Source organism: Flavobacterium sp. C3NV (assembly GCF_046825355.2).
Classification (GTDB): Bacteria; Bacteroidota; Bacteroidia; order Flavobacteriales; family Flavobacteriaceae; genus Flavobacterium.
The window spans coordinates 57,672-173,014 of the sequence record NZ_JBKQBJ020000009.1; the positions used below are offsets into that span (position 1 = coordinate 57,672).

113 protein-coding genes (2 of these 113 cut by a window edge) are annotated in these 115,343 nt (G+C 34.4%); 70 read left to right on the top strand and 43 right to left on the bottom strand.

Translation table 11 applies throughout. The annotated features are described in order from the left end of the window. Positions 1–338, top strand: the 3' portion of a protein-coding gene (locus ACIDC4_RS14160; protein ID WP_412045143.1) for a hypothetical protein. Its footprint begins 136 nt before the window's first position; only the last 338 of its 474 coding nucleotides appear in the window; the start codon falls outside the window, past its left edge; the stop codon is at positions 336–338. Between the two features lie 6 nt (positions 339–344). Here ACIDC4_RS14160 and ACIDC4_RS14165 read toward each other — a convergent pair whose 3' ends face one another. Beyond that, entirely contained in the window at positions 345–515 is a 171-nt protein-coding gene (locus ACIDC4_RS14165; protein WP_412045144.1) for a hypothetical protein, read from the bottom strand. Positions 516–611: 96 nt separating this feature from the next. Between ACIDC4_RS14165 and ACIDC4_RS14170 the strand changes: the two genes are divergently transcribed. The 4 genes from ACIDC4_RS14170 to ACIDC4_RS14185 all read left to right on the top strand — a co-directional run bounded on the left by ACIDC4_RS14170 (position 612) and on the right by ACIDC4_RS14185 (position 3,365). After that, entirely contained in the window at positions 612–1,130 is a 519-nt protein-coding gene (locus tag ACIDC4_RS14170) for a hypothetical protein (protein ID WP_412045145.1), read from the top strand. A 7-nt stretch (positions 1,131–1,137) separates the two neighbouring features. After that, positions 1,138–1,695, top strand: coding sequence for a YdeI/OmpD-associated family protein (locus ACIDC4_RS14175; RefSeq protein WP_412045146.1), 558 nt, complete (start codon positions 1,138–1,140; stop codon positions 1,693–1,695). A gap of 268 nt (positions 1,696–1,963) precedes the next feature. Then, positions 1,964–2,866 (top strand): PhzF family phenazine biosynthesis protein, encoded by a 903-nt coding sequence (locus ACIDC4_RS14180; RefSeq protein WP_412045147.1) that lies wholly within the window; start codon positions 1,964–1,966, stop codon positions 2,864–2,866. A 4-nt stretch (positions 2,867–2,870) separates the two neighbouring features. Beyond that, positions 2,871–3,365, top strand: coding sequence for an SMI1/KNR4 family protein (locus ACIDC4_RS14185; RefSeq protein WP_412045148.1), 495 nt, complete (start codon positions 2,871–2,873; stop codon positions 3,363–3,365). Between the two features lie 50 nt (positions 3,366–3,415). Here ACIDC4_RS14185 and ACIDC4_RS14190 read toward each other — a convergent pair whose 3' ends face one another. Further along, on the bottom strand, positions 3,416–3,643 hold the full coding sequence (locus ACIDC4_RS14190) for a CDGSH iron-sulfur domain-containing protein (protein ID WP_056248078.1): 228 nt from the start codon (positions 3,641–3,643) through the stop codon (positions 3,416–3,418). Between the two features lie 545 nt (positions 3,644–4,188). On the opposite strand from ACIDC4_RS14190, the gene metG reads away from it, so the two are divergent. The 12 genes from metG (at position 4,189) to ACIDC4_RS14250 (ending at position 16,981) form a co-directional block, all read left to right on the top strand. Then, positions 4,189–6,252, top strand: coding sequence for a methionine--tRNA ligase (metG, locus tag ACIDC4_RS14195; RefSeq protein ID WP_412045149.1), 2,064 nt, complete (start codon positions 4,189–4,191; stop codon positions 6,250–6,252). Positions 6,253–6,608: 356 nt separating this feature from the next. Next, on the top strand, positions 6,609–7,355 hold the full coding sequence (locus ACIDC4_RS14200; RefSeq protein WP_412045150.1) for an SH3 domain-containing protein: 747 nt from the start codon (positions 6,609–6,611) through the stop codon (positions 7,353–7,355). A gap of 331 nt (positions 7,356–7,686) precedes the next feature. Next, positions 7,687–8,256, top strand: coding sequence for an NfeD family protein (locus ACIDC4_RS14205; RefSeq protein WP_412045168.1), 570 nt, complete (start codon positions 7,687–7,689; stop codon positions 8,254–8,256). 11 nt (positions 8,257–8,267) lie between these two features. Next, positions 8,268–9,785, top strand: coding sequence for a flotillin family protein (locus tag ACIDC4_RS14210; RefSeq protein WP_412045151.1), 1,518 nt, complete (start codon positions 8,268–8,270; stop codon positions 9,783–9,785). Positions 9,786–9,906: 121 nt separating this feature from the next. Further along, positions 9,907–10,794 carry a DMT family transporter gene (locus ACIDC4_RS14215; protein WP_412045152.1) on the top strand — a complete coding sequence of 296 codons (888 nt, stop codon included), beginning with the start codon at positions 9,907–9,909 and terminating at the stop codon, positions 10,792–10,794. Between the two features lie 337 nt (positions 10,795–11,131). Then, entirely contained in the window at positions 11,132–11,839 is a 708-nt protein-coding gene (locus ACIDC4_RS14220; protein ID WP_412045153.1) for an HAD family hydrolase, read from the top strand. After that, the gene (locus ACIDC4_RS14225; protein WP_412045154.1) at positions 11,839–12,468 is read left to right on the top strand and encodes a CatA-like O-acetyltransferase; all 630 of its coding nucleotides are present in this window, start codon (positions 11,839–11,841) and stop codon (positions 12,466–12,468) included. The genes ACIDC4_RS14220 and ACIDC4_RS14225 overlap by 1 nt, the downstream gene beginning before the upstream one ends. A 102-nt stretch (positions 12,469–12,570) precedes the next feature. Further along, complete coding sequence (locus ACIDC4_RS14230) at positions 12,571–13,698, top strand: OmpA family protein (protein WP_412045155.1); 1,128 nt, start codon at positions 12,571–12,573, stop codon at positions 13,696–13,698. A 155-nt stretch (positions 13,699–13,853) separates the two neighbouring features. Continuing rightward, complete coding sequence (locus tag ACIDC4_RS14235; protein WP_412045156.1) at positions 13,854–15,335, top strand: hypothetical protein; 1,482 nt, start codon at positions 13,854–13,856, stop codon at positions 15,333–15,335. A gap of 76 nt (positions 15,336–15,411) precedes the next feature. Beyond that, positions 15,412–15,930, top strand: a complete 519-nt coding sequence (locus tag ACIDC4_RS14240) for a ferritin (protein ID WP_065451911.1) — start codon at positions 15,412–15,414, stop codon at positions 15,928–15,930. Positions 15,931–16,011: 81 nt separating this feature from the next. Beyond that, entirely contained in the window at positions 16,012–16,197 is a 186-nt protein-coding gene (locus ACIDC4_RS14245; protein ID WP_412045157.1) for a hypothetical protein, read from the top strand. 91 nt (positions 16,198–16,288) lie between these two features. Continuing rightward, positions 16,289–16,981, top strand: a complete 693-nt coding sequence (locus ACIDC4_RS14250) for a DUF2461 domain-containing protein (RefSeq protein WP_412045158.1) — start codon at positions 16,289–16,291, stop codon at positions 16,979–16,981. A 115-nt stretch (positions 16,982–17,096) separates the two neighbouring features. Here the strand turns inward: ACIDC4_RS14250 and ACIDC4_RS14255 are convergent, their stop codons facing one another. Next, a complete protein-coding gene (locus ACIDC4_RS14255) occupies positions 17,097–17,429 on the bottom strand; it encodes a single-stranded DNA-binding protein (RefSeq protein ID WP_078006701.1) in 333 nt (110 codons plus the stop codon). Positions 17,430–17,609: 180 nt separating this feature from the next. Between ACIDC4_RS14255 and ACIDC4_RS14260 the strand changes: the two genes are divergently transcribed. Genes ACIDC4_RS14260 through ACIDC4_RS14275 form a run of 4 tightly spaced genes read left to right on the top strand, consistent with a single transcriptional unit; the run spans position 17,610 to position 22,774 of the window. Further along, the gene (locus ACIDC4_RS14260; protein ID WP_230033834.1) at positions 17,610–19,139 is read left to right on the top strand and encodes a carbon-nitrogen hydrolase family protein; all 1,530 of its coding nucleotides are present in this window, start codon (positions 17,610–17,612) and stop codon (positions 19,137–19,139) included. Further along, the gene (locus ACIDC4_RS14265; RefSeq protein WP_194617984.1) at positions 19,136–19,483 is read left to right on the top strand and encodes a hypothetical protein; all 348 of its coding nucleotides are present in this window, start codon (positions 19,136–19,138) and stop codon (positions 19,481–19,483) included. Before ACIDC4_RS14260 ends, ACIDC4_RS14265 begins: the two co-directional genes overlap by 4 nt. 6 nt (positions 19,484–19,489) lie before the next feature. Beyond that, the gene (locus tag ACIDC4_RS14270) at positions 19,490–21,883 is read left to right on the top strand and encodes a M28 family peptidase (RefSeq protein ID WP_412045159.1); all 2,394 of its coding nucleotides are present in this window, start codon (positions 19,490–19,492) and stop codon (positions 21,881–21,883) included. Between the two features lie 24 nt (positions 21,884–21,907). Next, positions 21,908–22,774: a tetratricopeptide repeat protein gene (locus tag ACIDC4_RS14275; RefSeq protein WP_412045160.1), complete on the top strand. Its 867-nt coding sequence runs from the start codon at positions 21,908–21,910 to the stop codon at positions 22,772–22,774. Positions 22,775–22,831: 57 nt separating this feature from the next. Here the strand turns inward: ACIDC4_RS14275 and ACIDC4_RS14280 are convergent, their stop codons facing one another. Continuing rightward, positions 22,832–23,227, bottom strand: coding sequence for a rhodanese-like domain-containing protein (locus ACIDC4_RS14280; protein WP_412045161.1), 396 nt, complete (start codon positions 23,225–23,227; stop codon positions 22,832–22,834). A gap of 145 nt (positions 23,228–23,372) precedes the next feature. Here ACIDC4_RS14280 and ACIDC4_RS14285 point away from each other — a divergent pair, with 145 nt between their 5' ends. The 10 genes from ACIDC4_RS14285 to ACIDC4_RS14330 all read left to right on the top strand — a co-directional run bounded on the left by ACIDC4_RS14285 (position 23,373) and on the right by ACIDC4_RS14330 (position 33,914). Beyond that, entirely contained in the window at positions 23,373–24,275 is a 903-nt protein-coding gene (locus ACIDC4_RS14285) for a LysR family transcriptional regulator (RefSeq protein WP_230033844.1), read from the top strand. Next, positions 24,260–24,709 carry a GNAT family N-acetyltransferase gene (locus tag ACIDC4_RS14290; protein ID WP_412045162.1) on the top strand — a complete coding sequence of 150 codons (450 nt, stop codon included), beginning with the start codon at positions 24,260–24,262 and terminating at the stop codon, positions 24,707–24,709. The genes ACIDC4_RS14285 and ACIDC4_RS14290 overlap by 16 nt, the downstream gene beginning before the upstream one ends. A 298-nt stretch (positions 24,710–25,007) precedes the next feature. Then, positions 25,008–25,865, top strand: a complete 858-nt coding sequence (locus tag ACIDC4_RS14295) for an NAD-dependent epimerase/dehydratase family protein (RefSeq protein ID WP_412045163.1) — start codon at positions 25,008–25,010, stop codon at positions 25,863–25,865. A 232-nt stretch (positions 25,866–26,097) separates the two neighbouring features. Continuing rightward, complete coding sequence (locus ACIDC4_RS14300; protein WP_412045164.1) at positions 26,098–26,574, top strand: methylated-DNA--[protein]-cysteine S-methyltransferase; 477 nt, start codon at positions 26,098–26,100, stop codon at positions 26,572–26,574. Positions 26,575–26,700: 126 nt separating this feature from the next. Further along, positions 26,701–27,414: a 3'-5' exonuclease gene (locus ACIDC4_RS14305; protein ID WP_412045165.1), complete on the top strand. Its 714-nt coding sequence runs from the start codon at positions 26,701–26,703 to the stop codon at positions 27,412–27,414. Between the two features lie 90 nt (positions 27,415–27,504). Continuing rightward, a complete protein-coding gene (locus ACIDC4_RS14310; RefSeq protein WP_412045166.1) occupies positions 27,505–28,578 on the top strand; it encodes a winged helix DNA-binding domain-containing protein in 1,074 nt (357 codons plus the stop codon). A 112-nt stretch (positions 28,579–28,690) separates the two neighbouring features. Beyond that, the gene (locus ACIDC4_RS14315; protein WP_078006692.1) at positions 28,691–30,130 is read left to right on the top strand and encodes a nucleoside recognition domain-containing protein; all 1,440 of its coding nucleotides are present in this window, start codon (positions 28,691–28,693) and stop codon (positions 30,128–30,130) included. 218 nt (positions 30,131–30,348) lie between these two features. Further along, positions 30,349–30,810 carry an IS200/IS605 family transposase gene (gene tnpA, locus ACIDC4_RS14320; RefSeq protein WP_412045167.1) on the top strand — a complete coding sequence of 154 codons (462 nt, stop codon included), beginning with the start codon at positions 30,349–30,351 and terminating at the stop codon, positions 30,808–30,810. Positions 30,811–31,509: 699 nt separating this feature from the next. Beyond that, complete coding sequence (locus ACIDC4_RS14325; protein ID WP_412044785.1) at positions 31,510–32,238, top strand: hypothetical protein; 729 nt, start codon at positions 31,510–31,512, stop codon at positions 32,236–32,238. Positions 32,239–32,309: 71 nt separating this feature from the next. Continuing rightward, complete coding sequence (locus tag ACIDC4_RS14330) at positions 32,310–33,914, top strand: fumarate hydratase (RefSeq protein ID WP_412044786.1); 1,605 nt, start codon at positions 32,310–32,312, stop codon at positions 33,912–33,914. Positions 33,915–34,087: 173 nt separating this feature from the next. Here ACIDC4_RS14330 and ACIDC4_RS14335 read toward each other — a convergent pair whose 3' ends face one another. Next, complete coding sequence (locus tag ACIDC4_RS14335) at positions 34,088–34,582, bottom strand: PAS domain-containing protein (RefSeq protein ID WP_412044787.1); 495 nt, start codon at positions 34,580–34,582, stop codon at positions 34,088–34,090. A gap of 99 nt (positions 34,583–34,681) precedes the next feature. Beyond that, positions 34,682–35,764, bottom strand: a complete 1,083-nt coding sequence (dinB, locus tag ACIDC4_RS14340; RefSeq protein WP_412044788.1) for a DNA polymerase IV — start codon at positions 35,762–35,764, stop codon at positions 34,682–34,684. A 140-nt stretch (positions 35,765–35,904) separates the two neighbouring features. Here dinB and ACIDC4_RS14345 point away from each other — a divergent pair, with 140 nt between their 5' ends. Together ACIDC4_RS14345 and ACIDC4_RS14350 are read left to right on the top strand one after the other, a co-directional pair. Continuing rightward, the gene (locus ACIDC4_RS14345; protein ID WP_412044789.1) at positions 35,905–36,639 is read left to right on the top strand and encodes a metallophosphoesterase family protein; all 735 of its coding nucleotides are present in this window, start codon (positions 35,905–35,907) and stop codon (positions 36,637–36,639) included. A gap of 48 nt (positions 36,640–36,687) precedes the next feature. Further along, on the top strand, positions 36,688–37,209 hold the full coding sequence (locus ACIDC4_RS14350; protein ID WP_412044790.1) for a DUF6646 family protein: 522 nt from the start codon (positions 36,688–36,690) through the stop codon (positions 37,207–37,209). A 224-nt stretch (positions 37,210–37,433) separates the two neighbouring features. Here ACIDC4_RS14350 and ACIDC4_RS14355 read toward each other — a convergent pair whose 3' ends face one another. Further along, complete coding sequence (locus ACIDC4_RS14355) at positions 37,434–38,321, bottom strand: SAM hydrolase/SAM-dependent halogenase family protein (protein WP_412044791.1); 888 nt, start codon at positions 38,319–38,321, stop codon at positions 37,434–37,436. 211 nt (positions 38,322–38,532) lie between these two features. Here ACIDC4_RS14355 and ACIDC4_RS14360 point away from each other — a divergent pair, with 211 nt between their 5' ends. Next, the gene (locus tag ACIDC4_RS14360; protein WP_412044792.1) at positions 38,533–41,187 is read left to right on the top strand and encodes a TonB-dependent receptor; all 2,655 of its coding nucleotides are present in this window, start codon (positions 38,533–38,535) and stop codon (positions 41,185–41,187) included. A 238-nt stretch (positions 41,188–41,425) separates the two neighbouring features. On the opposite strand, the gene ACIDC4_RS14365 is transcribed toward ACIDC4_RS14360, so the two are convergent. From ACIDC4_RS14365 to ACIDC4_RS14390, 6 genes are all read right to left on the bottom strand, one after another. Further along, complete coding sequence (locus ACIDC4_RS14365) at positions 41,426–42,079, bottom strand: 3-oxoacid CoA-transferase subunit B (RefSeq protein WP_412044793.1); 654 nt, start codon at positions 42,077–42,079, stop codon at positions 41,426–41,428. Between the two features lie 97 nt (positions 42,080–42,176). After that, on the bottom strand, positions 42,177–43,067 hold the full coding sequence (gene bla, locus ACIDC4_RS14370; protein WP_412044794.1) for a class A beta-lactamase, subclass A2: 891 nt from the start codon (positions 43,065–43,067) through the stop codon (positions 42,177–42,179). A 163-nt stretch (positions 43,068–43,230) separates the two neighbouring features. Next, positions 43,231–43,932: a CoA transferase subunit A gene (locus ACIDC4_RS14375; RefSeq protein WP_412044795.1), complete on the bottom strand. Its 702-nt coding sequence runs from the start codon at positions 43,930–43,932 to the stop codon at positions 43,231–43,233. Positions 43,933–44,233: 301 nt separating this feature from the next. Beyond that, positions 44,234–46,537, bottom strand: a complete 2,304-nt coding sequence (locus ACIDC4_RS14380) for a penicillin-binding protein 1A (RefSeq protein ID WP_412044796.1) — start codon at positions 46,535–46,537, stop codon at positions 44,234–44,236. A gap of 12 nt (positions 46,538–46,549) precedes the next feature. Further along, the gene (locus ACIDC4_RS14385; RefSeq protein WP_412044797.1) at positions 46,550–47,029 is read right to left on the bottom strand and encodes a gliding motility lipoprotein GldH; all 480 of its coding nucleotides are present in this window, start codon (positions 47,027–47,029) and stop codon (positions 46,550–46,552) included. After that, positions 47,013–48,356, bottom strand: coding sequence for a PSP1 domain-containing protein (locus ACIDC4_RS14390; protein WP_412044798.1), 1,344 nt, complete (start codon positions 48,354–48,356; stop codon positions 47,013–47,015). The genes ACIDC4_RS14385 and ACIDC4_RS14390 overlap by 17 nt, the downstream gene beginning before the upstream one ends. 317 nt (positions 48,357–48,673) lie before the next feature. Between ACIDC4_RS14390 and ACIDC4_RS14395 the strand changes: the two genes are divergently transcribed. The 9 genes from ACIDC4_RS14395 to ACIDC4_RS14435 all read left to right on the top strand — a co-directional run bounded on the left by ACIDC4_RS14395 (position 48,674) and on the right by ACIDC4_RS14435 (position 57,306). After that, positions 48,674–49,729, top strand: coding sequence for a hypothetical protein (locus tag ACIDC4_RS14395; protein WP_412044799.1), 1,056 nt, complete (start codon positions 48,674–48,676; stop codon positions 49,727–49,729). 82 nt (positions 49,730–49,811) lie between these two features. After that, positions 49,812–49,955, top strand: coding sequence for a hypothetical protein (locus ACIDC4_RS14400; RefSeq protein WP_412044800.1), 144 nt, complete (start codon positions 49,812–49,814; stop codon positions 49,953–49,955). Positions 49,956–50,151: 196 nt separating this feature from the next. Continuing rightward, the gene (locus tag ACIDC4_RS14405) at positions 50,152–51,330 is read left to right on the top strand and encodes an ankyrin repeat domain-containing protein (RefSeq protein ID WP_412044801.1); all 1,179 of its coding nucleotides are present in this window, start codon (positions 50,152–50,154) and stop codon (positions 51,328–51,330) included. Positions 51,331–51,364: 34 nt separating this feature from the next. Next, positions 51,365–52,702, top strand: a complete 1,338-nt coding sequence (locus tag ACIDC4_RS14410; RefSeq protein WP_412044802.1) for an ankyrin repeat domain-containing protein — start codon at positions 51,365–51,367, stop codon at positions 52,700–52,702. 20 nt (positions 52,703–52,722) lie between these two features. Then, complete coding sequence (locus ACIDC4_RS14415; protein WP_412044803.1) at positions 52,723–53,262, top strand: BAR domain-containing protein; 540 nt, start codon at positions 52,723–52,725, stop codon at positions 53,260–53,262. A 284-nt stretch (positions 53,263–53,546) separates the two neighbouring features. After that, positions 53,547–54,251, top strand: coding sequence for a hypothetical protein (locus tag ACIDC4_RS14420; RefSeq protein ID WP_488381147.1), 705 nt, complete (start codon positions 53,547–53,549; stop codon positions 54,249–54,251). Positions 54,252–54,355: 104 nt separating this feature from the next. Continuing rightward, complete coding sequence (locus ACIDC4_RS14425) at positions 54,356–55,429, top strand: DUF6688 domain-containing protein (protein ID WP_412044805.1); 1,074 nt, start codon at positions 54,356–54,358, stop codon at positions 55,427–55,429. A 13-nt stretch (positions 55,430–55,442) separates the two neighbouring features. Further along, the gene (locus ACIDC4_RS14430) at positions 55,443–56,489 is read left to right on the top strand and encodes an XAC2610-related protein (RefSeq protein ID WP_412044806.1); all 1,047 of its coding nucleotides are present in this window, start codon (positions 55,443–55,445) and stop codon (positions 56,487–56,489) included. Between the two features lie 142 nt (positions 56,490–56,631). Next, a complete protein-coding gene (locus tag ACIDC4_RS14435) occupies positions 56,632–57,306 on the top strand; it encodes a hypothetical protein (protein ID WP_412044807.1) in 675 nt (224 codons plus the stop codon). 93 nt (positions 57,307–57,399) lie between these two features. Here ACIDC4_RS14435 and ACIDC4_RS14440 read toward each other — a convergent pair whose 3' ends face one another. The 11 genes from ACIDC4_RS14440 to ACIDC4_RS14490 form a co-directional block, all read right to left on the bottom strand. After that, positions 57,400–57,630 carry a ferredoxin gene (locus tag ACIDC4_RS14440; RefSeq protein ID WP_412044808.1) on the bottom strand — a complete coding sequence of 77 codons (231 nt, stop codon included), beginning with the start codon at positions 57,628–57,630 and terminating at the stop codon, positions 57,400–57,402. Further along, positions 57,630–58,871 (bottom strand): peptidase U32 family protein, encoded by a 1,242-nt coding sequence (locus ACIDC4_RS14445; protein WP_412044809.1) that lies wholly within the window; start codon positions 58,869–58,871, stop codon positions 57,630–57,632. The genes ACIDC4_RS14440 and ACIDC4_RS14445 overlap by 1 nt, the downstream gene beginning before the upstream one ends. A gap of 580 nt (positions 58,872–59,451) precedes the next feature. Beyond that, on the bottom strand, positions 59,452–59,886 hold the full coding sequence (gene tnpA / locus ACIDC4_RS14450; protein ID WP_412044810.1) for an IS200/IS605 family transposase: 435 nt from the start codon (positions 59,884–59,886) through the stop codon (positions 59,452–59,454). A gap of 24 nt (positions 59,887–59,910) precedes the next feature. Then, positions 59,911–61,269: an oxygen-dependent tRNA uridine(34) hydroxylase TrhO gene (gene trhO, locus ACIDC4_RS14455; protein ID WP_230033908.1), complete on the bottom strand. Its 1,359-nt coding sequence runs from the start codon at positions 61,267–61,269 to the stop codon at positions 59,911–59,913. A 259-nt stretch (positions 61,270–61,528) separates the two neighbouring features. Beyond that, positions 61,529–61,939, bottom strand: coding sequence for a BrxA/BrxB family bacilliredoxin (locus ACIDC4_RS14460; protein WP_026982321.1), 411 nt, complete (start codon positions 61,937–61,939; stop codon positions 61,529–61,531). Between the two features lie 103 nt (positions 61,940–62,042). Beyond that, on the bottom strand, positions 62,043–62,834 hold the full coding sequence (locus ACIDC4_RS14465) for a tetratricopeptide repeat protein (protein ID WP_412044811.1): 792 nt from the start codon (positions 62,832–62,834) through the stop codon (positions 62,043–62,045). A 6-nt stretch (positions 62,835–62,840) separates the two neighbouring features. Then, a complete protein-coding gene (locus tag ACIDC4_RS14470; RefSeq protein ID WP_412044812.1) occupies positions 62,841–64,037 on the bottom strand; it encodes a lycopene cyclase family protein in 1,197 nt (398 codons plus the stop codon). Positions 64,038–64,055: 18 nt separating this feature from the next. Continuing rightward, positions 64,056–64,520 (bottom strand): thioredoxin family protein, encoded by a 465-nt coding sequence (locus tag ACIDC4_RS14475; RefSeq protein WP_412044813.1) that lies wholly within the window; start codon positions 64,518–64,520, stop codon positions 64,056–64,058. A 360-nt stretch (positions 64,521–64,880) separates the two neighbouring features. After that, the gene (locus tag ACIDC4_RS14480) at positions 64,881–67,142 is read right to left on the bottom strand and encodes a TonB-dependent receptor (RefSeq protein ID WP_412044814.1); all 2,262 of its coding nucleotides are present in this window, start codon (positions 67,140–67,142) and stop codon (positions 64,881–64,883) included. A 355-nt stretch (positions 67,143–67,497) separates the two neighbouring features. After that, entirely contained in the window at positions 67,498–68,409 is a 912-nt protein-coding gene (locus ACIDC4_RS14485) for an NAD(P)/FAD-dependent oxidoreductase (RefSeq protein ID WP_412044815.1), read from the bottom strand. A gap of 10 nt (positions 68,410–68,419) precedes the next feature. After that, entirely contained in the window at positions 68,420–68,773 is a 354-nt protein-coding gene (locus ACIDC4_RS14490) for a MerC family mercury resistance protein (RefSeq protein ID WP_412044816.1), read from the bottom strand. Positions 68,774–68,866: 93 nt separating this feature from the next. On the opposite strand from ACIDC4_RS14490, the gene ACIDC4_RS14495 reads away from it, so the two are divergent. The 3 genes from ACIDC4_RS14495 to ACIDC4_RS14505 all read left to right on the top strand — a co-directional run bounded on the left by ACIDC4_RS14495 (position 68,867) and on the right by ACIDC4_RS14505 (position 71,948). After that, positions 68,867–69,259 (top strand): Fur family transcriptional regulator, encoded by a 393-nt coding sequence (locus ACIDC4_RS14495; protein WP_065451869.1) that lies wholly within the window; start codon positions 68,867–68,869, stop codon positions 69,257–69,259. Positions 69,260–69,333: 74 nt separating this feature from the next. Beyond that, positions 69,334–71,202, top strand: coding sequence for an Nramp family divalent metal transporter (locus ACIDC4_RS14500; protein ID WP_412044817.1), 1,869 nt, complete (start codon positions 69,334–69,336; stop codon positions 71,200–71,202). A 92-nt stretch (positions 71,203–71,294) separates the two neighbouring features. Further along, entirely contained in the window at positions 71,295–71,948 is a 654-nt protein-coding gene (locus ACIDC4_RS14505) for a metal-dependent transcriptional regulator (RefSeq protein ID WP_412044818.1), read from the top strand. 342 nt (positions 71,949–72,290) lie between these two features. Here the strand turns inward: ACIDC4_RS14505 and ACIDC4_RS14510 are convergent, their stop codons facing one another. The 6 genes from ACIDC4_RS14510 to ACIDC4_RS14535 form a co-directional block, all read right to left on the bottom strand. After that, the gene (locus tag ACIDC4_RS14510) at positions 72,291–72,689 is read right to left on the bottom strand and encodes a hypothetical protein (RefSeq protein ID WP_055094364.1); all 399 of its coding nucleotides are present in this window, start codon (positions 72,687–72,689) and stop codon (positions 72,291–72,293) included. A gap of 161 nt (positions 72,690–72,850) precedes the next feature. Beyond that, complete coding sequence (locus ACIDC4_RS14515; RefSeq protein ID WP_412044819.1) at positions 72,851–73,633, bottom strand: enoyl-CoA hydratase/isomerase family protein; 783 nt, start codon at positions 73,631–73,633, stop codon at positions 72,851–72,853. Between the two features lie 10 nt (positions 73,634–73,643). After that, positions 73,644–75,059, bottom strand: coding sequence for an ATP-binding protein (locus ACIDC4_RS14520; protein ID WP_230040871.1), 1,416 nt, complete (start codon positions 75,057–75,059; stop codon positions 73,644–73,646). Between the two features lie 131 nt (positions 75,060–75,190). Beyond that, positions 75,191–75,739: a CopD family protein gene (locus ACIDC4_RS14525; RefSeq protein WP_230033927.1), complete on the bottom strand. Its 549-nt coding sequence runs from the start codon at positions 75,737–75,739 to the stop codon at positions 75,191–75,193. 92 nt (positions 75,740–75,831) lie between these two features. Continuing rightward, positions 75,832–76,845, bottom strand: a complete 1,014-nt coding sequence (hemH, locus tag ACIDC4_RS14530) for a ferrochelatase (protein WP_412044820.1) — start codon at positions 76,843–76,845, stop codon at positions 75,832–75,834. A gap of 235 nt (positions 76,846–77,080) precedes the next feature. Then, positions 77,081–77,953, bottom strand: a complete 873-nt coding sequence (locus ACIDC4_RS14535; RefSeq protein WP_412044821.1) for a helix-turn-helix domain-containing protein — start codon at positions 77,951–77,953, stop codon at positions 77,081–77,083. A 227-nt stretch (positions 77,954–78,180) separates the two neighbouring features. Here ACIDC4_RS14535 and hemA point away from each other — a divergent pair, with 227 nt between their 5' ends. From hemA to ACIDC4_RS14590, 11 genes are all read left to right on the top strand, one after another. Further along, positions 78,181–79,431, top strand: a complete 1,251-nt coding sequence (hemA, locus tag ACIDC4_RS14540; protein ID WP_412044822.1) for a glutamyl-tRNA reductase — start codon at positions 78,181–78,183, stop codon at positions 79,429–79,431. A 110-nt stretch (positions 79,432–79,541) separates the two neighbouring features. Next, positions 79,542–80,465 (top strand): hydroxymethylbilane synthase, encoded by a 924-nt coding sequence (gene hemC / locus ACIDC4_RS14545; protein ID WP_412044823.1) that lies wholly within the window; start codon positions 79,542–79,544, stop codon positions 80,463–80,465. Beyond that, complete coding sequence (locus ACIDC4_RS14550; protein WP_412044824.1) at positions 80,465–81,139, top strand: uroporphyrinogen-III synthase; 675 nt, start codon at positions 80,465–80,467, stop codon at positions 81,137–81,139. Before hemC ends, ACIDC4_RS14550 begins: the two co-directional genes overlap by 1 nt. 121 nt (positions 81,140–81,260) lie before the next feature. Continuing rightward, on the top strand, positions 81,261–82,286 hold the full coding sequence (hemE, locus tag ACIDC4_RS14555; protein WP_230033937.1) for a uroporphyrinogen decarboxylase: 1,026 nt from the start codon (positions 81,261–81,263) through the stop codon (positions 82,284–82,286). 87 nt (positions 82,287–82,373) lie between these two features. Beyond that, the gene (locus tag ACIDC4_RS14560) at positions 82,374–83,069 is read left to right on the top strand and encodes a hypothetical protein (RefSeq protein WP_412044825.1); all 696 of its coding nucleotides are present in this window, start codon (positions 82,374–82,376) and stop codon (positions 83,067–83,069) included. Between the two features lie 6 nt (positions 83,070–83,075). Further along, positions 83,076–83,453: a hypothetical protein gene (locus ACIDC4_RS14565; protein ID WP_230033941.1), complete on the top strand. Its 378-nt coding sequence runs from the start codon at positions 83,076–83,078 to the stop codon at positions 83,451–83,453. Between the two features lie 2 nt (positions 83,454–83,455). Next, on the top strand, positions 83,456–84,001 hold the full coding sequence (locus ACIDC4_RS14570; protein ID WP_412044826.1) for a GNAT family N-acetyltransferase: 546 nt from the start codon (positions 83,456–83,458) through the stop codon (positions 83,999–84,001). 131 nt (positions 84,002–84,132) lie between these two features. Beyond that, positions 84,133–85,035 carry an oxygen-dependent coproporphyrinogen oxidase gene (gene hemF / locus ACIDC4_RS14575; protein WP_412044827.1) on the top strand — a complete coding sequence of 301 codons (903 nt, stop codon included), beginning with the start codon at positions 84,133–84,135 and terminating at the stop codon, positions 85,033–85,035. Between the two features lie 314 nt (positions 85,036–85,349). Next, on the top strand, positions 85,350–85,808 hold the full coding sequence (gene tnpA, locus ACIDC4_RS14580) for an IS200/IS605 family transposase (RefSeq protein WP_412044828.1): 459 nt from the start codon (positions 85,350–85,352) through the stop codon (positions 85,806–85,808). 305 nt (positions 85,809–86,113) lie between these two features. Then, positions 86,114–87,052: a DUF4421 family protein gene (locus tag ACIDC4_RS14585; protein ID WP_412044829.1), complete on the top strand. Its 939-nt coding sequence runs from the start codon at positions 86,114–86,116 to the stop codon at positions 87,050–87,052. 27 nt (positions 87,053–87,079) lie between these two features. Beyond that, complete coding sequence (locus tag ACIDC4_RS14590; protein WP_412044830.1) at positions 87,080–87,982, top strand: fructose bisphosphate aldolase; 903 nt, start codon at positions 87,080–87,082, stop codon at positions 87,980–87,982. A gap of 76 nt (positions 87,983–88,058) precedes the next feature. Here the strand turns inward: ACIDC4_RS14590 and ACIDC4_RS14595 are convergent, their stop codons facing one another. Continuing rightward, entirely contained in the window at positions 88,059–89,888 is a 1,830-nt protein-coding gene (locus tag ACIDC4_RS14595; RefSeq protein ID WP_412044831.1) for a hypothetical protein, read from the bottom strand. A 3-nt stretch (positions 89,889–89,891) separates the two neighbouring features. Next, positions 89,892–90,524, bottom strand: a complete 633-nt coding sequence (locus ACIDC4_RS14600) for a hypothetical protein (RefSeq protein ID WP_412044832.1) — start codon at positions 90,522–90,524, stop codon at positions 89,892–89,894. Between the two features lie 340 nt (positions 90,525–90,864). On the opposite strand from ACIDC4_RS14600, the gene hemB reads away from it, so the two are divergent. From hemB to ACIDC4_RS14615, 3 genes are all read left to right on the top strand, one after another. Further along, a complete protein-coding gene (gene hemB, locus ACIDC4_RS14605; RefSeq protein WP_121317912.1) occupies positions 90,865–91,857 on the top strand; it encodes a porphobilinogen synthase in 993 nt (330 codons plus the stop codon). Between the two features lie 2 nt (positions 91,858–91,859). Further along, positions 91,860–92,261: a c-type cytochrome gene (locus ACIDC4_RS14610; RefSeq protein ID WP_412044833.1), complete on the top strand. Its 402-nt coding sequence runs from the start codon at positions 91,860–91,862 to the stop codon at positions 92,259–92,261. Positions 92,262–92,336: 75 nt separating this feature from the next. After that, on the top strand, positions 92,337–92,786 hold the full coding sequence (locus ACIDC4_RS14615) for a GyrI-like domain-containing protein (RefSeq protein ID WP_412044834.1): 450 nt from the start codon (positions 92,337–92,339) through the stop codon (positions 92,784–92,786). 648 nt (positions 92,787–93,434) lie between these two features. On the opposite strand, the gene ACIDC4_RS14620 is transcribed toward ACIDC4_RS14615, so the two are convergent. After that, positions 93,435–95,495: a M13 family metallopeptidase gene (locus ACIDC4_RS14620; RefSeq protein WP_412044835.1), complete on the bottom strand. Its 2,061-nt coding sequence runs from the start codon at positions 95,493–95,495 to the stop codon at positions 93,435–93,437. A gap of 179 nt (positions 95,496–95,674) precedes the next feature. Next, positions 95,675–97,735, bottom strand: a complete 2,061-nt coding sequence (locus ACIDC4_RS14625) for a M13 family metallopeptidase (RefSeq protein WP_412044836.1) — start codon at positions 97,733–97,735, stop codon at positions 95,675–95,677. A 203-nt stretch (positions 97,736–97,938) separates the two neighbouring features. On the opposite strand from ACIDC4_RS14625, the gene ACIDC4_RS14630 reads away from it, so the two are divergent. From ACIDC4_RS14630 to ACIDC4_RS14660, 7 genes are all read left to right on the top strand, one after another. Further along, a complete protein-coding gene (locus ACIDC4_RS14630) occupies positions 97,939–98,862 on the top strand; it encodes a DMT family transporter (RefSeq protein ID WP_412044837.1) in 924 nt (307 codons plus the stop codon). Positions 98,863–99,013: 151 nt separating this feature from the next. Continuing rightward, positions 99,014–99,679 carry an SCO family protein gene (locus ACIDC4_RS14635; protein WP_412044838.1) on the top strand — a complete coding sequence of 222 codons (666 nt, stop codon included), beginning with the start codon at positions 99,014–99,016 and terminating at the stop codon, positions 99,677–99,679. A 104-nt stretch (positions 99,680–99,783) separates the two neighbouring features. Next, entirely contained in the window at positions 99,784–100,023 is a 240-nt protein-coding gene (locus ACIDC4_RS14640; protein ID WP_017495803.1) for a FeoA family protein, read from the top strand. After that, positions 100,023–102,122 (top strand): ferrous iron transport protein B, encoded by a 2,100-nt coding sequence (gene feoB, locus ACIDC4_RS14645; RefSeq protein WP_412044839.1) that lies wholly within the window; start codon positions 100,023–100,025, stop codon positions 102,120–102,122. The genes ACIDC4_RS14640 and feoB overlap by 1 nt, the downstream gene beginning before the upstream one ends. A gap of 6 nt (positions 102,123–102,128) precedes the next feature. Next, positions 102,129–102,251 (top strand): FeoB-associated Cys-rich membrane protein, encoded by a 123-nt coding sequence (locus tag ACIDC4_RS14650; RefSeq protein ID WP_078006651.1) that lies wholly within the window; start codon positions 102,129–102,131, stop codon positions 102,249–102,251. Positions 102,252–102,672: 421 nt separating this feature from the next. Continuing rightward, positions 102,673–103,554, top strand: a complete 882-nt coding sequence (locus ACIDC4_RS14655) for a DUF4349 domain-containing protein (RefSeq protein ID WP_412044840.1) — start codon at positions 102,673–102,675, stop codon at positions 103,552–103,554. A gap of 244 nt (positions 103,555–103,798) precedes the next feature. Next, positions 103,799–104,290, top strand: coding sequence for a DUF4240 domain-containing protein (locus ACIDC4_RS14660; RefSeq protein ID WP_412044841.1), 492 nt, complete (start codon positions 103,799–103,801; stop codon positions 104,288–104,290). A 177-nt stretch (positions 104,291–104,467) separates the two neighbouring features. Here the strand turns inward: ACIDC4_RS14660 and ACIDC4_RS14665 are convergent, their stop codons facing one another. From ACIDC4_RS14665 to ACIDC4_RS14680, 4 genes are all read right to left on the bottom strand, one after another. After that, complete coding sequence (locus ACIDC4_RS14665; protein ID WP_412044842.1) at positions 104,468–105,121, bottom strand: HD domain-containing protein; 654 nt, start codon at positions 105,119–105,121, stop codon at positions 104,468–104,470. Positions 105,122–105,200: 79 nt separating this feature from the next. After that, positions 105,201–105,572 (bottom strand): hypothetical protein, encoded by a 372-nt coding sequence (locus tag ACIDC4_RS14670; protein ID WP_412044843.1) that lies wholly within the window; start codon positions 105,570–105,572, stop codon positions 105,201–105,203. Between the two features lie 148 nt (positions 105,573–105,720). Then, positions 105,721–106,713, bottom strand: coding sequence for an acyl-ACP desaturase (locus tag ACIDC4_RS14675; RefSeq protein ID WP_230033975.1), 993 nt, complete (start codon positions 106,711–106,713; stop codon positions 105,721–105,723). A gap of 53 nt (positions 106,714–106,766) precedes the next feature. Then, the gene (locus ACIDC4_RS14680) at positions 106,767–107,507 is read right to left on the bottom strand and encodes a lysophospholipid acyltransferase family protein (RefSeq protein ID WP_412044844.1); all 741 of its coding nucleotides are present in this window, start codon (positions 107,505–107,507) and stop codon (positions 106,767–106,769) included. Positions 107,508–107,853: 346 nt separating this feature from the next. Between ACIDC4_RS14680 and rnpA the strand changes: the two genes are divergently transcribed. From rnpA to ACIDC4_RS14695, 3 genes are all read left to right on the top strand, one after another. Next, positions 107,854–108,258 carry a ribonuclease P protein component gene (rnpA, locus tag ACIDC4_RS14685; protein WP_412044845.1) on the top strand — a complete coding sequence of 135 codons (405 nt, stop codon included), beginning with the start codon at positions 107,854–107,856 and terminating at the stop codon, positions 108,256–108,258. Between the two features lie 81 nt (positions 108,259–108,339). Continuing rightward, positions 108,340–109,164: a DUF4349 domain-containing protein gene (locus tag ACIDC4_RS14690; protein WP_412044846.1), complete on the top strand. Its 825-nt coding sequence runs from the start codon at positions 108,340–108,342 to the stop codon at positions 109,162–109,164. A gap of 2 nt (positions 109,165–109,166) precedes the next feature. Beyond that, entirely contained in the window at positions 109,167–110,804 is a 1,638-nt protein-coding gene (locus tag ACIDC4_RS14695; RefSeq protein ID WP_412044847.1) for a S41 family peptidase, read from the top strand. A gap of 231 nt (positions 110,805–111,035) precedes the next feature. Here the strand turns inward: ACIDC4_RS14695 and ACIDC4_RS14700 are convergent, their stop codons facing one another. The 5 genes from ACIDC4_RS14700 to ACIDC4_RS14720 form a co-directional block, all read right to left on the bottom strand. Next, entirely contained in the window at positions 111,036–111,590 is a 555-nt protein-coding gene (locus ACIDC4_RS14700) for a TlpA family protein disulfide reductase (RefSeq protein WP_412044848.1), read from the bottom strand. Between the two features lie 161 nt (positions 111,591–111,751). Beyond that, on the bottom strand, positions 111,752–112,198 hold the full coding sequence (locus ACIDC4_RS14705; protein ID WP_412044849.1) for a GNAT family N-acetyltransferase: 447 nt from the start codon (positions 112,196–112,198) through the stop codon (positions 111,752–111,754). Between the two features lie 64 nt (positions 112,199–112,262). Continuing rightward, on the bottom strand, positions 112,263–113,228 hold the full coding sequence (locus tag ACIDC4_RS14710) for a DUF4837 family protein (RefSeq protein ID WP_412044850.1): 966 nt from the start codon (positions 113,226–113,228) through the stop codon (positions 112,263–112,265). Positions 113,229–113,275: 47 nt separating this feature from the next. Next, the gene (locus ACIDC4_RS14715) at positions 113,276–115,123 is read right to left on the bottom strand and encodes a LysM peptidoglycan-binding domain-containing protein (protein ID WP_412044851.1); all 1,848 of its coding nucleotides are present in this window, start codon (positions 115,121–115,123) and stop codon (positions 113,276–113,278) included. Between the two features lie 110 nt (positions 115,124–115,233). Next, positions 115,234–115,343 carry the 3' portion of a phosphoglycerate kinase gene (locus tag ACIDC4_RS14720; RefSeq protein WP_412044852.1) on the bottom strand. It continues 1,078 nt past the right edge of the window, so the window shows 110 of its 1,188 coding nt (coding positions 1,079–1,188); its start codon lies beyond the right edge, outside the window; the stop codon is at positions 115,234–115,236.

Below are 115,343 nucleotides of genomic sequence, written 5' to 3' on the forward strand. Positions count from 1 at the left end.
CTCACATCCTGGTTTCCGAACTCAATAAAATTCAATTTTCGTCTAATACAAACACTGTTTTCTATTTCTATTTTCCAATAGTAAGTCACATTCTCTATTACAAACCTGAACACGAAAAAGATCTTTTAAAGTATTTAATAGGTCCAAACTTCGCCAACGGAACATCTGAAGTTGATGAAATGATTGCAATGATCAAAGGAGCAATGGAATTTAAACTTAAAGAAAACGAATTTTATTTAACCAAAGAAAGTCAGTTTTGGGTTGAGAATGAACTTCTGAAACTGGAAAAAGCAATTCAACGAGAAATAGATCTTTGCTGGAAAGAACTTGAGGAATAACATAATTTACGAAATACCAGATTCGTCATTATTCTTCTTTTCATTCATTTTTGCCACTAAAGCTTTCAAACGTAAGGCACGTTCTTTTTTTTCGGCTTGAAGTTTTGCCTTTTTCTTATTGAGCAATTTGGTATGCAAAGCCTTGTTTTTGGTGTTTTTCTCAGGACCTTTTGCCATAATTTAATTTTCTTTAATTAGGTTTACAAAGATAAAGAACTAATTGCAAAGACAAACGATTAGAAATTCTGACCAGTAAAGCCAACAAACTTCGCTATGAAAATAAAAATCACACTTATTTCATTTGTTTTATTACTCACAGCTTGTTCTAAAAAAGAGACTGTAAAGGAATTTCCATTTGAAAGCTTAATCGTAACAGGTTCAAACTTACATGATATTCATACTGTAAAATTCACAAAAAGTGATACTGTTTACCTTCAAAGAATTTTTCCTGAACCAAAAGAAAATTTCTATGCTATAATTTCAGCTAATGAAAAAATCAGACTTAATAATTATCTTCACACTTTAAATCTGAAAAATTTTGATTCTATATATGCAGATGAAAACCTTGATGATGGACAAAGCTATCTTATAAGTATTAATCAAAGAGAAAAAAACAAACAAATTTATATTCATGGCGAACATGCTCCGCAGGAACTTTATAATTATATTGACTCACTAGGAAGTATTAAAAACAATCTGAAGTTTATCTCAACAAAACAAATTATTGACTTTGGAGATTTAAGTGCAATTTTACCGCCGCCACCTCCTCCACCGCCATTAAAAGATAAATAAATACAAAATGAACCCAACCTTCTTCCCAACACAAGAACAATTTAGATCATGGCTGGAAAAGCATCACCAAAAAGAAACCGAACTTTTAGTAGGTTTTTATAAAGTGAATAGCAAAAAACCATCCATGTCCTGGTCAGAATCTGTCGATCAGGCACTTTGTTTTGGCTGGATCGATGGCGTTCGAAGATCGATTGATGAAGAAAGTTATTCGATCAGGTTTACACCAAGAAAAAAATCCAGTATTTGGAGCGCTATAAATATCAAGAAAATCGAAACACTCACAAAAGCCGGATTAATGAAGGAAGCCGGAATAAAAGCTTTTGAATTCAGGTCTGAAGAAAGATCTAAAATTTACTCTCATGAAAATGAAGCGTATATTCTCGATCCTGAACTCGAAAAGCAATTTAAAGCTAATAAAACAGCTTGGGAATATTTCAACAATCAGGCACCATCGTACAAAAAGGTAATAATTCACGTAATTATGAGCGCCAAACAAGAAAAAACCAGAATTGCAAGATTGGAAAAAGCGATAAAGTTTAGTGCCGAAGGAAAAAGAATGCTGTAAAAGAAAAACGAATCTTTGTAACTGAGATCAAAAGACAAATGGTAACTTTATTCTATCGAAAAAAATTGAAGTATTGAAGTTACATCTGTATGTATTATTTTTTTTCACGCAGATTGAGCAGATTGAGCAGATTTTCTTTTTTCATCTTTGAACTGGATTTAAAATACATAGAAAAAGTAGCATTCTATACTAAAACAATTTAGATGCAAAGTAGTAGCTTTTAATATGAACTTACATCACTTATATGGTGCAAAAAACAACTATAATAATGAAAGATAGAACCGCATTAGAATACTATGTTTTGGATGTATTCTCTAATAAAAGTTACAAGGGAAATCCGTTGTCTGTTGTTTTTACTGATGGCAATCTGGAGTTAGAAACCTATCATAATATAGCAAAGGAATTTGGCTATTCTGAAACTTCGTTTGTTTATTATTCTTCGGCACAAAAAGCGCTCAATGTTCGCTCTTTTACCCCAACAGGTTTTGAGGTTGATGGTGCCGGACACAATTTATTAGGTGCGGTTTGTGCGGCATTATTCAAAAAAATCTCCATTTTTCATGAACAAGATGAAACCAATCATTTTGTCATTATGAAAGACAATCCAATACCATTAACTACAAGTTTTGATCCCGTTACAGAATATCCTATCGTACAAATGCATCAAAAACCGGCTGTAGCACTAAAAGAAGTTCCAGCTTCGCTAATAGCAAAAGCAATTGGTTTGGCTATTGACGATTTAACGGTTGGTGATCTTCTGCCCACAATTGTTCAAACCGAAGTGGCCCATATAATGGTTCCCATAAAAAACAGACGTTTTCTGCACGATTGCATTCCTGATAATAAACGCTTAATCGAAATCTCTAAAGAGTACGGATTTGAAGGTTTTTATTGTTTTACTATTTTCGATACGAAACATGAAAATATAGTCGAAGCCAGATTCTTTAATCCCTTAATTGGTATTGATGAAGATGCTGCTACAGGCACAGCTGCCGGACCTTTAATAGGTTTTTTAACTAAAACCAAATACACAAAACCCAATACCGAATATAAAATCCTGCAAGGCGTAAAACTAAATCAGCCTTCGTTGATTGAAGTTATGGCCAGAGAAAATGATATTTTGGTGGGTGGTTCTGCGGTTATTACGATGAAGGGGGAGATTTATATATAGAACGATGAACAAAAATTTACTAATTAGTATTTCGGAAAAGGCAATTAAATACGAAAATTTCAATTTTACATCTGAACAAATTGAAAATAATTGGCTCGGAACCATTCCGGCTACCGAAAAACAGATAAATGATGCAGAAAACAAACTTGGCATAAAACTACCAGAAGATTATATTGAATTCATTCGGATAACTAACGGTTTTTCAGCACCAAATGATATCGAACCAAGTTTTGAAAACATAGAAAAAATTGACTTCTTAAAAAATATTGATGATTTTGTAATCGAAGCTTATGCATATTTACCCGAATTAGAGAATGCTATTCAAATAGCAGGAATATCTGAAGAACAATATTTTTTACTACTTCCTCCAAAATCAAAAGACGAAGAATGGAAATATTGGAAGTTTGCAAATTGGTATCCGGGTGAACATCCTTACGAAAATCTAAAAGAGTATTTTGAAGATGTTCTTCGCTTTATAATTGACCAGCATAAATCATAAAAAAAGCCGCATCAAAAAATGCAGCTTTATATCTTAACCAGAATATTTTCTTAGTTTGTTTTCATTGGTGGTAAATCGAATGCGATAGAATCGTGTTCGAAATTATTACGGTGTCCTCCATCGCAAAAAGGTTTGTTTGCAGATAATCCGCAACGGCAAAGTCCTAATGCAGCTCTTCCTTGTAATCCGTAAACTGTTCCTTCTGAATCCATTATTTCGAAATCACCTTCGATTTTGATAGATCCGTTTTTATTGATGATTAATTTTGTCTTGCTCATAACTTGTTTTTGTTTTTTTTCGAAAGCAAAGATTGCAAAATAAATTCTGAAGATTTTTATTGAGATGCTAGTTTAAACTGGTTCTATTTTATGGGTTTTACCACGGAGATTCACGAAGGTTTTCACGGAGATTCGCTAAGTTTTTTTTAAAGAAATGAGAATTAATCTCGCAAAGTCACGAAGGCGCAAAGTTTTTGTTTCACTTTTGAATGGATTAAAAACCACCCTAATGTCCAGCGCCGAGTTCCGAAGGAACGATTTATTTTGTAGGGCTGGACTTCAGTCCAGTCTAAATAGCGCAAGAAACTCCGCACAGAAATTCGCCAATCTTTGTCGAGTTACTCGCGAAGATTTCTCGTTCCTGGAAATAAACTATACGATTAATCATTGGCTTTAAATTAAACTTTGCAACTCTGCTCCCGATAGCTATCGGGATTGCGAGATTAAAAAACTTTCGTGAATCTTTGCGAAAACCTTCGTGAATCTCTGCGAAACTTAGAATTCTCAATTCTATTGCTTATTTTTGCACTCAATAAAATTGAGTTATGATACAGAATCCAAAGAGATATACTATTACGGCGGCATTGCCTTACACCAACGGACCTATACATATTGGGCATTTGGCGGGGGTTTACGTGCCTGCAGATATTTATTCGAGATATTTACGTTTGCAAGGAAAAGACGTTGCGTTTATTTGCGGAAGCGATGAACATGGCGTTGCAATTTCGATGAAAGCCAAAAAAGAAGGAATTACACCACAAGAAGTTATTGATAAATATGACGGAATTATTAGAAAATCATTCGCTGATTTCGGAATTTCGTTTGATAATTATTCTCGTACTTCGGCTAAGATTCATCATGATACGGCTCAGGAATTCTTCAGGACTTTGTATGATAAAGGCGATTTTATTGAAGAAACGACAGAGCAATTGTACGATGCAAAAGCAGATCAGTTTTTAGCAGATCGTTTTGTAGTGGGAACTTGCCCAAAATGTGGCAATGACGGAGCTTACGGAGATCAGTGCGAAAATTGCGGATCGACTTTGAATGCGACGGATTTAATAAACCCAAAATCGACCATTACCGGAGAAACTCCAATTTTGAAATCTACAAAACACTGGTTTTTACCTCTTGACAGATATACTGAGTTCTTGACAGAATGGATTTTGGTTGGACATAAAAATGACTGGAAACCTAATGTTTACGGACAAGTTAAATCTTGGGTTGATGGCGGACTTGAACCTCGTGCGGTAACGCGTGACCTTGATTGGGGAATTGATGTTCCGGTTGAAGGTGCCGAAGGAAAAAAATTATACGTTTGGTTTGATGCGCCAATTGGGTACATTTCATCAACAAAAGAATGGGCGGCGCGCGAAGGAAAAGACTGGGAACCATACTGGAAAGATGAAGACACGAAACTGGTTCATTTTATTGGGAAAGACAATATTGTTTTTCACTGTATCATTTTCCCTGCGATGCTTAAAGCCGAAGGAAGCTATATTTTGCCGGACAATGTTCCTGCAAATGAATTTTTGAATTTGGAAGGAAATAAACTTTCGACTTCTAAAAACTGGGCGGTTTGGCTGCACGAATATTTAGAAGAATTTCCGGAGAAACAAGACGTTTTGCGTTATGCATTAACATCAAACGCTCCTGAAACTAAAGATAATGATTTTACATGGAAAGATTTCCAGGCTAGAAATAACAATGAACTTGCGGATAATTTAGGAAACTTTGTTAATCGTGTCGTTGTTCTTACTCAAAAATATTATGACGGAGTTGTTCCTAACCCGAATAAATTTAATGAAGTTGATGAAGCAGCTTTAGCAGAAGTAAAAGCATATCCTGCAGTAATTGCAAGCTCTATTGAAAGATACAGATTTAGAGAAGCGTTAAACGAATTAATGAATTTGGCTCGTCTTGGAAATAAATATCTGGCAGATGAGGAACCTTGGAAATTAATTAAAACAGATGCAGAAAGAGTTAAAACTCAAATGTATGTTGCGTTGCAGATCACAACAGCTTTAAGCATTTTATCTGAGCCATTTTTACCATTTACAGCTAAAAAATTAAATTCAATTTTAAAATTAGATGGTAATTTGAAATGGAATGATATTGTAGATTCATCTGAATTAATTTCTCCAAATCATCAAATTCAAACGGAAAAAGCCGATGTGCTTTTTGCAAAAATCGAAGACGAAGAAATACAAAAACAAATAGATAAATTGGAAGCTACAAAAACCGCTAATATCGCTGAAAACAAAAAAGCAGAACCTCAAAAAGAATTGATTCAGTATGAGGATTTCGCTAAAATGGATTTACGCGTAGGAACAATCATTGAAGCCGAAAAAATGCCAAAAGCCAACAAACTTTTGGTGCTGAAAATTGATACAGGAATTGATGTTCGTACCATAGTTTCCGGAATTGCCGAAAGCTTTTCGCCAGAAGAAATCATTGGTAAACGTGTTACGGTTTTAGCAAACTTGGCGCCAAGAGCTCTCCGCGGAGTTGAAAGCCAGGGTATGATCTTAATGACAACAAACGCCGAAGGAAAATTAGTGTTTGTAAATCCTGATACTGATGCACCGAATGGTGAAACGATAAACTAAGTTTTATAAATATCAAAATAGTAAAGATGCGCGATTGCGCATCTTTTTTTTGTGCCTTTAGGAAATCGGTATTTTGTGCCGCCAGGCACTACATATTGGTAGAAAAAAAATCAGATTTCAAATTCATTGGCGTGCCGTTGGTACGCAACAAAACGATATCTCTTGCGTACCTACGGCACGCTGAATTTATTCTAATTCATGTTTTTCTACCGACCTTTAGTACCTAACGGCACATTTTGATTCTTGATTCAAATTTTAAACAAAAAACAAATTTAAACTAATGTTTTATACTTATTAAAAATGGGAATTTGTTAATACTTTAATAGATTAGCGCTTTCATTAGAACCATATAAACAATGACAAACCCAATAAAATTAATCTTTACTCTATTTCTTCTTTTGAGTTTTACCTGTTCTCAGGCACAATATATAGCAGCTTTTGCTATCATTAAAGACAAAGATGGCTTTGTAAATGTTCGGGAAAGTGGCAATGCAAAATCAAAAATCGTAGGCAAAGTTTCTGAAAATCAAATTTTTGAAGATATGGATGCTATTCAAAATGAAAAAAATGAATGGGTTTATATCACTTACGGAATCTCAAAACAAAAAACAGGCTCGTCAAACAAAACTGAAGATCAAGGTTTTGGTTACATTCACAAAAGTCGGATAAAGTATTTAAGTGATCTGCCGAAATTAAAGATGAAGCTTATCTCAGAAAATAGTGCTGAATTCAAAAATGATGCGTTTATAATTTCGATCAAAACCGGAAAGTTCATACCAAAAGAACATCAAATTAAAAAACAAGATGGTTTCATATCAAAGATCGATGATCAATATCCTTGGGGAATTGACGGAATAAAACCCGAGAACCTCATCGAAATAAAAGAGATAAAAATTTCCCATAAAAATGAAACGTATACTCTCCCAATAAATAATTTAACCGGATTATACAGTCCCAGTTTCAAAAACACACAAATTTCTATTGGTTTAGATAAAACAGTTTTCATAACAATGTCTAACGGAGATGGTGCCGGAGCGTATAATGTTGCATGGTCAATTAAAGACAATAGGGTTAAAGATCAATTTGTTTTTAGAGATTTCTAAAAACAAATTGATCTTATATTTTTGTGCCGTTAGGCACTACAGGTTGGTAGAAAAAAATCAGATTTCAAATTCGTTAGCGTGCCGTAGGTACGCAACAAAACGATATCTCTTGCGTACCTACGGCACGCTGAATATTTTTAATTCATGTTTTTCTACCAACCTGTAGTGCCTAACGACACATTTTGATTTCTTGGTTTTCGGGCACTCAAAGAATCAATCAAGATGTGTTATATAATTCCTGATATTTTACTCGATAATTATTCTACAAATTAGTTTTCTTTCATAAAAAGTAAGATATTAGCGCCTAAATCGTTCTAAAAAAGCTAAAATGATGGAACTGCTAGATAGTTTACCCACCTTACTTAAATCTTTTTGGTATATCGCTATTCCAACAAGTATCATTTTTATTATTCAGACCATTATTACCTTTACCGGTCTTGACGTAGCCGATGGTTTTGATACTGATTTTCATGCAGATATGCACGACGGAGGTTCAGACTTTCAGCTTTTTTCATTGCGAAACCTTATTAATTTTTTATTAGGGTTTAGCTGGACCGGAATTTCTTTTTATACTCTAATTGGCGATCAACCGGTATTGCTCATCATTGCTTCATTTATCGTTGGGGTTTTATTTGTTGTCTTATTCTTTCTGGTTATCAAACAAGTACAAAAATTAGCCGAAGACAATTCGTTTAAAATCACCAATACATTAAATAAAACTGCCGAAGTTTATTTGACTATTCCCGAAAACAAAAAAGGAAAAGGCAAAATTATGATTAGTGTCAATGGCGCCTTTCACGAGCTTGAAGCCATGACCGAAAATGACCGAATCCCTTCCGGAGCAGTAGTTAGAGTAGTAAAAATAGAAAATAATAATATTTTAATAGTAGAATCCATTTAACATAACCAAGCATGAACCCAATTATTTTAATTGCAGTTGCGGCAATCGTTTTATTCGTAACAATTTCGGCATTAATTTCAAGGTACAAACGTTGTCCTTCTGATAAAATCTTAGTCATTTATGGTCGTACCGGTGGAACATCGGCAAAATGTGTTCACGGAGGTGGTGCTTTTATCTGGCCGGTGATTCAGGATTATGCATTTTTAGATTTAAAACCGCTTTCGATCGAGGCTAACCTGACCAATGCTTTAAGCAGACAAAACATTAGAGTCGATGTTCCTTGTCGATTTACTATTGCAATTTCTACAGAAACTGACAGCATGAATACGGCTGCAGAAAGACTTTTAGGTTTATCATCAGAACAAATTCAGGAACTGGCAAAAGATATTTTATTCGGACAATTACGTTTGGTAATTGCAACGATGACTATTGAAGAAATCAATTCTGACCGTGATAAATTTTTGGATAATATTTCGAAAAACGTTGATAGTGAACTAAAGAAAATTGGTTTAAAATTAATCAACGTAAACGTTACCGATATTAAAGACGAGTCTGGTTATATCGAAGCTCTTGGAAAAGAAGCGGCTGCAAAAGCCATCAACGAAGCAAAAATCAGCGTTGCTGAGCAGGAAAAAATTGGAGAAACCGGTAAGGCTCTTGCCGATAGAGAAAAAGATACTCAAATCGCTGAAACACACAGAGACAGAGACGTAAAAATCGCTATCACGCAAAAAGACAGAGAAATTAGTATTGCAACTGCCTCTAAAGATGAAACCATTGGAAAAGCAGAAGCTGCAAGAGATACAAGGGTAAAAACATCTGAAGCCAATGCAATTGCAATTCAGGGAGAAAATGAGGCTAAGATAGCTATTGCAAATTCTGAAGCTTTACGTAGAGAAAAAGAAGCAGAATCGTTGCGTATTGCGATAACTGCCGAAAAAGTGCAACAAGCGAGAGCATTGGAAGAATCGTATGTTGCTGAGCAAAAAGCCGAGTTAGCGCGTTCTGAAAGAGAACGTTCTACACAAATTGCGAACATTGTAATTCCTGCTGAAATTGCCAAACAAAGAGCGATTATCGAAGCACAGGCTGCTGCCGAAACCATAAGAGAAAATGCAAAAGGAGAAGCTGATGCGATCTTTGCAAAAATGGAAGCAGAAGCAAAAGGTCTTTTTGAAATATTAACAAAACAAGCCGAAGGTTATAAAGAAGTTGTGGCTGCTGCAGGCGGAGATCCGAGCAAAGCTTTCCAATTATTATTATTAGAGAAACTTCCTGAACTGGTTAAAACTCAGGTTGAAGCCGTTAAAAACATCAAAATTGATAAAATTACGGTTTGGGATTCTGGTAACGGACAAGGCGATAACGGAAATTCATCGACTGCAAACTTTGTTTCAGGAATGATGAAAACCGTTCCTCCATTAAATGACTTATTTAATATGGCCGGACTTAATTTACCTTCTTATTTAAAAGGTGAAGACACTCCCGAAGTTCCTCCAACAATTGCAGTTGTAGAAAAAGAAGAATAATAATTCATTCTATTATCAAAAAGCGCGAACCGATTAAGATTTTTAATTGATTCGCGCTTTTTGCTTTCAAAGTATTCATTTTGTAAAGTATCTTTGAAAAATAATACGTGAATATATACTAATGAAAATCACCAAACCAAGATTAGCTTTAATTGGCGGAATACTTTGTATTTCGATTTTTCCAATATTAGTTAAACTTAAATTAGCACCAGGATTAATCTCGGCTTTTTATCGCATGGCTTTTGCCCTGGTTTTACTCTTGCCTTATGTCCTGATTACCAAAAATTTTAAACTTCCAAAGACTAAATATGTTTTATTAGCGGCTCTTTGTGGTCTTTTATTTGCATCCGATGTTGCGGTTTGGAATATCGCCATTCAGGATTCAAGTGCTACTCAGGCCTCTTTATTGACGAATTTATCTCCTGTTTGGGTTGGGATTGGTTCTTTTTTCTTTTTAAAATCAAAACCCGCCACCAACTTCTGGATTGGAACAGTTGTTTCATTATTCGGAATGGTTACTTTGGTTGGTTTTAGTTTTTTTCTGGAATTAAACTTCAATCAGGCCTTTTTGTTTGCCGTTTTATCCGGGATTCTTTATTCTATTTATCTTTTAGTGAGTAAAAATGTCCTTTCGCATGTTGATGTTCTATCCTTTATGACCATTAATTTAATTGCTTCAAGTATTTATTTAGGGATACTTTGTTATGCCTTAAACGAACCTTTTACCGGATTCTCAGATACTGGTTGGTTTGTATTACTCCTTCAGGCGGTAATGTGCCAATTGTGCGCATGGCTTTCTATTAGTTACGCCACACAACACATGCGCGCTACGAGAGTTTCATTAAGTTTATTGAGTCAGGCGGTAATTACATCTATATTAGCTTGGTTGTTTTTAGAAGAACAAATAACTTTACAAATGGTTTTTGGCGGCATCATTTTGCTATTCGGAATTAGAATCACTTTTTACGACAAGACTATTTCATTAAAAAAACTGTTTACTAAGAATTAGCATTGAGAAATGGCCCACGGATTTTACTGATTAAATGGGTTTACGCTGATTGGTTTTTATCTGGTTGCAAAAAAATTCTCTCGCAGATTGGGCAGATTGAGCAGATTTGTTTAAAATAATTCGTGAATTCGTGGCCAAAAAACAGCGCACGGATGACACAGATTTAAACGGGTTTACGCTGATTGCTTTTTATTTGGTTATGAAAAAATTCTCTCGCAGATTGGGCAGATTGAGCAGATTTTTTTTTAATCATTCTAATCTTTTATCCCGATAGCTATCGGGAGTGGCAAAAAAAACTTGAAACAAAGAAAACTCGAAACTAAAAAACAACATCTTTATGTTACATAGAAACAAAATACCAAACTTAAAAGTAATCGCATTTGATGCTGATGATACTTTATTTGTGAATGAGCCTTACTTCGAGGAAACGGAGCATAAATTCTGTGCTTTGATGGAAGATTATCTTTCGCATCAGGGAATTTCACAAGAATTATTTAAAATCGAAATTGACAATTTACCTTTATACGGTTACGGAATCAAAGGTTACATTCTGTCGATGATCGAAGCGGCAATGAATATTTCGAACAATACTATCCCAATTGAGGCTATTGCAAAAATCATTCAGTACGGAAAAGAATTACTCGAAAAACCTATCGAACTTCTGGACGGAGTCGAAGAAACTTTGCAGGCTTTACACGGAAAATACAAATTGGTTGTTGCCACAAAAGGAGACTTAAAAGATCAGCACAGCAAATTACATCGTTCAGGTTTGGGTCATTATTTTCATCATATCGAAGTAATGTCAGACAAACAGGAAATCGATTATGAAAAGCTATTAGGCCGTTTAGACATTCAGGCCCATGAGTTTCTGATGATCGGGAATTCATTAAAATCTGATGTTTTACCCGTTTTAGGACTTGGAGGTTACGCCGTTCATATTCCGTTTCACACTACTTGGGAACACGAAAAAATTAGTCATAAAGTCGAACACGAACATTTTAGTTCATTCGAAAAAATTACTGAAGTACTTCAGAACTTATCATAATGAAAACACTTTTAGATTTAGAAAACTGGAATCGTAAAGAACATTTCCAGCACTTTAAACAAATGGAAGAGCCTTTTTTTGGCGCAACCGTAGAAATTGATTGTACCAAAGCTTATCAAACAGCCAAAAGCCTTAAAGCTTCTTTCTTCATCTATTATCTACACAAAACATTGGTTGCGGTAAATGCAATCGAGAATTTTAAATACAGAATTGCCGATGACAAGATCTATATTAATGATCGTGTTGATGCATCGGCAACAATTGGGCGCGAAGATGGTACTTTTGGTTTTTCTTTAATTGAATACAATCCTGATTTTAAAATATTCGAACAAAATGCTTTAGCCGAGATTGAGCGCATTCAAAACACAACCGGGCTTTTTACTAGATCATTCGATGATGACAATCTGATTCATTTTTCGGCAATTCCGTGGTTGAATTTCACTTCGCTTTCGCACGCACGCAGTTACACATTTCCAGATAGTTGCCCTAAAATTTCCTTTGGAAAAATGATTACTTCAGAGGCAGGAAAAAGAACTATTGCTATGTCAGTCCATGTACATCATGGCTTGATGGATGGTTTGCATATGGGCCAATTTGTTGATTATTTTCAGGAATTAATGAATGGCTAAAACCAAATTTAACCTTATTCTGTTGTTATAAAAACTTATACTGGAGAATAATTCTTACAATATATTGTTTGTTTGGGGTGAATTTAAAAATCTCAAATAATAATGAAAAAAATTGTAATTATTTTAGCGTTTTCACTGGGTTTCAACAATCTACATGCGCAAACAGAAAATACCTCAAATGGCTATAATAAATGGTCTATTGAATTAGGTGGAGGTTTTACTAAACCTCAGCGACCATTATCTGCAGGTTTCTCTACAGATACTCCAAGTCCTTGGGTTGGTGAAGCAGGAGTTCGTTATATGTTTAATAACAAGTTTGGATTAAAACTTGATTATGGTTACCACAGTTTCACTAGTGGAGACGATTCTATGGACTTTGATTCAAAATACCAAAGATTAGACTTACAAGGAGTTGCTAACTTAGGCCGCATCATGAATTTCGAAACTTGGACTAATACTTTTGGTTTATTAGGACACGCTGGTTTTGGTGTAGGTCAGTTAAAAAGTGATAATTTTAGAGGAAAAGACTGGACAGGTAACTTTATTGCCGGTATAACTGGACAAATAAGATTATCAAACAGAATTGCTTTAACTGGAGATTTCTCTTCTATTCTAAACGCATCACAAGATCATACTTTTGATGGCGCTTATGTTGGCGAAAACAGAGGTTTTTCAGGACTTATTTTTAATGGTACAGTAGGTTTGCAAGTTTACTTAGGAAAAAATACAAAACATGCTGACTGGACTGTTCTTTCTGAAAATGTTGATCTTACAGCTTATGACAACAAACTTGCTGAACTTGAAGCTCAGATCAAAAACATTCCATCAAAACAAGTTATCGTAGAAAAACCTGTTACAACGAATGTGGTAAGTGATAAAGACATTGTAAAAGAAATGATCAATGACAAATATTACAGTGTTTATTTTGATTTCAACAAATCAACTCCAATCGAAAATTCTACTGCAGCAATTGATGTTGTTTTAACTTACTTAAGAAAAAACCCATCTACTTCTATAGATATATTAGGTTATGCTGATCAGGTTGGAAAATCTGAGTACAACGAGAAATTATCAAATGCAAGAGCTACTAATGTTAAAACTATCTTAGAAAAAGCAGGTATTGCATCTTCAAGATTAAATGTTGTGGCTAACGGAGCTGATACATCAATCCAAAAAGATTCTGAAGAAGCTAGAAGATTAGCAAGAAGAGTTACTTTTAGAGTAAGATAATAATCTTAATCAAAAAATAAATCAAGCCCTAAAGGAAAATTTCTTTTAGGGCTTTTTTTTAGGACTTTACGAAACAAAAGAAATGCTTTTACGGATACTATTTATTAGAGGATATTTTAATTAAATTTGGAATAATATTTGTGCTCCAATTAATTATGAAAAAGCTTCTACTTTTCTCGCTCCTCCTCTATCAATCAATACTATTAAGCCAAACAGTATTAAATACTTATCCATTAAATTTAAATAATCCATTAGAGAATGGTCAGGCTTTAAATATCGAGGATGTAAAAACTCATGACATTTACGTTTTTGCAGCAGATGATAAAAAAATCAATATTTTAAAATATAATAAATCGTTATTTCTGACCAATCAGTTTTCAGATACGCTAAGGAATGTAGATTATCGAACTTTAATTGGACACAGTATTAGTGAAGATGGAAATCCAACACTTTACTGGAGTTCACAAAACAGAAGAAACTTAAGAATCATAAAATACTATCTGGATACCAAAACTTCCAGGGCTTTAAATTTTGATTTTCCTGAAAACATCGAATATTTTGTCACTACATTTCAAAAAGACAATACTTTCTACATTCTTGGAAAAGAGAGAAACCAACAACATTTGATTCTTTATCAGTTTCAGAATGGAAAATGCGAAATCAAAATGTTTGATTTTTCCGGTATGCCATTTCAAAATGAAAAAGGACAAAAATTTACCTTTAGCTCACTTATTCGATATTTTCCACTTCAGAAAATGGAATCAGGCGATTTTAATTCTTTAGATAAAACGAGTGGTCTTAACAAGATGTACATACTTGACAATCAAATTATTTTAACATTTGATTACAACTCAAAACAAACACAAGTAATGAGTCTTAATCTGGAAAATGGCGAGATTACAGAGAAAAATTTTGAGCAGCCTGTTTCAAAAAACCCCTCTAAATCTTCGAATTCATTTTACAGTCAAAACAAATTATTTCAGGTTAAGGCAAGCAAAGACGAATTCTTATTTGATATAAAAGATTTTGATTCGCAAAAATCGATCAAAAGCGTTTCAATTTCAAAAAATGATACGATACGCTTTAAAAACTCCCCGATTTTTCTTCAGCTAAATAACGAAAAACCGCAGGAATTAAAAACGACAGGAAAGTTTCTCAAACAATTGTATAATTTGAATGTTGGTGTTTCTGTTTTTCAAAACAAGAACAATAACGTAGTAACGTTTGGCGGATTTATTGAGCATATTTATTCTTCTTTTGCGTACAGCCCATTTGACAACATGTCTTTAAGAGGTTTTGATGACATGGGAGTTCAGCAGTATTCACAAAGTAAAATGGTTTCTTTTGATGCGATGTTAAATGCTAACAATGAATTTGTAAACAACCCGCAACAAGAACCTTTAGCAATCGACAATATTTTTTATTTTCTAAGTATCAACAAAAATGTAACTCTTCAAAATATTCTTAAATTAAAAGATTATTACATCCTGAGCTATTATGATAATGTTTTAAAACAGTTTGTATTACGCAAATTTACAGATGGTTTTATTAGAGAAGACAATGGAAATCCGATCATGAATAAGTCTCAATTCTCGAGACCGGCTAAATTCGACAAGCTTAAATTTATTGAGAATTAATCCAAATGTATCCTCTTTACCGCTTTCAAAAAACCGGAACCAATTATTTTTTCTAACTTTACAAAAAAGTCACATTATGTTATCGAAAAATATTGAAGCAGCTTTAAACAAGCAAATTCGCATAGAGGCAGAATCTTCGCAAACCTACCTTTCTATGGCTTGTTGGGCCGAAGTACACGGATTAGAGGGAATTGCACAATTTATGTATACCCAATCAGACGAAGAGCGCGCACATATGCTTAAACTAGTTAAGTATATCAACGAACGCGGAGGTCACGCTCAGATTACCGATCTTAAAGCGCCAAAAACATCTTATTCTACATTCAAAGAAATGTTTGAAGCACTTTACAACCATGAGATTTTTGTTTCAGAATCTATCAATGAATTGGTACACATTACTTTTTCAGAAAAAGATTATGCAACACATAATTTCTTACAATGGTATGTAGCAGAACAAATCGAGGAAGAAGCAACAGCTAAATCTATCTTAGATAAAATCAACTTAATTGGTGATGACAAAGGAGGACTATACTTGTTCGACCGTGATATTCAGCAATTAACAGTGACAAGCTCTATTGCTATCAATCCAAAATAAAAAAAGTTAAAGTTTATTTAGAATACTTAAAAATAACTATTTTCTTTTATATTTGTCTCTGTTTTTAAATACGGAGGAAAATTGAGCAAGAAAGAAAAAGATAAGGACAAGAAAAAGGACAAAAAGAAAAAGAAGAAAAAAGAGCTTCTTGACAAGATTAAAAACTTGGAAAACTACAAATCTTCTTGTTGTGAGAAATACAAAAAGAGTGAAAAGAAACGTTGCTCTCGCTGTCCTATGTTTGATTTATTCAAAAAAACTGCTTAACTAAAATATATAAAACCCACCAAGAAATTTGGTGGGTTTTTAGTTTATATTGCAGTAGTCTTGTATCTTTAAAAAGTACCCCATTTTAATTATGAAAAACGACATTATAATTCCGAAATCAAGTCTTGATTTTTTGACTAAGCTTAAAGAAAATAACAACAAGCCATGGTTTGACGCTAATAAACCTGAATATTTAAAAGAATTAAATCATATTGAAACCTTTGCAGGAGCTTTACTTGAAGAACTCTCTAAAACTGATGTTCTTGAAACGTCTTCGGGTAAAAAAAGCGTATACAGGATTTATCGCGACATTCGGTTTTCTAAAGACAAAACTCCTTTTAAAACCTTTTGGGGCGGCAGTTACACAAGAGCAACAAGTGCAAGACGCGGCGGTTATTATTTTCATATCGAAAAAGGCAACAGCTTTTTTGCCGGTGGTTTTTGGGGACCCAATGCTGCAGACTTAAAACGCATACGAAGCGAATTTGCTCACGATGCCGCACCAATGAATAAAATATTACAATCGAAATCCTTTGTAAAAACTTTTGGAACTCTACAGGGTGAACAACTCAAAACAGCACCAAAAGGTTATGATATCAACCACGAAGCCATAGATTTGCTTCGTTACAAACAGTTTTTGATCATCAAACGTTTTACAGATGAGGAAGTTTTAAGTCCGTTATTTTTAGAACAGGCTTTAGACACCTGCAAAAATATGAGACCTTTTTTCGATTATATGAGCGAAATACTTTCAACCGATATCAATGGTGCTTCTGTTTTATAATGGCATTGCAACACAAAATTAAACCCGACAGGTTTTTAAAACCTGTCGGGTTTGCTAAGTATGCCGTTATTGGTATAAAAACCTTTTCGGACTCAAATGTAAATTTGAATAAACGTTATCTGCTAAGCAATAAAATTTCATTGACAATAACTTCGGTCACATATCTTTTTTCACCGTTTTTGTTGTCATAACTTCTGTGGGTTAGTTTTCCTTCAACAGCGACTTCTTTCCCTTTTACTACATATTTTTCGATAATTTCAGCAGTTTTACCCCAGGCAGTTACACGATGCCATTCGGTTTGTTCTACTTTTTCACCTTTATCATTGGTGTATTTTTCGTTTGTAGCAATCGTTAGATAGGCTAATTTTCTTCCACTTTCTAAAGTTCTGATTTCCGGATCGTTTCCTGCGTTACCAATTAATTGTACTCTGTTTTTCATTGCATTCATGGCGTATAATATTTAAATGTTCGTATATAAAAAGAATTCGTTTATCAAATTCAACAGGGCAAAGATGCGACGGACTCTAAAAAATAATCGGTTATAAACTAATTACTTTCGGTTGTAACTATTTGTAAGCGTTTGTAAATGGAAATATTTTTCCGTATATTTAACAGAAATCATACTACAATGCAAACAAAAATCAATAAAGTCGAATTAAGAAATTTAGAATTCGACGACTATCAGCAGTTAAAAAATTCAATGGTTGAATCGTATCCTGAAATGGCGAATTCATACTGGAGATCTAATGATATTAAAAAATTACTCTCAATATTTCCTGAAGGCCAACTGGTTATACTAGTTGACGGTATAGTTGTAGGATCGGCATTATCGCTAATTGTCGACGAAAAATTAGTAGACAAAAGACACAATTACAGACAAATTATTGGCGATTATACTTTTTCAACCCATAATCCAGATGGGGAAATATTGTACGGTATAGACGTTTTTATCCATCCTAATTATCGCGGTTTGCGTTTAGGCCGCCGTTTATATGATGCGCGTAAAGAACTTTGCGAACAATTAAACCTAAAAGCGATTGTTTTTGCAGGAAGAATTCCAAATTATGCTCAACACGCCAAAAAGATGACACCAAAAGTGTATATCGACAAAGTAAAACATAAAGAATTACACGATCCGGTACTTTCATTTCAGTTGAGCAATGATTTTCACGTTTTACGAATTATCAAAAATTATCTTGAAGGCGACGAAGAGTCGAAAGAATTCGCTGTTCTTTTAGAATGGAATAACGTTTACTATGACGAAAGTCCGAAATTAATTAATCTTGAAAAAAGTGTTATTCGTTTAGGATTGGTACAATGGCAAATGCGCCAGTTGAATAATCTGGAAGAATTTTTTGAACAATCAGAATTTTTTATTGATGTTGTTTCAGGTTACGGAGCTGATTTTGCTTTGTTTCCGGAACTTTTTATTGCGCCTTTAATGGCCGATTACAATCATTTATCTGAAGCCGAAGCCATTCGTGAACTTGCCCGATATTCTGATCCTATCAGAAAGCGTTTTCAGGAATTTGCCATTTCGTATAACATCAATATTATTACCGGAAGCATGCCGCTTTTAGATAATGGGAACTTGTACAATGTTGGTTTTTTATGCAAAAGAGACGGAACATCAGAAATGTATACCAAAATTCACGTTACACCAAACGAAGTACAGCATTGGGGAATGAAAGGCGGATCGCACTTTAAAACCTTTGACACAGATTGTGGTAAAATTGGAATCCTGATTTGTTATGATGTTGAGTTTCCGGAACTTTCGAGAATAATGTCTGACGAAGGAATGAATATTTTATTTGTCCCTTTTTTAACCGATACTCAAAATGCTTATACACGTGTAAAACATTGTTCGCAAGCCCGTGCCATCGAAAATGAGTGTTATGTAGCCATAGCAGGTTGCGTGGGTAATTTACCAAAAGTGAATAATATGGACATTCAATATGCGCAGGCATCTGTATTTACGCCATCGGATTTTGCTTTTCCGAGTAATGGTATAAAAGCGGAAGCAACCCCAAATACCGAAATGACATTGATTGTTGACGTCGACTTAAATCTATTAAAGCAGCTTCATGAACACGGAAGTGTACGAATTTTAAAAGACAGACGAAACGATTTGTACGAGATTAAAAAGCTAGTGCCATGAAAACATGTCTTGAATGTTCCGAAAAACTTGTAGGCCGCGAAGATAAAAAATTCTGTTCAGACAGCTGTAGAAATGCCTACAACAATAAAATAAATAAAGACAGTACTAATTTCATGCGTAATGTAAACAACAAATTACGAAAAAATTACCGTATTTTGTGTGAATTAAATACTGATGGAAAATCTAAAGCAACAAGGGATAAAATGATCAATAAAGGTTTTGATTTCGAATTCTTTACCAATATCTTGCAGACCAAAACAGGGAATACCTACTATTTCCTGTATGATCAGGGATATCGATCTTTGGACAATGATTATTTTATGCTTGTTAAAAAAGAAATATAGTACGTAATGAAGAAAAACCCCACCTCAATTCTGGCCATAGTCTGCATTTTAGCAATTCTTGGCATCATATACGCCTCGATGATGCCGCAATGGATCTCAAAAGATGAAGAAGCCCTTGCTGATTTTTCTACCGAAAGAGCGCTAAACCAAGTCGAAATTATTGCGCAAAAACCACATTATGTTGGTTCGACCAATCATGAACTGGTTGCCAATTATCTTAAACTTGAACTCAATCGAATTGGACTGGAAACCTCTATTCAGGAAGGTTTTACACTTAACGACAAAGGATTATTAGTAAAATCTAAAAATATTCTGGCCCGTATAAAAGGAACTGATAGCTCAAAAGCGCTATTACTTTTATCTCATTACGACAGTGCTCCACATTCATTTTCTAAAGGTGCAAGCGACGATGCTTCAGGAGTTGCTACTATTTTAGAAGGGATTCGTGCTTTTTTATACGCCAAGCAGCCCCATAAAAACGATATTATTATTCTTTTTTCTGATGCCGAAGAATTGGGTTTAAACGGAGCCGCTCTTTTTGTAAACAAACATCCATGGGCAAAAGAAGTTGGACTTGTCATCAATTTTGAAGCAAGAGGTTCTTCCGGACCAAGTTATATGCTGATGGAAACCAATAAAGGAAATCAGGCACTTGTAAAAGAATTTGCAAAGGCAAAAACCCAATATCCGGTTTCGAATTCGCTGATGTACAGCATTTACAAAATGCTTCCCAACGATACTGATTTAACTGTTTTTAGAGAACAGGGAAATATTCAGGGTTTCAATTTTGCTTTTATCGACGGACATTATAATTATCATACGCAGCAAGACGATGTTCAGCATTTAAGCAAAACCACACTAAAACATCAGGGAACGTATTTAATGCCTTTATTAAAATACTTTTCGAATGTTAATCTCAATGAAACCAATTCTACAGAAGATGATGTGTACTTTAGCGTTCCGTTCTCTTTTATAAGTTATCCATTTACATGGGTTTTCCCAATGACGATCATTGCTTTAGGCCTATTGATTGTTTTTATTTTTATAGGAAAAGCCAAACGCGTTATTACCTTCAGAGAAATTTTCAGAGGATTTGTTCCGCTTTTAGGCGCCATCACTATTTCAGGATTAGTTACCTTTTTAGGATGGAAAATCCTGCTTCAAATTTATCCGCAATATTCAGATCTCCTTAACGGATTTACTTATAATGGTCACGCTTATATTGGTGCTTTTGTAACGTTAAGTATCGCCATTTCTTTTGCTTTCTACCATCATTTTTCAGAAGCAAAAATCACAATGAATCATTTTGTAGCACCGCTGCTGCTTTGGATTATCATCAATGCATTCCTGGCAAATAGTTTAACCGGCGCAGGATTCCTTATTATTCCGGTCTATTTTGGAATTATCTTATTCGGAATTTTTGTCATTACCCAACACTATAGTTTGGGCGTAAATTTATTATTCAGCATTCCTGCATTGGCGATTATTGCGCCTTTCATTGTAATGTTTCCTGTTGGCTTAGGTTTAAAAATTCTTTTTGGAAGTGCTATCCTAACCGTTTTACTTTTCGGCTTATTACTTCCCGTATTTGGTGACTTCTTCAAAAAAGGAGCCTGGACGATGTTCTTTTTTGCCGTTTCAATCGGATTCTTTATTTATGCCGGTTACCATTCAGGTTACGAACATGGTGAAGCAAAATCAAATAGTTTATTATATGTTTATAATGCCAATACCAACTCGGCAGTATGGACTACGTATGATGTAAACTTAGACGAATGGACTAAAACTTATTTGGGAGAAAAAAATCAAAAAGCCGTTGGTTTAAATTCATTGCCACTGGCCAGCAAATACAATTCAGGTTTTACCTATAGCGCGATTGCTCCTGTGGTTGCCCTTCCAAAACCAACGATTGCTTTCTTAAAAGACAGTGTTGTAGGCAATAACAGATATTTAAAAATTAAAATTAGTCCAAACAGAAAAGTAAATCGTTACGATATTTATGCGAATCCTAAAATGACCTTTTTTAATTTTAAAGCCAATGGTGTCGCAACTTCGGGAGAAAAAGGAAACCGTTTAGAAAGAGATGGCGGAAAAATATTATGCTATTATGTAGTAGGCAATGAACCGCTTGTAATGGATTTCTACATCAATAAATCTTCTGTTTTTGATATGGATTTAATCGAAAGTTCATTCGATTTAATGACCAATCCATTATTACAAATAAAACCAAGAAGCGACTGGATGATGCCAACTCCTTTTGTTTTAAATGATGCCGTTTTAATTCAACAAAAAATAAAAAAATATACAGCGCCAGTAGCTACTCTTGCACCTGCAACCGCAGTAAAAGACAGCACTGTTATTGCAAAAGACAGTTTAAAACCTGTTGTAAGACCAGAATAAATAAACTTTTCTAACCTAACCATTATGAAGAAAACATTTCTGCTTTTTATTACTTTAAGTTTTTTCAATGCTAAGAGTCAGACCTTAGAAGAAAAAATAGCTGCTAAAGCTTGCACTTGCCTGGAAAAAAGCAAAGAAGTAAATGAAGAAATCTACAGAAATTGTTTGACCAACTCAATGGCAGAAATAGTTTTGCAAGATAAAGATGCGAAAGTAAGAGAAGGCATCAATACGGTGGAAGGAATCAAGAGTTTACTTCAAAAATCTGATGAAACTATTGCAAAGACCTGTTCGAAGTTTTTACCAAAAGCATCTGAAAGCAAATCAGATATTTATTATAGTGATTCTAAAAATGAACAGGCACAAAATTCTTATATTATTGCAAAAGATTTTATGCAGGCTCAAAACTATAAATTAGCGATCGAAGGTTTGCAGCTTGCATTAAAACAAGATCCCAATTTTGTTTTGGCACTCGATGATATTGCAGTTTGCTACAGACAATTGGAAGATTACGATAATGCTGTAAAGTATTATAAAAAATCATTGGATATTTATCCCGAAGGAGAATATGCCTTAATGAATATTGGTGTAGTTTATTCGCTAAAATCTGATTACAAAACGGCTATCGATTATTATGAAAGGCTTATAAAATATCAGCCCAACAATGCTGAAGGCTATTTTGGCGCCGGAAAAAACTACCTGCAACTCAACAATGACGAAAAAGCATTGAGCGATATTTTTATAGCCCACAGAATTTACACCGAAAATAAATCAGAATACGCAAAAGACACCGAAATGCTTATGGGGGCTATTTATCAAAAAATGGTAAAAGAAAACAAAGAAGGCATTTTCAAAAAAATTGCGGCAGAAAACAATATTGTCATCGAATAATTTCGATTTAAATATAAAAAAAGGGCAAACTTTAAAATTAAAGTTCGCCCTTTTTCGTTAACAGGCACATTCAATTTTCAAACCAGCTTTTACTCCGTTTGTTCCTTCGGTGGCATAACCGTCAAACTTCCACCACTCGATTCCTCCCATCAATTCTTTTACTTTAAATCCTAATTTTGCCATATTCAAAGCGCCCCTTGTAGATGCATTGCAGCCAATTCCGTCGCAATACGTCACGTACAAAACATCTTTATCCAAATGTTTTGTAGTTTCAGCCGTCATTTCTCTGTGCGGAATATTAATGGCTGTTGGAATATGTTCAGCTTCAAAACCAAATGCTTTTCTTGCATCGATTACAATTACTTTCTCGCCATTGTTCAAAACATCAAATAAATCCGAAGGATCCATTTCGAAGGCCAGTTTATTTTCGTAGTGCTTAATTTGTGCTTCCATTTTTCAGTTTTTAAGGTTTTGTTTTTTCAAAAGTAATTCAACAGCACATTCTATAAAAACGAAAAGAATTCATCAACTTGATTACTTTTTTTCATAGAAAACCCAGTCTAAAATTTTGTTCCTTTGTAGTTCTAATTCCCAAAAAATGGAAATCCGTCATTTAAGATTAATAAAAGCAATTGTTGAAGAAGGAAGCATCACCAAAGCGATTGATAAATTGCATTTGACGCAATCGGCCTTGAGCCATCAACTCAAAGAAGCCGAATACCAATTGGGAACTCCTGTTTTTTTGAGAACCAATAAAAAGCTGGTTTTGACCAAAGCCGGTGAAAAAATCTACGAATTGGCCAATGAAATTTTGGAGAAACTCTCGCAAACCGAATCTCAAATCAAACAAATGGTATATGGAGAACACGGCGAAATAAGAATTAGTACCGAATGTTTTTCGAGTTATCACTGGCTGCCACCGGTTTTAAAACAATTTCATCTTTTATATCCTAATGTTGAACTGAAAATTGTAACCGAAGCCACTCATATTCCGCTGCAAAAGTTATTAGAAAACACCATTGATATCGCGATTATCAGCGATCAGATTAAAGACAATAACATCAAATACATTGAGCTTTTTCAGGACGAAGTCGTAATGGCAGTTTCTGAAAACCATGCCTGGGCGAATAAAAAATACGTGGTTGCCGAAGATTTTATCAACGAACACCTATTAATTCATTCCCTGCCCATGGAAACCGTGACGATTCATCAGTTTGTTTTGGCTCCAGCCAAAGTAACTCCAAAGAAAATAACGCCACTACCTTTAACCGAAGCCTCTCTGGAAATGGTTAAAGCCGATATGGGCGTAATGTCGATGGCAAAATGGGCCTTGTTACCACATTTAAAAAACAACCCGATAAAAGCCATTAAAATTGGAAAAAACGGTTTGAAAAGAAAACACTTTATTGCCATACGCGAAAACGAACAATATCCGGATTACTTTTATCATTTTATTACCTTTTTACAAAACGAAATCAACCTGCAATGGAATATTCAATAAGAAATTGCGAAATAGCCGATGTGCCAAAATTGGTTGTTTTATGCCAGAAACACGCTGAATTCGAAAGAGCCGATTATTCTCCGGAAGGAAAAGAAGAAGGTCTAAGAAAAGCATTATTTGGCGAACAATCCAAATTATATTGTTTGGTCGTTGCTACAAAAGAAACCATCGTAGGTTATGTATCTTATAATTTTACCTACTCAACCTGGAGCGCAGCCGATTTTTTGTATATGGATTGTTTGTTTTTGGAAGAAAGTGCCAGAAATTTCGGGATTGGTGAAGTTTTAATCAACAAACTAAAAGAAATCGGAAAGAATAATAATTGTGTCAATATGCAGTGGCGAACGCCTCAATTTAATGAAAGAGCTATAAAATTCTATCAACGAATTGGTGCAAAAGGAAAAGATAAAGTTTGTTTCTTTTTAGATTTGTAATATAATTGAAGCTAAAATTATAAATTGAATAGCGTCCAGCTTTAGCTGGATGTAAAATATAGTTACGGAAAAAGGCTTTAGCCAACTAATCTTGTTTTGGCTAAAGCCTCTTTCTCTTTAAATCTTATTTCTCCAGCTGAAGCTGGAGCCTATTCAAAAAAAATTGCGACTTTGCCTTTACTTTTCAACCTTAATGATAATTTCTCACAAGTTGCGAAAACACTATTTTTTTAAAATTTAATTTTAAGACTGGAATCTTTGTCCCTTTGTATCTTTGCAACTCTGAACCTTAAAAAAAATGAAAAATATAAGCATATTAGGCTGCGGCTGGCTAGGTTTACCTTTAGCGAAAACCTTAATCGAAAAAGGATATTTGGTAAACGGTTCTACAACTTCTGAAAGTAAATTGCAGATACTAGAAAATGCTGGAATAAATCCGTTTGTTGTCATCCTGAGCGATCCCGAGGCTTCGGGAGAACGAGCGCTTGAAAGCGAAAGTGTTTCAAAAAGCATACATGCTTTTCTTGATGATAGTGAAATCTTAATTATAGATATTCCGCCTAAATTACGAGGAACGAATGCTGATTCATCTCAATCTTCACGAAAGATTTTTGTTGAAAAGATCCAAAATTTAATTCCGTTTATAGAAAAATCAACAGTAAAGAAGGTGCTTTTTGTGAGTTCAACTTCTGTTTATGGAGATGAAAACGGAATTATTACAGAAGAAACTATTCCGAATCCTGAAACCGAAAGCGGCAAACAATTGCTTTTGGCAGAAGCGCTTCTTCAAAAGAATCAAAATTTCGAAACTACTATTTTACGTTTTGGCGGTTTAATTGGTGAAGATCGTCATCCGGTTAAATTTTTGGCAGGAAAAGAAAACCTCGAAAACCCGGACGCTCCGGTAAACTTAATTCATCAAAAAGATTGTATTAGAGTTATCGAAGAAATCATCCATCAATCAAAATGGAATGAAGTTTTTAATGCCGTTGCGCCTTTTCATCCCACAAGAGAAGAATATTACACTCAAAAAGCAAAAGAACAAAACCTGATTTTGCCAAAATTTAGTGCCGAAAAATCGAATATCAAGAAGATTATTTCAAGTGAGAAGATTGAAAATACTTTGAATTATAAGTTTAAAATAGAAAACTATTAAACCTTTATAATTTTCACCATATAAGTTATATAAGTTCATTTAAACCAAACTACAAAGCTTTGTGACCTCCTAAATAAACGTTTTTTTTGACCGCAGCAAACTTTGTAAACTCTGTGAAACCTCTGCAGGCTTTGTGGTAAAAAACTTAAATCTTAAATTTACTTATATAACTTACATGGTTTAAAAAACTTTGCGAACTTTGCGTAAACCCTTTGCGGTTAAATAAAAAACTATGGAAACAGTATATATCAATTCACCTTTAGGAATCACCAAAATTATTGGAGATGAAGATGGCGTTACTATAATTTCTGTTTCTGATGTTGGCATCAATGAAGTTTCTCAGGAAATTCCAGAAGTTTTAAAAGAAGCCGTTTCGCAGCTTCAGGAATACTTATACAAAAAAAGAACTGATTTTACTTTCAAACTAAACCCAAAAGGAACTGAATTTCAGCAGAAAGTCTGGAAATCCTTATTAGAGATTCCGTACGGAAAAACAGTAAGCTATATGGATCAAACCAAAAAACTGGGCGATGTAAAAGCGATTCGTGCCGTTGCATCGGCAAATGGTAAAAATCCGTTATGGATTGTGGTTCCCTGTCATCGCGTTATTGGTACAAATGGATCTTTAACGGGTTATGCAGGCGGTTTATCCCGTAAAAAATGGCTAATCGAACACGAAAACCCCACTACACAACAGAGTTTGTTTTAAAATACAAATTTTACAGATTTACACGAATTAAAATTATAGCTTTATATTTACAAAAAGTAAGTTCGTGTAATTGTTTTACTCAAAGTAATCTATGCCAATTAGTGTAATTCGTGTTAAACTAAAATTATGATTGAAAAAATAAACCTCAATAATATTTTATTTCTGGATATAGAAACTGTTCCGGAAGAAGAGAACTTTAATTCGCTTGACGCGGAAATGCAATCGCTTTGGGATCATAAAACACAATACCAACGAAAAGACGATTTTACACCTGAAGAATTTTACGACCGCGCCGGAATCTGGGCAGAGTTCGGAAAAATTGTTTGTATCTCGGTTGGTTATTTTACAATCAAAGGCGATATCAGGAATTTTAGAGTAACATCGTTCTTTGGCGATGAAAAGAAAATTCTAAAAGACTTTAATAATCTAATCAACAATCACTTTCATCAGCCGCAACATCTTTTATGCGGACATAATGCGAAGGAGTTTGACATTCCGTTTATTGCCCGACGCATGATCATTAACCAGATTGCAATTCCGGACAAACTGAATTTATTTGGTAAAAAACCTTGGGAAATTCCACATTTAGATACTTTAGAATTATGGAAGTTTGGCGATTATAAACACTTTACTTCTTTAAAACTACTGACTAAAATTCTGGGAGTTCCATCACCAAAAGGCGATATCGACGGAAGTCAGGTAGGTCATGTATTTTATGTCGAAAAAGATATTGACCGAATTGTTACGTATTGCGAAAAAGATACTATTGCCGTGGCTCAGATTTTCCTGCGTTTACGTCGTGAAGATTTATTGATTGATGATGAAATTATTCATGTATAGCTTTTCTAAGCTACTAAGGTACTGAGTTGCTAAGATGCTAAGGTATTTTTCATGAACTTATCTAACTTATATAGTTTAAATATTTAACGAATGACTCATCACGAAATATCTCATTATCGTCTTGTTTCGCAGAAACTCTATGAAACAAGTTCAAATTCTCCGGAAGAAATTGTAAAACATCTGTGCGCAATGCAGGCTCAGGATTATGCAATGGCAAAATGGGCAATTGGTTCCAGATGCGAGGCTACAGAAGCAGCAATTGAAGAAGCTATAAATTCGGCAAAAATTATCCGAACGCATATTCTTAGACCAACATGGCATTTTGTTTCGGCAGAAGATATTTATTGGATGTTGGATCTATCCGGACCACAAGTTCAAAAAATGACTATTTCGGCTGCCAAAAAATATGGTTACGATGTAAAGATGCTTAACCAAATTAATTCTCAAATAGAAAAATTATTAGCGGGAAACAATCATTTAACGCGTGACGAAATCATGCAGGAGCTCAACATAAAAAAAGGTTCAAATCAGGATTTTTTAGCAGCAGCTATTATGATGCATGCCGAACTCGATGGTTTGGTATGCAACGGAAAAATGAAAGGCAAACAAATAACTTATGCCTTACTGGAAGAAAGGGTTTCGAAACCTAAAACTAAATTCACCAAAGAAGAAGCTTTAGCAAAATTAGCCCTAAGATATTTTGAAAGTCATGGCCCTGCAACGCTTCTTGACTTTTCCTGGTGGTCTGGTTTTCCGCCAACTACCTGCAAGTTGGCACTTAGTGCAATTGAGTTGCATTTGAATTCGATCGAGATTGAAAATCAAATCTACTGGTTTAAAAAAGATATTTCTGATGAAACCCACTTCCGCGAAAGCGTACATTTTCTCCCAGCCTTTGATGAGATTTTAATTTCATATAAAACTCGTGAAGCTTCTATTTTATTAGAGCACCAACCTCAAGCTTTCACCAATAATGGAATTTTTAAACCGATTATTCTCGAAAACGGAAAAGTTATTGGAACCTGGAAAAGAACGATCAAAAAAGATCACGCAAAAATAGAAACGCAATTTTTTAATACACCCGAAAGTTCAAAAAAAGAAATTCTGTTTGAAGGTATAAAAGCTTTTGAGAACTATCTGGGAACTAAAGTTGTTATTGAATAACTTTCATTTTCATTAAAATACTATCGTTTCTTAGAAATACTTCTTCTATCCTTGATAAAATCTTTGCGCATACAATCGCTAAATAATTATATTTACAAAAAAAATTAGCATTATGGTATTAAGTAGATTCTGGTTAGTGATTTTTATTTCCTCAATTGTCTTTATTGTGGTCAGTTTATTTACTGCCAACACTTATACTATCGATTCTGTTATAAACGGAAAAAAAGACGATCCGATTCTGGTTTCAGAAAAATACATTCACGAACTTCCTGCTTTCATAAAAGACAGCATTCAAAAAGCTCCGGATCAGACCATGATCATCAATCGTGATACGCTTAATGCAGATACCACTTATGTTTATAAAAATAAAACGGTAAAAATTTTCAGCGGTCTTCAAAAATCTGATGGTTTATTGCCTACTTGCAAAAGCACTTTGGTCGATTTAATCTTACCGCTTATTGCATATTTGGCTTTTTTCTGCGGATTAATGGAACTTTTAATCATTTCAGGAGCATCCGGAAAATTAGCCAAAGTACTGAGTCCGGTATTCGTAAAGGTTTTTCCGAGTATTCCTAAAAATCATCCTTCTATATCTTATATGACTTTAAACTTTGCCGCGAATTTCCTTGGATTAGATTCGGCTGCAACTCCTTTTGGACTTAAAGCTATGGAAAGTTTACAGGAAATCAATCCCGACAAAGATAGGGCCAGTGATGCTCAGATTATGTTTATGTGCCTTCACGCTTCGGGTTTAACTTTAATCGCAACGTCAATTATTGGCTATCGTGCTGCAGCAAATGCCACGAATCCTGCTGATGTTATGCTTCCGTGTATTATTACTTCTTTTATTGGTACGATCGCAGCATTTTTGATTGTGGGTATTAAACAAAAAATAAATTTTAAAAGCGCTTCGCTTGTCATTGTCTTAATCGGATTAATTGCCGCGATTATTGGTTTGCTGATGTACGTTAACCATTTAGATTTAATTGGAAAAAACTACTTTACCTCTAACCTTTCAGGTTTAATATTAATTGGAATTATTGCCTTTACATTGATTTTTTCATTCAAACATGAAAAGAAATTTAGCGATGCTAATACAACTGTTTTTGAAACCTTTGTAGTCGGTGCAAACAACGGTGTTAAAACCGGAGTTACTATTTTCCCTTATGTATTGGGAATGTTAGTGGCTATTTCTCTTTTTAGAAACAGTGGTTTATTCGAAATTATCAGTGATGCAATTGCATTTGTTTTTTCGAATATGGGAGTAAGTAAAGAAATTACGAATGCATTACCGGTAGCTATGCTTCGCCCGTTTAGTTCTGCAGGATCCCGCGGATTTTTAATTGATTCAATGAATACATTTGGTGCAGATTCTTTGACAGCAAGATTAAGTAGTATTTTTCAGTGCAGTGCCGAAAGTACTTTTTATGTAATTGCGGTTTATTTTGGTTCTGTAAATATCAAAAATACGCGTTATGCATTGGGCACAATGCTTCTGGTAGATCTTATTTGTGTGATTACGGCAATTTTTGTGGCGACTTGGTTTTTTTAAATCATTATGATTTATTCCGGATTTTATCTAAACTGGACTGAAGTCCAGCCCTACAATATAGGGCGAGCCTACGGCTCTTTTTTTAGAGTTCCGGAGGAACGATTTATGTTGAAGGGCCGGATTTTAATCCAGTTTAATATATAATCAATTACAGTTATTTTTTGTAAGAATATTTTGTATTATTGTTACGAATTTAAATCGTTACCAACAAATACAAAATGTCAAATACTTATCATCAAGTTTATATTCAGGCAGTTTTTGCAGTAAAATATAGAGAAGCAATTATTACAAGTGAGAGCAAATCAAAAATATTAAGTGTCATTGGAAATTTAATAAATGAAACGGGTTGCAAAACCTTAATTGTAAATGGGACTGAAGATCATGTTCATTGTCTTTTAAGCCTTAAGCCAACAGTTTCTATTTCGGAATTAATGAAAATTGTAAAAGGGAAATCATCAAAATTTATAAATGATCATCAATTAACAAAACATAAATTCGAATGGCAAGAAGGTTATGGTGCTTTCTCCTATAGCAAATCCCACATTGATGCTGTATATAAATATATTGCTAATCAAGAGGAGCATCATAAAAAAGAAAATTTTAAAGATGAATATATTTCTTTATTAAATAAATTTAATGTCAAATTCAATGAAAAATATATTTTTGAAAAATTAATATAATTTATTTAAACCGGACTGGACTGAAGTCCAGCCCTACAATATGGGTCGAGCCGATGGCTCTTTTTTTAGAGTTCCGGAGGAACGATTTATATTGTAGGGCCGGATTTTAATCCGGTTTAAAATAAGAATCGGACCCATAGTTCGTTTTTCAGAGTTCCCGAGGAACGACTTATATTGTAGGGCCGGATTTTAATCCGGTTTAAAATAGGAATCGGACCCACAGCTAGTTTTTCAGAGTTCCGGAGGAACGCTTTATATTATAGGGCCGGATTTTTATCTGATTTAAAATAAGAATCGGACCCATAGTTCGTTTTTCAGAGTTCCCGAGGAACGACTTATATTGTAGGGCCGGATTTTAATCCGGTTTAAAATAGGAATCGGATCCATAGCTCGTTTTTCAGAGTTCCGGAGGAACGCTTTATATTGTAGGGCCGGATTTTAATCGGGTTTAAAATAGGAATCGGACCCATAGCTTGTTTTCAGAGTTCCGGAGGAACGATTTATATTGTAGGGCCGGATTTTAATCCGGTTTAAAATAGGAATCGGATCCATAGCTCGTTTTTCAGAGTTCCGGAGGAACGATTTATATTGTAGGGCTGGATTTTAATCCGGTTTAAAAATAGGGAATCGCGCTATTTTAATCCGTTTTAAAAATAAAAACCAATTCAATTCGTTGAATTAATAAAATACCACAAATTAATGAAACCACAATACCTTTTTATCGCATGCCTTTTAATTGGTTGCCAAAAGCCAAAACCAGTCGATCAGGCAATCACTGCAACTCCGGGAATTAAAACCGAAACCATTGCAGCTAAAGAAAATTTCTTAAAAATAGATACTATTTCTATTGCTGATTATGGAGAAACATCAAAAGACAACTATGTTTTGGCTTATCTTTTAGATCAAAAAGCAGACAAGGATAGCATTGTAACAGGAAAATATCGTCTTGATTTTTATCAGAATAAAACTAAAACTAGTTCATCAAACATTAGCATTAAGGGAGTTGATAAAGGATCTGAATGGAATGCTATTTACGGATTAGGAATCGAAAGTGCCAAAAGTTCTCCTTTTATTCAAATTAGTTTTGGATATCCTGCTTGTGGTTACAATCAAAGTCATTATTTGTATTATTTAAAAAACAATGACATACAATTGGTTTACGATTGGTATACGATGTCTGATAGTGGTTGGGGAAGCTGGGTCGAATTCGAAAATCCTTCGGCGAAAGCCAATCCTGAATCATTCTACTGCAAAACAGTTTCTTTTGAACCCGATGATAATGATGAAAACATGGGAATAGCAAAACATTCAGATTCGATTGTTTTTCGCTTAAGCGGAAATCACTGGCAAAAGCAATTACTTTCGGCAAAAGACAAGACTTATTTTGAGAAAAAAATGAGTTTTGATGACTTTCACAAACAAGAATAAACACTTTAAAACATCCCTTATTCAAATTCTTTCTTAGGTAAATAATTTCTAACTTTGTAAAAAACAAAGAAATGATTGATTTTATATACCAAGACCCTTATCCTATTTTAAAGGATGATACACAGTACCGCAAAATTACTTCTGATTTTGTAAAAGTGGAACAATTTGGAGAACGTGAAGTTCTTACTGTTGACCCAAAAGGTTTAGAATTATTGGCTGAAGAAGCCCTTACAGATGTCTCTTTCATGTTAAGAACAACGCATTTACAAAAACTGCGTAAAATTCTTGATGATCCGGAAGCGACAGACAACGATCGTTTTGTGGCTTATAATTTATTACAAAATGCTTCGGTTGCTGCCGAAGGTCAATTACCAAGCTGCCAGGATACGGGAACAGCGATTGTAATGGCCAAAAAAGGTGAAAGTATCTTTACCGGTGTTGATGATGCAGAATGGCTGAGCAGAGGAATTTTCAACACCTACCAAAAACGTAATTTACGTTATTCGCAAATTGTACCTATTTCGATGTTCGAAGAAAAAAATTCAGGATCGAATCTTCCCGCGCAAATTGACATTTATGCTAAAAAAGGAACTTCTTACGAATTCTTATTTATGGCAAAAGGCGGTGGATCTGCTAATAAAACTTACCTATACCAACAAACAAAATCACTATTGAATGAAAAATCGATGGATGCTTTTGTTCGCGCAAAAATAAAAGACTTAGGAACTTCGGCTTGTCCTCCTTACCATTTAGCTTTGGTTATTGGTGGAACTTCTGCGGAAGCGAACCTAAGCGCTGTTAAAAAAGCATCTGCAGGATATTATGACCACTTGCCTACTTCAGGAAACATGGCTGGCCAGGCTTTCCGTGATATCGAATGGGAACAAAAAGTACAGCAAATTTGCCAGGAAAGCGCTATTGGCGCTCAGTTTGGTGGTAAATACTTTACACATGATGTTCGTGTAATTCGTTTGCCTCGTCACGCGGCTTCTTGTCCGGTTGGATTAGGAGTTTCTTGTTCTGCTGATAGAAACATTAAAGGAAAAATAACTAAAGAAGGAATTTTCGTTGAACAGTTAGAAGTAAATCCAAAACAATTTTTACCGGAAACAGCTCCGCATTTAGAAGCTCCGGTTGAAATTGACTTAGATCAGCCAATGGCAGATATTTTAGCTAAATTATCTCAATATCCAATTAAAACGCGTCTCAAATTAAACGGAACCGTAATTGTTGCCCGTGATATTGCGCACGCCAAAATCAAAGAATTATTAGAGGCTGGAAAACCAATGCCGGAATACTTTAAAAATCACCCGGTTTATTACGCTGGACCTGCAAAAACTCCGGAAGGAATGGCTTCAGGAAGTTTTGGACCAACAACTGCAGGCCGTATGGACGTTTATGTTGATGAATTCCAGAAACATGGCGGAAGTATGATTATGCTCGCAAAAGGAAACCGTACCAAACAAGTAACTGATGCCTGCAACAAATACGGCGGATTCTACTTGGGTTCTATTGGTGGTCCAGCAGCGATTTTAGCGCAAGACAATATCCTGAAAGTTGAAGTCGTTGACTTTGAAGAATTAGGAATGGAAGCAGTTCGTAAAATTACCGTAAAAGATTTCCCTGCTTTTATTATTACAGATGATAAAGGGAATGATTTCTTTGAAAATCTTTAGTATTTAACCGCAAAGTCCGCAAGGAGTTTACGCAAAGAACACAAAGTTTTTTTTTAACTAAATTTTAAAAATAAACTGTACAAACAATAAAAACCGCCTTTATGGGCGGTTTTATTTATTAATATACTTTGCGAACCTTGCGTAAACTCCTTGCGGACTTTGCGGTTAAACTTTCAAGCAACTTCTTTCTCGAAAGCAATAAAGTGCGTCAGTTTTCCTTTTAGGTTAAAAACCGGAACTCCATTGATTTGACAATTGTATGATCGGCCGTCTTTTCTGTAGTTTTGAATTGTTTTTTCAAAAGGAATCTGCAATTTGATTGCTTCTCTTATTTCTTTTAAAACCGTTTTTGACGTTTTGGGTCCCTGAAACATTTTTGGCGTTTTCCCTAATATCTCTTCTTCATTATAACCCGTCATTCTTTTGATTCCGTTTGAGGCAAAAACAATCTTTAAATCAAGATCTGTCACTACTACAACTTCTTCTTTAATACGTTCTTCTATCTCGAGATGCTTCTCATTCCAGGTAAATTGATTCGAAATTTTATTGACTTTCTTCAAATCAGAGAAAATAGCTTTCAACTCATTCAAATATTCATAATGAAAATCCCATGCTAAGATAGGAACTGAATTACGATGGGAAGATTCATCAAAATCGGCATTTTTCATTTTAAATAATTTAAAGGATATAATCTTTCCATCCAAAGATAGAGAGAAAATTCATCACAAAATAAGTTTATTTTCTATTTAACGATTGTTTAATATCAGTTAGAAGGTAAATTTTAATTGTACCACCACTGCTTTTTTCTCTTCTGTGTTTAAATTATTAAGGGAAATTCCGAGTAATCGAACTGAATCTTTCATTTTTTCCTGATATAATAATTCCTCTACTGTTTCGAGAATCAGACTTTTATCTGAAATAAAATAGGGCAAAGTTTTACTGCGGGTTTGTTGCGTAAAATCACTGTATTTTATTTTAAGGGTAACTGTTTTACCTGAAATATTATGTTTCTTTAGTCGTCTTTCAAGTGAAGTAGCAATTTTATCAAGCTGTTCGAGCATAAAAATTTCAGAAGTTAAATTAACGTCGAAAGTATTTTCTGCCGCAACTGATTTCGTGATGCGATGTGACTTTACTTCACTATTATGAATTCCGCGAACTACATTGTAATAAAAAGCACCTGATTTCCCGAAATGTTTTTCCAGAAACTCAACCGATTTACTTTTAAGATCAGTTCCGGTAAAAATGCCCAATTGGTACATTTTTTCCGTAGTTACTTTTCCAACACCATAAAACTTTCTGATAGGCAATTCTTCCAGAAAAGCCTCGACTTCATCAGGATTTACGGTTTTTTGTCCGTTTGGTTTATTGACATCACTGGCAATTTTGGCCACAAATTTATTGATCGAAATTCCTGCTGAAGCTGAGATCCCGACTTCATTCAAAATTCTTAATCTAATTTCTTCTGCCAATAAACTGGCACTTGGGTTTCCTTTTTTATTCTGCGTTACATCCAGATAAGCTTCGTCGAGCGAAAGCGGCTCTACAAGATCTGTATAATCGTGAAAAATAGCGTGAATTTTATTCGAAATCTCCTTATAACGATCAAATCGAGGACGTACAAAAATGATTTCTGGACAATATTTCTTGGCCAAAACCCCACTTATAGCACTGCGCACACCAAATTTACGTGCTTCGTAACTGGCTGCAGAAACTACTCCTCTATTCTCTGAACCTCCAACAGCAATAGGTTTTCCGCGCAAAGCAGGATTATCCATCTGCTCTACCGAAGCATAAAAAGCATCCATATCAACATGGATTATTTTTCGATATGTTAGCGCATCTGACATTATGCAAATTTAAACAGGAAACCAATAAAAAGAACGCAGTTAATAGTTATAAATAGTATCAATTTTTAAAGATTAACAACTTAATGATTCTAAACAAATCATTTTCTTTATTTTTGTATTTCTACACGAAATAAAATACAATGCGAACATTTGTTATAGGCGACATACATGGAGGATTACTCGCACTTGAACAGGTGCTGAAAAAAGCCGAAGTAACTAAAAAAGATACTCTTATATTTTTAGGCGATTATGTTGATGGCTGGAGCCAATCGGCAGAGGTAATTGATTATTTAATTGACCTGAAACTCAAACAAAACTGCATTTGCATTAGAGGAAATCATGATCAGCTGGCCTTAGACTGGCTTGAAAACAGACATGAAGATCTTGATGAAGAAATGTGGTACAAACATGGCGGAAAAGCTACTGTTGAAGGATATTCTAAAATTTCGGCCGAACGAAAAAAAGAACATATTGCTTTTTTTGAAGCACTTCAGGATTATTATCTTGATGATGAAAACCGTCTTTTTGTTCATGCCGGTTTCACGAATCTTAATGGTGTGGTTTGGGAATATTTTTCGAAATTATTTTACTGGGACAGAACACTTTGGGAATCTGCACTTGCTTTAGATCCAAAATTAAAACCAGACGATATATATTATCCTAAGCGTTTTACGATATATAAAGAAATTTACATTGGGCATACACCGGTTACCCGAATTGGAAAAACAGTTCCGGTAAATAAGGCTTGTGTCTGGAATGTTGATACTGGCGCAGCTTTTAAGGGACCTTTGACAATTATGGACGTGAACACCAAGGAATTCTGGCAAAGTGATCCGTTAAATGAATTGTATTCTGATGAAAAAGGTAGGAATTAATTCATAAAAAGCTATTTTTGCATTTTAAAACAATTAATATTTAAGTTTATGAAAAAGGTTATTACACTTTTGTTTTTAGTATCATTTGGATTTACACAAGCTCAACAGGCTTTTAAAGGAAAAGGAGATGTTAAAGTTAACGTTGGTGCTAACATACAAGATGGTGGTTCAGGAATTCAGGGTTCTGTAGATTTTGGTTTAGGTGAAAATTTCTCTTTTGGTTTTGTTGCTAATTACCTATTGGGCGTAGATAATTTTAATGGTTTTTACAATAATAGCCCTTACAGCGATTACAAACCTGATTTTGGTGATCGTTTTGATGCTAAAGCAAGAATTAGTGCTAATTTAAGCAGCGTTATTGGTGTTGATCAGTTAGATGTTTACCCAGGTTTAAGTTTAGGATTACACAATTTTGGCGGTCATGTTGGTGGTCGTTACTTTTTTACTGAAGGATTTGGTGTTTTCACAGAACTTGGTTTCCCTATTGCAAAATATGGCAGCGACAATGGAGTATTTGATCACTTAAACAATCAGTTTACTTTTAGTTTAGGAGCTTCTTTTAATTTGTAAAAAAAGACTTTTGCCACAAAGACACTAAGTTTTTTGCCAAAGTTGAATAAAGAAAAAAATCTCGCAAAGACGCAAAGTCGCAAAGATTATAAATAATAAAAACCGCCTAATTGGGCGGTTTTTTTTTATCTAATGAATATGTCTGGCTTCGACTTTGCTCAGCCTGACAACAAAAAAACCGCCTGATTGGCGGTTTTACTATTTCGTATATTATGGCTTAGTACTTATTTACTAACCAAAATACTCCATTCAGCTCCGCTGTAAATTTTATGTTTTGCTGAGAAACTTCCTTGGTTTACGGCAAATGAAAAGTTTAAAAGACTGTTGAAGTAACAAACATCTGTACCAACAGCAACTTCTCCAAAAGTGTGTACCAATTTCAGTTTTCCTTCATACGCTTTTTTAGTTCCGTTGAAAATCTGGATTTTAACTAAATCACCCGCTTTCAAATCTAAATTAGCGAAAGTTTTCTTGTCGATATTGGTCCAAACATTTCCGTATTGAATATCTAAAATCGGGATTCCGCCTTTGATGATTCCTTTTTCGAAAACCGGTTTTTGGTAATCGATTTTTACTACTTCGTTTGGTAATTTTGGCCCAACTTCTTCAAAAGTGATCGTTTTAGATGCTAAACGAGCTCCGGTAAAAGCATACACATCACGACCATGAAAAGTATACGATTCGTTTGAGTTTTGGCGACGGTTTTTTACTTCATCGATCTCACGAATTTCCTGAATACCTAATTGTTCTGCGATTAAAGTCAAAGTTCCGTTATCCGGAGTTACAAAGTAATGCCCTGATTTAGTCAACAACACAACAGAATGCCTTGCTGTACCAACTCCAGGATCACAAACAGATACAAATACAGTTCCTGCAGGATAATATTGAGCCGTTTGCGACAAACGATATGCAGCTTCCCAAATATTAAATGCCGGGATTTCATGAGTTACATCAAATATTTTAATATCGGTCGAAACTCCCATTGCAACCCCTTTCATAGCAGATACTGCCCCATCTTTCAAACCAAAATCTGATTGAAAAACTAATACATTATTTTGTGCGAAACCATTAAAAGTAATAGCACACAAAAAAAGTAATAAACGTACTTTCATTTTTTCTCTTTTTAAATTTTCAGCAAAGATATTTCATTAAACTCGATTTTAAAGTCTTATTTTTATAAAAATCGGGTTTTCATTAAGCGATTTCGATTATTTACAATTACATTTGCATTTTATTCATTATCCTATGTAAATAGTAGACAAATAGAAGTTCTACCGGATCTTTTTGAATAATTATTAAATCAATTACAAAACTAAATTATCAATGAGAAAAAAATTAAAAATTGTCATAACAGCAATTCTTACTTTATCCAGCACTTTATTTTTTGCGCAGAGTCACGAGATAAAAGGAACGATTACGAATGAAAACGGAAATCCTCTGGAATTTGCTACAATCTTAATCAAAGGAACTCAAATTAATGCGTCAAGCGATGCTTTAGGAAAGTTTACGATTAATGCTTCTGCCAATAATCCAACACTTATTGTTTCTTTATTTGGATATCAAACCAAAGAAGTCGTTGCAAAAGATCCTATTATCGAAGTGCAATTGGCTTTAGAAAATAATAGCCTTGACGAAATTGTAGTCGTAGGAAGTAGAAATCCAAATAAAAGCAAACTCGAAACAGCAGTTCCGGTTGATGTTGTAAACCTAGCAAAAATCAGAAACACAACACCACAAACGACTACAAACGATATTTTGACCTATTTGATTCCGTCTTTTAACTCTAACAGACAATCTTCTGCGGATGGAACTGAACATATTGATCCGGCTTCTTTAAGAGGTTTAGGTCCTGATCAGGTTTTGGTTTTGATTAACGGAAAAAGAAGACATACTACATCATTAGTAAATTATCAAAATACGGTAGGAAACGGTTCTGTTGGTACAGATTTAAGTGCGATTCCTGCTTCGGCAATCAAGAGAATTGAAGTTTTACGTGATGGTGCAGCAGCGCAATATGGTTCTGATGCGATTGCGGGTGTAATTAATTTAGTTTTAAAAGACAATGCAGGTTTAGAAGTAAATGCCACTTATGGTTCGACATCCAGAAATGATGGGCAAACCACAAATGTGAACTTAAACTACGGAACAAAAATTGGCAACAAAGGTGGTTTTATTAACCTTTCGGCTGAATTTAATGACCGCCAGAAAACCAATCGTTCTCAAAATAATAACCTGATTATTTTTGATCAATCTGCTGAAGGCAATTTCTTCGCTTATGATTTTGCTGATAATCCGGCACAATCACGCCAGATTGATGATAATTTATTGGCTCAAAATGGTTTGACGCGTGATGATTTTAATTTTCAGATTGGAGATGCAAAAATCCAGAATATTCAGGGATTCTTTAATGCATCGATTCCGTTAAACGATCAAATCGAGTTTTATGCAAACGGAGGCGTTAGCCATAGAGAAGGTACAGGTTACGGTTTCAGACGTTTACCAAGTGAAACTGAAAATGTGGTGGCTTCTATTTTCCCTTTCGGATTTCAACCTGAATTGAATTCTGTTGTAACGGATCTTTCTTCTTCGGTTGGTTTTAAATTCAAATTTGGAGAATGGAAACTGGATGTGAGCAATACTATCGGTGAAAACAAATTTATTTATGATGTATCGAATACCAACAACGTTTCGTTAGGCGATAATGGTCAGACAGATTTTAAAGCCGGAAATCACTCTTTCTTGCAAAATACTGTAAATGCTGATATTACCCGATTTTACAAAGATGTTTTTCACGGTTTGAATGTTGCATTTGGAGGTGAATATCGTTTTGAGAAATACAAAATTGTTCCTGGAGAGGAAAACTCTTATATCAATGGCGGAGCACAATCGTTCCCGGGATTTTCTCCTTTGAATGAAGTGAATGAAAACAGAAACAGCGTTGGCGTTTATGCTGATGTTGAGGCCGATATCACGGAGAAATTCTTGATTGGAGTTGCAGGTCGTTATGAAGATTATACCGATTTTGGAAATACCATTAACGGAAAATTATCTGCGAGATATAAAATATTAGACAATTTATTTGTTCGTGGAGCGATTAGTTCTGGTTTTAGAGCGCCATCATTGCACCAGCAATACTTCAACAATATTGCGACTGATGCTGTTGACGGACAAATCCTGAATTCGGGTATTTTTAGAAATGACAGTCAGGTAGCGAAAGAGCTTGGAATTCCGAAATTAAAAGAAGAAACTTCAAGAAACTACAGTTTTGGAGTTGTTTATTCTCCAACAAAAAAACTACACATTACAGCTGATTACTATCATATTAGAATCGACAACCGAATCATCCTTACCGGAAATTTAGGAAATGATGCTGCGGGTGAACCTGTTCCTGCGCTTCGTGCTTTGTTTGCTCAATACGGCGCACAAACCGGACGTTTCTTTACGAATGCCATCAACACGACTACAAACGGAGTCGACGTTGTAATTGATTACGATATGAATGTTGGTCCGGGAAAAATGAATCTTTCGTTGTTGTACAACTACAACGACAATAAAGTTGATGATCAGCTGAACAATATTCCGGCTTTATTTGTAGGTCAGGAAGATGTGTATTACGGACCTCAGGAAAGAAGTCTTATCGAGACGAATACGCCTAAGCACAAAGGTACTTTTGCTATTAATTATAGTTTAACCAAATGGAATTTCTTACTGAGAAACACGTATTTTGGTGAAGTAATTCGTGATGGTTTCCCTTTTGGAGGCATCCAGAAACACAACGGAAAAGTAGTTACCGATATGACTGTTGCTTATAAAATCACTCCAAAAATCCAGATTGCTCTGGGAGCCAACAACTTATTTGATATTTTCCCGGACAGACAAATTTACGAGAACAGTTATTACGGAGTTTTCAAATATGCACCTGTGCAAATGGGAACTACGGGAGCTTACTACTTTGGACGTATGAGTTTTACATTGTAATTTATTTAACCGCGAGGAGCACTAAGATTTACGCAAAGTCCAGAGTTTTTATGCTCTATGATTTAATCTCGCAAAGGCACAAAGTCGCTAAGTTTTTTATAAAAATAAAGCCGCTCAATTGAGCGGCTTTATTTTTATACTTTAAAGATTCTGCAAATTATCTTTGCGACTTCGCGCCTTTGCGAGATTAAAAAAAACGAGCTTAGCGTAAATCTTAGCGCTCCTCGCGGTTAAAAATCTAAATAGCCATTTCAGGAATTTCGCCTTCAATAATTAAATCAGCTTCGGTCGAATCGATAATGTGCTCAACTGAAACACCTGGCGCGCGTTCTAAGAGCTTAAAACCTTTTTCTGTCACTTCGAGAACTGCTAACTCGGTTACAACTTTTTTAACGCATCCTACGCCCGTTAATGGCAAAGTGCATTTTTTTAAGATCTTAGATTCTCCTGCTTTATTGACGTGCATCATGGCCACGATGATATTTTCGGCGGAAGCCACCAAATCCATTGCGCCTCCCATTCCTTTTACCATTTTGCCCGGAATTTTCCAGTTGGCAATATCTCCGTTTTCAGAAACTTCCATCGCGCCTAAAATCGTCAAGTCTACTTTCTGACTGCGAATCATTCCGAAACTAAAAGCCGAATCAAAGAAACTTGCTCCCGGCAGCGTTGTAATGGTTTGCTTTCCTGCATTGATAATATCAGCATCTTCTTCTCCCGCAAAAGGAAAAGGTCCCATACCCAAAACGCCATTCTCGCTCTGAAACTCAACCGCAATATCTTCTCTCACGTAATTTGCTACCAAAGTCGGAATCCCGATACCTAAGTTTACAAAATACCTGTCTTTTACTTCTTTTGCAATTCGTTTTGCAATATCTTCTTTTGTTAACATATTTTTCTAATGTGTCAATTTATTAATGTGCCAATTAGTCAATTTGATAATTAGATAATGCTTTATAATTATCTAATTGTCTCATTATCTCAATTATCTAATTTTTCTCTACGAAATAATCCCAGGTTGCTTTTGTAATAGCTGCAATTATTTTCTCTGTATCTTCTTGTTTTTCTGTGATGTTTTTTAAATAAACAGATAGAATAAAATGTTTCCCGTTTGGGAGTTTTACAATTCCAATATCATTCATTGCTACTCTCAAATTTGCATCATTAGTTCCCGAAATTCCTGTTCTGTGTGCCAGTTCTGTATTTTCAGGAAGTCCCGCTTTCATCCAGGTCAATCCTCTTGAGGTTTCTGTCATTATTTGATACAAATACTTTGTCGTGTTTTCTTTTAGAATTTCTCCTTTAAAAAACTTTTCCAATAACGCTGTTGTTGCCAGCGGAGTCGTTGTATTCACATAAAGATTCTCCCAGGTTCGCATTTGTTGCTCGTTTACTTTAATCACGAAATCCTTAATTCCTTGTTTATTGATAAACTTCTGAACTTCTTTTGTTCCTCCGAGTAAATTAATTAGAATGTCGCAACCATTATTATCACTGTGCGAAATGGTATATCTTAATACTTTATCTAAAGTTAAATTTACATTTCCATCCGGATAATCTTCCCTCATTGGGCTCCACGTATCTTCATGTAACTCTTTCTTTTTAATAAAAATCTGCTGTGTTAGTGAAAGCTTACCTTCATCGACTCTATTCAAAACCGTCAAAGCAATATGAAACTTGAAAACACTCATCATAGGAGCTTTTAAGTTTCCGTTGATACTTAAAGTATCTTTATCTTCAATTCCTTTTATCGACATTCCAACTGTTGCGTTTTTAGACGATATGATCTGATTTAACTGTTGTCGCAATTCATTTGTCGATTGTGCGAAAGTTGAAAAAGACAATAAAGAAAACAGAATAATATTAAAAAGCTTAGTCATAAGTTTAATGTGCCTATTTTAATGAGTCAATTAGAAAATAGATAATATTTTACTTAAAGTAAACCATGATAATATTTTAATTTATAAGCTCTTAAAACTATTAAAGCAACTTTATTGCGATAATATTTTCAATTATCTAATCACAATTATCTCAATTATCTAATTAAACTCGCTGTCTTACAGTTCGTTGTTCAATCCTTTTCTCGAATTTTTCTCCCTGAAAAATGCGTTGTACCATAATTCCCGGAATATGAATTTGATTTGGATCTAAAGTGCCAACGGGAACTAGTTCTTCCACTTCGGCAATGGTTATTTTTGCTGCACCGGCCATACACACATTGAAGTTTCTGGCTGTTCCTTTAAAAATAAGATTTCCCGCTTCGTCTCCTTTCCAGGCTTTTACAATGGCAAAGTCAGCTTCGAAAGCCTGTTCCATGATGTGCATCTTTCCGTTGAATTCACGAACTTCTTTTCCTTCGGCAACTTCAGTTCCGTAACCGGCCGGAGTAAAGAAAGCTGGAATCCCGGCTTGCGCTGCACGACAACGTTCTGCCAAAGTTCCCTGAGGCGTCAACTCAACTTCAAGTTCTCCAGAAAGCATTTGGCGTTCGAACTCAGCATTTTCGCCTACATAGGACGAAATCATCTTTTTGATTTGTTTTTTCTGCAAAAGCAATCCCAAACCAAAATCATCAACTCCTGCATTGTTCGAAATACAAGTTAAATCTGAAACGGTTGTTTTTACTAATGCCGCTATAGTATTTTCAGGAATTCCGCATAAGCCAAAACCACCAAACATAATGGTCATTCCGCTTTCTATTCCTTCTGTAGCCTCTTGAACGTTATTTACTTTTTTTGTAATCATAACAAATGGTCTTTATTACCGTATATTTTTGATAAAAATACCATTTTTAGATTAAATTATAACGATTTCGTAAAAAATAAAATCTACCAATAGCGACTGATATTTAACCGCAAAGAACGCAAGGTTTTTTTATTCTTAGTCTTTATAAAAAGGCAAAGTTCGCAAAGCTTAGCGTTCTTTGCGTAAACCTTTCCCAACTTTGCGGTTAAATGTTTATTACACTTATTCAAAAAAAAATCCTTTTGTGTTTCTAAATTCAGAAAATCACAAAAGGATAATTTTATATAAAAAGGAATTTAAACTATAGTTCGAATTCGTCTGTATTTTGTTCTGTAGCTGTTGTATCTTTTACTTTTGGCGCACTATAACAATCTACTTTTATAGAAAGATTTGCCGGGCGCTCAAACTCTGATTTCGAAACCTGAAGTCCGGGATCTGCATAACATAGTTTCATAAAGTAACCCCAGATTGGCAATGCAGCTGTTGCACCTTGTCCGTAAGTTAAACTTTTAAAACGTGCAGAACGATCTTCGCAACCTACCCAAACTCCTGTTACCAAGTTAGGCACCATTCCCATAAACCAACCATCAGACTGGTTTTGAGTTGTTCCTGTTTTTCCTGCAATTGCGTTTTTAAACATGTACGGATATCCTGTCCAGCGATTATCTCCACTTCCTCCTCCTTGCGTACGCAAACGTGCACCAGAACCGGTTTCTGTAACTCCCTGAAGTAATTTGATTACTGCGAAGGCAATATCTTTGTTTAAAACGTCATGAGATTCCGGAATTGGCTCATAGATCACCTCTCCACTTTTATTCTCAATACGGCTTAAAAATTGTGGTTTTACATACACTCCCTGATTGGCAAATGTACCATAAGCAGCAACCATATCTTCAACCGTAATATCTACAGCTCCAAGAGCGATAGAAGGCTGAGCAGGAATTTCGGTTTTAACACCTAATTTATGCGTTAGTTCTACAACAGCTTCCGGTCCTACACGATCTATCAATTTTGCAGAAATCGTATTGATTGAGTTCGCAAGACCTTGTTTTAAAGTTACCATTCCGCGGTATCTGTTATCTGAGTTTCTTGGCTCCCAGTCTGCAGTAACATTATGGCGTCCTTTGTGAATCATAAAAGGCCCGTCAAGAATAGAATCACAAGGAGACATATTCAATTGTTCGATTGCGGTTGCATAAACGAAAGGTTTGAATGTCGAACCTACTTGTCTTGCTCCCTGCCCTACGTGATCGTATTGAAAATATTTATAATTGATTCCACCAACCCAAGCTTTAATATTTCCGGTTTGAGGCTCCATAGCCATTAAACCAGATTGTAAAAAGTGTTTAAAATAACGAATAGAATCCAGCGGTGTCATTACCGTATCGCGTTCCCCTTTCCAGGTAAATACGCGCATTTTAGTTTTTACTTTGAATGAAGCAATGATATCGTCTTCGCTTTTATCCAAATCTTTCATGATAGCCCAACGCGTAGAATTTTTCATCGCCTGCATCATTAGTCGATCAGTTTCTGCTTGCGAAATATTTACGAAAGGTGCATTTTTATTGGTTTTCTGTTCAATAAAAAATTGCTGTTGCAGGTTTTTCATGTGTTCAGAAACTGCTTCTTCGGCATGTAACTGCATTCTTGAATCGATAGTCGTATAGATTTTCAGACCATCTTTGTAAATATCGTAATCAGAACCGTCTGGTTTTTTATTGTCGGCAACCCATTTTTTCATGTAATCACGAAGATATTCCCTGAAATAAGTCGCTGTTCCTTCGCGGTGACTTTCTAATTTGAATTTTAAAGCAATTGGCATTGCCTTGTACTTCTCTTTTTGAGCTTCTGTAATCATCTTGGCTTTTACCATTTGACCCAGTACAACATCACGACGGTTTTTAACACCCGTAGGGTTTCTCAAAGGATTGTAAAGAGATGAATTATTAAACATCCCAACCAATATTGCGGATTCATCTATCGTTAAATCCTTAGGATCTTTAGAAAAATACGTTTGCGCAGCAGAACTTACTCCAACAGCGTAATTTCCGAAATCATAAACGTTGCAATACATCGCCAAAATTTCATTTTTGGTATATTGACGTTCCAGACGAATGGCAATAATCCACTCTTTTATTTTTTGCACTATTCTAAAGGGCAAAAAGCTAGATCCACCACGATGAAATAATTGTTTTGCTAACTGCTGAGTCAGTGTACTAGCTCCTCCATTGGTTCCCAAAGAAAAAGCAGCACGCAAAGTTCCTCGCCCGTCGATTCCTGAATGCTCATAAAAACGGGCATCTTCAGTTGCAACCAAAGCATCTACAAGGTTTTTTGGTAAATCTGAATATTTAAGCTGTGATCTGTTGGTTTTAAAATATTTACCTATCACTACTCCATCAGATGAAATAATTTCTGTAGCCAAATTAGAATCCGGATTTTCTAAGTCTTCAAATGAAGGCATCGATCCGAATAATCCCCATGAGGCAAATAAAAAGAAAGCTAAAATACCCAACAAGGTATAAGCAAAAACTCTCCAGAATTTCTTTTTATAGTAGTTAATATCTTTATTACTATTAGGTTGATTGATTTTCTTGGTGGCCATATAACTATTTTTCTAATCTTTTTGTTCTATTCTAAAACCTACGTCTGTAATACCTTCTAACTCCTGAACTCCAGGAATTTTTCCTGATTCTCTAACGGCTTGCTTGATGTGTACTTTATATTTTCCTTTAAACTTTACATCTTCTTTATAATAAAGTTTACTCTCTTTTATATCAGTAAAACCGTTCCCTAACAAGGTTCCGTCCGGTTTTGCCATCTCATATTCTAAGGTATCTACTTTAGTGAAACCGCTTGGCGTTTCGATAGCCACAATTAAAAACAAATTTTTGAATGGATAATTGTTATTGTCCCTCAAATTTATAAATAAGTTGTACTTTTTGGTTGAATCTAAAACTGGCAGATCAAAAGTTATAATACTGTCTTTGTTCCAGGCACTTCCAACAGATTTGTACTCATCGAATACTCTTTTTTTATCACAAGAAAAAAGTAATATTCCTACCAAAAGAAGAATCGCACTATTTTTTATTCTCATTTTTAGTAATAATTATAGGTTTTCTAGGTTCAGCCGGTTTATTCTCGTTTGAATTGTTAGGTTTATTCGGCTTGTTATTATTCGGTTTGTTTCCTTTGTTTGGGTTATTCCCTTTATTTGGATTTCCTCCTGCAGGCTTATTCTGATTTTGATTTGGCTGCGGTTTGTTTGGAGTAGCCACAATCGCTGCTTCGGCATTTGGTTTGCGTTTGCGATTTGGTTTTTTCTTTCTTTTTGGCTGATCAAAACGAGTTAAACTTTCCTGACCCATTGCATTATTAAAGTCTTTTTCAGGTTCTGAAACTACTTCTATAGCAAAATCTTCAAGTGAAGAGACTTTATTTTTTTGTTTGTTCTCGGCAATAATCTCTTTTACCTGATCAATTTTCAAAACATGCCAGTTTGCAAAATTATTAGTGTAAGCAAACCACATTAATCCTTTAAAAATATCTTGTTTCTGGCAGATAGCATCTCCTTTTTCAGTCACTAATTTAGTGTCATAATCCGGAAAATCTTTTAAGGCATCCATGTAAGTGTCAAGCTCATAATTTAAGCAACACTTTAATTTTCCGCATTGTCCGGCTAATTTTTGAGGATTTAAAGAAAGTTGTTGGTAACGCGCTGCAGATGTATTTACACTTCTAAAATCTGTTAACCAGGTTGAACAACATAATTCTCTTCCGCAAGAACCAATTCCGCCTAAACGAGCAGCTTCCTGACGGAAACCTACTTGTTTCATTTCGACTCTTGTACTGAATTCTTTAGCAAAATCTTTAATTAAAAGTCTAAAATCGACTCTGTCATTTGCCGTATAGTAAAACGTAGCTTTAGATCCGTCTCCCTGAAATTCAATATCAGATATTTTCATTTCAAGTTTATGCTGAATCGCTAATTCTCGTGCACGAACTTTCATTGGTTCTTCACGATCACGCGCTACAGACCAGATATCAATATCTTTTTGAGAAGCTTTTCGGTAAATTTTAGGTACTTCGTTACTTTCGTGGTTAACACCTTTTTTCTTCATTTGAATTTTTACCAATTCGCCTGTCAAAGTAACAATACCAATATCGTGTCCTGGCGATGCAACAGTTGCTACAATATCACCAATACTTAAAGTTAATTTTTCTGAATTTCTAAAAAATTCTTTGCGTCCGTTTTTAAAACGAACCTCCACACAATCAAAAATTGCTTCTCCGTTAGACGGGCTCATGTTCGCGAGCCAGTCAAAAACCGTCAATTTATTGCAGCTATCGGTGCCGCAAGTCCCATTATTTTTACAACCCTTTGGTGCGCCACCATCTGAGGTTGAACAACTTGTACATGCCATAATTATATATGTAGTGTTGCAAAAAAGCAACTTAAGTTCATAAACGTTTGATCGGTAAAGATAGTATTTTTTTTAGTTTGCTTTTTATGGATTAATACTAATGCTTCGTTAAATACAAAAGCAAGGAATCTTTAAGGCAAAATAAGCTTTTTTTATAACAATATCAGACTGAAATTTTCAAACCCAAAATTCTCTAATTCTATTCTTATTACAGCTTATTCTAAAACTTATTTTTGTTATTCTCTTTATAAAAATTAAAAATTTACCTACAGAATACTATATTTACATTTAGTAAATAGTAATATGATATTATTAAAATGAAACAATTAATTCTGATCTTACTTTCTATTTGTTCTTTATTCCCTTGTAAAGCACAAAAACCCGTGACCGCTAACCAACAAAACGAGAATGAAAATTTAACGATTTATGATCCTAAAGTATCAGACGATTTAAAAAAAACATATCTTCATCAAATAGATAGTATAACTATACCAAGTGAGGCTATTTTATGCCCTTGTAATCGAATTGACTTATTACTTGCCAATAATGAACTGAATATAAATTACACTTTAAAAGACCTAAATCTTAAAGGTTCTATTAAAAATATAACAACAACAACACATCCCAATATAGCCTTACCTAGTATATCGCTACAAAACACCATAGAAGAAAGTCTGTTTTCTAAAACCAATTTGTTGTTACAATCAAAATCCAGGAAAATAAAACAAAAACCTAATGATCTTGAGCTTTACAAAAATTTCGTTTTTCAGTACAACGACAAAAACCTGCCTGCAAAAGTAGATCTTTATCTTTTAGACTCCCTTCAGCCTATTATTCGATTAACTCATGTTTACGACTATAACGACACATTGCTTAAAATGATTTTAATGAATCCCAATGAAAAAACAAATTCAGCAGGTTCAGAAATAAATTTTAAATGCTGGCAGCAAAATGGAAACTATTTAATACTACAAAACATCTTTAATCCACAAAAAAATAAAGAACAAATCCTTTTTGTTTATAATGCTGACAACAATCTAATAAGAAAAGAGAAAAATTATATCGATAGATATAAAGATCAGCAACACAACATAATAAAATATTTTTATGATGAAAAGAAAAGACTTACTAAACAATCTTATTTAAGTAATGATGAAAAAGAAAGCAGTTTTGTCATTATAAAAAATGATGCTTATGGAAATATAATAAAAGAACTTTGGGAAAATGGCGATTACAATGCATACCAATATAAGTATGATGCAAAAGGAAACTGGATCTGGAAACAAAAAACAGTTTATGAAAAAAATATCTTTAACCAAAAAATAGAACTTTCATCTAAAACAACTTTTGAAAATCAAATAGAGTATTACTAACTGCTAACATAATTTTAAAGACTTCTGAAAACTAAAAATTTACCTGAACAACGATGTAAGCATAAATTACTTGACCTCAACAATGATAAGAAACGAAAACACTAACGAGGATGCAGACACTGGTGAAGAAGTATTTAAGAAAACCGTGACCAAGATTAGAAAAAACAAGCTGCTTAAATTATCTGAAATTGAAGATTTTGATGAACTTAGGCTTTTTGAAGAATAGCCTGCCAATTGCCATTTAATCTCACCGTAAAAATTGTCTGTTTTTATGTTTTATGATGTAAAAAGACTTTTTTAATTTTTATCTTGAAATATATTTCTCAATTTTATGTTTTATCTTACAACATAGTTTGTGAAGTCAACTGTTGTAAATGCTGGCTTCATCAAAACATAATTTTTCATTTAAAATACCACTTCAAATGCAAACACAAAACCAGATTGAAAGTTTCCTTTTCCAGGGAAAATTTGACGAGGCAAGAGAATCTCTAAATAACGGCGAAATTTTTAACGATCAATATCTTAAAAACAATTTTTCTCAAATCACAGCCAAAATTATTGAAGCCAAAGAAATTGATTTCATTGAAAAATTAATTAAAGCAGGTTTTATTGAAACCGACATCTATGAATTAGATAGTTTTGACAAATCTATTTTTAATTCTTTAACCCGATTAAACGATGACGACGAATCGATTGCTTTTTTCAAAGAATTGATGTCAAAAATGGAAAACATTAATGATGAAATAAGTGACAAAACGTTACTTGGTTATTTTCTTGAAAAAAATGCATCTCCAAAAATCATTAAAACTCTGATTGATGATTTTGGGGCGAATGTTCAATATAAAAATAACGCAGGAGAAAATTTCATCTATACCATTTTAAACACTTATGGTCTTGAAACAGACAAAGTAAAAGAATACATAGCCATTCTTCTGGATAATGGTATCGACATTAACGAAAAAAACATTGTTGGTACAACTCCGTTAATCTGTGCTATTAAAAGAAGCAAAAAAGATTTTATTCCCTTCCTTCTCGAAAATGGAGCGGATGCCAACGAAACAGACAACCTCAACAATACCGCTTTTTATTACGCTGTTGCCGAGCAGTTTTCTTTTGATATGTATGATGCATTAGCAACAGTTGCTCCGCCTGATTTTAATATTGTAAACAAAGATGGGCGTACTTTATTAACTCATTTCATCAGTTCTGTTTCGGGCTCGCCAAGCGATATTACCTTTTTGGAAAGATTATTAGCTGATGGTGCCGATGTAAACTTCTGCGCTCAATATTACGGTCAGCCAAAATCTGGAATTGACTTTATCGTAGAGAAGAAGTCTGATATTTTAAAATCAGTTTTAGAGAATGTTTCTTTAGATGTGAACGAACAAGACAATCACGGAAATACCATTTTGCATAAAGTTTGCGCCTACAATGTTAATTACGATGCTGAAATGGCGAAAGAAACCTATAGAAAAGTAAAATTATTGCTGGATCAAGGTGCTGACATTTCGATCTCTAATGACAAAGATGAAACGGCTTTAATGCTCGCATCTGGGGATAATTTGAAAATTAAAACGGTCGAACTTTTAATGAAACAGTAAGAACAATCATTTATTTAAAAACAAATATATGTCAATGTCATTTATAATTGCCTGTGAAAACGGCAACAGAAAAATAGCCGAATTGCTGCTTCAAAATAAAGAAGCAGATGTAAAATATACAGACGAAAGAGGAAGAACAGCATTACATTATGCCGCACACAGAGGTTATTTGGATATTGTAAAAATACTAACCGAAGACGGAGCTGATATTAATTATGAAGATCATCAGGGAGAAACGCCTTTATTTTTTGCTTGTCTTCAAAAACAAAAACAAACTGCATTGTATCTTTTAGAAAAGGGTGCCGAAATTACCACAAATGATAAATTAGGAAACAGCCTTTTACATTTGGTAGCCCAGACCGCTCAAACTGAAATTGCAACAAAGTTGCTCGAAGCAGGAATTGATGTTAATTTACTGAATAATAATGGCGAATCGCCGCTTTTACTTGCTTCAACAAAATTGAATAGGGAAATTATTCAGTTACTTTTAGACAAAGGAGCCGATATTAATGTTACAGATAAACAAGGAAACACACCACTTCTTCATGCTTGTTACACCAAATCGATCCCAGTTGTTACTTTACTTTTGGACAATGGCGCAGCTATAAATCATGTAAATCATTCCGGAGAAAATGCTCTTTTGATTGCATGCTACGAAACCAACAGAATGCTTGCCAAACTTTTAGTAGAAAGAGGTGCTGATGTATTTACATCCAACAATAACGGCTATTCTCCTATTTGGTACGCTTGCGCGAATAATCAAAAGGAAATTGTCTCTTTATTTTTAGAAAATGGAGTTGACGTTAACTACAGTAAACCTCTGGCAAGCGACACTTCTTCTATGAATGATTATCTTGATTGGATTGTTAGCGCTACAAATATTGCTAATGAATCTAGTTTTACACTTAACAGCAGTTATACTTATGGTGGAGAAAGCCTTCTACATGTTGCTACAAAAAAAGGCAATTTAAGCATGGTAAAATTGTTAATCGAAGCCGGTGCAAATATTAACATTCAAGATGAATCCGGGAACACGCCTTTGCATTACAGTGCTGCAAACGGAAAGAAAGATGTTGTTAAATATTTACTTGAAAATAAAGCCGACGCTTCTATCGTAAATGTAAAAGAGCAAAAGGCAATTGATTATTCGAATGTAAAAGGCTTTAATGAAATTACAGAATTGATTTTGAAATATGCTCCATCAGGAACCATAGTAACTCCAATTTATAAAGAAGAACCACAAAAAACAGATTCAGTAAATTCTATCGAAGGAAAGAAAAAGGCATTATTAGATTTGAAAGAACTTTTGGATGCGGGAATTTTAACTTCTGAAGAATTTGACGCCGAGAAAAGTAAAATTTTAAAAGGATAAATAACAAACAAACTTAAAAAATGAAAAAGACATTAAATAATTCCATCATATTAGTATTAATCGTTACAAGTCTATTTTTAACCTCTTGTACAAACCTTTCCCCAGAAAAAACTTTTGAAATAGCCGCGCTAAATTCGAATTTATTATCCCGTTTTGGAAGTAAGGACATTAATTTTAAGTTAGAATCTGAACCACAGATTTATGATGAAAGTCAAAAAAAAATGATTCCATCTTCATATTACGATTATTTTAAATTTGATATTACCAATTTAGAAACTCAATTTAAAAAAATTAAAGAAATAAAGGAAGATGATGACAATCGGGAACTTCTTCAAGCATCAAAAGATTTATTCTCTTATGCAATTACTAAAGAAAAAGAAGGCTATCTGCCAATTGCCAAAATGAAGGATGAAAAAGCTTCACCTGAACAAATAGAAAAAGCAATTGCAGATTTTGATGCCGCAACTCAAAGCGAAATTGATACTAAGTTTACAAAATTGATGAATGTCGCAAAAGCATATGTCGCAAAGCATAATATTAATGCTAAAATCGGCATTTAATAAGAAAGTTTCAAAGACAAAACAATCCCTATTTTGTAATAATGCAAAATAGGGATTGTTTTTTAATACTAAGTTTCGTTAACCCTAATAATCTTTACCGGGACAAGCCTTCGCTACCAATTCAAAACTTTCAACAATGGCATGATTATTATTAAACCGAATTTCTTAAACAAAAGACGCTCTATAAAACTTATTTCAAAAACTTACTTTTTGTTATTTCTCTTTATAAAATTAAAAATTTACTTACAGAATACTATATTTACATTTAGTAATTACGTGATTCGATGAAGCCCCTTTCTATACTTTTTTTCTTAATTTTTAACTACTCTTTTTCACAAACTGAAATTGATTCTTCCTATCATCTTACTTTCAAAGTGAATTTCCCTCCTGCCTCACTAAGTGTAGAAGATATTGATTTTACTCAAGAAAAACCTGAATGTGAATTTGAATTGAAAGGAAAAATTCCATTAAAATATTCTTTTCGTTTACAAAATGACTCGATAGCATCTCTTTATCAATTCAAAAACAACAATTTGCAATTTCAGGAAAACCTGAATTTTCAACCTTTTATGTGGCACTTTGATAACGATGTGCTTATTTCAAATTTTAAAATAATTGATTTTGATAATGACGGAGATGAAGATCTTTTGTGTTGGGTATTTTCTAATGTAAATGGAAATCAGTGGACTGTAATTTTTATTAATGATCAAAAGCAAGAAAAACTTGTCAGATTATTCAATACAGTTGAAAAAACGGATATCTGGTCAAAACCTGAATTTGAGAAAGCAAACCAAACTATCAATACAGAATTGTACGGAAGTGCTTTTGGAGTTTCTGAAGAAAGCAGTTATTATTTAAAACCCGATCTTACTATTATACCAATAAAAAAGCATTTTCAGGACCGAACAGGTAAGCGAATGTATGATTATGAATATGTAGGGAAAAATGGGAAATGGAAATTAAAATCGAAAACTAAACAAAAGCAATAAACTCAAACTTAATAAACCATTACCTGGCATATGAATAAATCTCTACTTTATTTAGCAACAATTTTGATAAGCTTGAAGTTTCAGAAGATTAAAAAACAATAATCATGACAATTACTTTCTTTCTATTATTAACTATTGTTGTAATTATTGGTTCATTTAAACTTTTTAAAAGTTTCAGAAGAAATATCGCCAAAGAACAAGCTATAGTTGAGTTTATCTTCATTGGCATCTATTTATTTTGCATCCTGCTATTCATTTTAGGATCACAAATGAACAGCGCACATTACTCAGTAGCAATAGATACTGTAGATGGAGACGGATATGAACCATTTGCATCTAAATATTCTGGATGGTTGGTACTTTTTTTCTTTTTATCACTTACGGCACAAATTTTAATATGGCTAAAAGGTAAATCACTGCCTCCTCTGATTTTTGTTTGCACCATGTCGTTTATGTATTTGGGAATGTGTATTAATATTCCGGTATTTATGCAGCTAATGAGTTATGAAGATTCACCACATATTCTACTTGTTCCGTTGCCAATTTGCTATTTCATTACCACATTTGTATTATGGGTAAAAGTAACCCAACAGGAAGTTACTCTGTCACAGCAAAGAACTTACAAAAACAAGTTCCTTAACAAACTCAACCTATTGATGGCTAAATCGCAATTTCAATCTGTATGGATAGTAGTATTGATGTTACCGCTGTTTGTAATTATTATGTGTGTATTAACTCTGCTGGGACAAGATCCTGATGCACTTACAAAAGCATTTACTGACACTACTTTGTGGACCTTTTCGCAAAAAACACATCCGCCCTATCTCGATCATAGAGGACATTACCTGTGTACAGTTGCGGCATGTGGCGATCCTGAACTGGTAAAACCAGTGCGATTGGGCTACAGACACGGACACGAAATTATAATCAACAGACAATTGCAGATTGCCAACGCATTTGAAGAATTGATTGAAGAACATTTTTCTGCTTTTCATAAAATAATAAGACATTCGTATGATAAGTATGGCTATCCTTTATCAAAGAAAATAACAACACCTTTCTATGCCAATCTTACTTACAGACTCATGAAACCACTCGAATACTTTTTTTTAATCGTATTGTACAGCTTTTGCACAAATCCTGAAGAAAATATAAAACGCCAATATAAATTAGCCTGAAAACACTACAAATATGAAACTAAAGATTTCTTTACTCCTTTTTCTTTGTGCAGTATTTTATAATGCAAATGCACAAAAAGCTTATATCATTAATGATTTTATGAAAGGTTATACTTTGTATTTTGCCCAGCAAACAGTAAACTCAGAAATAAAAGAATATTATAAACTTACCGAAAATGAAAGTAAAAAAACAGTATTGGAATATGGTGCAAAAGAATTGTCGAAATCTCAAATTAGCAAAACAGCTAAAACAGTCGTATTCAAAAGTATTACTGACCCAAACATTCGGGTATTAGGCGATGTTAATTTTGATGGCAAAACGGACATTATTATTTTTGCCACAGTAACTAATGATGATGAAGGTTGTTATTCGCCACAAGCAACAGCAAGTATTTTTATTAATACATCAAATGGTTTTATCTCCAGTTCAAGCATAAGCAGTGTTTATAATGATGCCTTTTGTGTGCGCGGTGGTTCGTTTGAGATTGATGCTAAAAACAAAAGGCTTATAACCTGGAGCAGTGGCGGAGCTGCTCTTCATGCTGGTGCATATTACAGTGTTTCTGGCACAGAAACCAAACTCTTGTCAAGTTTTGAAGAAGATGGATTTACCCAAACGCCTTTTTATAAAATAACAGGAAAGAAATGGGAAAAGAACAAATACATTCCTTTTACTTCTTTATCTGTTTACGAACCTGATTTAGATAAATTACTTGTCTTTGACACCAAAAATGGCAAAGGGCGTATAATACTTTTTAAAGTGGATAAAGTTTTGTATTATGCTTTTCGTCAAAATGATGAATACAAATTTGTTTCTTTTGCACATCCGGTGAGTCCTGAAAAAGCAAATAAAGCAGTATTCAAATTCACAAAACAAAATACAGGTAACGAATTGGAGTTTAACAGCGGTAATATCAAATATACAATATACGAAACATCAAATTCAGTTGGCATTAAAATTAATGTAAACGGGAAAATATCTGACTGGCAAGGCATTGGTAAAAAAGGAACTTTATCTTCTTTGACAAATGCTAAGTTTGTAAATCTTGTTAGAGAATAATGCTTTGATATAACAGAAAAAACACCACTACAAACAGAACAAAAAAACTTAATATACAAATTAACAGTAGTTAAAGATGAACTGATTCTAATTAGCATAGCATTGACACTACAGCCCTTAGGGCATTTTAAACCAACAAAAAATGGATAAGCAACAAAAAGAAAACGAAATTTGGGGACAATGGATAACTATTGACAATTACCGAAATTATCCTGCATTAGTAAATACGTTAGCTGACTTTGCCGGTGATAATATTTTGGGATTTGTTTACATTGACCATGTAGCAGGAACAACATTAGAGGTTGTAAAGCTATTTAACAATGTTGATGGCAAAATAGAATTTACTGACTCACCTCTTGAAAAAGAAATTAGAGTTATTATAAGATACGCTCAATTTTCACAAACTCATTTTCAAGTTATTCATGACCGTTTCCTGGGAGATTTTGAATTCACCAAACCATCTTACATCGAAAGTTACAACAGAAATGATTTAACTGAATTTAGAAATAATGAAGCTTTTGATATTTATAGGGCAGAAGGATTTCCCGATGATGTACAAATAATATTGTTTGCAAATGCAGATGTTGATGATAAGTTTGAACCAGAGCTTGTCTGGGGTCGTGTTGAAAAATATAGTAATGCAGACAAGTTAGGATTTTATAATTTATTAGTGCAGCCACATCAAAATCTTGGAATAAACAAAAATGAAAAATTGCCTTTTAAACTAATGAACGTCGATGATAAAATAAGGATTGTCAGTATTGCTACTCTGGTCGAAACAAAAAAAGAAAGCAAACCGTGGTGGAAAATATGGTAATTGACAAAAGTTTATAAATACAATCATACTTTGGTGTAACAATACATAAATAAAAAAGCTGCAAATTGCAGCTTTTTTATTTATGTATTGTTCTTAAGTCTCCTTAACCGTAATAATCTTTACCGGACAAGCTTTTGCTGCCAATTCAAAACTTTCAACAACGGCATGATTATTAGATTTTAAAGTAAAAAAGCCTTTTGCATCTTTCGAATGAATCAAAACCGATTTCCCATCTTTTTTAGACATTTGAAAATGTACCGGATCCATTTCGACGCAATAATTACAGCCAATGCATTTATCTCTTTGTAAAGTTACAATAACCATTACGCTTCAACGATTTTATATAATTTGTCCGACATTCTGATTCTAAAAGGAAGTTTGAAAGTGCAATCATCACCTTTTGTAGCCTTTTTAGAAACCAAATCATTTACCATCATTTCGTCGATAATCATTTCCTGCGCTCCGGTACTTGGGCCAGTAACGAGAATTCGATCACCAATTTTAATATCGTAAGCTTCGATTTTAAATTGTCCTACTTCTGCTTTCGGGAAATAGTGCGTCCCCTTCCCTACATAAACCTTCTTTTGAGTTGCTGCAGATCCCGGAATATCACTCCATTCTCCTAATTCCTGCCCCAGATAATATCCTGCCCAGAAACCGCGATTGTAAACCGTGTTTAAAGCTTCCATCCAGACAGAAACTTTTTCTTTAGAGAATGTTTCATCATAATAAGCATCAATAGCCTCACGATAGGTTTTAATAACGGTTGCTACATATTCAGGTGCACGGCCACGACCTTCAATTTTCAAAACCTGAATTCCTGAATCGATTACCTGATCTAAAAAGTCAAGCGTACACAAATCCTTAGGCGACATCATGTATTCGTTATCCAATTCAATCTCAAAACCAGTTTCCTGATCGATTACCGTATATTTTTTTCGGCAGTTTTGTTTGCACGCTCCACGATTTGCCGATGAATTATGCGAATGCAAACTCAAATAACATTTTCCCGAAACCGCCATACATAAAGCACCGTGACCAAAAATTTCTATTTCTACTAAATTTCCGTTTGGTCCTTTTATTTGTTCTTTCTCAATTTGATCTGTGATGCTTTTCACCTGTCGCAAACTTAATTCACGACTTAAAACCATAGTATCTGCAAACAAACTGTAGAATTTAATGGTTTCAATGTTCGTTACGTTCAATTGAGTCGAAATATGAACTTCCATACCAATAGTTCTCGCCATTGCGATTACAGCCTGATCAGAGGCAATTACAGCTGTAATATTCGCTTCTTTGGCTTTATTCAATAATGTTTTTACAACCGATAAATCGTGATCGTAAATAATTGTATTCAAGGTCAGATAGCTTCGTACATTTTTGGCTTCGCATCGATTAGCGATTTCCTGCAAATCATCCATAGTAAAATTCACCGTTGAACGCGCACGCATGTTAAGCTGTTCTACGCCAAAATAAACAGAATCAGCACCATTATCTAAAGCAGCCTGAAGTGAATCAAAACTCCCTGCGGGAGCCATAAGTTCGATTGTATTATTTTTTGTCATTTTTATTTGTATTGTATTTCAATGGTTAAACCATTGATTATTTTGTTTTGTTATGGATATACATTGCGTCCCTGCGGCTGAAACCGAAGACTATGCTTTTTCTTTCGCAATGTTTAAAATATAGCCCGTGGTTTTAACCACGGGGAATGTTTTGAGGACTATCAATCTTCACGATACAATAATCGTTATAGATACACATTGTGTCCCTGCGGTTAAAACCGCAGGCTATGTTTTCCTTTTTATGTGTGGTATTTCAATATAGCCCTTGGTTTCAACCACGGGAAACGTTTTGATGACTATCAATCTTCACGATACAATAATCGTTATAGATACACATTGTGTCCCTGCGGTTGAAACCGCAGGCTATGTTTTTCATTTGTATCTGTGGTATTTCAAATATAGCCCGTGGTTTCAACCACGGGGAACGTTTTGAGGACTATCAATCTTCTCGATATAATAATCGTTATAGATATACATTGCGTACCTGCGGTTGAAACCGCAGGCTATGTTTTTTATTTGTATATTTTTCAAATATAGCCCGTGGTTTCAACCACGGGAAATGTATCGTTGAGTTAAAAAATCATTTCTTCTCCAATCCATGCAATTTTACAAACTCATCAAATTCATCTTGTCCATTTTTCTTAAGGTGATGATGCTTTTGATTTTTAATGTAATTATAAACAACCTCTAACTGAGACTCACTAACTGAATAAGCCGCAAATCCTGTTTGCCAGGCAAATTTTTCAAGGATAAGTTCTTCTCTATTTATAAAATGAGAAGAACTTCCTTTTATTTGCTTTACAATATCTGTAATAGTTTTTTGTGGATTTTGTAAAAATAAAACATGCACATGATCAGGCATTCCGTTTAGGATTCTAACAGGGCAACCGAGATCAATTAATTCTTCATAAATGAAATCATACAATTTTTTCTCAATTGAATCATCAATTAATTCCTGACGATTTTTCGTTGCCCAAATGGCATGAACCCATAGTTTGGTAAAGGATTGTGACATCAATAAATTAGCTTAAAATTTCAGCTAATTTACAATTTTATACAATTTATCTGACAAACGAATACGAAATGGAACCTCAAATGTAACTCGATCTCCAATTTTAGCAGTAGTGGCTTGTGCTTCGTTGACAATCATTTTTTCTAAAATCAATTCCTGATTCCCTGTAGTAGGTCCTGAAATTAAGATTTTATCACCAGTATTTAATTCGTGGTTTTCGATAGTAAAAAGACCAACTTGCGCTTTCACATAATAGTGTTCCGCTTTACCAAGAAGTACTTTCTTTACTTTTATTTTTTGACGAATATCTAGTGGCTTTTCGGCTGTAGCCAAAGAAGTATTAGGTAGTTCACCAGAATGTTTAAATTTCAAACTATCTGATTTTCCTTTTCTGAATACCTTGTTTCCAACTTGTTTTCCGGTTCTTAAACGAACCTGATCAACAAGAGGCATATGTATAATATCAAGACATTCTGTAGAACAACAGTTTTCCATTGCAGCCTTACATTCATCACATTGAATAAACAACAAATGACACCCATCGTTTTCGCAATTGGTGTGATTGTCACAAGGTTTTCCGCATTGGTGACATTGCGAAATAATATCATCGGTAATTCTTTCACCAAGACGATTATCGAATACGAAGTTTTTACCAATAAATTTACTTTCAATACCTTCTGCTTCAATTTGTTTGGCATAATTAATGATTCCGCCTTCTAACTGAAAAACATTTTTAAAACCCTGGTGTTTAAAATACGCACTTGCTTTTTCGCAACGAATTCCGCCCGTGCAATACATTACCAGATTTTTATCTTCTTTATGGTTTTGAAGCTGCTCGTTGATAATAGGTAAACTTTCTCTAAAAGTCTCAACATCGGGAGTAATAGCATTTTTAAAATGTCCAACCTCACTTTCGTAGTGATTTCTAAAATCAACAACAATCGTGTTGGGATCATCAAGAATATCATTGAATTCCTTGGCTTTTAAGTGAACACCAATATCAGTAACATCAAAAGTTTCGTCGTTTAAACCATCGGCAACAATTTTGTCACGAACTTTAATCGTCAGTTTTAAAAAGGAATGATCATCATGTTCTACCGCTTCATTCAATCGTATACCTTTCATGAAATCATAAACTTCAAGAGTAGCTCTAAAAGCCTCCAAATTTTCTTCCGGAATACTCATTTGAGCATTTATTCCTTCAGTGGCAACGTAAATTCGGCCTAAAGCATCAAGTGCGTTCCAGGCTAAGAATAAATCATCGCGAAATTTTTTGGGATCTTGAATTTTGGCATACGCATAGAAAGACAACGTTAGTCGTTGTTTACCGGCATCATCGATCATGATGGCTCTTTCTTCTGCGCTTAAAGTGTTGTACAGTTGCATGCTATAAACTAATTTAAGTTGAGAAATTATTTTTTGAAGGTGCAAAAGTAAGGAAAAAGGTTCAAAGAAGCAAAGGTTCTGAGCTACAAAGGTTCTGAGTTGCTAAGGAACTAAGGTTCTAAGATCAAAAAAGTGATAAAACAACAAAAGCACTATATTTCTATAGTGCTTTTGTTAAATCTTTGTACCTCTGTACCTCTGCCACTTTGAAGCTAAAAACTTAGTCCCTCAGCAACTCAGAACCTTAGCAACTAAAAAATTAGCAAAACTCGTTAAACGCATCTTGCAAGTTCTCAGCGATTAATTCAGCTGGACGACCTTCGATGTGGTGACGCTCTAACATGTGAACCAATTCTCCGTTTTTGAACAAAGCCATAGATGGCGATGATGGAGGAAAAGGGAACATATGCTGTCTTGCAGCATCTACAGCTTCTTTGTCAACACCTGCAAAAACAGTAATTAAGTGATCTGGTTTTTTAGCTCCTTCTAAACTCATTTTTGCTCCCGGACGTGCGTTTCTTGCAGCACAACCACAAACAGAGTTTACAACAACTAAAGTGGTACCTTCAGCTTTGATAGCGTTATCTACAGCGTCAGCACTATGTAAATCTTGAAAACCTGCAGCAGTCAATTCAGCTTGCATTGGTTTTACCATTTCTTCTGGATACATATCTCTTTATTTTAAATTTTACTTTTGATCTGCAAAGTTACAAAGTTTAGTGGCAACTAGTTAATTTGAAGTATAAAGTTTTGTTATAGTTCGATTGAAAAAATCAAAACCTTACCTGATACGGATAAGTCTCATATACGGTATTATCTTCATTAATAGAAAAACCTTTTGCAGCATCTGCTTTTGCCGATTCAATCAGCGCTTTAACTTCCTCTCTTTGCTTTCCTTGCTTAAACCAACAAATGGCTTTATAAAATTTTGCATCCGAAAATTCCGGATAGATTTTAATTGCCTTATCAAAAATGACAATCGCTTCATCCCATTTTTTAAGTTCGTATTTTGCAATTCCCTGATAAAAATATGCCGTTGGATGTTCTAATTGCTGTCTGTTTTTATAAATATCATTTACATAATCGTCCAAAAGTTGCTCTGCTTTTGCATACTCATTCAACTGAAGATAACAAAGTCCCGTATAAAAACTGTAGGGATGATCCATTCTATAACCATTTCCATAAAGTTTAATGCATTCTTCTAAATCTGTGATAGCGTCTTTATAATTTTTTGAAAAAATACATTTCATAAAACCTCTATAAGGTAACCACTCTTTCTTGTCGTATAAAACAGCTTTGTCGAGATACTGCATTCCGACTTCGTACTTTCTGCATTTAAAATAAGGCATTGCTTTTTGCTGCCATAAATAAGCAACAGTGCTGTCTTTTTTGAGACCCTGATCCAGGCAGGACTGCCACTCGCTCATTTCGATAGTATATTTATGTTTTGCGGCACAATTGGTCAAAAACTCTTCGACGATTGCATCATGGGCTTTGTTTGTAGAAACTTGCCCAAAAGATAAAAGAGTAAAAAAGAAGCTAAATCCTAAAGTAATATTTTTCAAAGGCTATTATTTTGGGTTAAATTTATTTGAAAGAAAAATCACTCTAAATAACGCTTTTATAAATGGTAATTTAGGACACTTTAAAATAACTTTAACATCTTGGACTAAAGTGGTTTCTTCATCCAGAAATTTAAATATCAAAGCGGGATTTCCTTTTTTGAACATAGATGAAAAAATAACGCTTCCCAACTCATTATGGCGATACAGAATATCTAAAAGCAATAAATCATAAAACCAGAATCTGTTTTTCTTGTAAAATGTTGACATCTTTAAATATCCCGAAGCATCGGAAGAAGGATCCAGAAACGCCACCAATTCAGAAGATTTTTTATCCGAATTTCTAAAGGTATAACCTGTACTCGCCTTTGTCCATCCGCCGGCAGTTCCTATATTCAGCACGCGTTTGGTATTCTTTTTCCAAAAAGGAAAACACGTCATCGGAATACTGCCCTGCTCCTTTTCTACAATTTCATATTGATCAGCTCCAAGATTTCTTAAATAAATTTGAATCTCATTTTCGTATTCTTCTTTTGCGAGAAGATCCTCAGAAAACAAAGTATATTCGACTAAAGCTTCGGTTTTAGAAATGGGTAAAACATACATAAAACGCGTATTGCCTCTTTGTTCCACCGAAAAATCCATAAAAGTAGCCTGGTCAGGATTAAAAATTTCAGTTTCACTTTTTATAAACCAACCCACAAAATGCTGTTGCAGAACCGGATATTTGGTCTGACTTAAAGCAAAAGCTTTGGTATAAATACTGTTGAATAAATAATCGCAAGTATATCGATTGTCCTCGGTTCCCACAAAAACATGGGTTTCGAGTTCATTGATATCGGTTACTTTTTCGTTTAAAAAAGTAATATTTTGATGTTTCGAAAGTTCCTCAAAAACAAAATCATAAAAGTCTAATCCCCGAATTTGATTGTATTGATAAGGCTTTAACGTCAAATCACGCCTGAAATCTTCATTGGCAAACAAAGCCGAATCCCATTTTTTTGAGATAACAGAATTCCAAAGTGTTTCCTCTTTTGCCCAAAAACACCAGGTTCTGTCATTTGTCTTTTTCGCATCTTCATCTAACAACAAAATAGATTGACCAGAAAATTTCCCGGACAAAACCATTTTATAAACGATCATCAAAGCAGATAAACCTGTTCCGGTAAAGATATAATTGAAGTGTGGAATTTGTGAAGAAGCCATTTTCAAAAATAAGAAATTTTATTCTTTCAATTTTTCTAAAAGCAGTTTAAAATCCTTTGGGTTAAGATAGTTATTGTATTGTAGGATAATCTCTCGTTTTTCATTCAGAACACACAAAACCGGATATACAATTTGGCTATTGATAGTTCCTAATTGCAATGCCAGTTCATGAACGCCAACATTATTTCCCGATGGTTTATATTTAAAAGTCTGATTATTAAATGTAATATCTCGTTTTTCCTCGGCATTCAAATCAATAAAATAAAAATCAGAATTTAGTTTTTGGATAATATCCTGATTTTTGAAAGTCGTATTTTTCATTCTTTGGCAAAACTGACACCAATCGGTATGAATGAAAACGATTATTTTCTTCTTCTGAAAGTATTGCAAACTGTCTACTTCCTCAAAAGATTTGCTTTTAAGCTGGCAGAATCCTGTTGAAGTTACTCCGAAGAAGATTATAAGTAAAATTAGCTTTTTCATTTTATTTCTTTTTTACCCGATTGTCACCCTGAGCGGAGTCGAAGGCTTATGAATTGGAACGGGGCTTCGACTCCGCTCAGCCTGACAAATCTTATTATTTGAAGAGGGTTTGCCACGAATTCCACAAATTATCACGAATTTAATTAGTGCAAATTCGGGCAATTCGTGGCGAAAAAAACTTTTAATCAATATAATATTGCGTAAATTTTAAACACATAGAAACATAGACTTCTTTTGCTTGTTTAGAACATCAAAGAAAGCGAGCTTATTCACATAGCTATGTGCATTGATGTCAAGTGAAACGTCTTTTCAGCAGTTTCAAAAACTATGTTTCTATGTGTTTAAAATTAATATAAAGTATTACCTCAAAGTATATCGCAATCCAAAAAATCCACGAATTGTTTGGTTTTGCCCGTAAACATAAGTCGTATCAAAAGTCAAACCATAGGGGTTATCCGGTGTTACCAACACTTTTCCGGCAGCATCGTATTGTACATTTTTATCGAAAGGATCATTGGTTCTTGAAATCAAAAACGGATTATTTCGTTTTGGTGTAAAGTTCAATAGATTTTTTACTCCACCATACAATTCAAAATTCTTCCATCCAAAATACGTAAACTGAATATTCTGAATGCTATACCAAGGCGAGTTGGGATCTCTCGGATCTAAATCACTCAACAAAGGCAACTTCATGGGGCTGTACACATTTCCGGTATAATCGAGTAACAAATTCCACGGTTCTATTTTGTAGGATACACTCCAGGTTGCAGTGAAATTCTCAGTTAAAAAAGGTCTTTCCGAAATTCCGTCCTGAACATTTTTATTATCTAAAACCGTGGCTCCCAAAATGAACTTTAATCCGTTTGTGAAATTCAAATCAACATTAGTGCTGATTCCCTGGCTTATTGCATATCCATTGATATTGTCGTAAATAATTTTATTAGGATCAGTTTCATAATCAGATATAATCTTGTTACTGAAGCGGGTATAAAAAGCCGTAGTTTCGATCCCGATAAAAGTCCCGTTTGCAAAATTGATCTTCTGAATATAATTCAGATTTGCATTTACAGATCGTTCCGGTTTCAAATCACTTTTTATCACCACATCTCTTGACCCCGTAAGCGCTGCGTGATCTTCAGTAAATAAATTTACGACACGAAATCCGGTTCCGGCATTCAAACGGAAAATCGTATTTTCATTCGTTTTCCATCTGTAAGCTACTCTTGGCGTATAAATCGAACCGTGAATCGAATTGTAATCGTAACGCATCCCTAACAAAACCTGACTTTTCGGCGAAAGCGTAATTTCATCCTGAACAAAAATTCCAGGTAACCAGGTACTTTCGGCTTCTTTTGTAGCGGTTGTGTTGTCATCGTAATACGAATATCGGGTGGCGATTCCGGCAAGGAAATCATTTCGTCCAATCTTTTTATCCCAGGTTAGCTGAAGAAAACCTATTTTCTGATTTGCGATATAAGATGTTGTTCCATAACGACTGTCCTGATAATGCACGTTTCCGGAAAAGGAAAGCATTAATTTTTCTTCGAATGGCAATTGATAACTTCCTATCAATTCGCCTCTTTTGGTATATATGCTTTCTCCGTAAATTTCGTCGCCGCCACGGTATTTTTTATCCCAACGCACATCTCCACCCCAGCGATCTTCATACATTCCGCGTGCTGCGATACTAAACAAACGGTTATTTTCCCTTTGAAAATTCCATTTATTAAAAATCGAAATTCTTTGCGAAAGCGTCACATCTGTAAAACCGTCTTTGTCTTTATCGACAACCTGATTGTAATCGAAGTAATTGATTCCTAAAAGTGTTGTTGCTTTTTTGGTGGGATTAAATTTCATTCCCAAATCGACATTGGTTTCTAAATACGAAGTCGTGAAAACATCTGCCGAAAACAAAGGCGCATTCGTTGGATTTTTAGTAATAATATTGATTAATCCTCCCACAGCTTCACTTCCGTACAAAGAAGAAGCCGGACCTTTTACGATTTCAATTCTTTCGACCAGAGAATTCGGAATTCCGGATAATCCATAAACGGTTGAAAGACTACTCACAATGGGCATTCCGTCAATCAAAACCAAAGTATACGGCCCTTCCAATCCGTTAATGTGAATATCACCCGTGTTACAAACACCACAATTGAGCTGTGGCCGAACACCATTGATGTTTTGAAGTGCTTCGTAAATACTTGGAGTTGGATTCTTTTTGAAGAAAACCGGCGAATAAACCTCAACCGGAACAGCACTTTCTAATCGTTTCACGGCTTTTAAAGTTCCGGAAACTACAACTTCGTTCAGCTGATTTTCGTTATCGGTTAATTCAAAATCATAAGATTGAATCGAATCTTTAATAACTTCTATTTTCTTCTTTATAGTTTGAAAACCTACTTGAGAAACTTGAATCGTATAATTTCCAACTGCAACATTTTCTAATTTATAATATCCTAAACTATCTGTAACTGTTTTGTGTTTTGTTCCTGTTAACTGAACATTCACCAACTGTAATTTATGGCCTTCGCCCGAAATATATCCCGAAATAGTAGAAGTTTCTTGTGCGAACGAAATCTGCAAACCAAACAAAAGCAATATCAAAAATAGTTTTTTCATTGTTGTAAAATTAAATTTAGACAAAACTAAAAATTAAATTTGATAAACAACTATTTAAAATTTAGAAATTTATAACTTTTATCATGTCAATATGTTATATTTTGATGTTAGCGGAAAAATACGGTATGAAATATAAACGAAAAGCAAAAAAGACTTTGACCAAACCTATAATTTGGCTAAAGCCATTTTCCAATTCAATCTTACTTCCCCTAGCTGAAGCTAGGGGCTATGCAAAAAAATCAATAAAGATGACAGCTTCTAAAACATAGCCAAACTATGTGAATTGATGCAAAAGTGAAACGCCTTTTTTAAGCAGTTGCAATAACTATGTTTCTATGTGTTTAAAAAAAGATGTCTAAACAAATTCCTCATCAATAATTTCCTTATTGATCATTGCTCCGGCAAAAGATCCGGAAGAAACCGCCATCGCAACAGATCTTGCCTGAATATGGCAGTCCCCACTTGCAAAAACGCCCGGAATTGTTGTTTTCTGTAAAGCATCTACTTTCAACAAACCAATTTCAGTCAGTTCGCAGCCTAAAGATTTCGGCAAAGGACAATGCTGTTCAAAAGGAGCTTTAAAATAAATCGCTTTAACCGTAGTTTTAGTTTGATTTTTGAAGATAATCTGCTGAACATTTCCGTTTTGATGTTCTAAACTTTCGATTTCATCTTCGATGATCTCAACTTTATGATTTTTAAGAATTTGTGTTTGCTCTGCAGTTAGAGTTGATTTTCCGTTGGTAATCAATCTCAAATTTTTTGTCCAGTTTGATATCATTTTAGAAAATTCAAAACCCATATCGCCATTGGCTACGATTGCGGTTTTTTCTTTTTTCACTTCATAGCCGTGACAATACGGGCAATGCAAAACTGAAATTCCCCAACATTCAGCAAAACCCGGAATCTCCGGCAGTAAATCTTTTACGCCAGTTGCGAACAATATTTTTTTTGAAGTAAAGATTTTTCCGGACTGGGTTTCGATTTCAAAGCCGGATTTTGTTTTAATCGCGCTGATCGCAAGCCCGTTATAAAATTTAACTGTATCGTAAAAGTCTACCTGAGTTTTGGCTTTCGCCGAAATTACAGCGGGTTCCTCACCATCGTGTGTGATAAAATTGTGCGAATGTGGCGTTTGTCTGTTGCAAGGCAAGCCACTATCGATAACCAAAACCTGACGTAAAGAACGCCCCAAGCTCATTGCAGCCGAAAGTCCGCTATAACTACCACCGATAATGATGACGTCGTATGTATTATTGTGTATCATAGTTGTATATTTAGTGAGTGTTATTTTTATGCATTTTATAATTTAATAGATGCCCAATGATCATTCCGATGCCTCCAATAAAAATTAGATCCAGATGAATGTCCAGAAAAAGTTCCGCCAAAACACTGATCCAGATGAGCGCCATCGAAATAATAAGTACTGTAGAGATTAAAAGACTGGATTTATTTATAATTTTGATAATTGCAAATAATCCCAGAGTCGCAAAAATCAAATCTATAATTGGATTATGACTTAAGCCTAAAGGCAAAATCGTTAAGAGCGGAAAAACCAGACAATGAACCAAACAAATGGTTGCACTTGAAATTCCTAAAATATCGTAAAAAGGTGTGGTGGATTTCTTCATTTTCAGTACATTTGCTTAATGCAATTTTGTTGCAAATATATCAATTTATTTTAATTGCAACCATGTTGCGATAATATTTTTAATTTCATAAAAATGAAAACAACAAGAAATACAGCAGCAAAGACGGCCGTTTTAGAGATTTTTGGCAAATCTAAAACTGCGCTTTCTCACGCCGAAATTCAAAAACAAACGGGAGATTTATGTGATCGCGTTACGATTTATAGAATTCTAGAGCGATTAGTAAATGATGATATTATTCATAAAATTGTAAATCTTGACGGAACGGTTAAGTATGCAAAATGCCATCATCATGCCCAGCGCGTACACATACATAATCATGCTCATTTTAGCTGCGAAAAGTGTTTAGAAATTACTTGTCTCGAAAATGTAAAACCTAGTTATATCATTCCGCATAACTATAAAGTAAACGACATAAACTTTACATTGTCAGGATTATGTCCGAATTGTTTAAATTCTAACAATTAAGATTTAGACTTGTCTAAAAATATTGTTGCGCGAATATAATTTTTCTATATATTTGTTCAAACAACATTTTTACAATGGGTAAATCTTTAGAAGAAGTTCACCAATCGGTCGCGACACAGCATAAAAAAACAGGTTTCAGAAAAATATTAGCCTTTTTAGGCCCGGCATATTTAGTAAGTGTAGGATACATGGATCCCGGAAACTGGGCAACAGATATTGCCGGAGGTAGCCAATTTGGGTATTCCCTACTTTGGGTTTTGCTAATGAGTAACTTAATGGCTTTACTCCTTCAAAGCTTAAGTGCCCGACTCGGAATTGTAACGCAACGTGATTTAGCACAGGCTTCGAGAGAAACGTATTCGAAATTCATCAACTATATTTTATATTTTCTGGCCGAAATCGCCATTGCGGCTTGTGATCTGGCCGAAGTATTAGGAATGGCGATTGGTATCAACCTACTTTTTGATATTCCGCTGATCGAAGGTGTTTTGATCACCGTTTTAGATACTTTCTTATTGCTCTTCTTAATCAATAAAGGAATCCGAAAAATGGAGGCTTTTATTATTGTATTAGTTGCCATCATTGGTTTTTCTTTCATTTTCGAAATGATCTTTGCAGAACCGGAACTGGATAAAGTTTTTTACGGACTTATTCCGTCAATGCCTAATTCTGCTGCTTTGTATATCGCTATCGGGATTATTGGAGCAACGGTAATGCCTCACAACTTATATCTGCATTCTTCTCTAGTTCAAACCCGAAAATTCGACCGAACTCCGGCCGGAATTAAACAGGCTCTGAAATACAATCTTATCGATTCGACAATTGCCTTGAACCTTGCCTTTTTTGTAAACGCTGCCATTTTAATTTTGGCTGCAGCCACATTTTACAAAAACGGAATGTTTGAAGTTGCCGAAATTCAGGATGCGCATCAATTTCTGGAACCTTTGTTGGGAACAAAATGGGCGCCTATTTTATTTGCAGTCGCCTTAATTGCCGCAGGACAAAGTTCGACCGTAACAGGAACTTTGGCCGGACAAATTGTAATGGAAGGATATTTAAATTTAAGGATTCAGCCTTGGGTTCGCCGAATCATTACCCGTTTGATTGCCATTGTTCCGGCCGTTGTCGTAATTTTAATTTATGGAGATGGCGTAACAGGAAAATTACTGATTCTGAGTCAGGTGATTTTGAGTTTACAATTAGGATTTGCGATTATTCCGTTGATTCACTTTGTGAGTGATAAATCTAAAATGAAAGGTTTTCATATTTCAAGAACGACTCAAATTGCAGCCTGGATTATTGCTCTGATTATCGTTTCGCTAAATGCAAAATTGGTTTACGATGAAATTACTTCCTGGCTAGACAATTCAAGTCATCCAATAATTCTGTGGTTTACCGTGGTTCCGCTTGCCTTTGCCTTTCTTGCTTTGCTATTGTATATCATTGCAAAACCTTTTATCGCAAGAGCAAAATCGAATATCGAGAACCATTCGCCTCATCATTTAAAATTGGTTTATACACCAAAAGAAAGTTACGGCAAGAAAAACATAGCCATTTCAGTCGATTTTTCTAAAGCCGATGAAGCTGCACTTAACAATGCGTTCGAATTGGGCGGAATCGATGCGCAATACACCTTAATTCATATTGTAGAAACGGTTGGCGCCTTAATGTACGGCGGCCATGTTGACGATCACGAAACTACCATCGACGAAAAATTATTATTAGAATATAAAGAGATGCTTTCGCAGAAGGGCTTCAGGATCGAAACAGAACTTGGTTTTGGAAAACCTAACACCGTGATTCCGAAGATTATTAATGCAGGAAGTTTTGATATTTTAGTCATGGGAACCCACGGCCACACTGGATTAAAAGATATTTTATTTGGTACAACCGTAGACAAATTGAGACATAAAATTTCAATACCTTTGTTGATTGTTAAATAAAGCTTCTGAGATACTAAGTTGCTAAGATTTTTTCTTAAAGATTCTTAGCTTAGAAACTTAGTATCTCAGAAACTTAGAAACTTAGAAAAAAAATGACTTTCTCAGAAGAAAACTATCTAAAATCGATATATCATCTTACTACTTCTAACGATTCAGAAGTAAGCACGAACGCTATTGCGGAAATGATGGAGACTAAAGCTTCATCGGTTACGGATATGCTTAAAAAGCTTTCTGAGAAGGATTTAGTAAATTATAAAAAATACCAGGGTGTTTCTTTGACCGAAAATGGTAAACTCGCCGCTAAAATGATTGTTCGAAAACATCGTTTATGGGAAGTATTTTTGGTTGAAAAACTGAATTTTTCCTGGGATGAGGTTCATGATATTGCAGAACAACTGGAACACATCAAATCTGAACAATTGATTAATCGTTTGGATGATTTTCTGGGAAATCCTACCGAAGATCCGCATGGTGATCCTATTCCTGATGCAAATGGAAGAATTGTTAAGATCGAGAAACACTTGCTTTCTGAATTAACAGAGAACCAAACCGGAATTTGCGTGGGTGTAAAAGATACTTCATCTGAATTCCTGAAATATCTGGATAAGCAGGAAATTGCTTTGGGTTCTCAAATTGAACTTTTATCTAAAGAATCTTTTGATTTATCTGTTAAGATTAAAATAGATGGTCGTGAATTGTCTATTTCGAATAAAATTGCTTCTAATTTGTTTGTGAAGCTGGTTTAATGTTATTTCACAGAGAACTCTGCTCATTTTTGTCATCCCGAGGAACGAGGGATCTCCACAAGAAACTAACGCAACGAATTTTACTTTGTCGAGCTACTCCTGAAGATCCCTCGTTCCTCGGGATGACAAAAATGCGGTTATGCTCACAGAAATGAATTATAACAAAACAGGGCTTCGACTTCGCTCAGCCTGACAAACTAGGCGTTATACTTTATGATGCAAAAGTTTCATCAACGTCGGTTTTTAGCCCCGATAGAAGTGGAAATCCTTTTGTGCCGGGGTTCGGCACAAAAGATTGGAACGAATAGCGGGATTAGCTCCTAAAAACCAATCCCTTCATTATTAAACAATTCCCTTCTCGATCATTTCTAACATTACCGGCGAAGCGTTTTTAAACGTTGGTTCTTGCTCGATAATACTTCCTGCGTTTTTCTTGTTTACCTTAAACGTTACGTCATTATCTGTGGTAAACAACAAAGCGGTCAAAAACGGATTTTTGATGTAGGTTCCCAAAACCAATAAAGCCTCGTCTAAAGTGTGTGTACTTTCGATTTCTTCGGTTTTGTAACGGGTTGTTAAGGCGATCGAATAGGTATTGTCTTCGTTTATTGCCAAACGGAAATAGATGTTTTTAATCTCGGTATCACCGATTGTTTTTGCAAGGGTTAGTTTGGCAAAAGTTCCGGCTTTGATGCTTTCTTTGACGCGTTCGCAAAAAAGAGCGAATATTGGTTCGTACATTTTTTTAAGGTTCTAAGGTTCTGAGATGCTAAGGTTCGAAGTTTTTAAAACCTTTGTCTATATTTAACCGCAAAGTTCGCTAAGATTTACGCAAAGGGCACAAAAAAATTAAAAAACTTTGCGAACCTTGCGTAAACCCTTGCGAACTTTGCGGTTAAGAATTATTTTCCTGTAAATTCAGCTTTACGTTTTTCTAAAAATGCTATCGTTCCTTCTTTAAAATCCTGAGTTCCGAAACACTTTCCGAATGATTTTATTTCGGTTTCGAAGCCGTCTTTACCGTCTTTATAATTGGCATTGATTGCTTTTATTGCTTTACTAATCGCAAACGGAGCATTTTTTATGATTTTTTGAGCAATTACTTTAGTAAAGTCCAATAATTCAACTTGTGGCACTACGTGATTTACTAAACCGTATTGTTTGGCTTCTTCGGCAGAAATCATGGCTGCTGTCATGATCATTTCCATTGCGCGGCCTTTACCTACTAATTGTGGCAAACGCTGCGTTCCGCCATAACCTGGAATTAATCCTAAAGTTACTTCCGGCAATCCCATTTTGGCATTATCTGATGCTACTCTAAAGTGACATGCCATTGCTAATTCTAATCCGCCACCAAGAGCAAAACCGTTTACGGCAGCAATTACGGGTTTCTTTAGGTTTTCGATATAATCAAAAAGCGATTCTTGTCCTTCGGCGGCTAATTGTGCGCCTTCGATAATCGTATAATTGGCAAATTCTGAGATATCAGCTCCGGCAACGAACGCTTTTTCGCCAAATCCTGTTAGTATAATTACTCGGACATCATCGTTTTTGCCTAATAATTTAATGGCTTTACTCAAATCGCTGATTGTCGCTTTGTTCAAAGCATTTAACTTTGTAGGTCTATTAATGGTTACGGTTGCAATTTTGTCTTCAATCGAGATTAAAAGATTTTCGTAGTTCATGACGGTTAGTTTATGAGTTTGTAATGGGTAAAGAAACTCTGAATGTGGTTCCTTTTCCGTATGTTGATTCAAAGGTAATTGTTCCTTTGTAATTTTCGATAATGTTTTTTATAATTCCTAGACCTAGTCCCATTCCGCTGGTTTTGGTAGTGAATTTTGGTTCGAAAATTCGGCTTGTATCTTGTTTCTGGATTCCGATTCCGTTGTCTTTTACAGCAATCTCTACATTATTGTCTCTGCGTTTTACCGTTACAACAATAGATTTATGAAACTGACTTTCCGGAATAGCCTGCGTGGCATTTTTAACGAGATTGGTAATCACACGAATCAATTGTGTACGGTCCATTTTTGAGATGATTTCCTCTTCTTCGCTTTCGAAAACAATATAATCTTCGTTGAAAATATCCAAGGCCAATTCAACAACCTCAACTACATTTAAGGTTTCGTTTTGCTGCGCCGGCATCGAGGCAAAATTCGAAAATGCCGAAGCGACGGCTGTCATCGTATCTATTTGCTGAATTAAAGTTTCGGAATAATCGTTTAATTTCTGCTTTACATCCGGTGCCGTTGGATCAAACTTGCGCTGAAAGCTTTGCACCGTTAAACGCATTGGCGTAAGCGGATTTTTAATTTCGTGTGCGACTTGTTTTGCCATTTCTCGCCAGGCTTCTTCACGTTCGCTTTGCGCTAATTTTATCGCACTGGTTTCCAACTTATCGACCATTCCGTTATACGCCTTTATCAGGAAGTTCACTTCCTTGCTATTGGCTTCTAATACGATTTTCTCGTTTTTCTGATCCAAATTGGTTTCTTCTAAACGATCTGAAATGGTTTTTAGTGATTTTGTGATATAAGTCGAAAGAAAATACGCCAAAGCAAATGCCACAACCAGCATAAAAGAATAGACCTGACTTAAACGAATCAGAAAGGTATTCAATTCGTTATCATAATAACCGTCGTCTTCTAAATACGGAAGATTTAAAATTCCAAGTGGTTTGAATTTTTCGTCTTTGATTAAACTATAAGAAGATCTGTTCTTAACTCCGTCGATGGTTTTAATATCTACAAAACGCTTTTCGATCGAAGAACGCACTAATTTCAGGATATATTCCGGAATTGGCGGCGCTACTTTATCAACCGCAAAAGATTCTTTTGATGATTTTAGTAATTTCCCGTCAAGGCTGTAAATATTGATTTCAATTTTGTGAATCTGAGCCAGTTCGTGGATTTTATCTTTAAAAATAAGGTCCAGATTTCCTGTTTTTAAAGGATAAGTTGTAGTAGAAAGCACATAATTGATGTGTTCTTTTACCGCATTTTCTTTGCGCTCCAGACGTTCCTGATGGTATTCTTTGGCCTCATTTTTAAATTGAATAATCGAAATGGAAGCCAATAAAAACGATGCTACAACTATCAATACAATCATCGAAAGGAAAATCCTGACACGCAATGAAAGCATCGACATTTTGAAGTTGTTCAGCATATATTTTTAGTATTCAGTCTCAGTTTTTAGTCTCAGTATCAGCATAAACTGAAAACTGTGACTGCGACTGAAAACTATTTTCTTTCTCTTATTCTTTTATAAAATCGGAAACCCAGCATTATTAAAACCGAAAATAAAATGATTCCGATAACACCGAAAATCCAGTTGATGGCACTTTTTAAAATTACTAAAAAAACCACTGCAAAAAGTATAATCGTGGCACCTTCATTCCATAAACGCATAAAATTGTTGGAATATTTTACCTCGTTATTTTGTAATTGCCTGAAAATTTGATGGCATTTTAAATGGTACAAATACAACAAGAACACGAAAGCCAACTTTACATGCATCCATGGCATTTTAAGCCAGGCTTGTCCTAAGTCTGTAAAAAACAACATCCAAAAAGCAAAAATACTCGCCAAAATTGCTGATGGCCACGTAATAATGTACCACAAACGGTAGGTCATTATTTTGTATTGCGCTTGTAAAATCTCTTTTTCAGGTGAAGGTTTTTCATTGGCTTCGATTTGGTAAACAAACAAACGCACAATGTAAAACAAACCCGCAAACCAGGTTATTACAAAAATAAGATGCAGCGATTTCAGATAGTTATAATACTCCATTATTATTTGTTTCAAGTTTAAGGTTTCAAGTTTTTTTAAAGTTGATTTTCATGCAACAATCTTTCTTCTTTACTCTTTACTCTATTTTCTAATTATTTAGCCCATTCGTTAATCCAATTCCCAACAGTTTCGCACCATTCGTCATCGTCATTCAAACATGGGATTGCTAAGAATTTATCTCCTCCATTTTTCTCGAAATCTTCTTTGGCGCGCATGGCGATTTCCTCAAGAGTTTCTAAACAATCAGATACGAAAGCTGGTGTTACAACTGCAAGATTCCTGATTCCTTTTCCTGGCATTTTATCGATTTCAACATCAGTATAAGGTTCTAACCATTTATCACCCGCTAAACGTGACTGAAATGTCAGGCTGTATTTATCTTCAGGAAGTCCTAATAATTTCACGACTTGTCTTGTAGTTTCGTAACATTGGTGACGGTAACAGAAATCGTGTGCCGGTGAAGGCGTGTTACAACAAGAACCATCGATTTTACAGTGCGATTTCGTTACATCGGTTTTACGAATATGACGTTCCGGGATTCCGTGATATGAAAACAATAAATGATCGTAATCAAATCCCACTAGGTGTTTCTGAATCGAATCGGCCAAATTCTTGATGTAATCCGGTTTGTTGTAAAACGCAGGAACATCAGTAAAAGTCATTTGTGGAAATTTCTTTTTACGGATTTCTTCTGCTTTCACTAAAATAGTCAAAGTCGAAGCCATTGCGTATTGCGGATACAAAGGGAAAAGCAATACTTCTGTAACGCCTTTATCGTGCAATTCCTGAAGTCCTTTTTCGATTGTCATACTTCCGTAACGCATAGAAAGTGCTACCGGAACATTTACCAGAGGTTGTACTTTTTTCTGCATTCTTTCAGAAAGGACTACCAAAGGAGAACCTTCTTCCCACCAGATTTTTTTGTACGCGTGTGCTGATTCTTCCGGTCTTTTTCTTAAAATAATTCCACGAACCAACAAAGCTCTTAATAAATACGGAACATCTATCACGTATTTATCCATTAAAAATTCGTCTAAATACGGTTTTACATCTTTTGGTTCCGGACTTTCTGGAGATCCTAAGTTTACTAATAATACGCCTTTCATTTATTCTTTGCTTTAGGCTTTAAGCTCTAGGCTTTAAGCATTTAATTTGTTTTTAAAAATTTCGTCAAAAGTAGAACTTGCAACTTTTTAGAAATATGATAATTATTATTATTTATTTATTGTTGAATATACAAAATCAATTTGCTAGCTATTGGCACACGGATTAAACGGGTTAAACAGGTTTTCGCAGATAATTGATTCGTGCTAATTCGTGAAATTAGTGTTTGATAAAACTCTAAACATTCGTATTAATTGACATCAAATACTTCTTTGGAGTTGTAGCAAACTTTTTCTTGAATGCCGCTATAAAGTGACTTCCGGTGCTGTAGCCTATTTTCAACCCTACTTCGTTTACATTATAAGATCCGCTGTCGAGTAGTTTTCGGGCGAAATCCATTTTATAATCGAATAGAAATCCATAAACCGTATCGCCGTAAATTTGTTTGAAACCCATTTTCAGCTTCTTCAAATTCAAACCAATTTCATCTGCCAGTTCTTGTAATCCAGGCGGTTCGGCCATATTGGCGATGATAATTTCTTTTGCTTTTCGGATTTTCAGCACGTTATCTTCATCAATCAAAAACGGACATTGTTCTGCGTTTGGATCTCCTGTTCTGTTAAAATACAAACTCAGTAATTCGTATCCTTTTCCTTTATAATAAAGGTTTTTTATCGACGGATGTAAGTTATAGTGAAATAGTTGACTCAAAACAATCGCCATAGACGGACTGATATTTCCTTCGTTATAATACTTTTTGTCCTTATTATCCGGACTTAAAAAAGTAATATAGTCTGCTTCTGCAGAAAACAACGCGTGAAATTTCTTAATCGAAACAATCACAGAAATTACCCAGGAATTTGGAGCCAACTCTAAATTCAATGGTAATTCTTTCTGCGGATTGTATAAAAGCAACGATTTTTCTTCTTTTAAATCTAAAGCATAACTGCCCTGATTGAACAAGAATTTGGCATTCCCTTTTATCCCGAAATGAAACTGTATCAGGCCACTACCTACTTCGTGTTGTCCGAAAAAAGGTTCTGAACTGTCATTTTGAAAACGAATAAGCGTAAAGTCGTCTTCAATTTTAATAATTTCCTGAGAACTCATAGCGATATTTTTTTAGTACAAAAATCAAAATAACCGTAGTTTCTTATTTAGAATCACTCTAAACAAAACATTTCTAATCAATTGATTTTGCTACAAAAATACTTCTTTTTGCATAAAAACAGTCGTTTAGAAACAAAAAATCACGCAGCGATACAAAAAGTACTTTGAGCGTTACTTTTATAAAGACTATAGTGATAATTTTGTTGCACTTTTATGAAAGTGAATTTATGGAAAACAATAACGTACCTAAACATCTTTATTTTTACTCAGTTGGTCTGAGTTATAAAAAAGCTGATGCTGAGGTAAGAGGTAAATTTAGTTTGGATGCAATTGCAAAAACGCGTTTGCTGGAACAGGCTAAAGAAGAAGGAATTGAAAGTTTGATTGTCACTTCGACCTGCAACAGAACCGAGATTTACGGTTTTGCAGAACATCCATTTCAATTGATAAAACTAATTTGTGATAACAGCAACGGTTCTGTTGATGCTTTTCAGAAAGTTGGTTTTGTTTACAAAAATCAGGAAGCTATTAATCATATGTTTCGTGTAGGAACTGGCTTAGACAGTCAGATTCTAGGCGATTTTGAAATTATATCTCAAATTAAAACCAGTTTTGCCCATTCTAAATCTATGAACTTAGCAAATGCTTTCTTAGAAAGATTGGTAAACGCGGTAATTCAGGCCAGCAAAAAGATCAAAAACGAAACTGAAATTAGTTCAGGCGCAACTTCGGTTTCTTTTGCATCGGTACAATACATTCTTAAAAATGTAGAAGATGTTGGCAATAAAAATATCTTACTTTTTGGAACAGGAAAAATCGGAAGAAATACTTGCGAAAATCTTGTAAAACATACCAAAAACGAACATATTACTTTAATAAACAGAACGAAAGATAAAGCTGAGAAATTGGCCGGAAAACTAAATTTGATTGTTAAAGATTATTCGGAGTTACACTTAGAACTTCAAAAAGCGGATGTAGTGGTTGTCGCTACAGGTGCTCAAAACCCAACGGTTGACAAAGCCATTTTGAATCTAAAAAAACCTTTATTGATTTTAGATTTATCAATTCCTAAAAACGTAAACGAAAACGTAGAGGAATTAGAAGGTGTAACTTTGATTCACATGGATTATTTGTCCCAATTGACAGATGAAACTCTTGAAAACAGAAAATTACATATTCCTGCTGCCGAAGCGATTATCGAAGAAGTAAAAGAGGAATTTGTTACCTGGACAAAAGGAAGAAAATTTGCTCCAACTATAAATGCTTTAAAAGAAAAACTGAATGCTATTAAAGTTTCGGAATTAGATTTTCAAAGCAGAAAAATTGCAGATTTTAATGAAGCTCAGGCTGAAATCATCAGTAACAGAATCATCCAGAAAATCACTACTCATTTTGCCAATCACTTAAAAGACGACGATACCATGGTGGATGAAAGCATCGAATGGATCGAAAAAGTCTTTAAAATAAAAGCATCTTAAAAACATAAACTCCTTTCACCATATAAGTTATATAAGTTCATTTAATTATAGTTGTTTACGCATTGCTTAAATTTACTTATATAACTTATATGGTGGAAAAACAGTAAAAAATGGCTGAAAAAACAATCAGAATTGGAACTCGCGATAGCGAACTAGCACTTTGGCAAGCACATACTGTCGAAAAAAAACTAAATGATTTAGGTTATAAAACCGAAATTGTTGCAGTAAAATCTACAGGCGATATTATTCTTGACAAACCTCTTTACGAACTCGGAATCACCGGAATTTTCACTAAAACTTTAGATATTGCTATGATTAATGGCAGTATTGATATTGCGGTTCATTCTATGAAAGATGTTCCAACAGCTTTACCAAAAGGAATTGTTCAGGCGGCAGTTTTAGAAAGAGCCAATGTTTTGGATATCTTAGTTCATAAAGGAAATCCTGATTTTGCTAATCCAAGTACTATTGCTACCGGAAGTTTACGTCGTCAGGCGCAATGGTTTAATAAATACCCAAATCATACGGTGGTTGATTTACGCGGAAATGTAAATACCCGTATGCAAAAATTAGAAGACAATAACTGGGACGGAGCTGTTTTTGCTGCTGCAGGTTTGGAGCGCATTAACCTAAAACCAGGAAACTTTATAGATTTAGATTGGATGATTCCGGCACCTGCACAAGGCGCAATGCTCGTTGTAGCAATGGAGAACGACAATTATACACTGGATGCGCTTTCGCAATTGAACCATATCGAAACGGAGATTTGTACCTATATCGAACGTCAGTTTTTAAGAACGCTGGAAGGCGGTTGTACCGCGCCAATCGGAGCTTTGGTGAAATATAATGAAGATGAAGACACATTGCATTTTCAAGGCGTTTTACTTTCGGTTGATGGAAAACAAAAATTAGAAATCGATAAAACGGTTGATATTGCCGAATGGAAAAAACTAGGTTTCTTTGCTGCTCAGGAAATTTTAAATAATGGCGGAGCAGAATTGATGGCATCTATTAAAGAATCTTTAAAAAAATAATGGCAAAATCAATTCAAATATTATCTACGAAAAAGCTGTCGGGCGAACAAAAACAAGCATTGGTAAAAGCCAATATTGAAGTAACCGAATCTGATTTTATTCAAACCCAAAACAAACCTTTCGAACTAAAAGACCTCAACGAAAATCTGATTTTCACGAGTCAGAATGCGGTTCACAGTGTTTTAGCTGATCCAAAATCTGAACAACTGAAAAGTAAAAATGTATTTTGTGTTGGCTTAAAAACCAAAATTCTTTTATCAGAAAGCGGATTCAATGTTGTGGCGTATACCGGTTACGCAGCTGATTTAGCCGAAATCATCACTTTGATTTACCGTACTGAAAGCTATACTTTTTTTAGCGGAAATCTTCGCAGAGAAACTTTACCACAAGCTCTAAAAGAGGCTGATGTGAAATTTAATGAAATTCAGGTTTATGATACTTCATTAACGCCTCAGAAAATAAAAACTACTGTTGACGGAATACTATTTTTTAGTCCTTCCGGAGTTGAAAGTTATCTGAAAGACAACACGATAAAGAAAGAAAAGTGCTTTTGCATTGGAGAAACCACTGCAGAAGCTTTGCATAAAATTACAAAAAACATCATTATTGCAGATCAGCCAACGGTTGAAGACGTAATCGAAGATGTAATTGCTGAATACAGCAATAAGCTTTAAGCCTTAGGCCAAGCACAAAAATTTATATAGCAATACGCTTTTAGGCTTTAAGCCGTAAGCAAATAATAAAACAGAAAACAACGCTTAAAGCCTAAAGCTTAAAGCCTAAAGCAACAAAAAAATGTTAAAAAACGACCTATTTTTAAAAGCATTAAAAGGAGAAACTGTTCAACGTCCGCCAGTATGGATGATGCGTCAAGCCGGAAGATATTTACCGGAATTTATCGCTTTACGTGATAAATATGATTTTTTCACAAGATGCCAAACTCCTGAATTAGCAGCAGAAATCACAGTTCAGCCTATTCGCAGAATTGCACCGGATGCAGCAATTTTATTCTCAGATATTTTGGTTGTTCCGCAAGCAATGGGAATCGAAGTTTTGATGAAAGAGAATTTTGGTCCGTTTGTACCAAATCCAATTCGTTCAATGGCAGATGTTCACAGAGTTTATGTTCCGGACATTCAGGAAACTTTAGGGTATGTAATGGATGCCATTAAATTGACTAAAGAAATGCTGAACGACGAAGTACCATTAATTGGTTTCGCTGGTTCGCCCTGGACCATTTTCTGTTATGCTGTTGAAGGAAAAGGTTCTAAAAGTTTTGATACTGCAAAAGGTTTCGCTTTCTCAAACCCTGCTGCAGCACATACATTATTACAAAAAATTACAGATACAACTATTTTATACTTAAAAGAAAAAGTAAAAGCGGGAGTTGATGCCGTTCAGATTTTTGATTCTTGGGGAGGAATGCTTTCTCCGGTTGATTACCAGGAATTTTCATGGAAATACATCAACCAAATCGTTGAGGCTTTGGCAGATCACGCTCCGGTAATTGTTTTCGGAAAAGGATGTTGGTTTGCTCTTGGCGAAATGGGTAAAAGTAGAGCTTCGGCACTTGGCGTAGACTGGACATGTTCACCTAGAAATGCGCGTTATTTGTCTGGTGGAAACATTACTTTACAAGGAAATTTCGATCCGTCAAGATTGCTTTCTCCAATTCCTACCATCAAAAAAATGGTTCACCAAATGATTGACGAGTTCGGAAAAGATAAATATGTTGTAAATTTAGGTCACGGAATTTTACCAAATATCCCTGTAGACCACGCAAAAGCGTTTATTGACGCGGTGAAGGAATACGGGAACTAAATAGAGTATTCGGTTTTCAGTCGCAGTTTTCAGTCTACTTTTAAGCTGAAAATTGCGACTGAGACTGAAAACTAAAAAAAACCTTAGATGTTCGCAAACCTAAACTTCAGCAGAAACTCGCCCTTTTCTTTTGTAGAATATGCATTTCAGGCGTATTATGCGACTGTGTTTTTGATGGTTTGGCTGCATCCGGAAGAACATCCGGTAAGTCTTATAAATGATTTGGCTATTCTAATGGCTTTCGAATTTATTATGGTGCATTCAGGAGTTTTTATGGCGGTTATGCCTAAAAAATTGTCGCTTTTTGTGTTTTTTCCGATGTACGGATTGTTCGCACTGGCTTTTCATCATTCTGTCATTAATACCAATATTTTATATATTTATTTGCTAACGGTTTTAAACCGAATGCGTTTTGCTTTTTCTGATGTTAGTCCGGAAATTCGGGCTATGCAAATAGGAAAATCTGTTGCTAAAGCAATGTTGTACTTCTTTTTGATTTTTGCAGTTAGTTTTGGAAATAGTATAATTCCGCAATTTGGATTAACAGAAGAATTTTTAGAAAAATCTAAGTATTTTGACACTGTAAAATCAAGCGGATTGTTTATAGAAAAACCATATGTACCAATATCTATGGGCTTTATATACTACTCTTTACCGGTTTTGTATTTTATTTATAGAACTATCAAAAGTTTTGGAAGAAATAATAGTGATACTTTTCAGGAAGAGAAACTCATTTTTAGCAAAACAACCTACACTCAGAAGTTTAAATCGGATAAAAGATAAAAAATCATGCTCAACAAAGGTTTAAGAGACGAAGAAAGTATTAGAATAGAGAATACTCTAAGAACTTTGCATGCGTTAATTTTTGTTCCAAAATTTTGGAATGCCGAAGATACGAGTCTTATAGATGAACAGCTAAAGAGTTTTGGCTTAAGCCTGGAAAGAACAATTGAAATCCCTGAAGAAGATCTAATTCTTCTCTTACAACAATGTCATCTCGACTGGAATCAACAGGAACAATTTGCAGATATTTTGATAGGATTGTCGCAGGAAAAACAATTTGATTTTTTAGGAAAAGCACTTGCTATTTACCAATATATCCAAAAAGAAAGCAAAGTTTTTTCTTTTGGAATAAATACTAAAATTGCCTCGGCTAAAAACAAATAGACATGAGTTTTACAGATTGGAGAATAGACCGAATTGAACATGTTTTGCCTAAAGAATTTTACAATTTAGTAAATAAAAACAGTAATCATATTGGAAAAACTTTCCCACTAACTCTGGCCAATTCCGATTCATTAAAAAAAGCAGAAGATTTTCTGGAAGTCAGTCGTAATAAAGAAAAAACCAAGGAAGGTTTTTATTTTTACGCAAGAGATATCCAAACCCACAATTTAATTGGTTATTTGTGTGTAAAAACCATTGATTACCGCATTTCGAAATGTGAATTAGGTTATTTTGTTGATGAAGATTATCAGGGAAAAGGAATTACATCAAAAATGGTTGTGGATGCACTTGATTTTTGTTTCAACGAATTGAAGATGAACAAGGTTTTCATCTGTACTTCAGAAATTAATTTAGCAAGCCAACGTATTGCATTAAAACATAATTTTAAACAAGAAGGAATTTTGCGGGATGAATTTAGAAATGGTGACGGCGAACTGCAGAATACTGTTTATTTCGGATTGCTTAAATCAGAATATAATAAAACATAAACTTCTTAAAAACATGTAGAATGAGTGGGTTACAAATTATAACTAACTGAAATTTTAAGAAAAACAGGTAAGAAAGTGGTCAATAAATTAAATGCTATTGATTATTTGAGAAACAAAAAAGAATTGGAATAATGAAAGATAAATTTTACGCATACATACAAAAACTACAAGACCAGATTTGTGCCGGATTAGAAGCTGTTGACGGAACTACAAAATTCCGTGAAGATCTTTGGAAACGACCTGAAGGCGGAGGCGGAAGAACCAGAGTTATTGAAAACGGAAATGTTTTTGAAAAAGGCGGTGTCAACATTTCGGCCGTTCACGGAAAATTACCGGAAGCCATGCAAAAAATGTTTGGTGTTGGCGAAGCTGATTTTTTTGCCTGCGGATTAAGTTTGGTTTTACATCCAAAGAATCCAATGACGCCAACCGTTCATGCCAATTGGCGTTATTTTGAAATGTATGACGAACAAGGAAAAGTAATCGAACAATGGTTTGGCGGCGGACAGGATTTAACGCCTTATTATTTGTTTGAAGAAGATGCCAAACACTTTCATCAAACCTGTAAAACAGCTTGCGATAAGCACAATCCGGAGTTTTATCCAAAATATAAAAAACAGTGCGACGCTTATTTCTGGAATGCTCACAGAAATGAAGCACGCGGAATTGGCGGTTTATTCTTTGATTATTGCAAAGCAAATGAACAAATGTCGATGGAAGACTGGTTCAGTTTTGTAACCGAAGTTGGCGATAGTTTCCTAGAAGCTTATGTTCCTATTGTAGAAAGAAGAAAAAACCTGGAATATACTCCTGAAAACAGAAACTGGCAGGAAATCCGTCGTGGCCGTTATGTTGAATTTAATTTGGTTCATGACAAAGGCACTTTATTTGGTTTAAAAACCAACGGAAGAATCGAAAGTATTTTGATGAGTTTGCCTCCGCACGTGCAATGGGTTTACGATCATCATGCAGAAGCAGGAAGTGACGAAGAGAAATTAGTGAATGTGCTAGAAAATCCTGTTGACTGGATTTAATACAATTAAAACGTATAGTGGTAATCTATTGATAGCGGTTTTGTAAATTTATTTTATTGAAAAATTATTAAATAAATATGTCGCTCCGATGGAGCTCGAATGTAATAACTAATATTTTTCTATAAATATTGCGCTTCTCCGAAGCTATTAAAAGCTATAAGTTTCAATCAGATGCATATTTGCAAAAGTATAAATCAGAACATTCGTCTGGAAATTTTTAAAATGAAAAGTCCCAGCGGGACGATATATTTATAGAAACCTATAGGTTTATTTTAATGAACCCCAGCGGGGTGACATATAAATCAAAACTTACTATGGCAAATACCTATTCTCAATTATATATTCATATTGTATTTGCGGTAAAAGGCAGGCAAAACTTAATCGCAACAGTTTGGAAAGATGAAATCTATAAATTTATCACCGGAATCATCACAAATAAGCAACAGAAACTAATTGCTATTAACGGAATGCCTGATCATGTCCACATCTTGATCGGAATAAAACCTGATAAATCTATATCTGATTTAGTTCGGGATATAAAAGCAAATTCGTCAAAATTCATAAATGATCAAAAGTGGATTAATGGAAAATTTGAGTGGCAAACAGGATTTGGTGCTTTCTCATATAGTCACTCTCAATTGACAAATGTTATTAATTATATCCAAAATCAAGAAGAACATCATAAGACAAAAACGTTTAAAGAAGAATATGTTGAGTTTTTAAAATTGTTTAATGTAGAATTTAAAAATGAATATTTATTTGATGATGTTTGATTTTCGGGATTGTAAATAATTATATTCCGCTCCTCTGAAGCTCAAATTCTGTGCATCTAATTTTTTCTATAAATATATCGCTCCTCTGGAGCTCAAATTCAGACCCGGCAATGTGGGTAAATTGCTCGACTGGAGCTTTAAAAATGTAAAAGACAGCTTTTTTTCAAAAAAAATCAAATCCGTGGGGATGAAATATTTATAGATTTTTAGTAGTGTACATTATTTAACCCCATCGGGGTGACATATTTTAGATCATCAAAATTAAAATGCATAAATTAGCTATAGATTTTAATTGAAACAAAAAAATGAATCTAAAACTGATTTATATAGTATTCTTTGGAAGTGTTTTTGGGTGTTTTGCCCAAAACGATTCGCTGCAAAATCCCTATTTTAAATCGTACAATGATAATATTACCACCAGTATTTATTATTTAGACACTTCTAATAGTTTTCAGATTGCTTCAGGCACTCAGAATTCAGAAACATTTCTTAATCTTACTCCCAATAGAAGAGAACAGATTGGTTTTAATCTAAACTATAAAATCATTGATATTTCTCTCGGTTTTGCACCAAAATTTCTTGGTGGCAACAAAGGCGATTCAAAATCCAAGCATTTTAATTTCAATACCCGTTTTTATTATAAAAAATGGATGCAGTCGTTTACTTACATCAATCAAAAAGGGTTTTATATCAGTGATGATAATATAACGGCACAATTACCGAATATGCGTACTATGAAAATTGGCGGTTCAACGTCGTATGTTTTAAATGATAAATTCTCTTTTAAAACATTGGTGAGCCAAAACGAATGGCAAACCAAAAGTTCCGGAAGTTTTATTCCAACTTTCTCATTTTACTATACCAATATAGACTTAAACACTCTAGATACACCACCCGGAGATATTTATGTTTTTACTTTAGCTCCATCCTATTTCTATAATTTTGTAATTAGTAATAGGGTTTTAATCGGTGCCGGAGTTGCTTTAGGTGTTGGAATTAATGATATTAACGGAGACACATCTGCTTTGTATCAAGGTGATTTCAATTTAAAACTGGCGTATAATAACGATCGTTTCTTTGCTTTTGCAAGTATGAATGCTACAAGTTTTGCTCAGGACGATAAGGTCAGTCCGCGATTGAATGATAATATTGTTACTTTAAAACTTTCTGCAGGTTACCGATTTGATCCGCCAAAAAAAGTAAAAGAGGTTTATGATAAAGTAAATCAGAAAATAGGTTTGTAATAGCCATTAAATTTAAAACAAAACATTATGAAAAATAGAGAACGATACATAGCGCAACTAAACCGTATGCATTCCGGAAAAGGATTTATCGCTGCACTGGATCAAAGTGGCGGAAGCACTCCAAAAGCCTTAGCGCAATACGGTGTACAGGAAAGCAGTTTTACAACCGACGACGAAATGTATACTCTTGTACATGAAATGAGAACTCGAATTATAAAAAGTCCTGCCTTTGATCGCGAATATATTCTGGGCGCTATTTTGTTCGAAAATACTATGGACCGTAAAATCGACGAACAATGGACAGCCGACTATTTGTGGGAGAGAAAAAACATAGTTCCCTTTTTAAAAGTCGATAAAGGACTTGCTGATCTTGCCAATGGCGTACAGTTGATGAAGCCTATTGCTAATTTGGATGAATTATTGACTCGTGCTGTAGAAAAAAATGTTTTTGGCACTAAGATGCGTTCTGTAATTAAAGAAGCCAATGCAACTGGAATTCGTGAAGTAGTCGAACAACAATTTGCGGTAGGTTTACAAATTTTCGAAAAAGGACTTATCCCGATTATCGAACCTGAAGTAGATATTTACAGCGCTGATAAAGAAAAATCTGAAGAAATTCTAAAAGAAGAAATCAAAAAACAGCTTGATTTACTGGGTAAAGAGGTAAAAGTAATGCTGAAATTGTCTATCCCGACTGTGAATGATTTTTACAAAGAACTAATGTCAGATCCGCATGTGGTGCGTGTTGTGGCATTGTCTGGCGGATACGGTCAGGATGAAGCCAATGATAAACTTTCGCAAAACCACGGCTTGATTGCCAGTTTCTCACGAGCATTGTCTGAAGGTCTTTCAGCAGGTCAGTCTGATGCTGATTTTAATACTAAACTGGGCAAAACCATCAAAGAAATTTATGCAGCTTCGATCACATAATCAAATGCTCTTTAATACATAAAAAAAATCCCCGAAAATTGAAAACTTTCGGGGATTTGCTTTTTATAATTCAAAACTATTTAGAGGTTAATTCCTGAGTTAAATCTAAAGTTTGCAGAATGATATTTTTACCAGATTTCAACGAGTTCAATTTAAATCCAAAAACCAATTTATTGTTGATTAACTTTTTAGGAGATTCAAATGTGATGTCTGAAAATTGCTCCGAGAACTTGCTGAATTTCCCTAAATCTGCAGGGTTAGCTTCACCAGATTTACCAAATGCATTTATTAGTTCGGCCATATTCAGTTTTCCAAACATATAGTTTTTCTTCAAATCCTTTTTGGCTTCGCCAGAAAATGTACCATTACCGGCATTAAAATAATCCAGTGTATTGGCTATTACAATAACATCTTTGTCTTTTTTGATGAAGATATCTCCGTATTCTTTGGTTCCGGTAACAACATAGTAATTGTCTTTTTGTACCAGTACTTTTTTACGAACCCCCAACTGCATCAATTTATCAGCAAAAGTAGGATGCGTCGAAGTAAAAATCACAGAAAATAACGGAACTGATTTTTTGGTCTTTTTATCGATTATTTTCTCTTCATAGTTTTCATCGTATTCGTATGATTTGGTCATAACCTCAATGTCCTTGAAACCGTATAAAAATGCGCTTAAATCACCGTCAAAAAGAGTTGCGGTAGTTTCTTCATCAACAATTGTCGAAATTAAATCGGTAACAACGGCAATATCCTCTTTTACCAGTTTTGGACTTTGAAATATATCTGCCATTAGAGACGGGAAATTTTCCAGCGCCGCCTTTGTATTTAAATGATACGACATATAACCCAAAGGCTTTTGTGCAGGGAAATAATTAAAAACATTCTTGTTTATTTTTCTATTCGTGACTTTACTCACCACTTCGGCAAGCTCCGGCGAATATTCGACAACTTCTTCTACACGCGCATTATTATTGTCAAAATAAAAATCAAGATTAATACCTTTTATAAAATTTCCAAAGCTTTTCTGCGTAGGCAAAAATTTATCATAACCTCCAAAAATGGCCATTGGATAATTGGACATAGAATATAAACTTGTCATTGCGGCGCTATAATTGATCCAGGACGAAATATCGGCATTAGCGTTTATTTTTTCTGAACTTGGTGCAGTAAATCCATTTTCGAATAATGATTTTATAATCTGATTCAGCTTTTCTGTTTGTTCCAGATTAAAAGTAGCTTCCTGAATCGTGTACGGTGCGCTTGCAGTATACTCTTGTTCCCCATTGTACGGAACCGGAGCTTCTTCAACCACAATTGGAGCATCATTTATTGGCGCATCTATTATGATAGAAGGTTCTTCCGTGGTTGTTTCTTCGTAAACCTCATCAACAGCAACAGAATCTTGCCAAACGGTTTGATTTTCGGTGGTATAAAACATCGAAGGAAGTCTTTGTGTTAATTCCAGAATAACCAGATAATTATCGTTCCATGCAAATGTTTTGTTTTTGCCTCTTGCATTAAAAACAGCATATTTACCCAGATCCTGAATCTGTACATTTTCAGCTAAGCCATTCCCAAATTCCTTTATTATAAATTGTTTGACCGCTTCTTTGCTTTTTACAGGAATTGTAACCTGATAATACGGAATACTATCTGAGAATTTTCCGTGAATGGTTATTTTTTGATCTAACTGAATAAGCTCTGTATATTTTGTAAAATCTAAATCAGGCTTTTTAGCGCTGTATTTCGTTATGATAGGATGATTCAGGATTTCGGCAACGCTTACTTTTTTAGAAAGCTGGTTTCCGTTAAACTGAACAAAATAATCGTATTCGCTTTTATTAATTTGTCCAAAAGTTAAATACGTGGCGAATAATAAAAATAAAGTATAAAAATGCTTCATAAATCAGGGAGTTAATTGGATTGAATTGTTCATTAAAGCCGATTTTTTAAGTACGCTGTACATACTTTGTTTTAAAAATACGGTCTTTTTGTTTTGCGAAATTTTACTGTTTGGGTTTTGTACTGCCTGCACATCTTTATCGAATGTATAAATGGCAATAATATTAGCTGCTTCCAGATCTTTCTTTTTCTTAGGATCTTTAACCACTTTTTCGGGAACCGGATAAGAAGCAATTCTTTCGAAATTTTTTTCGCTTCCGCTAAAGTGAATCTGATCGCGCTGATTGTTTATTGTATTCACAACGGCATTCAATGCTTTTAGATTGGCATAATTGAGTTTGATAATGAAAACATAATTGTCAAAATCAGTCTTGGTGGTCACATTTGTAATTCCGTCGATTTTTGAAGCTTTTGTTTTAAAGTCTTCCAGTTTTTTGGTGATTTCCTGTTCGTTAGGAATTTTTACGCCATCGACTTCTTCCAGCCACATTGCTGATTTTGTCTTAAACCAGGATTTCGAAAAGTCGACCATGAGAGTATATTCACCACTTTGATCGTCGTGGTGTTTGATTCTTTCTGTTATTTCAAAGCAACTTGTTAAAAATAAACAACAGCATAAAGCGAGAAATTTCTTCATTAGACAAATTTAATTGGAAAATTTTTAAAAACCATGAGATTATAAAATTCCTGAAACTTATTATAAAATGAAAAACACAAGAACGTTTTGAGAACTTTTAAAAATTAAAGTCTAAAACTAAAAAATCAGTAAATTTTTAGATAATATTAACGGATTCTACTCTACGCTAACAGCCTTATTCTGTTCATTTTTCTTTAACTTTGCGACACTTATTAAAAAGCAATACAATCTTCAAAAAAAACAAAAAAACAACTGTAGTTTTTAGAACAAGAATTAATCGATCTGCTTTCAAGGAAATCACATTAAATCTGAAATCTAAAATCTAAAAATCTTAAATTATATGTTCCCATTACAAAGAAACCGCCGTTTAAGAACCAATGAATCTATTCGTTCTTTAGTTCGTGAAACAAGTTTGAGTCCACAGGATTTTATGCTTCCAATGTTTGTTGCCGAAGGAAAAGATGTAAAAGTAGCGATCCCGTCTATGCCAGGAATCTACCGTCATTCGTTGGACAATACGATTAAAGAAGTAAAAGAAGCCTGGGATTTAGGCATCAAAGCGGTGAATATTTATGTAAAAGTTAGCGACAATTTAAAAGATAACAAAGGTGTTGAAGCCTGGAACAAAGATGGTTTGATGCAACAAACGATTCGCGCCATTAAAGATGCCGTTCCGGAAATGATTGTAATGCCGGACGTTGCTTTAGATCCGTATTCAATTTACGGTCATGACGGAATTATCGAAAATGGTCAATTGGTAAACGATGCAACTGTTGATGCTTTAACCCGAATGAGTTTAAGTCATGCCGAAGCCGGAGCCGATTTTGTGGCACCAAGCGACATGATGGACGGAAGAGTTTTAGCGATCAGAAAAGCATTAGAGGAAAACGGACATCACAATGTGGGAATCATGAGTTATAGTGCCAAATATGCTTCGGCATTTTACGGACCTTTTCGTGATGCATTAGATTCTGCTCCAGTAGATTCTCAAAATATTCCTAAAGATAAAAAGACCTATCAAATGGATTATGCGAATAGAATTGAAGGAATTCGTGAAGCATTATTAGATGTTGAAGAAGGTGCAGATATCGTGATGGTAAAACCAGGAATTGCTTATTTAGACATTGTTCGTGAGGTAAAAAATGCCGTTCATGTACCAGTTGCGGTTTACCAGGTATCTGGTGAGTACGCTATGGTAAAGGCCGCAGCAGAAAGAGGATGGTTAGATCATGACAAAATTATGATAGAGCAACTATATTGCATTAAGCGTGCAGGTGCCAGTATCATCTCAACTTATTTTGCAAAAGAAGCAGCTTTACTATTAAATAAATAATCATGAAAAACGTATTATTCTTATCGGCACTTTTAGCTTTTACATCTTGTAAAAAAGAAGCAACTGAAGAATCTGTTCAGGATCCTACAGAAAATTATTCAGAAGGACATTCGGCGGAAGCCAAAACTCCGGAAGCTTTAGGAAAACAAATTTTTGAAGGGCAAGGAAATTGTATTTCTTGTCATCAGGTTGATCAAAAAGTAATTGGGCCAAGTATTCAGGAAATTGCCAAAATCTATAAAGATAAAAAAGGTGATATGGTTACTTTCTTAAAAGGAAATGCCGAACCAATCGTAGATCCGAGTCAGTTTGCGGTTATGAAAACGAATTTACCTATTACTCAGGCAATGTCTGACGAGGAGTTGAAAGCGATAGAAAGCTATATTTACAGCAATTTAAAGTAGTTTTAACGATTCCTGCTGACATACGGTTGTCATTGCATCGTTTTACATTTACAGCTTAATAAAAAATAGCGCAAAATGATAATTCAAAAATTCAATGTAATTGGTATTTCGGTAAGAACGACAAACGAAAATGGTCAATCCGGAAAAGACATTCCGGCACTTTGGAGCCAATTTATGAGTGAAGAAATTCAAAGTAAAATTCCAAATAAGGTTTCGGAAGATCTATTTTGTATTTATACCGATTACGAAAAAGATCATACCAAACCTTACACTACTATTTTAGGCTGTAAAGTTGAAAATCTGGATGTTGTACCTGAAAATATGATTGGTAAAACAATTGAGTCAGCAAATTATGAAGAATTGATTGCCAAAGGAAATTTATCTGAAGGAATTGTTTACAACAAATGGCTGGAAATCTGGAACTCAGATTTAGATCGAAGTTTTACTGCAGATTTTGAAGTTTATGGCGAGAAGACTCAAAACCCGGAAAAAGCAGAAGTTGCTATTTATATCGCACTTCAATAAAATATAGAAACAAAAACGGCGCTAAAATTAGCGCCGTTTTTTATTTAATATATTGTTGATTCCATTCATACATTCCCTTGTCCATTCCTATATTTCTTTATTCACATATAAATTCTTTTGTTCCATAGGAACATTTCGTCGGTAGAAAAATTATATTGTGATCGTTATTGCACGTTCCGTACGAACGTTTGATTTTGACATCATCATTTTTTTTAAAACAATCTAACACATCAAACGTTCCTACGGAACGTAAACTTGGGTCGCTATTATTTTTCTACCGACGAAACATTCCTACGGAATGATAAACAGCTATAAAAAAGTGAAAAACTTTGTTTTTGTTTTTTATATTACGTTGTTCCATAGGAACATTTCGTCGGTAGAAAAATTATATTGTGATCATTATTTTACGTTCCGTAGGAACGTTTGATTTTGACATCATCATTTTTTTTAAAACAATCTAACACATTAAACGTTCCTACGGAACGTAAACTTCGCTGGCTATTTTTTTTTCTACCGACGAAACATTCCTACGGAATGATAAACCGGCGTAGAAAGTAAAAAGCTCTGATTTCATTAAACAAATAATAATCAAAAAGGGACCTTCTCGAAAGTCGAAAAAGCCCCTTTTTTATATGATATTCTAAAAAATTACCAGATTTTAACTCTCTTCTCAGGTTCAACATACATTGCATCTCCTTTTTTGATTCCGAAAGCTTGGTAAAAAGCATCTACGTTCTGGATAGGCACAACTGCTCTGTACATTCCTGGTGAATGCGGATCAGTTTTAACCTGACTTTTGATAGCCTCATCTCTTGATTTTGTTCTCCAAACTGTCGCCCACGAAATAAAGAAACGTTGTTCGGGCGTAAATCCGTCAATTAATCCCGGATTACCATTTGCTTTCAAATACAATTGCAATCCGTCGTAAGCAGCGTTAATTCCACCTAAATCTCCAATATTTTCACCTAAAGTAAATTTACCATCTACGTGAATTCCAGGTAAAGGCTCTAATGCGCTGTATTGATCAGCAAGCTTTGTACCTAATGCAGTAAATTGTTTTAAATCATCAGCTGTCCACCAGTCAACAAGGTTTCCGTCTGCGTTGTAACGTGCACCAGAATCATCAAATCCGTGAGAAATCTCGTGTCCGATTACAGCTCCAATTCCACCATAATTAACTGCTTCGTCAGCTTGGTAATTATAGAAAGGTGGTTGTAAAATCGCCGCTGGGAAAACAATCTCGTTGTAAGACGGGTTGAAATAAGCATTTACAGTTTGCGGAGACATTCCCCATTCTGTTTTATCCACCGGTTTACCTAATTTCGCTAAGTTTTCTGCGTAAGCCCATTTTGATATATTTCTTGAATTATCAAAATAAGTTCCGCCTTCATTAACATTTTTAAGTTCTAGTTTAGAGTAATCTTTCCATTTATCAGGATATCCAATTTTAATGGTCAGTTTCTTCAATTTTTCGATTGCTTTTGTCTTAGTTTCTGCAGACATCCATGGCAATGCATTGATTCTGTTTTCATAAGCCAACATTACATTAGCAATCATATTTTTTGCTTTGTCTTTTGCTTCAGCAGGAAATAATTTCTCTACATACAATTTTCCTAAAGCTTCTCCGGTTGCACCGTTGATAACCTGTAATGCCACTTCTTCACGCGGACGTTGTTTCAAAGCTCCTGTTAATGTTTTTCCGTAGAAATCGAAATTTGCATTTTCAATATCAGTAGATAAAGTTGAAGCTGTTCTGTTTAATAAAGTCCATTTAAGGTATTCTTTCCAGGCTTCTACTTTCTTTTCTGTTAAGGTTTTTTCTAACGCAATCATATAACGCGGCTGTGCTACATTTACTGTATCCAGTTTTGCCATACCAATTCCGGTAAAATATTTATCCCATTGAATTGAAGGTGTATTCTTTTTTAAGTCAGCAACAGCAGTTGGATTGTATTGTTTTCTACGGTCTCTGCGCTCAACACGATCTAATCTTGGAGCAGACAATTCAATTTCTAACGCAAGGATTTGTTTTGCACTTTCTTTTGCTTTTGCCGGAGATTCTCCCAGATACTGCATCATTCTTGCTACGTGTACTTCGTATTTCTCACGTTTTTCTTTCGAATCCTTATCATCTGCGTTGTAGTAATCTTTATCAGATAATCCTAAACCTCCCGGACTTAAGTTCACCGAGTTTTTGTTACTGTTTTTTGCATCAGCACCAACATAAACTCCAAAGAAACCAATTCCGCCCTGAGGCTGCATTTCGATAAAGAAATTTTGTAAATCGGTTACGTTTTTAATTGCATCGATTTTCTTTAAATAAGGCTGAAGTGGTTTTACTCCATTTTTATTACGTCCTACAGTATCCATAATCGTATTGAACAAAGCAATTGCTTTACCCTGATCTGTATTCGATTTGTATTTAGGATCTTTTGACGCTTCTTTTAAGATAGCAAGAGCATCATTATCTGTCTTTTGACGTAGTTCATTAAAACTTCCCCATGAATTTCTATCACTTGGAATTTCAGTCTTTTCTAACCAGGATCCGTTTACGTAACGGAAGAAATCCTGACCCGGACTTACTTTCGTGTCCATATTAGAAAGGTTGATACCCGGTTCTTTTGGTTTAGCATTTTGTGCCTCGATTGTAACACAACAAAGCATTGCTGAAAATGCACAAAACACAGATTTGTTAAGCTGTTTTATCATTTTTATTTATTGAATTAGTATATATACAAACGTATTGTTATTATTTTGAATTCTATGTTAAATTTTATCAATAATTGATTTGGAGAATTTATGAGCAATTATTTTAACCCAAAATGTCTTCTAAAATAATTACATAAACAAAAAACGACGCTTTATCAGCGCCGTTTTTATTTTATAGATTACCAGATTTTAACTCTTTTATCCGTATCAACATACATTTTTTCTCCTTTTTTGATACCGAAAGCATCGTAAAATGCATCAACATTTTGAAGCGGAACATAAGCTCTGTACATTCCTGGAGAATGCGGATCTGTTTTTACCTGATTTTTAATTGCTTCGTCTCTCGTTTTAGTTCTCCATACGGTTGCCCATGAAATAAAGAAACGTTGTTGCGGAGTAAATCCATCAATTAATCCAGGATTTGGATGTGATTTCAAATACAATTGCAAACCATCATAAGCAGCATTAATACCACCTAAATCTCCAATGTTTTCACCTAAAGTAAAATTACCGTCTACGTGAATTCCAGGCAATGGCTCTAAAGCACTGTATTGATCTGCCAAAGCTTTACCAAGTGCTGTAAATTGTGTTAGATCTTCTGGAGTCCACCAGTCTACCAAATTACCTTCGGCATTATAACGTGCTCCTGAATCATCAAAACCATGAGAGATTTCATGACCAATAACCGCTCCAATTCCACCATAATTAACCGCTTCATCAGCTTGGTAATTGTAAAATGGCGGTTGTAAAATTGCTGCAGGGAAAACAATCTCGTTATAAGATGGATTGTAATACGCATTTACAGTTTGCGGCGACATTCCCCACTCTGTTTTATCAACCGGTTTGTTTAGTTTTTCGATTCCTTTTTTGAAATTCCATTTGCTAAGGTTACGGGCATTATCAAAATAACTTCCGCCTTCGGCTACACTTTTAATTTCAAGTGCTGAATAATCTTTCCATTTATCAGGATAACCTACTTTTATAGTAATTTTATTTAACTTTTCAATCGCTTTTACTTTAGTTGCCGCAGACATCCATGTTAAATTATTAATACGATTTTGGTACGCCAAAATAATATTATGAATCATATCTACTGCTTTTGCTTTTGCTTCTGCAGGAAATACTTTTTCTACATATAATTTACCAAGTGCTTCACCAACAGTCGTGTTTACTACCTGTAATGCTTTTTCTTCACGTGGTAATTGTTTTATAGCTCCTCTTAAGGTTTTACTGTAAAAATTAAAATTAGCCGTTTCGATATCTGTAGATAATTTTGTAGCAACGGTATTTAATAAATCCCATTTTAAGTATTCTTTCCACTGTGCTACTTTATTTTGGGTAAAAATAGTTTGCAAAGCTTTCATATACTTTGGCTCCATTACCACGACAGTATCTAATTTTGCCAGTCCCAAACCTGTAAAATAAGCATCCCACTTGATAGCCGGTGTTATTTTTTGAAGTTCAGCAATTGTCATTGGGTTGTATTGCAAACGGCTGTCTCTGCTTTCTACACGATCTAATCTTGGCTTAGATAATTCTGTTTCCAAAGCTAAAATTGTGGCTGCACTTTGTTTTGCTTTTTCAGGAGACTCGCCAATAAACTGCAGCATTTTCGCTACATGAAGCTCGTATTTTGCTCTTTTTTCTTTAGAATCCTTATCTTCAGAAGTGTAGTAATCTTTATCCGGTAAACCTAACTGACTTACACCCAGAGTTACAGAGTTTTTAGAACTGTTTTTTTCATCGGCACCAATATAGATTCCGAAAAAAGCAGCTGTACCTTCCGGTTCAACCTCAACTAAATACTTTTGAAGATCAGCTACGTTTTTAATGGCATCAATCTTTTTAAAATAAGGTTGCAAAGGAGCAATTCCGGCTTTATTTCTTCCAACTGTATCTAGAATCGTTGAAAATAAATTAACCGCTTTACCCTGATCTGTATTTGATTTGTACTTTGGATTTTTAGATGCTTCTTTCAGGATCGACATTGCATCTTTGTCTGTTTTCTTAATCAATTCATTAAAACTTCCCCATGTGGTACGATCGCTGGGGATTTCAGTTTGATTAAGCCAGGTTCCGTTTACGTATTGAAAAAAGTCCTGACTTGGACTAATTTTAGTATTCATGTATGACACATTAATACCCGGTTCCTTTGGGGTTGCATTTTGAGCTTTAACAGCTGTAAATGAAACCGCTGCAAAAAAGGCGCAGAACAAAGGTCTGCTAAGTTGTTTTTTCATTTATATTTAAGTTTTTGGTCGTTATACAAACGTATTCCTAATATCTGAAACGCTATGTTAAAATTATTGAAATAATCGCAAAAAATTAGATTATTCTAACATTTTAATAGATATCATCAAATCTTTTCATGTATTTATTACCGGTTTCTAACTGAATATTAGAATAGTTTTTGGAATATTTGTTACAAATAATTCAAAAAAAAGTGAGAGCCAAAATACAAAATGCTGTTTCCGGAAGAATCGATGCCATCGGGTTACCGATATTGGCGTTATGTTGGGTAAGTTTTTTTTGGGGAACGACCTGGCTTGCCTCAAAAGAGGGTGTTAGATATATGCCAGCTTTGCAATTGGTAACCATTCGTCAGTTTTTAGGTGGAATTTTATATGTAGGTTATTTTTTAATAAAGAAAGAACCCTGGCCAAAAGGAAAAGAATGGCGAACCATATTCGTATTAGCAATTTTAAACTTTATGCTTAGTAATGGCTTAAGTACCTGGGGCGTTAAATATATGAGTAGCGGATTAGGTGCAATAATTACTGCGCTTTTCCCCATCTTTATCATTATTATTAATTTTTTTAACGGCTACAAAATTGCAAGAATGGCTTTGCTTGGAATTTTAATTAGTTTTGGAGGTATTTGTATTCTTTTCATCGATTATATTGCTGATATATTAAAACCAGAATTTCAATTCGGGATTATTTTAATGACTGTATCTACCATTACATGGGCTTTTGGAATTTTACAAACAAAGAAAAAAGCAGCAAGTTTTAACCCTTATTTTAGTTTAGGATTACAGATGCTGATCTCAAGTATATTTTTATTTGGAATTACTGAAGCTGCAGGAATTAATATTCCATTTGCTGAAATCCCAATGCCTTCATGGTGGGCAATTGCCTATTTAGTTATTATTGGTTCGGTTTTAACTTTTATCGCTTTTATCTATTCATTGAAAAATCTTCCAACAGAAATTAGCAGTATTTATGTTTATATCAACCCGATCGTGGCTATGGTTTTAGGCTCTTTTATTTTTGGAGAAATACTTACAAAGGCCGTTGCAATTGGTGCAGTTGTCACATTAACCGGAGTATATTTGGTCAATAAATCTATTAGAAAGGTTAAGAAGTAGATCAAATACGATTTCTACCACAAATTCACGAATTAAAAATAAAAAAATAATTCGTGAATTCGTGGCGATTTACTTCCACTATCCTGTTAAAAACAACACATTATTCGCTTTTTAAAATGTGCTTTTTGTATTTTTGCGCCAAATTATTTTTATGAAATCGTTTCTTTATAAATACCGCAAATTCTTTATTGTTTTATTCGTCTTTTCGGCTGTCACTATATCCCTATTTTATTCGGCTTTAAAGCCACAAAAAACATTACCAATTTATAATCCTGCCGATGTAAACCCTGAATTGGTTGATAGTACGGTACAATATAAAAGCAAATACCACACGATTGCCGATTTTAAATTTGTCAATCAAAACGGAGATACGATTACGCAAAAGAATTATGAAGGTAAAATTTATGTAGCCGACTTTTTCTTTACGACTTGTGGTTCGATTTGTCCAAAAATGACAACGAATCTTGAAGACGTTCAAAAAGCAATTTTAAACAATCCTAAAGTAATGTTGCTTTCGCATACCGTTTTTCCTGAAGTTGACAGTATTCCGGTTCTTAAAGAATATGCCATCAAACATCATGTTGTTGACAGTAAATGGAACTTGGTTACGGGAGACAAAAAAGAAATCTATACAATGGCCAGAAAATCGTATCTGGCGGTAAAACTAGGTCGCCCTGATCAATTATACGATATGGTACACACAGAGAATTTTGTTTTGGTAGATCAAAAAAGGCGTGTTCGTGGTTTTTATGACGGAACCAATAAAGAGGAAATTCAACGTCTTTTAGAAGACATCAATTTCTTGTGTCAGGAGTAAAATCCCTTATTTTTAGAAACATTTAGCATTTACAAAAGTGTTAAATGCCTTTAAATAAAGAATAATTGCCTACTTTTGCAATCTAAATTCAATCTAAATAAGCTTTGCAAAATACTATCCACACTCTAAAAAAAGGCGAGAAAGCCATTATCAAAGATTTTGATATCGATCTTATTCCTCTAAAATTATTAGAAATGGGCTGTTTGCCGGGCAACTTAGTCGAATTGCTTCAAATTGCTCCTTTTGGAGATCCATTATATTTAGATATTAATGGTTCACACGTAGCCATTCGTGTTGAAACTGCTCGTGAAATTGAAGTTGAACTTATCAAAACCAATTTGTAATGAGCATTCAAAATATCAATGTTGCCCTTATCGGGAATCCTAATACAGGAAAAACTTCCGTTTTTAATCAGCTTACAGGACTAAATCAGCAAGTAGGAAATTATCCCGGAATTACGGTTGAGAAAAAAATCGGGTTCTGTAAATTACCGCACAACATCAAAGCCAATATTCTGGATTTACCGGGAACTTATAGTCTGAACGCAAGTTCTATGGACGAAAGTGTGGTTATTGAACTTTTATTAAACAAAAACGATAAATTATATCCGGATGTAGCGGTAGTAGTGACAGATGTTGAAAATCTGAAACGAAATTTACTGATTTATACCCAAATAAAAGACCTTGAAATTCCAACGATTTTAGTCATTAATATGTCGGATCGTATGGAAAGTAAAGGAATCACTTTAGACATTCCTTATCTTGAAGAAAAACTAAAAACCAAAATTGCCTTAGTAAGTTCGCGTAAAGGTTTAGGAATTGATGCATTAAAAGAACTCATTGTTTCTTATAAAACCATTCCGAATGAACCTTGTATGAATGCTTCGGTTATTGACGAAGAATATTTTCAAAAATTACAACACGCTTTCCCTAATCAATTATTGTATAAATTATGGTTGGTTATTACGCAAGACGTGAACTTTTTGAATTTAGATCGAAATGAAATCAGAAGTACTTTTACCAAATCGCATTCTGAATTAAAACGTTTACAGCAAAAAGAAACAATAAAACGTTATCAATTCATCAATGATGTTTTGAAAGAAGGTTTAAAAGTGGATGCCTCGATGGCAAAAGACTTTAGAGCTCAACTCGATCGTGTTTTAACACACAAGGTTTGGGGTTATGTCATTTTCTTAGCGATTTTGTTTTTGATTTTCCAGTCGATTTTCAGTTGGTCAACAATCCCAATGGATTTTATCGACAGCACTTTTGCTTCTTTAAGCAGTTGGGTGGCTCAGGAATTACCAAGCGGAATTCTGACCGATTTACTTTCGCAGGGAATTGTACCGGGAATTGGTGGTGTTATTATCTTTATTCCGCAAATTGCCTTTCTATTCTTGTTCATTTCGATTCTGGAAGAAAGTGGTTATATGAGCCGTGTGGTCTTTTTGATGGATAAAATCATGCGCAAGTTTGGTCTCTCCGGAAAAAGTGTCGTGCCTTTGATTTCAGGAACTGCTTGTGCGATTCCGGCAATTATGGCGACCAGAAATATCGAAAACTGGAAAGAACGTTTGATTACGATCTTGGTAACTCCATTCACGACTTGTTCTGCAAGATTACCGGTTTATACGATTATTATTTCATTGGTAATTCCTGAGGAACGTTTGTTTGGTTTTCTAAATGTACAAGGTTTAGCCTTGATGTTGTTGTATTTATTAGGTTTTGGAACAGCAATTCTCTCGGCTTATATCTTAAACAAAATATTAAAAATAAGTGCTAAAACGTATTTCGTTGTCGAAATGCCAAGTTATAAATTACCTCTTTTCAAGAATGTTGCTATTAATGTAGTGGAGAAAACAAAAGCTTTTGTTGTTGGAGCGGGTAAAATTATCTTAGCGATATCTGTTATTTTATGGTTTTTAGCGTCCTACGGTCCTGGAAGAAATTTTAACGAAGCGGAAGAAATTGTAAAAGAAAGATTTGTTAATACACCTCTTGACGAAACAGCATTTGAAAACGAAGTGGCTTCGCAGAAATTAGAGAACTCGTATATCGGGATTATGGGTAAAGCCATTGAGCCAGCGATTTCTCCGTTAGGTTACGACTGGAAAATAGGAATTGCGATTATCAGTTCGTTTGCTGCGCGTGAAGTTTTCGTAGGAACTCTTGCGACAATTTACAGCGTGGGAAGTAGTGATAACGAAGCTACTATAAAAAGTAAAATGCAGGAAGAGATAAATCCTGAAACGGGTAAGAAGATCTTCAATTTTGCTTCGGGTATTTCATTATTATTATTCTACGCTTTTGCGATGCAATGTGCCAGTACGCTTGCCATTACCAAAAAGGAAACGAATTCATGGAAATGGCCTGCTATGCAGCTTTTCCTGATGAGCGGTCTTGCTTATTTTGTAGCGCTTTTTGCGTATCAACTTTTAAAATAAATGATCATGGTACAAGAAATTATTGCCTTTGTCATATTATTTATCGCCGTTGGTTTTTTGATCAAAAAGTTCTTTTGGAAATCTAAGAAGAAGAAAGATTGCGGTGAAGGGAATTGTGGGTGTTCTTAGAGGAAAGGTGCTGAGTTGCTGATGATTCTAAGTAGCTAAGGTTTTTTACCACAGAGATTCACGAAGGTCTCACAGAGACTCACAAAGTATTTATATTGTTATTGTCAGACTGAGCGAAGTCGAAGTCCGCAAAGATTTTCTACCACAGAGATTTTCTACCACAGAGATTCACGAAGGATTCACAGAGACTCACAAAGATTTTTTGTATTATCCGTAAAGTTCGCTTTGCGAGAAGCTCACAAAGCAATGTGTAAATGTAGGTTAGAATTAAAACATAAAAAAAATGGCTTCAATTATGAAGCCATTTTTTATTACTGAAAACTGATTTTATTAGTAGTAAAAATTCTGTTATTTTTTTATAGATAATTACTTTAAAATTAGCTATTTTCGATGCAATTAATAAACTAACTAAACTACAGAAATGGCGAAAAACTTTAGATCAAGATTTTGGAAATTAAGTAAATGGTCTGCCGGACTTTTTATTTTATTATTTGCATTTAGAATGCTTTATGGTTATGTCGCAGCAGATCCGGCTTCTCGCAATGATTACAGCGATAATTTTTTTGGAAGTATTGATAATCTGCGAAAAAATTATGCCTCAGAAAAAATCGCAATCAAAGGAGATATTCAGGCTGCACCAAATATGGCATCGAGTCAGAAATTTGAAAAGACAGCTTCAATCAAAGCAAAAACATCTGAATTTGATAAAGATGAGAATCTTATTAAATCAAAAACAAAATCATACAATGCTATTATTCAATATGAACAAAATCTGGGGCAAAAAGGCAATAGACAGATTCATTTGCTCATTGGAATAAATCCTGCAAAATTCGAGAATTTCTATCTTGAACTTCAAAAAATTGGAATGCTGAAGGACACAGAAATAACAAAGGTTGACAAAACAAACGAATACCGTCAACTGAATGCTAAAAAGATTTCGATCGAAAAAATGCTTCAATCGCTTATTGAACTAAAGTCAAAAGGAGGCCAAATTGCAGATTTTATTTCCCTGAATGATAAAATTTTAGAAGTGGAAGAGCAATTGCAGGGATTGGGAGTTGAACTTGGAAATTTTAATACCGAAAATGAATTCTGCACCGTAAGATTTTCGATGTACGAAGGAGCGACAGAAAAAAGTATAAGCTTTATTCACAGAACAAAAGTTGCCCTTGAATGGACTATAAAATATTTTGCAATCATTGCAATTACTTCGCTTTTCATCTTAATAGCGATCTTTGTATTACTTTCGATAATTGATAAACTAAAAATTATAGCCGCAGTAAATAATAAACTGAATCAATAATAAATAAAAATGGCTTCATAATTGAAGCCATTTTTTATTTACTGAAAACTGAAACTGAGACTGAAAAACTTATTTAATCCCTTCCCACTCTGCGTAGAACTGAGCCAGGAATAACTCCATAAAACGATGTCTTTCGGCAGCGATTTGTCTTCTAATGATATTTAAAAACCGTTTTAGAGTATTTATCTTTTAAAAAATTGAAATACTTTTGATCTAATTGTAAACTACAAAACACATTAAACCAATGACAGAAGACAAATTTTGGGAAATTATTGAACTTTCCTGGGCAGACTCACCAGCACTTTACAAATTAAGAGCCGAATGTCTAAAAAATAATGATGCTGAAATACTTGAACAATTAAGTGATGAATTGCAAGGTTATATTCTCAAAAATTACAACAAAAGACTTCTTGAACTTAATAAAGAAGATCTAACAAAATTCATTCTCATTTCAGAAGAAAGACTTTATAACATTGATCGAGAGGAAATTCATGAATACACAGATGGCTCTGACGATGGCTTTTTATACTGCCGTTGCTTTATATTAGGCATGGGAAAAGAATATTATAATATTATAGACAAAGACCCATCTAAAGCTACATTTGACCTCGAAGCTGAAATCTTTGGATTTTCTGCTTATAGCGTTTATGAGGAAAATTTTGGAGAAGAATTTGATCGTTATTCAATACATTGTATAGAAAGTTTTTCAAATGAGAATGGCTGGTCAAATGAATAATTATTGAGATTCTAAGTGGCTAAGGTTTTTTACCACAGAGATTCACGAAGGTTTCACAGAGGTTCACAAAGATTTTTTTGTATTATTCATAAGCCTCGCTGCGCGAGAAGTTCGCAAAGCTATGTCTAAAATAGAATTTCAAATTAAAACATAAAAACTGAAACTGAGACTGTAAACTTACTTAATCCCTTCCCACTCTGCGTAGAACTGAGCCAGGAATAGCTCCATAAAACGATGTCTTTCGGCAGCGATTTGTTTTCCGGTTTCGGTATTCATTTTATCTTTTAAGAGTAAAAGCTTTTCGTAAAAATGATTTATCGTTGGCGCATTATTCTTTTTATATTCCTCTTTTGTCATATTGGTTATTGGCGCAATTTCAGGATCGTGAAGGGTTCTGTTTTTAAATCCACCATAATTGAACGCTCTTGCCACTCCAATCGCTCCTATTGCGTCTAAACGATCCGCATCCTGAACGATATCCAGTTCTATCGACGAGAACTTCTTTTCGAAATTTCCGCCTTTATATGAGATGTTTTCGATGATATTGACTACATGCTGAATAATTTCTTCTGAAACATTTTCTGATTCTAAAAATAAACGTGCTGTTTTTGGACCTATCGTTTCATCTCCGTTATGAAATTTACTGTCGGCAATATCGTGAAGCAGAGCTCCTAACTGTACAACCGTAAGATCACAATGGGTATCTTTTGCAATTAAGAGCGCATTTTTATAAACGCGTTCTATATGAAACCAATCGTGTCCGCCTTCGGCATCATTTAGTTTTTCTTTTACAAAAGCGATTGTTTTGTTTATCAGTTCAGAATTATTCATATTTTGTTTTGTGTTTATCTGCTTGGTTAATGGCGCACAGATTTTACGGATTAAACGGATTTACGCAGATATTAATTTCTTATTTGTATAAATAATATTTTGGTCTGTTAATTCCGGGGAAATTTTCTAAATAAATTATATTAATTGTGTCATTTATATTATAATCAGAACTTTGTGAATCTCCAAAATAACTTTTATTATTCATTCTAAAACTATATTGGTAAATAATGTCATCTCCTTTTTCTTCCTTTAAAATATGACCTCCTTTACCATTATATCCTTTCTCTTTTACTATTTTTCCAGAGGTTGTTTTACCATACTTCTCAAGTAAAAAATCGTAAATAGGCCATTTTAAAAATGTGTGAAGTATAGATAACAAAAGAACAACAAGTATAAAAACGCTCCAAATTTTAGAGTATCTATTGGTGCTATTTTGCTTTTTATGTTTCAACTTAAGGATTTATACTAATTATTTCGAATAAAAAATGTTGATTGTCAAAGTTTTTCAACCTCAACAATCAACAATATGTTTTAAATATCAATATCAAATGCAAAAATCAATTTTAAATCTAAAATCAGAAATCTGCAATCTAAAATTTTTACAATCTCGCTGGTTCTACCCATTTAAAGATGTGCGATTCTTGCGGAATTACCAATCTTTCTGAGATTCTTGCCATACGAGCCGGTAATTTCATTAGGTAATCACGTGCTTTTTCAGCTTCGTCTGTTAAACCAGTCATTTTATCAATTTCCCACTTGTCCATTAATTTCTGCATGATATCTACATAATCGCTTGCGGTATACACCCCAATACGTTGTGCTGAATCAGAAAATTGTTCGAAAGCAGAGCTGATCTTTTGACCAGATTCTCTTAAAAAGTGCGCCGGCATAACGATTTTTTGTTTCATCATGTATTGAAACGCCAACATCATTTCGCTAGGATCTACTGCAAAAATTCTTGTAACAAATTCGCTATATGCATGGTGATGACGCATTTCGTCACCCGCAATCATTTTACACATTTTAGACAACTTGTTATCACCAAATTTTTTAGCCATCTGGGCTACTCTATTGTGCGAAACGTAAGTTGCTAATTCCTGGAAACTTGTATATACAAAGTTTTTGTATGGGTCAGATCCAGTTCCAATATCAAAACCGTCGTTGATTAAGTGCTGTGTTGTCATTTCGATTTCACGCATATTCACACGACCAGACAAATACAAGTATTTATTCAGTAAATCACCGTGGCGGTTTTCCTCTCCGGTCCATTGACGGATCCATTTTGACCAGCCGTTTCCACCATTTTCTATCTGATTTATACCTTCTACATCCATTAACCATGATTCGTATGTTGGCAAAGCCTCTTCGGTGATGGTATCACCTACAAGCGTAACCCAGAAATCATATGGTAATTCTTTGGCAATTTCACGTAACTCTTTTACCTCCTCAAAGAAATTATCTCCTTCAGAATTAGGCAAAAAGTCTGACGGCTGCCAAATTTTTTCCACTGGAATTAAATACTGTTCAACGAAGCTATCCACGTTTTTTTCCAAAAACTGCATTACTTCTAATCTAATGTTTTTTATAGACATTACTTATTTAAGATTGGGATTTAAGTTTTAGCTCTTCACTAAAAAACAAAAATCTATTTATACTCGTTTACTCCTTCTATAACTGCCTTCTCTGTCATCTCCATTATATCGGCAAAATTATAGTCTTTTACAGCCAAAGCTTTATGAACGGTAAAGGTAAGGCGATTTCCTAAACCTACAGGGAAAAAACCATATTTTACCATTTTCCATGAATTGTTGATACTCACTGGTACTACATACGCAGAAGGTGCATATTTACATAGAATTTTTACACCATTTTGAGCGAATTCTTTAGGTTTTCCTGTTTTACTACGCGTTCCTTCAGGAAAAATAACAGCTGCTCTATTATATTTTTCAATATATTCAGACAAACCTTTAATTGCCGGAATAGCTTGTTTAGGGTCTTTACGGTCGATTAGCACCGATCCTCCGTGTTTCAAATTATATGATACACTTGGGATTCCGCTACCTAACTCTTTCTTGCTTACAAATTTACAATGAAAACGTCTAAAATACCAAATCATTGCAATGATATCATACATACTTTGGTGGTTACAAACAAAAATAATTGGCACTCCTGTTGGTATCGTTTCTCTGTTTTCGATTTTATAGGTTGTTCCCACAAGATTGGTACATCTTAAAAGGAAAAAATTCAAATAATCGACACTTTTTTTATGAGCCTGATAGCCAAAAACATTTAGGCAAATCCATTGTATTGGATGAAATACAAGCAAGCACAAACTAAAAATTATATAGTATATGGCAGATATTGGATAGGAAATTATTTTTTGCATGCTTAAAAAATTAATGCCCAAAAGTAATAAATAAATTTTTAGCTCTATAAAAATTATATAACTACCAATAAATATGTTAGTTACCAAAATAAATCTATTACAAATCGTACAAATTTGACTCCTTTATAATGGCTTAATAAATTGAATTTTACAAATATACGCACGACATACGCTTTATTGTTTATAGAAAATCAGGTTTAAGTTATAAAAACCACATTTGTATGGGTAAATCCTTTACTATTTATTGCCCGGCATAAATTTGAATACAAAGTAATTGTCTAATATTCGTTTGCTTTTGCAATACAATTGTACCTTTGCCAAATAATTGCAATTTTTTCTGAATTAAATGAACTTCACTTACCCAAAAAAGGAACGCTTAAAAAGCAAAACGACAATAGGTTTACTGTTTTCTGAAGGAAAATCGGTTTCTAAATATCCGTTGCGTTTGGTTTACCGTCAAGCGGAAGAAGGTTCAGACGAAAAAATTAAAATGGGCGTTTCGGTTTCTAAGAAATATTTTAAAAAAGCGGTTGATCGTAATTATTTCAAACGTGTTTTAAGAGAAACGTACCGACTGAATAAACATTTGCTTTTAGATAATATTCAGGAACCTTATTCTGTGATGTTTTTTTATCAGACAAAAGACAAATTATCTTACGAAGAAATCAATACCAAAACGATTCAGTTGTTCGAGAAATTCCTTCTGCAAGTAAACAAAACAACTGATTCTGAAGATAAAACCAATTTGTAATCCTTCGATGACAACTTTATTTATCAAATTAGACTAAGAATTATAAAAAAATTGTAGTTTTAGATTTAATTTGAAATAGATATGAAATATATTTTCTTTTTATTCTTTGTCCTTTTGACTTTTTCAGGTTGTAGTAAACACGAGGAACCAGCTAATATGATGATTAGTGCCGTGAAGCTGCCTCCAAAAAATGAATCCGCTGCCAGTTCAGATCTAAAAGATGACATGGCTGACCCTGCTTCTCCTGCAATTCCTCAAAAAATTATTAAAGAAGCTTCGCTAAGATTTGAAACCAATGATCTTCAAGATACTTTCAATCAAATTCAAACTGCAATTGCAGCGAATAAGGCCAGCATACAAAATGATTCTGAAGGAAAAGATTACGATAACGTTTATAGATATTTAACCGTTCGTGTTCCCATTCAAAATTTTGATTCTTTTATAAATGCTATTTCAAAAGGGGTTTCTTATTTTGAAAGAAAAGATATTACTTCGCAAAATGTTACCGAACAATATATTGACTTAACGACAAGACTAAAAACGAAACGAAAACTTGAAGAACGTTATCTTCAAATTCTTCAAAAAGCAACCAAAATAAGTGAAATTCTGGAAATTGAAAAACAGATTTCAGCTATTCGCGAAGAAATTGAAGCTAAAGAAGGGCAATTGAAATATTTAGAAAGCCGAGTTTCTGAAAGTACTGTAACCATAGAATTCTACAAAACGATTGCTCAAAAAGAAGGTGTTAAAGCTTCGTACGGATCTAAAATCTGGGCAGCGATTCAATCCGGATTTTTTAGCCTTTCAGAATTTTTAATATCCATTATTAGCCTTTGGCCCTTTATTATACTATTTTGTGTAGTTGCCTATTTTATTAGAAGAAGATTTAAAAGAAAAAAATTATAATCATGTATCCTTATTTCAAAAAGAAATTTATCATACCTACTGTTGCGGCAGGATTTTTATTTATTGGAACCAGTTTCAAAGACGACTTTTTTGAGATTGCCAAACAAATCGAAATCTTCACGACATTGTTTAAAGCTGTTAACACGAATTATGTCGACGAAACGAATCCGGGCGATTTGATGGACAAAGCCATTAAAAGCATGTTGGGAAGTTTAGATCCTTATACGGTTTACTTTAACGAACAGGATGTTGTCAACTTCAAAATCAATAATACCGGAGAATATACCGGAATTGGCGCTTTGATCTCCAGAAAAAAAGACCGCTTGATTGTTCGCGAACCTTATAAAAATTATCCTGCTGATAAAGCCGGACTAAAAGCGGGTGACGAGATTATACAAATTGGCGATGTTTTGATTGCTGATTTTAAAGATGATGCTTCACAATTATTGAAGGGAACAAAAAACACCAAAATCCAGATTAAATACCTTCGTCAGGGAAAAACCTTTACAACGGAGTTGATTTTGGATGAAGTGGATATTAAATCGGTTCCTTTTTATGGTAAAATCGATGACAAAACGGGTTATATTGTTTTGGCGCACTTTAGCCGAAAGGCATCAAATGAAGTAAAAGAAGCGTTGGAAAAACTTAAAGCAGATGGCGCCACGCAAATTGTGCTTGATTTAAGAGGAAATCCTGGTGGTTTGCTTAACGAAGCTATTGATATTTGTAATTTATTTGTACCTAAGAATGAAGTAATTGTAACTACAAAATCAAGAATCGAAAAACATAACAATACTTATAAAACGACCAAAGAACCTGTTGATACTCAGATTCCACTTGCTATTTTAGTAAACGGAAGAAGCGCTTCTGCGTCTGAAATCGTTTCGGGTGCTTTGCAGGATTTAGATCGCGCCGTGATTTTAGGAACCCGCAGTTTTGGTAAAGGTTTGGTACAGCGTTCTGTTGATTTGACTTACGGAACTCAGCTAAAAGTAACCATTTCACGCTACTATACGCCTTCTGGCCGTTGCATTCAGGCTTTGGATTATGCGCATAAGGATAAAAATGGTGTTGCTCAAAAAACGGATGCCAAAAACTTTAATGCTTTTAAAACCAGAAAAGGAAGAACGGTTTATGATGGTGGTGGTGTATTGCCAGATATCGAATTAGATGAATCTAAAATGAGCCCTATTACGACGGCATTATTAAAAAATGACGGGATTTTTGATTACGCTACAACATATTACTATAAGAATCCAAATTTGGGAGATAAAATCCCAACGGTTTCTGATGCTGATTATGCTAGTTTTAAACAATACCTGAAAGCCAACAAAATCAGTTTTGACACTGAAACGGAAGTAGCTTTGAAAAATACTTTGGCTGCAGCCAAAAATGAAAAAATCGACGAAACGATAGCTCCGGAATATCAGCAATTACTGGCCGCTCTTGAAAAAAGTGAAACGACTTTGCTAGATAAAAATCAAAAAGAGATTAGAAACCTAATTCAGGAAGAATTGATTAAGAGATATCAGTATCAGGAAGGTTTGTACCAATATTACATCAAAAACAACTCTGAGATTAAGAAAGCGGTTGGTGTTTTAAACAATCAAACGGAGTATAAAACAATTTTGAAAATGTAACATTGAAATTTGATCTTTAAATAAAAAGTCAAAATTTTACATTATTTCTCTAAAAACAAATGACCCTACTTTTATAGGGTCATTTGTTTTTTTGTCTATTGCTATTATCCTGGAAACGACAAATACAATTATTGCTTATCAAAAAGTACTGTTACCAAGATTTTGAAGTCATAAATTTTGAAAGATTTAATAAAAGTGAATATTTAGAAACCTTCTAATAACAGCTTTTACTTAAAAACCTGGTTCCGGAGGTCTATTTGAAACCGTATTATCCGATACTAATATTTCTTTTCCTTCCAGAAATTTATTTAAAACGACATCATTTAATAACCAGGGTTGGCCTATCCATCTTAATATTCCCTGATTGTCAATTAAAAAAGTTTTAGGTATAGCATAACCTCCGTAGGCATTATCAACTACAAAATCATTTAGGGCTTTTTTAGTTTGATCACTAACTACAATTGACTTGAACTTTACTCTTTCTAGTGTTTTTTTAGTTTTCTCAGGTGATTCATCTGTAATGGAAACAAAAACAAAATCCTTTTTATCTTTAAATCTTTCCTGAGTTTTATTCAAATTTGGAACTTCGGCCAAACAGCTTGTACACCAGGTTGCCCAAAATTCCAGCAGAATATATTTGCCTTTAAGATTTTTATCTTTGGGAGCATTTGCTAAATAATCTGTGATATTAAGATCCGGAACCTTATCGCCTACTTTTAGCTTAATTTGACTAAACGTGTTTTGCGCAAATGCGAAAACAAAAACGAATAAAAGAAGTTTTCTCATAGTATTTTTTTGATCTAATTTAAATAAAAATATAATTCAAAACTTACAGAATAAAAAAACCGTTATATACTTAAAAAGTAAATAACGGTTTGAACTCCTTTGAAACCAAAAGATATATAGGGGATAATAATAATTCTTCGGATGTGTTTTTGTACAGTTAATTATTCCCTTACCATCTCGATATGCGGAATATCATCTTCAAGATACATTTCGCTGCTTTGAACAAATCCGTGGCTTTCGTAGAATTTCTTTAAATACAATTGTGCACCAATGGTGATTTTATCTTTATCGAAATTGGATTTTATGGCCGCAATTGCTTCACGCATTAAATCATGTCCCCACTTTCTGTCGCGATAATTGGCATCAACTACCACTCTGCCAATTGAGGCGTTGTCGAAACTAATTCCGGCATCGAATAAACGAACATAAGCGACGGTTTTACCATCGTATTCGCCAATTAGGTGTAATGCTTTCTTATCTTTTCCGTCAAGATCTAAATAGACGCAATTTTGCTCTACTACAAAGATCTCACTTCTTAGTTTGAGTAAATCATATAACTCGTGAACCGTTAATGCGTCAAACGGCTTTATTTTCCATTTTAATTCCATTCTGTATTTATTCCTTATTTCTGTTGATTGTTTTTATTTCAAAAAGTGATGTAAGAATTTACTTTTATCGCTTATCAATTTTTACAGATTTTATAATGGCTTCTAAATCGAACATTAAATCTCTTTCCTGATTTGATGGCGAGTAACAAAATCCTTCGATGACCAAAATTCGATTGTACATTTTGTCTACAATAGCGTAATTAATGAATGGCCCGGCCATGAAGTCATTTTTGAGCTCCCAGGTTCCCTTGGTTTCATAAGCTTGTTTTCCGTCCAGCATTGTAGTCGAAAAATAGGGTGCATAGGCTTCACCTGTAATCATTCGGGTATTGGGTTCGCGGCCTTTAATATAAAATCCAACCGAATCGCGCATTTTGACAATATCCTCGACAAGATCTGAGCTTTTCTTAAAACTACGAATGGGAATCTGGTAAATAAGTAAACTTGTATTACCGCTTATAATGTCTTTTTTAAGCCAAATAAAATTCTTTTTGTGCAGCATGTATTCGTAACCAATTGGGATCTGCAAATCGATGTGGAATTTGTTTTTTATAACCGTAGGGTTCAATAGTGATTTACTATTGTCTTCCTGGATTTTCTGAATTTCGGCATCGCGGATGATTTTAATAATTTGTGTAGAATTGAGTTCGATACTACAAATAATATCATCGACTGATTTTCCGTAGATACGAAATGTGTTATGCGGCAAAGAGTTACTGTGCGTAATTTCGAATTTTTCTGTAGTTGCTTTTTTTACTACAATAATGCTTCGGCTATCGGTAACAAAACCTTCAAGCAAACGTGCGGGGTATTGATTTATGGTAAATAGAGGTTCCTCCTGAGTAAGGCCTAAAACGGGTGAAGCAAATTTATTTCGAATACTGTCTCCTACTTCTCCATACCACAACTGATCGTCTATAATAATAGAAATCGAATTGGTTTTACCGGATACGGGCTGGGGTTTCTCATTTTTTAAACAAGAAATCAAGAGAAACGGAATTAACAGCAATAAAAAATGGGTTTTATTCATTTTCTTAATTTATGAAATAAAACCCAAATTTATGTAAGATTTTTTAACTATCCGTTTATTTTAAGTTTCATTCCTGGTTTAATGTCTCCGTCTTTAATATTATTCCATTTTTTAATATCTGAAATTGTAACTCCAGGATATTTTTTAGAAATACTATACAACGAATCTCCTTTTTTAACGTAATAGTCTTCTCCAAGATCTTTGGTTGAAGTCGCTTTTTTCTTGAATGAATCAATCGAAGAATTTGAAGCTACTGCAGTATTTACAGCATGTTCGTCAATAATATCCGGTACAATTTTAGAAACCGTTAAAGATTTACCTAAACCAATATTATTTGAAGTTAAACTATTAATCTCTTTTAATTCAGCAATATTCATACCGAATTTTTTCGCAATGCTTCCTAAGTTATCGCCAGTCGCTACCACGTATACGTCGTATACTTTTGAGTTTTTATCTTTATCATCGGCAAGTGCAACGGCTTCTTCAGCTTTTTTCTCTATTGCAAGAGTTGCTTTTACTTCTTTTGGATTTTTGACAACTGCATCGATATCTGATTTAATCTTTAAATTTCTACCCAGTGCAACCGAGTTTGTTTTTAGATTATTCCATTTTTTTAAGTCGATCACATTTACATTGTATCTGGCAGCAATAGCACCTAAATTATCTCCTTTGCGAACTTTATACCACTTAACATCAGTATCAGCTGGTTCGATTGTTTTCTCTAGTTTTGCTTTTGCTTTAGGCGTAACCTTCAAAGCCAACTGTGTAGGCATTGTTTTATTTCGTGATTGATAGGCTACGTAGTCATAAATTTTATCTTCGTTTGAAACGAAAGTGGCTATTTTATCTTTTGGCAAGCGCAGGTAATGTGCTTCGCCTTGATAAAAAGGTACTACATTTAATTTATACGAAGGATTTAAAAGTTGTATTTGAGATTGTGGCATGTCTAACAAATCTGCGATTTGTTTGAATGACATTTGATTTTTGATCTGTACCGTATCGGTTTCAAAATTTTTAACTACTGCTCTTTGCGGATTGATTCCGTGTTCTTTATGGTATTCAAAAAGATACATTGTAGCTAAAAAAGCGGGAACATAACCTTGGGTTTCTTTTGGAAGATGGTTACGAATGTCCCAGTATTTAGTTTTTCCGCCAGAGCGACGAATTGCTTTGGTAACATTTCCCGGTCCTGAATTGTATGATGCTAAAACAAGTTCCCAATCGCCAAAAATGTTGAACATCTTGCTCATGTATTCTGATGCAGCGGCTGTAGCTTTAAGAGGATCACTACGCTCATCAATATAAGAATCGATTTTAAGGGCATATTGTTTACCGGTTCCGTACATGAATTGCCAAATTCCGGTGGCGCCCATTTTAGAAACTGCTTTAGGATTTAAAGCAGATTCTACAACGGCTAAATATTTAATTTCTAAAGGCACATTTTGTCTGGCAAAAGCGTCTTCAAATATTGGAAAATAATATTCTGATAAAGACATTAATCGTGAAAATGATTTTTTACGATTTTTAAGAAATGACTTTATTATGTTTTCTAAACCCTGATTGTATTCAATGTTAAAAGGTGATTTACCATTCATTGCCTGAAGACGCTCTTTAAGCAATTCTGTTGGCAACTCTTCATCTACAGTAACATCTGTATTGATGGTTTGAATGTCTTTTGTAAGATCATCGTAAATATCTAAACTTACTAATTCGTTCATCCAGAGACTGTCAACGCGAGTTGCCATTTCGTCTCTTTTGAAAGTATTTTTAACAGAATCTAAATACGATATCTTTACAATGGGTTTAATTTCAACATCTGTCTTTGCAATATCCTGCGCAAACATCGACATAGAAAAAAACACCGAAACCACTATTGATATTTTTTTTACAATCATATAACATTTTTTTAAAATTCTATAATTCAAACCATTACAGAAGACCTACTTTTGCAAACTTAAAGAGTTTATGCATGTAAACTATCTAAAAAAATGTTAATTGTGATTTTTTAGTCTAAAATCGCAGCGATTCCAGGTAAAACTTTTCCTTCTAACATTTCAAGCATAGCCCCACCACCAGTGGATACATAACTCATTTTATCTTCGAATCCGAATTGTT

Excerpts from the sequence above, each read along its gene's own strand:
- ACIDC4_RS14165 (WP_412045144.1), bottom strand. The coding sequence starts at position 515 with ATGGCAAAAGGTCCTGAGAAAAACACCAAAAACAAGGCTTTGCATACC.
- ACIDC4_RS14170 (WP_412045145.1), top strand. The coding sequence starts at position 612 with ATGAAAATAAAAATCACACTTATTTCATTTGTTTTATTACTCACAGCT.
- ACIDC4_RS14175 (WP_412045146.1), top strand. The coding sequence starts at position 1,138 with ATGAACCCAACCTTCTTCCCAACACAAGAACAATTTAGATCATGGCTG.
- ACIDC4_RS14180 (WP_412045147.1), top strand. The coding sequence starts at position 1,964 with ATGAAAGATAGAACCGCATTAGAATACTATGTTTTGGATGTATTCTCT.
- ACIDC4_RS14185 (WP_412045148.1), top strand. The coding sequence starts at position 2,871 with ATGAACAAAAATTTACTAATTAGTATTTCGGAAAAGGCAATTAAATAC.
- ACIDC4_RS14190 (WP_056248078.1), bottom strand. The coding sequence starts at position 3,643 with ATGAGCAAGACAAAATTAATCATCAATAAAAACGGATCTATCAAAATC.
- metG (WP_412045149.1), top strand. The coding sequence starts at position 4,189 with ATGATACAGAATCCAAAGAGATATACTATTACGGCGGCATTGCCTTAC.
- ACIDC4_RS14200 (WP_412045150.1), top strand. The coding sequence starts at position 6,609 with ATGACAAACCCAATAAAATTAATCTTTACTCTATTTCTTCTTTTGAGT.
- ACIDC4_RS14205 (WP_412045168.1), top strand. The coding sequence starts at position 7,687 with ATGGAACTGCTAGATAGTTTACCCACCTTACTTAAATCTTTTTGGTAT.
- ACIDC4_RS14210 (WP_412045151.1), top strand. The coding sequence starts at position 8,268 with ATGAACCCAATTATTTTAATTGCAGTTGCGGCAATCGTTTTATTCGTA.
- ACIDC4_RS14215 (WP_412045152.1), top strand. The coding sequence starts at position 9,907 with ATGAAAATCACCAAACCAAGATTAGCTTTAATTGGCGGAATACTTTGT.
- ACIDC4_RS14220 (WP_412045153.1), top strand. The coding sequence starts at position 11,132 with ATGTTACATAGAAACAAAATACCAAACTTAAAAGTAATCGCATTTGAT.
- ACIDC4_RS14225 (WP_412045154.1), top strand. The coding sequence starts at position 11,839 with ATGAAAACACTTTTAGATTTAGAAAACTGGAATCGTAAAGAACATTTC.
- ACIDC4_RS14230 (WP_412045155.1), top strand. The coding sequence starts at position 12,571 with ATGAAAAAAATTGTAATTATTTTAGCGTTTTCACTGGGTTTCAACAAT.
- ACIDC4_RS14235 (WP_412045156.1), top strand. The coding sequence starts at position 13,854 with ATGAAAAAGCTTCTACTTTTCTCGCTCCTCCTCTATCAATCAATACTA.
- ACIDC4_RS14240 (WP_065451911.1), top strand. The coding sequence starts at position 15,412 with ATGTTATCGAAAAATATTGAAGCAGCTTTAAACAAGCAAATTCGCATA.
- ACIDC4_RS14250 (WP_412045158.1), top strand. The coding sequence starts at position 16,289 with ATGAAAAACGACATTATAATTCCGAAATCAAGTCTTGATTTTTTGACT.
- ACIDC4_RS14255 (WP_078006701.1), bottom strand. The coding sequence starts at position 17,429 with ATGAATGCAATGAAAAACAGAGTACAATTAATTGGTAACGCAGGAAAC.
- ACIDC4_RS14260 (WP_230033834.1), top strand. The coding sequence starts at position 17,610 with ATGCAAACAAAAATCAATAAAGTCGAATTAAGAAATTTAGAATTCGAC.
- ACIDC4_RS14265 (WP_194617984.1), top strand. The coding sequence starts at position 19,136 with ATGAAAACATGTCTTGAATGTTCCGAAAAACTTGTAGGCCGCGAAGAT.
- ACIDC4_RS14270 (WP_412045159.1), top strand. The coding sequence starts at position 19,490 with ATGAAGAAAAACCCCACCTCAATTCTGGCCATAGTCTGCATTTTAGCA.
- ACIDC4_RS14275 (WP_412045160.1), top strand. The coding sequence starts at position 21,908 with ATGAAGAAAACATTTCTGCTTTTTATTACTTTAAGTTTTTTCAATGCT.
- ACIDC4_RS14280 (WP_412045161.1), bottom strand. The coding sequence starts at position 23,227 with ATGGAAGCACAAATTAAGCACTACGAAAATAAACTGGCCTTCGAAATG.
- ACIDC4_RS14285 (WP_230033844.1), top strand. The coding sequence starts at position 23,373 with ATGGAAATCCGTCATTTAAGATTAATAAAAGCAATTGTTGAAGAAGGA.
- ACIDC4_RS14290 (WP_412045162.1), top strand. The coding sequence starts at position 24,260 with ATGGAATATTCAATAAGAAATTGCGAAATAGCCGATGTGCCAAAATTG.
- ACIDC4_RS14295 (WP_412045163.1), top strand. The coding sequence starts at position 25,008 with ATGAAAAATATAAGCATATTAGGCTGCGGCTGGCTAGGTTTACCTTTA.
- ACIDC4_RS14300 (WP_412045164.1), top strand. The coding sequence starts at position 26,098 with ATGGAAACAGTATATATCAATTCACCTTTAGGAATCACCAAAATTATT.
- ACIDC4_RS14305 (WP_412045165.1), top strand. The coding sequence starts at position 26,701 with ATGATTGAAAAAATAAACCTCAATAATATTTTATTTCTGGATATAGAA.
- ACIDC4_RS14310 (WP_412045166.1), top strand. The coding sequence starts at position 27,505 with ATGACTCATCACGAAATATCTCATTATCGTCTTGTTTCGCAGAAACTC.
- ACIDC4_RS14315 (WP_078006692.1), top strand. The coding sequence starts at position 28,691 with ATGGTATTAAGTAGATTCTGGTTAGTGATTTTTATTTCCTCAATTGTC.
- tnpA (WP_412045167.1), top strand. The coding sequence starts at position 30,349 with ATGTCAAATACTTATCATCAAGTTTATATTCAGGCAGTTTTTGCAGTA.
- ACIDC4_RS14325 (WP_412044785.1), top strand. The coding sequence starts at position 31,510 with ATGAAACCACAATACCTTTTTATCGCATGCCTTTTAATTGGTTGCCAA.
- ACIDC4_RS14330 (WP_412044786.1), top strand. The coding sequence starts at position 32,310 with ATGATTGATTTTATATACCAAGACCCTTATCCTATTTTAAAGGATGAT.
- ACIDC4_RS14335 (WP_412044787.1), bottom strand. The coding sequence starts at position 34,582 with ATGAAAAATGCCGATTTTGATGAATCTTCCCATCGTAATTCAGTTCCT.
- dinB (WP_412044788.1), bottom strand. The coding sequence starts at position 35,764 with ATGTCAGATGCGCTAACATATCGAAAAATAATCCATGTTGATATGGAT.
- ACIDC4_RS14345 (WP_412044789.1), top strand. The coding sequence starts at position 35,905 with ATGCGAACATTTGTTATAGGCGACATACATGGAGGATTACTCGCACTT.
- ACIDC4_RS14350 (WP_412044790.1), top strand. The coding sequence starts at position 36,688 with ATGAAAAAGGTTATTACACTTTTGTTTTTAGTATCATTTGGATTTACA.
- ACIDC4_RS14355 (WP_412044791.1), bottom strand. The coding sequence starts at position 38,321 with ATGAAAGTACGTTTATTACTTTTTTTGTGTGCTATTACTTTTAATGGT.
- ACIDC4_RS14360 (WP_412044792.1), top strand. The coding sequence starts at position 38,533 with ATGAGAAAAAAATTAAAAATTGTCATAACAGCAATTCTTACTTTATCC.
- ACIDC4_RS14365 (WP_412044793.1), bottom strand. The coding sequence starts at position 42,079 with ATGTTAACAAAAGAAGATATTGCAAAACGAATTGCAAAAGAAGTAAAA.
- bla (WP_412044794.1), bottom strand. The coding sequence starts at position 43,067 with ATGACTAAGCTTTTTAATATTATTCTGTTTTCTTTATTGTCTTTTTCA.
- ACIDC4_RS14375 (WP_412044795.1), bottom strand. The coding sequence starts at position 43,932 with ATGATTACAAAAAAAGTAAATAACGTTCAAGAGGCTACAGAAGGAATA.
- ACIDC4_RS14380 (WP_412044796.1), bottom strand. The coding sequence starts at position 46,537 with ATGGCCACCAAGAAAATCAATCAACCTAATAGTAATAAAGATATTAAC.
- ACIDC4_RS14385 (WP_412044797.1), bottom strand. The coding sequence starts at position 47,029 with ATGAGAATAAAAAATAGTGCGATTCTTCTTTTGGTAGGAATATTACTT.
- ACIDC4_RS14390 (WP_412044798.1), bottom strand. The coding sequence starts at position 48,356 with ATGGCATGTACAAGTTGTTCAACCTCAGATGGTGGCGCACCAAAGGGT.
- ACIDC4_RS14395 (WP_412044799.1), top strand. The coding sequence starts at position 48,674 with ATGAAACAATTAATTCTGATCTTACTTTCTATTTGTTCTTTATTCCCT.
- ACIDC4_RS14400 (WP_412044800.1), top strand. The coding sequence starts at position 49,812 with ATGATAAGAAACGAAAACACTAACGAGGATGCAGACACTGGTGAAGAA.
- ACIDC4_RS14405 (WP_412044801.1), top strand. The coding sequence starts at position 50,152 with ATGCAAACACAAAACCAGATTGAAAGTTTCCTTTTCCAGGGAAAATTT.
- ACIDC4_RS14410 (WP_412044802.1), top strand. The coding sequence starts at position 51,365 with ATGTCATTTATAATTGCCTGTGAAAACGGCAACAGAAAAATAGCCGAA.
- ACIDC4_RS14415 (WP_412044803.1), top strand. The coding sequence starts at position 52,723 with ATGAAAAAGACATTAAATAATTCCATCATATTAGTATTAATCGTTACA.
- ACIDC4_RS14420 (WP_488381147.1), top strand. The coding sequence starts at position 53,547 with ATGAAGCCCCTTTCTATACTTTTTTTCTTAATTTTTAACTACTCTTTT.
- ACIDC4_RS14425 (WP_412044805.1), top strand. The coding sequence starts at position 54,356 with ATGACAATTACTTTCTTTCTATTATTAACTATTGTTGTAATTATTGGT.
- ACIDC4_RS14430 (WP_412044806.1), top strand. The coding sequence starts at position 55,443 with ATGAAACTAAAGATTTCTTTACTCCTTTTTCTTTGTGCAGTATTTTAT.
- ACIDC4_RS14435 (WP_412044807.1), top strand. The coding sequence starts at position 56,632 with ATGGATAAGCAACAAAAAGAAAACGAAATTTGGGGACAATGGATAACT.
- ACIDC4_RS14440 (WP_412044808.1), bottom strand. The coding sequence starts at position 57,630 with ATGGTTATTGTAACTTTACAAAGAGATAAATGCATTGGCTGTAATTAT.
- ACIDC4_RS14445 (WP_412044809.1), bottom strand. The coding sequence starts at position 58,871 with ATGACAAAAAATAATACAATCGAACTTATGGCTCCCGCAGGGAGTTTT.
- tnpA (WP_412044810.1), bottom strand. The coding sequence starts at position 59,886 with ATGTCACAATCCTTTACCAAACTATGGGTTCATGCCATTTGGGCAACG.
- trhO (WP_230033908.1), bottom strand. The coding sequence starts at position 61,269 with ATGCAACTGTACAACACTTTAAGCGCAGAAGAAAGAGCCATCATGATC.
- ACIDC4_RS14460 (WP_026982321.1), bottom strand. The coding sequence starts at position 61,939 with ATGTATCCAGAAGAAATGGTAAAACCAATGCAAGCTGAATTGACTGCT.
- ACIDC4_RS14470 (WP_412044812.1), bottom strand. The coding sequence starts at position 64,037 with ATGGCTTCTTCACAAATTCCACACTTCAATTATATCTTTACCGGAACA.
- ACIDC4_RS14475 (WP_412044813.1), bottom strand. The coding sequence starts at position 64,520 with ATGAAAAAGCTAATTTTACTTATAATCTTCTTCGGAGTAACTTCAACA.
- ACIDC4_RS14480 (WP_412044814.1), bottom strand. The coding sequence starts at position 67,142 with ATGAAAAAACTATTTTTGATATTGCTTTTGTTTGGTTTGCAGATTTCG.
- ACIDC4_RS14485 (WP_412044815.1), bottom strand. The coding sequence starts at position 68,409 with ATGATACACAATAATACATACGACGTCATCATTATCGGTGGTAGTTAT.
- ACIDC4_RS14490 (WP_412044816.1), bottom strand. The coding sequence starts at position 68,773 with ATGAAGAAATCCACCACACCTTTTTACGATATTTTAGGAATTTCAAGT.
- ACIDC4_RS14495 (WP_065451869.1), top strand. The coding sequence starts at position 68,867 with ATGAAAACAACAAGAAATACAGCAGCAAAGACGGCCGTTTTAGAGATT.
- ACIDC4_RS14500 (WP_412044817.1), top strand. The coding sequence starts at position 69,334 with ATGGGTAAATCTTTAGAAGAAGTTCACCAATCGGTCGCGACACAGCAT.
- ACIDC4_RS14505 (WP_412044818.1), top strand. The coding sequence starts at position 71,295 with ATGACTTTCTCAGAAGAAAACTATCTAAAATCGATATATCATCTTACT.
- ACIDC4_RS14510 (WP_055094364.1), bottom strand. The coding sequence starts at position 72,689 with ATGTACGAACCAATATTCGCTCTTTTTTGCGAACGCGTCAAAGAAAGC.
- ACIDC4_RS14515 (WP_412044819.1), bottom strand. The coding sequence starts at position 73,633 with ATGAACTACGAAAATCTTTTAATCTCGATTGAAGACAAAATTGCAACC.
- ACIDC4_RS14520 (WP_230040871.1), bottom strand. The coding sequence starts at position 75,059 with ATGATTGTATTGATAGTTGTAGCATCGTTTTTATTGGCTTCCATTTCG.
- ACIDC4_RS14525 (WP_230033927.1), bottom strand. The coding sequence starts at position 75,739 with ATGGAGTATTATAACTATCTGAAATCGCTGCATCTTATTTTTGTAATA.
- hemH (WP_412044820.1), bottom strand. The coding sequence starts at position 76,845 with ATGAAAGGCGTATTATTAGTAAACTTAGGATCTCCAGAAAGTCCGGAA.
- ACIDC4_RS14535 (WP_412044821.1), bottom strand. The coding sequence starts at position 77,953 with ATGAGTTCTCAGGAAATTATTAAAATTGAAGACGACTTTACGCTTATT.
- hemA (WP_412044822.1), top strand. The coding sequence starts at position 78,181 with ATGGAAAACAATAACGTACCTAAACATCTTTATTTTTACTCAGTTGGT.
- hemC (WP_412044823.1), top strand. The coding sequence starts at position 79,542 with ATGGCTGAAAAAACAATCAGAATTGGAACTCGCGATAGCGAACTAGCA.
- ACIDC4_RS14550 (WP_412044824.1), top strand. The coding sequence starts at position 80,465 with ATGGCAAAATCAATTCAAATATTATCTACGAAAAAGCTGTCGGGCGAA.
- hemE (WP_230033937.1), top strand. The coding sequence starts at position 81,261 with ATGTTAAAAAACGACCTATTTTTAAAAGCATTAAAAGGAGAAACTGTT.
- ACIDC4_RS14560 (WP_412044825.1), top strand. The coding sequence starts at position 82,374 with ATGTTCGCAAACCTAAACTTCAGCAGAAACTCGCCCTTTTCTTTTGTA.
- ACIDC4_RS14565 (WP_230033941.1), top strand. The coding sequence starts at position 83,076 with ATGCTCAACAAAGGTTTAAGAGACGAAGAAAGTATTAGAATAGAGAAT.
- ACIDC4_RS14570 (WP_412044826.1), top strand. The coding sequence starts at position 83,456 with ATGAGTTTTACAGATTGGAGAATAGACCGAATTGAACATGTTTTGCCT.
- hemF (WP_412044827.1), top strand. The coding sequence starts at position 84,133 with ATGAAAGATAAATTTTACGCATACATACAAAAACTACAAGACCAGATT.
- tnpA (WP_412044828.1), top strand. The coding sequence starts at position 85,350 with ATGGCAAATACCTATTCTCAATTATATATTCATATTGTATTTGCGGTA.
- ACIDC4_RS14585 (WP_412044829.1), top strand. The coding sequence starts at position 86,114 with ATGAATCTAAAACTGATTTATATAGTATTCTTTGGAAGTGTTTTTGGG.
- ACIDC4_RS14590 (WP_412044830.1), top strand. The coding sequence starts at position 87,080 with ATGAAAAATAGAGAACGATACATAGCGCAACTAAACCGTATGCATTCC.
- ACIDC4_RS14595 (WP_412044831.1), bottom strand. The coding sequence starts at position 89,888 with ATGAAGCATTTTTATACTTTATTTTTATTATTCGCCACGTATTTAACT.
- ACIDC4_RS14600 (WP_412044832.1), bottom strand. The coding sequence starts at position 90,524 with ATGAAGAAATTTCTCGCTTTATGCTGTTGTTTATTTTTAACAAGTTGC.
- hemB (WP_121317912.1), top strand. The coding sequence starts at position 90,865 with ATGTTCCCATTACAAAGAAACCGCCGTTTAAGAACCAATGAATCTATT.
- ACIDC4_RS14610 (WP_412044833.1), top strand. The coding sequence starts at position 91,860 with ATGAAAAACGTATTATTCTTATCGGCACTTTTAGCTTTTACATCTTGT.
- ACIDC4_RS14615 (WP_412044834.1), top strand. The coding sequence starts at position 92,337 with ATGATAATTCAAAAATTCAATGTAATTGGTATTTCGGTAAGAACGACA.
- ACIDC4_RS14620 (WP_412044835.1), bottom strand. The coding sequence starts at position 95,495 with ATGATAAAACAGCTTAACAAATCTGTGTTTTGTGCATTTTCAGCAATG.
- ACIDC4_RS14625 (WP_412044836.1), bottom strand. The coding sequence starts at position 97,735 with ATGAAAAAACAACTTAGCAGACCTTTGTTCTGCGCCTTTTTTGCAGCG.
- ACIDC4_RS14635 (WP_412044838.1), top strand. The coding sequence starts at position 99,014 with ATGAAATCGTTTCTTTATAAATACCGCAAATTCTTTATTGTTTTATTC.
- feoB (WP_412044839.1), top strand. The coding sequence starts at position 100,023 with ATGAGCATTCAAAATATCAATGTTGCCCTTATCGGGAATCCTAATACA.
- ACIDC4_RS14650 (WP_078006651.1), top strand. The coding sequence starts at position 102,129 with ATGGTACAAGAAATTATTGCCTTTGTCATATTATTTATCGCCGTTGGT.
- ACIDC4_RS14655 (WP_412044840.1), top strand. The coding sequence starts at position 102,673 with ATGGCGAAAAACTTTAGATCAAGATTTTGGAAATTAAGTAAATGGTCT.
- ACIDC4_RS14660 (WP_412044841.1), top strand. The coding sequence starts at position 103,799 with ATGACAGAAGACAAATTTTGGGAAATTATTGAACTTTCCTGGGCAGAC.
- ACIDC4_RS14665 (WP_412044842.1), bottom strand. The coding sequence starts at position 105,121 with ATGAATAATTCTGAACTGATAAACAAAACAATCGCTTTTGTAAAAGAA.
- ACIDC4_RS14675 (WP_230033975.1), bottom strand. The coding sequence starts at position 106,713 with ATGTCTATAAAAAACATTAGATTAGAAGTAATGCAGTTTTTGGAAAAA.
- ACIDC4_RS14680 (WP_412044844.1), bottom strand. The coding sequence starts at position 107,507 with ATGCAAAAAATAATTTCCTATCCAATATCTGCCATATACTATATAATT.
- rnpA (WP_412044845.1), top strand. The coding sequence starts at position 107,854 with ATGAACTTCACTTACCCAAAAAAGGAACGCTTAAAAAGCAAAACGACA.
- ACIDC4_RS14690 (WP_412044846.1), top strand. The coding sequence starts at position 108,340 with ATGAAATATATTTTCTTTTTATTCTTTGTCCTTTTGACTTTTTCAGGT.
- ACIDC4_RS14695 (WP_412044847.1), top strand. The coding sequence starts at position 109,167 with ATGTATCCTTATTTCAAAAAGAAATTTATCATACCTACTGTTGCGGCA.
- ACIDC4_RS14700 (WP_412044848.1), bottom strand. The coding sequence starts at position 111,590 with ATGAGAAAACTTCTTTTATTCGTTTTTGTTTTCGCATTTGCGCAAAAC.
- ACIDC4_RS14705 (WP_412044849.1), bottom strand. The coding sequence starts at position 112,198 with ATGGAATTAAAATGGAAAATAAAGCCGTTTGACGCATTAACGGTTCAC.
- ACIDC4_RS14710 (WP_412044850.1), bottom strand. The coding sequence starts at position 113,228 with ATGAATAAAACCCATTTTTTATTGCTGTTAATTCCGTTTCTCTTGATT.
- ACIDC4_RS14715 (WP_412044851.1), bottom strand. The coding sequence starts at position 115,123 with ATGATTGTAAAAAAAATATCAATAGTGGTTTCGGTGTTTTTTTCTATG.